Genomic DNA, 115,343 nt, shown 5'->3' with positions numbered 1-115,343 from the left:
TCAAATTTGGAGGAGTTGACACAGATGGAGATGGTATATATGACAAACATGATCTTTGTCCAGAAGTACCTGGTTTAGAAGAATTCAACGGATGTCCTGACACAGATGGAGATGGCATTGAAGATTCAAAAGATACGTGTCCTGAATTAGCTGGTCTAGCTGAGTACAACGGATGTCCTGATACAGACGGAGACGGTGTATCTGATAACAATGACACATGTCCTAATGAAGCTGGATTAAAAGCATTAGCGGGTTGTCCAGATGCAGATGCAGATGGTCTTGCAAATGCTCAAGATGAATGTCCAAATGAAGCAGGCCCAGTGGCTAACAACGGATGTCCTTGGAAAGATAGTGACGGTGACGGTGTTTTAGATAAAGATGACAACTGTCCTACGGAAGCAGGAACTGTTGCTAACAATGGTTGTCCTGAAATGATTCCAACGGATGAATTACAGACAAAACTTACAAGTTACGCAAGAACAATCAACTTTAGCTTAGGGAAATCAGATTTGAAACAATCAGCATACCCAACTTTAAAGGCTATTACAGCAATTCTAAAAGAATACCCTACAGCTAACTTTGTTGTTGAAGGACATACAGACAGCACGGGTACTAATAAAAATTTCAACCAATTACTCTCTGAAAGAAGAGCTCAAAAAGTTGTAGATTATTTAGTGGAAAATGGTGTTGCAGCAGATAGATTAACTTCGATTGGTTTTGGTGAAAACAACCCAATTGAATCTAACATGACTGCCGCAGGAAGAACGGCTAACAGACGTGTAGAAGTTAAATTGGCTGAATAGTTTTTACTATTACATAATAAAAAGCTTAAAACGCTTCGCTATTGCGAAGCGTTTTTTTATTTTTATAACATGACAAGTTTTATTTATGACGTTTTAAAAGACCTGGAAATACATTCGAAAGATGTTTCCAAACTCAGCCTTATTCTCCCGAATAAGCGGGCCGGGATATTTCTTAAAATGGAGTGGTCCAAATTAAACAAAACAACAGGCTTCTTACCTGAAATAATTGCCATTGAGACCTTTATAGAAGAGCTATCTCAATTAAGACTCCTTAGCAGTACCGAACTTATCTTTGAGTTTTACGAAGTCTATTTAGAGCTTACACCCCTAAAAGAAAGAGATTCATTTGATAGTTTTTCAAAATGGGCGCCCATTGTACTTCAAGATTTTAATGAAATTGACCGCTATTTAATTCCTCAAAATCAGATTTTTGAATACCTATCCGCCATTCAGGAGATCAATCATTGGTCTTTAGAGCCAAATTCAACTCCCCTTATCAAAGGCTATTTGTCTTTTTGGAAAAAGGTGCATACGTATTACACCAAATTCACGGCGCATCTTCTTCAAAAAGGAGCAGGCTATCAAGGCTTAATTTACAGAGAAGCCGTCGAAAACCTAGAGGCCTACATTCAAAACCATCCAGATAAGTCGCATGTCTTTTTAGGGTTTAATGCTTTGAATGCTTCTGAATCCACCATCATTCAGGAGTTGTTACAACAAGACAAAGCAAAAATTTATTGGGACATCGACCAAACGTTTATAGAGACTCCCCAACACGATGCGGGATACTTTATAAGACAACATCAAAAAACGTGGAGACATTTTAAATCTCAACCCTTTAAGTGGGTTTCTAATCATTATACCAATCCCAAAAATATATCCGTCGTTGGAACCCCTAAAAACATAGGTCAGGTTAAATATGTGGGTGCACTTTTACAACAGTTATATACCGAAAACAAACTCCAAAATACAGCCTTGGTTTTAGGGAATGAGGATTTATTGATTCCGATATTGAATTCAATTCCGAGCTGTATAGAGGACATTAATATCACCATGGGATTGCCTTTAAAGCAAATCCCTTTTTCAGCCTTTATCGATCAATGGTTTCAGCTTCATAAAGACCCTACACCCCTGTACTATTACCAAGATGTGATTGGCGTATTGTCGCACCAATTTGTGCGTCCCTTGTTTCAAACTCAAGAGGAAGATGCGGCTCAATTGATCATCACGACGATTAAACATCAAAACTTAATAAGCCTCTCTAAAGATCAAATCATTGCCATCGCTCCCAATCATAAAGAAAATTTAGAGCTTTTGTTTGCGACTTGGAACGACCAGCCTAACAAAGCGATTGAACGTGTTTTAACGCTTATTTTTAAACTGAAAGACCATTATACCAAATCTAAAAATAACCACTTATTAGCTTTAGAATATTTATATCGGTTTTCAGAAATTTTCAATCACCTACAACGCTTAAACGTTACTTATAGCTATATCACGAGCATCAAAGTTTTACAAAGTCTTTATAAAGAATTATTGAGTCTCGAAACCTTGGACTTTAAAGGACAACCGTTGAAAGGACTTCAGATCATGGGGATGTTGGAATCCCGGGTTTTAGATTTTGAAACAGTGATAATTGTCTCAGTCAACGAAGGGGTGTTGCCGGCAGGTAAAACCAATAATTCTTTTATCCCTTTTGATGTTAAAATTGAAAACGGACTGCCTACCTACAAAGAAAAGGATGCGGTCTATACCTATCACTTTTATCGATTGCTTCAGCGCGCTAAGAATGCACATATCATTTATAACACCGAGCCCGATGTATTAAGTGGTGGCGAACGCAGTCGTTTTATAACCCAATTAGAGTTTGAAGCACATCACAACTTAGATCATAAAATAGTCATTCCAGAGACACCACAGATTACTCCGCAATTACTCACGGTAAAGAAATCCCCTGAAATTATTTCAAAACTTAAAACGGTGGCAGCGAAAGGATTTTCACCCTCCTCATTAAGTCAATACATTCGGAATCCAATTGATTTTTACAATCAGAAAATTTTAGGGGTCAAGGCTGATATTCTTTTAGAAGAAACGGTTGCTGCGAATACGTTTGGAAGTATCATTCATAACACACTGGAAGCTTTTTACAAACCATTTATTGGAAAGGTTTTGGAACCAGCAATGCTGATGGGTTTAAAATCCAAAATCGATGCGACAGTCACCTATTATTTTAAGGAACTTTATAAAGAAGGCGATATCACTCAGGGACTCAATCTGATTAGTTTTGAAATTGCCAAACGCTATGTTTCAAATTTTTTGAACTACGAATTAGCCTGTATCAATAAGGGCGATGAGATTATAATTGAAGCGATAGAATCCAAAATGGCGGTTGCCATTGACATTCCCGAACTCAAAACCCCGATTCAATTGATTGGAACCATTGACCGAATCGATGTGTGCAATGGGACTCGCAGAATTATTGATTATAAAACCTCACAGGTATCTCAATCCGAACTGGAGTTGGTACATTGGGACGACATCACCAGCGACTATAAAGCGCATAGTAAAAGTTTTCAGATCATGACGTATGCATATATGCTAAATACCGAAACGCCGTTCACGACGCCAGTGGAAGCGGGTATCATCTCGTTTAAAAATCTAAAATCAGGGTTATTGAAGTTTGCTAAGAAAGACAAACCGGGAGCCTATGCTCAGAAAACCACCTTATTGTCCACGGATTTTTTAGTCCGTTATGAGCACGAACTCAAAACACTCATTCTAGAGCTTTTTAATCCAGACATTGAGATTATCGAAAAAGAAGTTTAAATGGTCATTGAAGAAAGAAATAAAGTCATTAAGGGTCCACATCGTTTACCAATCTTGTTAGATATTTTTTATAATAAGAATGTAACGGATGCGCCGCTCATCATCTTTTGCCATGGCTATAAAGGCTTTAAAGACTGGGGTGCTTGGAATTTACTTTCAAAGACCTTTGCGGCGTCTGGGGTAGCCGTTTTAAAATTTAATTTTTCTCACAATGGCGGGACAGTTGAGCAACCAATCGATTTTCCAGACCTTGAAGCTTTTGGTCATAACAACTACACCAAAGAATTAGACGATTTGAATCAGGTGCTGGATTGGGTGGAAACAACCTATGCGAAACACTCATATATTGATGTCTCTAATATTACTTTAGTAGGTCATAGCCGTGGTGGTGGGATTGTCACTCTAAAAGCAGCTGAAGATTCCCGTGTTAAAAATCTTGTAAGCCTTGCAGGGGTTTCTGATTTTAAATCGAGATTCCCTAAAGGGTCGGATCTTGAGGCTTGGAAATCGTCAGGTGTAAGTTTTGTGATGAATGGGCGCACCAAACAACAGATGCCTCATTATTTTCAATTCTATAAAAATTTCAAGGCGAATGCGTCCAAACTGAACATTCAAGACGCTGCTAAAAATTTAAAGCTACCACACTTAATTATTCATGGAGATTCAGACACAAGTGTGGATTTAAAAGAGGCGTTGGAATTACATGAATGGCATCCACAGAGTGAACTCATGGTATTGGAAGGCGCGAATCATGTCTTTGGAAGCCATCATCCTTGGGATTCTAGTGAATTACCCCCTTGTTTACAGGAAATTCACTCAAAAATCACCCACTTTATTAACAATTTGTGCTAGTTCTTAAAAAAAATGGCATTTATCTGATATTTTTTTTGGAAAGAACAAACTAATTTTTGTAATTTAGACTAAAATAAATATATATTATGGGATATTCATTCAAAAATAGTAAAGGAAAGACGTATTTTTTACACACTAAAGATGTAATTCTTAAAGGTGGTAGAGAACAAACTATCTATTATTTCGCCAAAGATGAGCGTGATAATACATGTGATCTTCCTGCTGGAAAAATGATTGTAGAAAACGAAAAAACAGGATTACCTTTTGTAAAGAAGGCCGTTTAAAGTTTTCCAATCTAAACAATTTAAAGCCCACTCCTAGAGTGGGCTTTTTTTGTTTTATGCCTATAATTAATATTGTAAATTGCAACAAATTAATCAATCATGAGAAAACAACTAATTATTTTCGCCTTTTTAATCTTAGGCCTTACTTCCGTAGCACAAACTACAAAGACATATTATAATAGTGGAAACACTTCAACTACCAAAAAATTCGTGGGTGCTTCCTGGCTTCCGGGAACCATTTTGTTAGCCGATGGCAGTGAACTTGTAGGTCAAGTTCGGGGCTATGCTTATAAAGGAAACGATATAAGCTCGTTCCGTTACCGTGTTAAAAAAGGAGATAAAGCAAGAACCATTAAGGCGATGGATTGTCAGCTTATTTCTTATGACGGTTTGATTATTCTTTCATTGCCTAAAAATTTAAAGAAAAAATTTGGGAAACGTATGTTTTATGTGGCACTTTATTATGGAGAGCACCTCACGATTTTTCAAAACCCAAAAGCCGAAGTGGCTTCCAGTTATTCAGGGTCAATTACTTTTAATGAAGGTCAAATGCTAAGTTATTTAGCGCTTAAAGATGGTCAAATTTCTAAGATCACAAAGTTGCGTTTCAGAAATCAAATGAAAAATATCGCTTGGGATAATCAAAAATTTATGGGACGTACCACAGATAGAAGTTGGTTTAAATATGATAATATTTATAAAATAGCCCATTTCTACAATCAAACAAAAAATTAGTCGTCGTTTGCGATCTTAACATCTTTAAAAGGGGTCTAATTAAGGTTGTTTTTTGTCACTCTATAGGGGTTGGGCACGTTGTTTAACTAGATTAACGCCAGTGTATCTCTTTTTGTGTGATTGATCTTACAACCGTATAAAGCATGATCAAGGCAACAACTAAATGGAGGTAGCCAAATTGATGGGGTACTCCAAGTTCTGTATTTAAAACTAGAAATCCTTGACACAGATTGGCCGTTAAAATAGCGACTCCAATTTTTTGAGCCAGAGCCTTTGCTGTGGGGTTTTCAACACCATAACGTATGTTTAATGGCAGAGTGATTACTACTTGAACCAAAAAAACCATGACTAAAGCTAAATGCACCAAATTATCATCTTCTGCATAGACTAATAACTCTCCTATTATCGGCATTGTACTGAAAAAGCAAATGCCTAGAGTAAACCAGCTTCTTTGGCGTGTGAGTGCGCCATAAGCTGTTATTGAGGTGAGAATTACGCATAAGAGCGTTACTACAATTTCTATGCTTGGATTCATAAGTGGGGGGGGGTAAATGGCCATGTCTTTAAATTGATTTATATTACAATTTACAATAAATTTTATAATAAGCACCTATATATTAGTGACTTATGATACAATATTTCACTTGTATTATACAAGTTAACCTGTTGGGAGACGTAATTATTTTTTAAATAAAATTTTGAAATGCTACTAATAAAAGGTCTTAGAATGCAGAGATTCTTCTTTTTTGTTTTGTATTTTTATCAAAAATTACAATTATAATTTAACGAGATGCCCTATATCCTACTAATTATTCTTTAAAAACTACGTTATGAAAACACTTAAAAAAATTATTTTCTTATCCCTATTTTTGGCACTTTACTTAGGTTGTTCTAAAGACAATCCAGAGGAACCCGAAGTGGTGGAAGCCTATGAAGCTTTAAACGTTTCTTATGGTTCAGACCCAAAACAAGTTTTTGATATTTACCTTCCAGAAAACCGAACCAACAATACTAAAATTCTCATTTTAGTTCACGGAGGCACATGGATTTCAGGAGACAAGGAGGACATGGATATCATTAAAGATTCTATTTCATCCCTTCACCCCAATGTGGGAATTATTAATATGAACTATACCTTAGCCAGTTTTGGTAATCCCCCAATCCCCTTGCAAACAGAGGATATTTCATCGGTGGTCGATTATATTTCTATGAATAAATCCTCACTTACTGTGAGTGATGACATTGGTTTTATTGGTTTTAGTTCAGGGGCTCATTTAGCATTATTGTGGAGCTATGCCTATGACGACAATAACCAAGTAGATATGGTTTGTAGTATAGTTGGACCTGCTAATTTCACAGATCCTGCCTATTATGATAACCCGGCGTATCAACCAGTCTTTCAATTATTTGGAAGCCCTTCTATCGAGTTTTTAGAAGCTGCGAGCCCTTACCACAGAGCAACCGCAACTTCGCCGCCAACCCTATTGTTTTACGGAGGTATGGATCCTTTAGTCCCAACCTCGCAAGGAGTCGAACTAGATGCACAACTCACCACCCTAGGGGTGGCACATGAGTTTCACTTTTACCCACAAGAAGGTCATGGCTGGGAAGGAGATAACTTGTTAGACACGACCTCAAAATTATCAACCTATATAGATACGTATATAGAAACGGAGTAGTTTTAGTTGAGTTGTTCTTTTTTAAGACTTAAAACAAGTATGCATTCTTTCCATTTCAGATCTTGACACCCCAATTTTTTTTGCGAGTTCTCTCCAATTCGAGATGACTTTTAAAATATGATCCATAATTTCTTGTGCTTTATTAGGGTTTAATCTGAAATAAGGGGCGACTTCTAGTGCCAATTCGATACTTAGAGAGTTATCATTTTCGTCAATATTCAGGGTAAGACCACTGCCGTTTTCTATGGCATTCATATCATAAGCAGGCGAAAGAACCCAACCGCTTTGTGTTAGTAAAAACCCATGATTACGTAGGTGATCATCTGTGTTAGAAACGCAGATGTTAAAGACAATTCGCGTCCAAAGTTTTATCAAGTCTTCATCGATATTCGCGCCATTTTTCATTAAGAACTCTACAAGCTCCAGGTAGCTAACCCCATCATGAACGTTGGTGCCATCCGTATAGCCCAATAAAGTGATTGCCGAAGCAAAGTGAACCCGTTGTCCATCAGCAGTTCTATCAAAACGCTTTGTTAGAAACGTATGTTGATGGTGCGAAAATTTTTGAATTCTTGATTCTGCCATATCAATTCTACATTGAATGGCAAGCTCATAAACGAGCTGTTCCCACGCACCAACGTCTTTATCATCGTTACCACTAGGAAATTTTGCAATCCATAATGAACCATCTTTGGCTTGTACATTTGCTTTGGGTCTAGCACCTCCTAATGATGACCCAGGTGCCATGAGTATATGTAGCCAATCTAAATATTCAGGATCGTCTGTCGCCCCTTCTTTTTCTAATTGTAAACTTGCAAATTCTAAATCGCGCAATGCGGTCCAAGGTGGTGCGGATATTTTCGTGTTGTTGTCCATAAAAGGACCGTCTGCAGCGGTTTTAAACCGTAGCGCACCCATTCTGTTTTCATCAAAGACACCAAGAACGTAGTCGGTTTCAAAAAGGGTTCTTGCTTTTCGGTTTTCTTTTCTTGCGAGCACGGCTTCTTTTCGCCTTATTAATAAGCGCCCCCAACGGTCTGGTGACGAATCCATAAACATACCAAAATTAGACTTCTCACCCTTCAGATATTGAGGGCCAGAATACAATTGTAAATCCGGATCAATAGCTCTAGATTCTGGTAACTTTAACCATGCTCTATCGTATTCAAATGAGAACAATTCCTTTCCTTTCGATAATGAACTGTATAACATTCCCATTAGCGTTGGTTGGTCTAAACCCACCCAATGTGCATACACGAAAAGCGTTCTTCTTTCGGCTCTCATCATTTATGTTTTTTAGGGGCTCTTTCTTTTACTACAAGGTCTATGTCTTGAATTTTTCGACCTAAAACATCGTCATCTGCAACATTTAAAAGATCTTTTTCCAATCCTAAAACAAGGAGTACTTGAAGGTAATTGCCCATAGACACAGAGGCTTTGCCTTCTTCAATTTTCCAGAGTGTTGACCGTCCTATGTGGGCTCTTTCTGAAAGCTGTTCTGCACTTAATTTTCTGCGCAGTCTTGCCAGGCGAATATTCGCCCCTAATTGAGAAAGTATTTTTTCAGACTTAGGGAGTAATATGATTTTCTTTTTAGACATAACGTTTCATATAATACACAAATATACTATTTTTTGTTTCATTTATGAATTGTTATGAAATTTTTATTATGAAGATGCATGTGATTTAAAAAGCAGGATCCCTGTTAAAACGGGGTAAAATAGATGTGCAGAAAAATCTTTTTCTTGTCAAACTGAACCTGACGACCGTCAGGCAGGTGTGCTTCAGCTTGACAGAATTATTAATTTTAAATACTTTTAGATTCTGAAATAAACCTGCCTACCGTCAGGCAGGTTTTAATAAATCAATCCCCGGATGGTATGTTTAAGATGTGTGGTTAAATATAAATTGGGTTATAGTCCAAAGGCACCAAAAAGAGCATTTCAGAAGTAAGACTATTTAGTTTAAAACAACAAGAAATAATTAACAGTAAATACTTAATTTTCAATAGAGTATCAATATTAAAAAGTCAAGTATGAGCAAACACTGTGTGCTGATTGATAACAAATGACGATAATATTAATTGTTTAGATTTTTATTCATACATTTAAACATAATATTAAAAATAATTTTTATGGAAACTATTTCAATTTTGGCGCAGCTTATTGTTGCACTCTCAGTAACTGTTGTGTGGGTTTTTAGGTATGATAATATCGTTGTAGAATTTAAACACTACGGTCTTTCTGACTTGCTAAGAAATGCAGTTGGTGCTTCTAAAATAGCACTCGCAACCGTTCTAATTTTAGGAATTTGGCATCAAGAATTTTTAGTACCAGCGTCACTTTTAATGGCAATTTTAATGCTAGGAGCTCAATATTGTCATATAAAAGTAAAAAATCCTTTGGCTAAATTTGTGCCTTCTTTTGTACTTTTACTCTTGTGCTTATTTATTGCGGCCTTTAATTATGGTTTATTATAGACAATGGATTTAAACCTTAGTATCCTTATATTTTCGGCAGTTTCATTTATTTTTTACGGGATTACTTCTTTTTTTTCAAAGAGAATGCTGTCCGAATATGCGCGTTGGGGCTATAAAAATCAACGGATTTTGTTGGGCTGTTTGCAACTATTAGGAGGGATCGGCTTACTCGTTGGGATTGTCAATCCGATACTGCTTTCGGTAGCTTCTTTTTTATTAACTTTTATGATGATTACGGCTATTTTTGTAAGAATCAAAATAAAAGACAGTACCGTTCAGATGCTGCCTGCTATTTTTTATACCGTGTTAAACTTTATAATATTATACAATTCACTAACGTAGTTGTTGAGTAACAAAATGTTTGGATTTAAGAAGGTAAACGTCCTGTTTTAGCCCTTCTTTTTTTTACTTTTATCGATTGGGAATCTTCCTTGATTTCCTATGCCGTCCATATCGTGCTCATCATAGGCCTGTTGATGTTCACTTCGTTGTATTTTATGTTGTTTCGAAACGATTGTCAACAAGAAATAGACGTACACTATAAAAATAATAAACCCGAAAATAAAGATAAGTAAATTCATTTTTTTCTTCTTTGTCTAATGGCAATGGAAAGGGATAAAATTGATGGAACCCAAATTCCTACAAAAATACCTTCTAGCTTGTTTCCCATAAACCACAAGGTTACAGACATTAAAAAGGACATGAATGCAAGTATAATAGGGTAGTAGGCTTCAATAAAATCTTTCATTGTTTTTTATTTAAATTTAATCAAGATTAAGTGTAAAAATGTTACAAAATTCACAAATTTTTAATCAATATGTTAAATTTAAACCCAAAGTATTAGTGTTTTGACAGAAGTTAGATCAGGGTTTAGCCCGTCTTTCTAAATGTTAAAGGCGGTGTGAATTTTGTCAATAAATTTTTAAGAACTATTGAATTTTCGGAGGCTGATGGACCTAAGAACTAGAACTTAGTTTTCTGTTTACTATCCAAATCCGCCTGCCGCTGCGCTGTTTTGGGCACTTTGTTGTCGCCTCATTAGAAACATGGCACAGACTAGGAGCACGTAATTGGTGTGGTCTTTATCATTGAATTCGGCCTCCAAAGATTCTTTCCATTTTTTTAAAGCATAATGAATGGTTAAAACAGGGGTTTTCCCATTTTCGCGAAGAATATACTGCCGGTCGGATGCATACCATTTTCCTTCCTTTTCTGTTTTTAGCCAATATTGCTTGTCCTTCAAGATTATTTTAGAGCCTGTTTTAAAGCTCCAGTTGATGTCTCCAATGGGCTGTCCACTTTCTAAGATAGTAAAGGAGGTGGCCCAAAACCCTTTTTTCTTTAGCTCGTAGGTTTTGCTGTTATAAAAAAATTGTATTTCTGGGGAGTACCATTTTGGCTTGCGCCCTTTGAGGATAATTTTATCGTTGTCAAGAATTTTAAACTCTTTATTGTTTTTTGCTATTTCGATCTTCATAATTCAAAGATAATAAATCTTTTAACTAAGGGGTTCTTATTAAAAATTGCCCAAAGCCCTTGTTTTGTTTAGCCTTAAAGTTGAACCTTGTGTTTCCATAATTAAATAGTGTTAGGTGTAACGCTATTTTAGGACGGAAAACAGGTTTCTAACAAAAAAGCTCTCCAAAAAGAGGGCGTAATTTTAATTATTTGAGTGTGAGCCATCACAATACCCATTTGGGTCTTGCGTATTTCCACACCCACACATTGGGCGGTCTTGTTTTTTATAAATCATAATTTTTATATTTTTTGTAATGTTATGTCAAGAGTAATTTCATCTAATATTAGAGTATCTCCCAAGTTTTCAAAAAAGCTTCCTGAAGCAAATTGAATGTCATGTTTTGACCGATCAAAAGTTAATTTACTTTCAATTCTATCGTTATAAACAATTAAATTAAAATCGACAGTCTGGGTAATGCCTTTAATTGTTAAAACTCCTGTTAGTTCATAAGAGTTCTTATTTTGAGAATTCACTTTTTTGATAACCAAGGTTGCTTCAGGGTGTTTCTCAACGTAGAAAAAGTCGTCAGACTTCAAGTGCCCTTCAAGTTTTTGTTTCCATTCTCCAGTTAAATCATCACTAGTCAATGACGTCATATCCACCGTAAAGACGCCAAATGGTTTGTTTGAGTTTTCTAATGATAATGATGCAGAACTAAACTTTAAAGAACCTGAGTGGGCTTGATTTGTGATTTTCTTTCCGGTCCATTTGACATTTCCTTTTTCTAAATCAAATTTAATTTGTGAAAAAGCAGTCGTTGTAACTACAATTAGTAAGATTGATACTAAATTTTTTGTTTTCATTGCGATTATTTTTTTTGTTCCTGCAATAGTAATACATTTGGTAATATAAAGTAACTTGTTACCTTTAGGTAACTATTAAATTCTGGACACTTAATTGTAACTAAAACAGTATTATGAAAGTAACTAAAGACCTATGTCCAGTGACTTCTTTTACCGAAATGTTGGGAGGGAAATGGAAGCTTATAATTATCAATATTATTCGAACAAGAGGTGTGATTCGATTTGGTCAACTTGCAGCAGCAATCCCAAATATTTCAAGAAAGGTTTTGACAGACCAATTAAAGAGTTTGGAAAAAGACAATCTTATAAAGAGAAAACAATACCAACAAATCCCTCCAAAAGTAGAATACTCTTTAACTAAAAAATCTGAAAGTCTTTGCAGTGTTTTTAAGACCATTGAAGACTGGGTAAACCAACCTTAAGACGTTTATAAATAGCAGAATTATGATAAGAAAACGTCCCTGTTTACACAAGTAAATTGCGTATTAAAGGCAAAAGACAAAACAATTAAGCCTACTTTTATTAACTTTAGCAAATGGTTAAAACATTCGTTAACAAACACTATAGGATGATGAAAGAATCTCTCATAATAATTTTAATAATTTTAGGGTTTCAATCTTGCGTTGGCGCCCAGAAAGACAGCGAAATATTTACAATATATTTAGTTAGACATTCAGAAAAAGATTTAACATCCAATAATTATTCAAACCCTCCACTTTCTCAATGTGGCGCGGAAAGATCGGAGAATTTAAGTAATTTTCTTAGTGATGTAGCCCTTGATGTTATATACAGCACGGACTATATTCGAACTCAAAATACAGCACTTCCAACAGCACTGTCCAAAGGACTGGAGATTAGTGAATACAACCCTCAAGAACTTGAGGATTTTTCAAAATTATTAATCGACAGCAAACAAGACGCACTCGTTGTTGGGCATAGCAATACCACAGGGGTTTTAGCGGGCTTATTGGTCGGTGAAGAGATAGGGGCATTTGATTTAGACATCTATGATCGTGTTTATCAGGTATTAATTTATAAAAATAGTGGTCGGCTTCATTTATTACATACCGCTTTTGATTGCAGTGAATAAATGCATAAATAGCTATTAAAACCGAAAACGCTTATTTCTAAATTTGTCATAGTATTTTATTAAATAGCTACACAAAAACTTAAACAAATATTTTTTTCGTTATTTTTTTAAAATCTCCATTTTCAATATTTTTCTTCTTAAAATAACATATACTTCTGATTTTCAGGATCGAAAGAATATAATTAATTTTCATTAAAGATTAAACAGTTGTATATTTAAGTTTTGACGATTGTATTAACCAAGCTTTGACCAATGACTAAAAATTTCTTTTTATCGCTACTTTGTTTAATTTCTGTTTATAATTTTTGTTTTGCTCAAGTACCCATTGACAACTACTCTGTGAACGGTCTTGGACAAGTACAATTATCAATTCAAGCACAAGCAGGTAAATATTATGTGCTTCATGCACAGCACAGTTCTACGTTTAACTGGGCAACCTCAATGACAATAGGAGTTAGTGGAACCATGATCATTTCTGAATCATTGAGCGCTTATCCAATAGAGAACTATTCTATAACAGAACATAATGTATCAGCTCCTGACGATTATGATGGAGATGGCATAGATGACATTACAGAATTTAATAACATGCCAACGGATGCGCCTTTCAACTTTGCACCGCCTATTGAACTTATTGACGGGTCAACCTCAATACCAGATGTTGAAACTTTTATGGAGTTGGCAACAATAAATAATGTGGGTTGGGCGCCATTCCTTGACGATCAAATGTATGTTAAGTTTGGAATACTTGACAGAGATACCACCGAACCACAGGTCTATTTTATCAATAGCAATACCTATACCATCCACGCCAGTTTTTGGGGGGGCATTGGTGCATCTGTCACTGGAGATGACAGTTCTGGGGAGATTGTTTTTAATCCCAACGACATCCTTCCAAGTGGTGTGATAGGAACCTATTCGGTCAATTTTTCTTTTGGAAACGCCTATGATTTTGAGGCCACTCAAAGAACGTATGAGTTATTGGCAGCCAGCATGCCTTTTCTTCAAAATAACATGAACCACTTTATTGGTCAATCTGATGAAAACGACCATATCAATAATCACGCCGATGATTTTGTAGGTTCTAGAATTGATGTGGTTTTAGAATCGGATGTGTTTGCGGAAATCAATTACATCCCTTTTCATGAAGCAGAAGGATACGGATTTTTTAAACACATGACGGATCTTAATGAAACTCCTGGAAGTAGAGATATTGTGCTCTATGACGCACTACCAAATTCACTGCCTAGAGTGGGAGGCATCATAACGTCTGTTATACAAACGCCTTTGTCGCACGTGAACCTAAGAGCCATTCAAGACAATGTCCCAAATGCATACATCGCAAATCCTTTAGCCAATGATGCCATAGCAAATCTGTTAGGAGGCTATATTTATTACAAAGTAGAAAACGAGCAGTATGAAATACGAGAAGCTACTTTAACAGAAGTGAATGACTGGTATGAAGAACTGAGACCCACAGAACCACAAACGCCAATACGAGATTTAAGCATCACGGAAATCATGCCCTTAGACGACATTGCGTTTGAAATGTCGACGGCGTTTGGAGCAAAGTGTGCCAACGTTGCCACTATGAGGTCGTTTGAACTTCCAGCGGGTACCATCCCTGATGGTTTTGGAATTCCATTTTACTACTATGATGAATTTATGCAATTCAATAATTTTTATCAAGAGGCACAAATCATGATCGATAATCCTAGCTTCCAAACGGATTTAAACTTTCGAATTGATCGTCTAAAAGATTTTAGAAGAGCCATTAAAGATGCGCCAATGCCGCAATGGATGTTGGACAATTTACAAGTTATGCACGACGATTTTCCAGAAGGGACGGCCGTGAGGTGTCGATCCAGCACGAATAACGAAGATTTACCCGGATTTAGTGGCGCAGGTTTATACACCTCTAAAACGCAATACCTAGACGAAGGTCATATCTCTAAATCTATCAAACAGGTCTATGCCAGCATGTGGAATTTTAGAGCTTATGAGGAAAGAGATTTTTACCGTGTGAACCACTTTATAGCAGCGATGGGACTGCTCTGTCACCCCAATTTTCAAGAGGAAAAATCAAATGGCGTCGGCATTAGTATCGATCCTATTTACGAAACAGAAGACACCTTTTATCTAAACACCCAAGTAGGAGAGTCCTTGATCACAAACCCCGATCCGAACTCGGTGCCAGAGGAGCTTTTATTGTATGAAGACCCTACACAAGGCGGCGGATATCTTGTGTTAAGACTGTCCAACCTAGTGAATCCAGGGGAGCTGGTAATGGATCAAGTGTATATCGATCAAATGAGAGATTTCCTTACGGTTATTCATGATGGATTTGCAGTGCTCTATGATGTTGTAGGAGCCGATGACTTTGGAATAGACATCGAATATAAAGTAACAGCACAAGATCAGTTGGTAATTAAACAAGCAAGACCATGGGTTTCATTCTGGGCAAATATTAATGGCGATAATGATTTGGGTATTACAGCAATTACAGAGCCGCAATCTTCCTCTAACCTTGGAAGCAATGAACTTGTAACAATCACAATTGCCAATCAAGGGTTAAACCCGATGAGTAATTTTGATATCGAGTTGGTCGTGGACGGTCAATCGATGGAAACAATTACAATTTCCCAAACAATTGAACCTTTTACTGAAGCTGATTTTCAATTCACAGTGCCACAAGATTTTTCAGCTATTGGAGAATATAGTGTCACAGCAATTGTGAGTCATCCAGATGATGAATACGAAAACAACGACACTTTAAACGTAGTTTTAAGTAAAGTTCACGTCTTAGATGCCGCACTTTCAATTGGGGAAGTATCGGTTCTTTGTGATGATGTGGTTGAAGTTAGTGCAAGCATTGCCAACCAAGGCTACACTACTATTACCGACGTGCAAATTGAGGTCGTCGTTAATGGTTCAGTCGTAGAGATGCTCAATGCTGCTGTTGACATCCCATTTTTGGAACAAGCAACAGTTACAATAATGATTGACAACAACCTTCAAGAAAACAATACCATTACACTAAACGTGTTAAACGTAAACAACCAAATAGATGGAGACGGAACTAACAATTCAGCTTCCACAACAACAACCCTCGATTCAAATTATGATACGATTACACTGATTATCAATGCCGATAATTATCCTCAGGAAACCTCTTGGAAACTTGTTGATGAAGCCAATCAAATCATAAACACGGGTTCTTTAAGCAATGGTACTGAGTTTTATTCGGAAGACATTTGTGTGAATTATAGCTCTTGCTTTACTCTTTATTTTTACGATTCATACGGAGATGGAATTTGCTGTGGCTTTGGCGAAGGAAATTTTCAAATCATAGACGCATCAGGGAATACAATCCTTACAAATGATGGTGAATTTGACAACTTCGTAAAAGAAGTATTTTGTCTTGATGAATCTGAGTGTGATATTACAGTGGATATCAACATATCACACGCAACCTCATCTTCTGCCAATGATGGTGTTATTACAATTAACACGAATTCTGGACTGAGTTCATATCAGTACAGTATTGATGGAGGAGAAACATTTACGGATTCTAATACATTCGATAATTTGGCACCAGCGGATTACAACGTAGTTGTTTTAGGAGCTGCGGGGCTTTGCTCATTTGAGGAAACCGTTTCAGTAGAATCCTGTAATTTTATCTCAGTCGATATCGAAGCGACTGCAGTGTCATCTGTTGTTTCAACAAATGGATCTATTGTCATTACTCCTACTTCAGGAGTTGGTCCTTATCAATATAGTATTGATGGAGGTCAAACCTTTAGTCAAAACAATGTATTTTCCAACTTAGCCGTAGGCGACTATAATGTCGTTGTAAAAGATATTGCGGACATCTGTTCATATGAAGTGGATGTTCCAATTGAAGTTGAAGGACTGGTCATTAACGAAATTAATTACAAATCAAGTGTTACGTTCAATCCCGGCGACTGGATTGAATTGTACAATCCAAAAGCAGGGACTATAGACATTTCAAATTGGCAAATAAAAGACGACAATGACACCCATGTATTTGTCATTCCGGAAGGAACTCAAATAGCAGGTAATGGATTTTTGGTACTTGTTAAAGATGCAGCTGCTTTTAGTAGTGTATTTCCAAACATTCCATACATAGGGGAATTGGACTTTGGATTTGGAGGGTCGGATGCTGTTAGAGTGTACAATTCCGATAGCAAACTCATGGACGATGTGTCTTACGATTCAATAGCACCTTGGCCGACGTGTGCAGATGAAACTGGAAATACATTGGAATTGATTACACCAGATTTAGACAACGAATTGCCAGAAAACTGGAGTTGTATCAATGACAATGGAAGTCCAAATGCCGTCAATAGTGGTGGACTTTCCATTAATGATCTCGATCCTCATTCGATAACAGTCTATCCGAACCCTGTTAACAACACGCTTTACATAGCCGGGAATTCAGAAAGATATGATATTGAAGTGTATTCATTGCTCGGTCAGCGTGTGATGACTGCATCCAATTCCAGTGAAATTGATGTGAGCTCGTTTAATGAAGGCATTTACTTGATAAAAATAAGCACCGAGAACACAACGACCGTAAAACGCATTGTCAAGTTTTGATATAAAATTTGATAATGTATTTTAATTTTTAGCAGTTTAGAACTCTCTGAACTTAGGGACCAATATGCGCCTGTAGTTTGGTGCGTTTTTTATTAATAATTTTCAAACCCCAACTATTTTTATATTGTAAAAAATTAATTAATCGCATGGACCATCTTCATAGGCTATAACCCCGTTCCAATTCAAAGCCATACAACTATTGTCGTATGTAATGCCATCACATCCACAAACCGGTTCAAAGATTTCGATACACACACTTTCTAAATCAATCAGTGTTTCATCAATACACATATTGGGTGTGTTCTCATTATCATCCCCACCAGAACAAGCGAAGAGTAATAAAGCGGAAACTAAGAATAGTTTTTTCATAATTAAATTGGTTTATAATTTAAATATAATGATTAGTCTAATCTACTTAAAAGCTTTAGAATCCCCTGAACTGAAAGAGAAAATATGCCTATGGTTTACTCCTCTGAATAATTAGTAAGCCATCTAAAAGTGTTTAAAACAAAATTTTTCCAGTCATATCCTTCAGTATTCATTCCAGCATACATTTTAGTTCCATCATCCATATTGAAAACCATTGCAGTAAAACCATTTGAATCCCCAAAAGCAGCAACTTTTCCAGAGCCATACATACCTGCTAACCCTTGAGAATTTCCCTTTCCTTCTGGTCCTATGCCTGTAGAGTGTTTCACATTAAATGAACTTTCATCAAGTTTTAGTATATTTTCATATTTAGAGCCTAAAAGAGCACTTCCTCCAAATGAAACTAATTTTTCTACTTTATACTTTCCGTTTACAATAGGGTGATTCGTGTTCAAATTTTTGTTTTCGAATTTTATCATTCCTGGACCGTATTTACTTTCGTAATTAATTGTATCTACAGTTGTTCCAATAGATGACTCAATGTCAAATTTTCGTAATAATGGGTTTATGGCCTGGTCAAATGGGGCGTGTTCGCTGAAGGCCAAAAGTGAGCCTCCATCAGTTACCCAGTTTTGTAATTCATCAAGCTCATTTTCAGAAAAAGTGTTTTTATCTGCTGCTGAGTTTTCAGTAGCAAAATCAAACGGTAATGCCGTAATAACGACTAGAACGCTGGCTTGACTTAAACTTGATTTAGAAAACTCTTTGTCAAGGAATGCTACTCTGTATCCATCATTTATCAATAAGTCCACAAGAGGTTTTATCAAATGAGATTGTATAAAAAAGTTTTTGTGAGTTGAGTCAAACATAATTAACGGCCCATCATTAATTTCAAATGTAGGGTCTTCAACCTCTAAATTGACATTAGTGTCATTGTACATAGGCCATTTGTAAGGGTAATTTTGTTCCTGCCCAAAAGATAGAAGTGGAACAAATAACAATAGCAGAATTAGTTTTTTCATAATCCAAATATAACTGTTATTTTGCAAGTAATATACCAAACCGTAAGTTTAACCTATTTACGAGGTCTAGAAATAGCTGAATTAAAGGAAGAAGCTATTACTAAAGACTAATTTACGGTTAAAATAAACAATTACTCATCCTCATTACTGTGACCGCCAAACCTGTCCACCATCATCTGTCTATAAAGTTCCAAAGAATCTATATCTAAATCTTCAATCTTTGTTTTTTTGTACATCGAAACCTGAATTTTCTTTTGATTCAGAGTATTCTCTTTTGGGTTAGTAGTGTTTCTCTGTGCGTGTTTTGCCATTTCTTTCAAATATGTTTCATTATCCATAATTTCAATAGTTTTTATTAATCTTAGTTTCTAATATTTCATTTTAATACTTCATAAGTATAGTAAGTATTAACCCTCTTCCTCCTCTAACCAAATTTGTTGTTGTAACCATAATCGAGCATAATGCTCTTTCATGCGTAATTCGTTAAGGCGTTTGTTTTCCGCTTCTGATAAGGTAATTTTTTCTTCGTTTTTCATTGTATTACAATTTAAGTTAGACATAAATTGCAACAAGTAAGGATGTGGATGACTCGTTAATTTTTGGAGAGTTCCCGCATTCTAAACCACCGTGCTTCGAGGAAGTCGGTTGGTACGCTATTAACGTTCCTGATGCATTACAAACTTATAAAAATTAAACTAAAGGATCAAAATTTACTCCAGTATAACAAAATGGAGGGGATACACCCAACACAGCAAGTTAGGTGTGGGGGCTCTGTTGGGAGGGGACTCATCACTTACATACACTAACTTTATGCTATATTTGTGTTTATAGGTGGTTTATTTTTTGAAAGCTTAAAATCTGCCTTTTTTATTCGCAAGGGTCTGTTCGAGTTGTTCTTATTGCTGTATAAATTTCATCATCAGAGATATATTCTGTTAATATATTTTCATCATCAGAAACAGTAATTCTACTCGTAAAATCAATTTCTCCATCTTCTGTTTCTTTATTAATTATTAAATTATCATAATTGTTTTCCACGATATTCCATGTTTGACCATTTGTAGAGTTTTGGATACCCCAAACATATTCGTTGCAACTATCTTCTGTACCCCTTTTGAATCCTTCTAAATTAAACGAAAGTCCTAAAGCAAATTCTCCTTCTGGTGAATTAACTTCCCAAACAATACCAGCATATCTTTCTAAAAAAAGTCTGATTAGAAGAGTTATTATCACTATCATCACTTGAACAAGCAACGATAAGTACAGTGAAAAATAAATAAATAAAATTTTTCATAATCAAATTGGTTTATACTTCAAATATAATAAATAATTAGTTCAGTAGCTTTGGAACAACCCGTGTTGGGAAAAGCATTAGCACCAAATGAGTGCCAAGAAATTCACAATATTTGGTGGAGTTTTTTTGAAGCAGCAAATTTTGATTCCGTAATTTATACGTATATTAGCAGTAAAACAAACGAACATGTTACAAACTAAACACCGAAAGGAAGTCTCTTTAGAAAATGATACATTGGCCATATTAAAAATTCAAGCCGAAAAAGAAGGGAGAAAACTTAAAAACTATATGGAGCATGTTTTACGTGAAAAAGCCAATAGTTTTGAGTTAACTGAAGACTATAAGATGATGATGGATGGGATGCTTGATAAGAATAAAAAGGGTGAATTAAATTATATTAGTGAATCAGATTTTCGGAAACGAACCACTCGTAAATGAAACACACTATAAAGTTTGAAGAAGCCTCTTTAGCAAACTTCAACAACACTATTGGGCAGTATGAAAAAATATCAGTAGAATTGGCTGACAGATTTCATAATGAGTTTTGGAATAAAATAGACGCTATTAAAGAAAATCCTTTACAGTATCCGTACAGGTATAAAACAATACGGATCGCACATTTAAAAGTCTTTCCTTACGGGATTCATTTTATTATTGATGACAAGATAATAAGGGTTTTCAGGGTGGTCCCACTTGGGCTCGAACCAAGGACCCTCTGCCCCGATAGCTATCGGGGGAGTCAGATGCTCGTTTGCTTTTTTATTTTATCTACTAGTTCTGGATATTTTTTCAAATTCTCAATAAAAACTCGGCTTTTCATTTGTTTAATTTTACGTTCGAGTCGAAGAGCATGTTTGTTTGTTTCTGTTTGAATTACCAAAAAGCGTTTCCAGTCGTCAGACTTGGAGGTGTAAGAAGCGACGTATTTTTTGGAGTTATGAGCTTTCAGTCTTAAGTCAAAGTTAGCACATGATCCTGTGTAATACGAATCAAGTTGAGGGCTGTATATGATATAACAAAAGGGCATCGATCTGGTTTTGATATAAAAAAGCAGCCCTAGAGCTGCTTTTATTTGTGGTCCCACTTGGGCTCGAACCAAGGACCCTCTGCCCCGATAGCTATCGGGGGAGTCAGATGCTCGTTTGCTTTTTTATTTTATCTACTAGTTCTGGATATTTTTTCAAATTCTCAATAAAAACTCGGCTTTTCATTTGTTTAATTTTACGTTCGAGTCGAAGAGCATGTTTGTTTGTTTCGTTTCGAATAATATCTTTTTATCCAAACTACCGATGTAATGATATGTTGTAAACCGCTGTTTATCTTTGTGACCCATCATTTCTGCAATCCTTTCTAATGGAACTCCATTTTTAGCAAGGTAATTCCCGTAACTATGTCTTGAGGTGGATATGGTCAAAGGAATGGGTAATCCAATTTTAACTCCTATCACTTTTAGGTGTTTGTTATATCCTTTACACATTTTAGAAACCTTATTTTGTATTGTTGTCTTCTTGGGTGGGGTTCTAAATCCTCCAAAGATGTATTCACTTTCTCTATTTCCTATTCTGTCTATTAATTCTCTTAAAGGTTTTATAATTGGGATAGAGAGTTTCCTGACGGTCTTTGTTCTATTCTCAGTTTTCTGTCTCACAAATGAAATAATATCATCATCTATATCGGTCCATTTGAATTGTAAAACATCTGACATATTACTGCCGTTGCACAAAAAACAGACTTTCCAATGGTCATGTGCGTTCTCTTGGTATTTTGTATCAAAAGAGTTAAAAGTCATTAAACTATTAACCTGATCCACAGAAAAGATTTCTTTTTCTGTATTATATGTTTTAATGATGTATTTGTTCTTCCCAAAAGGAAACTCGTAGGTATGATCTAACATTTTGTGATCTACACCTAAATTTATAACCGCTTTAAGGTTTCTAAAATAAATACTTAAGGTATTATAGTAATTTTCTAATTGACTTTCTCCATCTTTTTCGATTCTTCCGTCTATGTAAAATTGTTCAAAATCGTGTAAAAAATCTTGATCTACATCCTTTAATAGTAGAGATGAATCAAAGGTTGTAATCATGTTTAAAAGTGTCTTATAATGACCCTTAGATTTATATTGCTGATTTTCTTCAAGTTTCTTTATTTTCAGTTGAATGATATCTACGAGTAAATGATCTTTATTGTTTTTTGAAGTATTGGAATTTGAAAGTTGACGTTTCAATTCACTTATTGAAAATGGTTCTAATTTTGCAGCTACTTTTTGAGCGTTATAAGTAAGATCATTCAATTCCTTTATGAAATGAGATAATTCTTTATCGACCTTACCTTGTTCTATCTTTTTTATTTGAACTTCAGTTAAAGACGCATTCAATGAAATGTGGGTTGTTTTTCGGTTGTGTGTCACCCGCAATCGTACAGGAATTTCTCCATTTACTCTCGGTGTTCTATAATCAAATACTTGTTTTATTGTTGTCATATTTTTATTGAAAGTTTTAACTTAACCATTGATTCTTTCTTTTTGCTGATTTTATTTTTTGATATAAATTCATTTAAATCTGCAATTAAAAACTTATTAGACCTCCCAATCTTATAAAAATCGATACTCCTCATAGAACACATTTTATATAAATGTGAAACGGAAATACCTAAGTAAGTAGCAGCTTCTCCAATTGTGATTAATCGTTTATCCATCCTTTTCTTTTTTAAAAGTATACATAAAATTATTTTTAAAATCAATCCCCAAATTTAAAATAAGCCCAGTTTTTATGCGGCATTTAGATTAATTTAAGTTGATTGGTGTTAGAGAAGTTTGTAAAATATTAGTGCACGAATTATGTTGATAAATAAACTTCTGTTCGATTCCTGGAGGTACCACAAAATAATCCCGTAACTCATTTATAAACAATGATTTACGGGTTTTTTGGTTTTTAGAGTTGCTCCAAAGGTTGCTCGGGAGGTATAAAAAGATAACTGGAAATGGGTTATATTGTGTTCTAAAAGTTAGGTTACTGGAAACTAAAGTTACGTTTTAACAGCGCACGATATATACAGCGCATTAAAACCAGCACATCACGCTCCATATCTCTACCCAAACTATACTTGTATTCTTTAGGGAAATTTTTGGTACTTACAAAAATTTCTAATACCAATTTATATGTATCCCTATATACAGGAAGCGCTGTGTGTAATGCCATTTTTAAAAAATAAAAATCGTCCGCTTACGCGGCACTAATTAAATTGATAAATAATTAAATAACTAAAAAGCTCGAACTGCACGCACGCTAACGTAGGTGTTGACCTTATCGTAGTAGCCCTGACCACCATTGCCGAAATACTGTACCCACGCGGTATTGCTATCGTACTCCGTAGAACTCCAGTAGTTATTAGCAGAAAAATCACTACCACTATTTGCTGCAGCTGTAGTGTTTATAGTTGCCTTATTTAAATACATTTTGTTTAACTCATCTTTTGAGGGTAAAAACCAATCTGTATGTGTTGTTCCTCCAGTATATGCCCTTGCCAGGCCTGCTGCATAAGATGTTTCGGTTGGGCCTTGTTCACTTATAATTGTCGTTGTATTGGTAGCTCCTGTGCCTATAACAGTCCCTGTTGCCCCTGTAGTATCATAACTGCCATTATACCATCGTATACCAGAACTCTGGTCTGCTACTGCTGCAATCAAACCGTGGATTTGTCCTGCAACATAACCTGTTTCTCCTTCTTCAAATAGGTGAAAAACAACGCCGCCTTGGAGAAAATCACCTACACTGATTGCATTATTAGTAATCTGAGTAATCTGAGTTTGAAGATTGGCAATCAATGTGTCTACCTCATTTTTAGAATAATACCCCTCCCAACTACTACCATTGTAATAGTAAAAACCTGCTGTACCATCTGTTTGGTATATCATTAATCCTGTGGCTGCTGGACTAATCGCATCACGCTGGGCTGCTGTCATTCTTGGCATTAATAACCCCTTTGTGGTAGAGGTAATATCTAAAGCAGACGAAGCGTCTGGAGTTGTTGTGCCTATACCCACTTGGGCATACGTTGTTGCAGTTAATAATACTGCTGCTAAAAATGTGAATAATTTTTTCATTGGTGTGTTTTTTAATAGTTGTTTTTCTTTTTTTAGTTTCTTTTATTACCAACCAGGACTTGGAGGTACAGATGCAGCTTGTGCCTTTTTAGGGTTTAGAATCATAAATGTTCCCATCGCTGTGAGTGCAGCATACTTTCCCATTTTCTTTATGGCCTCTTTTCTACTGATATCATCGGTACCGTTAGGTGTGTTTTCTGTTTTTTTCATGTGGAATGCTTATTCTATGACTAATTTTTTTGTGAAAACAATGTTTTCTGCCTGTACTTTTAAGATGTAAACTCCAGTCTTCAAACCTACTGTAGATAGTGTCTCTTTCTGTGAAGGGCTTTCCACTTGGGCATACGTTGTTGCAGTTAATAATACTGCCGCTAAAAATGTGAATAATTGTTTCATTGGTGTGTTTCGCTTTTTATAGTGTGTTTGATCTTTTAGTAATTGTTTTATTACCATTTTTAAAAAATAAAAATCGTCCGCTTACGCGGCATTAAATTAAATTGATAAATAATTAAATAACTAAAAAGCTCGAACTGCACGCACGCTATTGGCCGTGCTGCCCTTACCGTCGTTGTTCTGAGCACCATTGCCGAAAACCTGTACCCACACGACTATGTTATCGCCCTCCGTAGAACTCCAGTAGTAATTGGTTGTAAAACCGCCAACCGTATCTCTTTCTATGTACAATAAGTCTAACTCGTGTTTAGAGGGTAAATACCAGTCGCCATAAGTAACACCATCTACAGTCACTGAATACTCGTTGCAAACAGTTGCCGCAAAAGCACTACCGTCAACCGGGCCTTGGTTAGCAATAATGATGGCGGTATTTTTTAAACCAGCACCAATACCATCTGCTCTGGCACGAGTATAAGTATATGAACCTCCATACCAACGGATACCTGCACTTTGGTCGGCAGTAGCAGCAATTAAGCCATGTTGTCCGCCATCATACACGAAAAACACAATACCTCCACCAAAGCTATCACCAATGGCGTGTGTTGTAACACCAACCTTAGCGGTATTTGCTGCTACAGCTGTATTTGCAGAAACTAATGCTTCTGTATATCCTACTTTTAATGTGTTAGCTGCTACATCTGTATTGGCTGAAACCAATGCTTCTGTATAACCAACGTTAGCCCAACTACTGCCATTGTAATAGTAAAAACCTACTGTACCATCTGTTTGGTATATCATTAATCCAGTTGCTGGAGAGCTAATCGCATCACGCTGGGTCTCTGTGAGTCTTGGAATTAAAATTCCACCTGTAGTGGATTCAATCTCTAATGCCGAAGAGGCATCAGGGTTATTTGTGTTGATACCTACTTGTGCGTAACCCAATGCTGTGAACAGCATAAGTGCTATTAATGTGATTTTTTTCATCTTATTGTTTTATGATTTTAAATGTTGAAATTTGGTTTTGTGTGTTTTGTAAATTCAGTAAATAAACACCTGTTGGTAAGTCTGTAACATCCAGTTCTAAGGCATTTGATTCTAATATTTTTTGACCTGCTGTATTGAACAATGTTGAGTGTTGCGCAAAATTAGAAACTATAATTATTTTATCGGTTGTTGGATTTGGGTAAACACGTACGATATCATTTAGTGTTTCTGTTTTTATGGTGAGTGTTGCTGATGAAGCACTTGCAGTAATTTTTTTAAATCCAACAAGTTCTGTGAAATCATAACTCAATATGTTGTTTGTATCATCAATGTTTGGAGCAACATTGTTCCAAACATCGTTGGCATCCAATACTTCTAGAACTAATTCTGCTTCGTCAATACCATTGAGTTCAGAATCTAAATAACGAAAAGAAATTAGTCCTGAATAATCAGATAATTCTTCAGACAACTCATAAACTCTTTCAATGCTGGAGTTATCCCCCACAACAATTGGGGTTGATGTATGATCAAATGCATTGGGACCAGCAATAGTATAAGTAGTGCTTGGCGCTAACTGAAGTCCGTCTATTGTTACTGAACTATTAGCGTCAATGGTAATAATGCTACCTTCAACAACTGTAAGTGTCTGGGAAAAACTAAAGCCAAAGACAAGTAAAGTAGAGACTAAGAGTAGTTTTTTCATTTAATTCATAATTTATTTTGTTCAAACAAATCTAATTAAAATTAAACAATTTACATCATAAAAAGAGTTTGATTAATCAATGTTTTTTCAATTAGATTAAAGATTTAAGAAAGACCTAATTTTATTTCTAGCTGTTTGTTTAGGTAATTTTTTTCTATCTATTAAGCTAAATGTTTTTTTGCGTCTTTGAGGACTTCAAAAAACCACTGCTGTTATATAATTCAAAATTAAATGTTTAGTTAACTGATTTTATACTGAATTCTCACATATACAAATGAAATAATAGTTTCTAATATGCTAGTCCACTTAAAGTTCATAATTTTACTTTAATTTAGTGTCCTAACATATCATATGTAGTGCAGTTTTATGAAACAATATACCATAAAGGGTTTTGCTGATTTACTTATAACCTCAACACAGTTTAATAATCAAAAAACAAGAGATAAAAAACTGTTATTGCTTGACAGGTGTAATTGGCTTATATCTTCTATTATAAGGTTACACATAAAACTAAATGAACCATATGGTAAACACCTTAATCTACAATCACAATTATTAAAAAAATATATAGGCGATAGGACATATAAAGACATTCAATTATGTTTGATTGGATTAGGCATCATAATAGAAAATCCTAAATATTCAACAAGTAAATTCTCAAAATCATTTGCTTTAACCCCAAAAGCAATTAAGTTAGGCGTCAAAAATACTATTGTATATTCTAAAAAGTTCAACACAAAATTAAATGCTTTAAAAGAACTTAATTATGAAGACACTTTTTCAAATCCTGTATTAAGGAAAATATTAGTTAATACATCAAAGTTGTTTGTTGTAGAAGAACCGTTTTATTACGTTGAAAGAATATTGCCAAGTTCAATCTATGTTGAAACTAAAAATGGTCAAGTAGACATCTCTGAACCCGTAAACCAATTTAGAGTTGACCGATATGATGCGTTTTACAATTCCTTTTATGCACTTAACAAGGTTACAGACCCAAAAGTATTATTTAACTCTTCCATAAATTATACACCTACCATTTCTAAATCTGGTAGAATATATCACGTGATAGCCTCAATGCCAAAACTAATTAGAGAAAGCATCAGAACCAAGTCTAATGAGTTAATTTGGGAAGTAGATATGTGTTCAGCTCAACCGTCAATTATTTTTTTAGAATGGTTAAAATACGCTCAAAAGAACAACATCAAACACGTTGAAAAGGAATACAACCATTGCCTTAAACTTCTTTTAAGTGGAGGTATATATGTATATGTTCAAGAGAACTCTGGATACTTTAAAGGTTTAAGTTATGAGAAACTTAAAAAGAGTATTCTATCAGCAATTAATGCAGAAAATAAACCAACTCAACCAAATAAAGAATTAAGTAGGTTATTCCCTAATGTAATGATGTGGGTTAATGCAATTAAAAAGAACTCGGGTTACAAGAAAGTGAGTTTTCTAGGACAAAGTGCAGAAGCTGATATATTTGTTGAGGTGTATAAAAAAATACCAAATGATAAATTTGCATTAATCATACACGATTGTATTTTAACTACTGAAAAGGATATTTTGCTTGTAAAAAACCTATTAGAAGATAGAGTTCGTAAACTATTTAGTGATGTAATACTAGAACATCATAATTTAGACAAACTGTTTAAAACAAGTTTAGTTTCAATACCAGACCATATGCTTGAAAAAACTCAAATGAATGCATACTTTAAAAAATGCTTTGAGGAAGGTGTTGTTGATTGAGCCCATAAGAAACAATTAGCTCAGTAGCTTTGGAACAAAGCGTGTTGAGAAAAGGGCTAAAAGCGAAAAGAACAGAATTGTCTGTCAAAAGTCTGTCAGTTTTTAGTAAATTTGGACTGTTCTTTGAGATGTTTAGAAATTAAGTAAGAGATGGCTTTTAGAAGCTTTTCGAGACTGGTTAGAGAGTGAGAGCAACAAAAAACCCCTCAATAAAGAAGGGTTTTCAGGGTGGTCCCACTTGGGCTCGAACCAAGGACCCTCTGCCCCGATAGTTATCGGGGGAGTCAGATGCACGTTTGCTTTTTTATTTTATCTACTAGTTCAGGATATTTTTTCAAATTCTCAATAAAAACTCGGCTTTTCATTTGTTTAATTTTACGTTCGAGTCGAAGAGCATGTTTGTTTGTTTCTGTTTGAATTACCAAAAAGCGTTTCCAGTCGTCAGACTTGGAGGTGTAAGAAGCGACGTATTTTTTGGAGTTATGAGCTTTCAGTCTGAGGTCAAAATTAGCACATGATCCTGTGTAATACGAATCAAGTTGAGGGCTGTATATGATATAACAAAAGGGCATCGATCTGGTTTTGATATAAAAAAGCAGCCCTAGAGCTGCTTTTATTTGTGGTCCCACATGGGCTCGAACCATGGACCCTCTGCCCCGATAGCTATCGGGGGAGTCAGATGCTCGTTTGCTTTTTTATTTTATCTACTAGTTCTGGATATTTTTTCAAATTCTCAATAAAAACTCGGCTTTTCATTTGTTTAATTTTACTTCCAAGTCGAAGAGCATGTTTGTTTGTTTCTGTTTGAATTACCAAAAAGCGTTTCCAGTCGTCAGACTTGGAGGTGTAAGAAGCGACGTATTTTTTGGAGTTATGAGCTTTCAGTCTTAAGTCAAAGTTAGCACATGATCCTGTGTAATACGAATCAAGTTGAGGGCTGTATATGATATAACAAAAGGGCATCGATCTGGTTTTGATATAAAAAAGCAGCCCTAGAGCTGCTTTTATTTGTGGTCCCACATGGGCTCGAACCAAGGACCCTCTGCCCCGATAGTTATCGGGGGAGTCAGATGCACGTTTGCTTTTTTATTTTATCTACTAGTTCAGGATATTTTTTCAAATTTTCAATGAAAACACGGCTTTTCATTTGTTTAATTTTACGTTCGATTTGAAGAGCATGTTTGTTGGTTTCTGTTTGAATTACCAAAAAGCGTTCCCAGTCGTCAGACTTGGAGGTGTAAGAAGAAGCATATTTTTTGGAGTTATGAGCTTTCAGTCTGAGGTCAAAATTAGCACATGATCCTGTGTAATACGAATCAAGTTGAGGGCTGTATATGATATAACAAAAGGGCATCGATCTGGTTTTGATATAAAAAAGCAGCCCTAGAGCTGCTTTTATTTGTGGTCCCACATGGGCTCGAACCATGGACCCTCTGCCCCGATAGTTATCGGGGGAGTCAGATGCACGTTTGCTTTTTTATTTTATCTACTAGTTCAGGATATTTTTTCAAATTTTCAATGAAAACACGGCTTTTCATTTGTTTAATTTTACGTTCGATTTGAAGAGCATGTTTGTTGGTTTCTGTTTGAATTACCAAAAAGCGTTCCCAGTCGTCAGACTGTGAGGTGTAAGAAGAAGCATATTTTTTGGAGTTATGAGCTTTCAGTCTGAGGTCAAAATTAGCACACGATCCTGTGTAATACGAATCAATTTGAGGGCTGTATATGATATAACAAAAGGGCATCGATCTGGTTTTGATATAAAAAAGCAGCCCTAGAGCTGCTTTTATTTGTGGTCCCACATGGGCTCGAACCATGGACCCTCTGCCCCGATAGTTATCGGGGGAGTCAGATGCACGTTTGCTTTTTTATTTTATCTACTAGTTCAGGATATTTTTTCAAATTTTCAATGAAAACACGGCTTTTCATTTGTTTAATTTTACGTTCGATTTGAAGAGCATGTTTGTTGGTTTCTGTTTGAATTACCAAAAAGCGTTCCCAGTCGTCAGACTGTGAGGTGTAAGAAGAAGCATATTTTTTGGAGTTATGAGCTTTCAGTCTGAGGTCAAAATTAGCACACGATCCTGTGTAATACGAATCAATTTGAGGGCTGTATATGATATAACAAAAGGGCATCGATCTGGTTTTGATATAAAAAAGCAGCCCTAGAGCTGCTTTTATTTGTGGTCCCACATGGGCTCGAACCATGGACCCTCTGATTATGAGTCAGATGCTCTAACCAACTGAGCTATGGGACCAATACGGCTGCAATATTACAACGTTTTTTAAAATTATAAAAAGAAAATCAATCTTTATTAGAGTGTTCTTGACAGAGTTCAATCAGAACCCCATTGGTAGATTTCGGATGTAGAAACGCAATACGCTTATTATCTGCGCCTTCTTTGGCAGTTTCATGTATCAATTCAAAGCCTTCCGCTTTTAAACGTACCAATTCGGCGGCAATGTCCTCTACCTCAAAAGCAATGTGATGCACACCTTCGCCTTTTTTAGCAATAAACTTAGCAATAGGACTGTTGGCGTCCATCGCTGCCAGCAGCTCAATTTTATGCGTTCCCACATCAAAAAAAGAAGTTGTCACTCCTTCAGATACCACCGCTTCGGTTTTATAATGCGGCACGCCTAAGAGCTTTTCAAACAATTCATTAGAAGCTTTTAGGTCTTTTACGGCAATGCCAATATGTTCTATTTTCTTCAGCATACCACAAATTTAACCGAAAAGGACTAGCTTTTAAACAATTCACCCAGAAATATATTATTTTTACCCCATGGAAAGTCAAAGACAAAAAAAAATAGCCTCCGTTTTACAGCGTGATCTCGTTGAGGTATTACAAGGCGCAGCCACTCAGGGTGGGATGAAAGGCATACTTATTTCGGTCACAAAGGTCAATGTTACTGTCGATCTTTCGATCGCCAAAGTGTATTTGAGTATTTTCCCGATTGATAAAGGTGCTGAGCTTTTAGAAGGCATCAAGTCAAACGCTCCGCTCATTAAGCATGAGCTGTCGCAACGGACCAAGCACCAATTGCGTCGCATGCCGCAATTAATTTTTTATATTGATGACTCTTTGGAATACATCGATCAAATAGACAAATCACTCAAACGCACCGAAAATCCAATTGAAAACCCCGAATTGTTAGAGAAACGAAAAAAGGCATAATTGAAATTCCCGCTCTATATCGCCCAACGTTATTTGTTTTCTAAAAGCAATAACAACGCCATCAATTTTATCACTCTTATTGCTGGCTTTGGGATTATTATAGGAACCGCAGCCCTGTTTATAGTGCTTTCGGGTTTCTCGGGACTTAAAAATTTCAGTTTAGAATTCACCTCTTTTGCGGATCCTGACCTAAAAATCGTACCCACCACCACCAAAACAATTCAGTTTACGCCGGCTCAAAAAAAAGCACTCACAGCACTTAACAGTGTCGACTCCTTTACAGAAGTTGTGGAGGAGCGGATGCTAATGAACTGCGAGAACAAACATCTGGCCGTCACGCTTAAAGGTGTGGATGCAAACTATCCCCAAGCCACCATTGATTCTATTTTGGTGTATGGACAATGGTTTGAACCCAACACCTCTCAAATTGTAGCCGGTTGGGGCATCACCAACGAACTAGGTTTTGGAATTTTTGATGTCGCCAAAGTCATTAAACTCTATGCGCCCAAACCAGGCACTGGACAACAGACCTCTGTAAAAAGTGCTTTTACAAGCCTAAAAGTTGCCAATGCAGGTATTTTTCAAGTCAATGAAACCCTTGATAACGGAACGGTATTTACTTCTATTGAAAACGCGAAATATTTATTAAACTACGACGCCGAAACCCTCAGTGCAATAGATATTTATCTAAAACCGGCTGTTGATGAAGACAGCGTAAGACCTGCCCTTCAATCTATTTTTGACAATAAAATTACGATAAAGAACCGCCTCCAACTCAACGACGCGCTTTATAAAATGCTCAATACAGAGCATGTGGCGGTCTATTTGATTTTCACATTGATTCTGATCATCGCCTTGTTTAATATTATTGGATCCATCATTATGATGATATTAGATAAGAATAAGAACTTGAAAACCTTATACAATTTAGGGGCGACCGTCAAAGAATTGCGACGCATCTTTTATTACCAAGGTATTTTAATGACGCTGATGGGTGGAGGCATAGGACTCGGTATTGGCGTGGTCGCCATCTGGCTGCAACAAAAACATGCTTTGGTGATGATTACACCTTCCTTACCATATCCAGTAGATTTACAGCTAAGCAATATCGGAATTGTATTCGGAACTATTTTTATTTTAGGAGTATTAGCCTCACGCATTGCGTCCCAACGGATCGCTAAAGCGCAGCTAAACGCCTAAACAAACTGATAGCCACCAAAGACGGCTTCCACTTCGTCAAAGGCCGCAAAAACATCGGCACTGTGATCGCTGGTTACCATTTTTGTTCTGAACGGTTTAAAATCTGGAATGCCTTTAAAATAATTGGTATAATGACGTCTGGTTTCTAACACACCCAAAACTTCTCCTTTCCAATCAATTGCCATTTGCAAATGACGTCGGGCAGCTTCCACACGTTCTAACATGCTAATCGGCCCCAAATGTTGCCCCGTTTGCATAAAGTGTTTGACTTGCTTAAAAAACCAAGGATTCCCAATCGTAGCCCGTCCAATCATAGCACCATCCAATCCATACTGATCGCGCATTTCAATGGCACGCTCCGGTGTGTTGACATCACCATTTCCAAAAATTGGAATGTGCATACGCGGATTGTTTTTAACCTCCGAAATCGGCGCCCAATCGGCAGCGCCTTTATACATTTGGGCACGGGTGCGCCCGTGAATAGAAATCGCCGCACAGCCTACATCTTGCAGTCGTTCCGCCACTTCCACTATCCGAATGGAATCATGATCCCAGCCCAAACGGGTTTTGACCGTAATAGGTAAATTGGTGCGTTTCACCATTTCAGCCGTGAGTTTTTCCATCAAACAAACGTCTTTTAAAATACCGGCACCGGCACCTTTACTCACTACTTTTTTAACGGGACAGCCAAAATTAATATCAATAATATCTGGGTTGGATTTTTCAACAATCTCAACCGCTTGTAACATACTGTCCAAATTAGCCCCAAAAATCTGAATGCCCACCGGACGTTCTTTTTCATAAATATCCAATTTCATGGTGCTTTTAACCGCATCACGAATCAAGCCCTCACTCGAAATAAATTCCGTGTAAACCACATCGGCTCCCTGCTCTTTACACAAGGCACGAAAAGGAGGGTCGCTCACATCTTCCATGGGTGCAAGCAATAAAGGGAATTCGGGAAGTTCTATGGAACCAATTTTAACCATCTGTTATTTATAAAAATTCATTTCATCTAAGTATTCCCAAACTGCATCGGGAAGCATTGGTCTAATATTTTTACCCGCCTTAATTGACTGACGAATAAAGGTCGAAGACAACTCCATTATGGGAGCATCTATTTTAATGATGTTCGCGTCTGTTTCCAAGACCGCTGTTTTTTTGGACGTGCTGGAGCTTCTAGGATACACGTAAATCGGATAGCTTTTGAGAATCACCTCTGCATTTTTCCATTTTGGTAAGGACTTTAAATTATCCTCTCCCATAATAAGCGCAAAGCGGTGTTCGGGGTGTTTTTCTTCTAAATATGCCAATGTATGCACCGTATAATTAGGCTGAGGCAAATCAAATTCAATCGCACTCGGCTTCAGTTTTGGATACTCTTTAGTCGCTAGATACACCATTTCTAAGCGCTGGTGATTGTCCAACAAACTTTGCTTTTTTTTGTGGGGACTTTGTGGCGTAACCACTATCCAAACTTGGTCCAAATCGGAATGCTCCGCAATATGATTGGCAATGACAAGATGCCCAACATGTAGGGGGTTAAACGTTCCAAAAAAGAGTCCAATATTCATCGATTCTTAGTTAATAAATTCAGTAACTTTATCGTAAGCTTCTTTCTGAGCCGTTTCTAAAACATCATTTTCAATGATGCAGTCAAATAAAGGCGCAGTGGCAAGTTCTGCCGACGCCTTCGCCACCCGCATATTGATTTTATCTTGGGTTTCTGTTTGTCGTTTTTTGAGACGAATCTTTAATTCATCGATGCTTGGAGGTTTTACGAAAATTGCCAAAGTCTGCTCTGGAAATTTACGTTTAATCCGCAAGCCACCAGAAACATCTATATCAAAAATAACATGTTTTCCCAAGGCCCAAATGCGTTCTAGTTCGGACTTGAGTGTGCCATAAAAATTATCTCTATAGACTTCTTCCCATTCCAGAAAATCGTCGGACTTTATGTGTTGTTTAAACGCATCACTCGACAAAAAATAATAGTCTTTTGCATCGACTTCAGTCCCTCTTTTTTCACGGGAGGTTGCCGACACAGAAAACTCTAAATTCAATTCTTTTTGAGCCAACAAATGTCTTACAATCGTTGTTTTTCCTGATCCCGACGGTGCCGAGAATACAATTAGTTTTCCTTGTGGCATCTTAGAGGACATTGAGTAATTGTTCTTTAATTTTTTCTAATTCATCTTTCATTTGAACCACCAATTTTTGCATGGGTGCAAAATTAGCTTTCGATCCAATGGTATTCACTTCGCGACCAATTTCTTGAGAAATAAACCCTAATTTTTTACCATTAGAATCGTCAGAATTTAAGGTTTTTATAAAGTACTCCAAATGGTTTTGAAGGCGCACTTTTTCTTCGGTAATGTCAAATTTTTCGATGTAATACACCAACTCTTGTTCAAAGCGGTTTCCATCATATTTTTCTTTCAGTTCTGAAACTCCTTTGTGCAAACGCTCTCGTACATTTGTGATGCGTTCCGGATCTATGGTAAGCACTTGATCTAGCAAGTCCGATATGATGGCAATTCGTTTTGTGAAATCCGCTTCCAATACGTTGCCTTCTTCCAATCGGTACAGCGCAATATTGTCCAACGCTTTATGGATTTCATTTTGAATGTCCGCCCATTCTGTTTCGTCTATTTCGTCACGTTCGGTACTAATAGCATCCGGCATTTTGATGGCCATTTGCAAAAGCTGCATTCTGTTTCCAGTCGCCAATCCTTCCAATTGTGTCATGTACTTATTTACCACCGTAGGGTTGACCTTTGCAAACGTTTCTCCCCCAGTGTTTTCAAAATACAATGAAAAATCTACTTTACCTCTGTTTAATCTAGAAGCAATGAGTTTTCGAAGGTTCAACTCTTTAGATCGGTACATAGACGGCATGCGCATGTTGAGGTCTAAGGTTTTACTATTCAACGATTTGATCTCAATGGAGATGGTTTTGCTTGGCAATTGTAATACAGACTTACCGTAGCCCGTCATGGAATGTATCATTCTTTGGTATTAAAAACTTTTTTCAAAGATACTGAAAACCAATAAGTATACCCAAGGAGAATTTCAACTCTTCTACGCAGTGCGGATACGTGTTTTTTAAATTATTTGTATATTGTGTTCAACTAACTCTAAACCTAACTATTATGGAAAATTTTTCAATGAATTGGTTGGCAATACTTGTGTCAGCGTTGATCCCTTTAATTATCGGAGCCATCTGGTACCACCCCAAAGTATTTGGAACAGCTTGGATGCACGCCACAGGAATTACAGAAGCCAAAATTAAAACCATGTCACCTGCAAAGGCTTATATTGTAGCCGTCCTTTTATCGGTAATTCTTTCTTTTTACTTATACATAAACGTTTTGATAGGCGGTCCCGATGAGATGCGGCACGGTCAAGAACTATTTATGACGTTTAAACACGGTGCTGCGCACGGAGCGTTTCTAGGAATTTTTGTGGCACTTCCAGTCCTAGCCACCAATGCCATATTTGAAATGAAATCGGCTAAATACATCTTTATAAATGTATTTTATTGGATTGTTTCTTTAGCACTTATGGGCGGTGCGCTCAATGGTTGGCCAGTGTAAATTTTTAACAATAAATAGAAAAAAAGGCTTCGGTCTTTTTTTCTATTTAAAAGGAGAATGTTGCTTGAAATCTTTGATTTTAATGCGTCTAAAAAAGGGTTTTATTAAGGAGTTTAAAAAAGGGTTTTTATGCTTTATATAACAACTCAATTCCAAAGGATTGGCACCAATCGTGGTTTTTATTTCGGAGGCGGTTCGGCCTAAATTGATAGAAGACACTTGTTTTTCAATACCAAGACGTACATAATCATTTAAAATACGAGGATAGATGGCGTGTGATTTATTTAAATCATAATCCAATCCAATAAAATGGGCGTCCAACGCATTTTTATTGACAAGGGCTGTCAAAAACCCAACGAGTTTGTGGTCTAAAAAATACGCCTTCACGATGAAATCATCCTTCAATGTAGCCCGCAAATGGATGTATGTATTTAGGTTTAATACTTGTGCGTTAAAACTGGCATTGGCAATGGTGTTTTGATACAAAGCTTGCAGCTCATCTTTATAAGTTTCAAAGTCATGCTCTGTAAACAAACGGGTTTCTAAAGCACTACTTTTTGAGTCGGCCTTATTCGCTTTTACTCTGTATTTTGATTTTAATATGTTTTTATAATTTTCAAAAGACTTCCACTGTGGCTGCAGTTGAATGATCATATTGGGCTCCACTTTGATTTCGCTATACCCAAAATTTAAAAATTGACGTGTAGCTTTCAGGGATTTAGCCTTAAAATCTTTTATAAAAATGGCATGAAGCGGTTTTGTATTGGCCGCAACGGCATCTAAAGCAGTGCCGATTTGAGTCATGATCTCCTCTTTAGAAATTCGATTGGAACTGCTAATTCCATGCTCACCACTTAGAAATACATTTCCACAAAACATTATTTTTATATGTTCGTTACAGAAGAATAGACCTAGGAATTTTCGAACAAAGGGTGCTACTTTAATGTTTTTTAACGTCCCTTCAACACTTAAGTTGATCACTTGAACAAGTCCAAGGGCTACTGTATTTTTTTCGGCATCAGAAACAGAAATGTATTTGAACTCAATTTGGGGGTTTGAAATTTCAAAAGCTTTTAAGAATGATTTTGAAAAATAGACGTTTTGATCAGCATTCACTTCTTTAAAAACAACAGGGTCTATAAGGTCAACAGAAGGGTATAAAGAGGTGATGAAAGAACTCATTTAGTCGCTTGAAGGTTCGGATTTTTAGAAACCAAATATACACCTAAAAATATTAAAGCTGCCGCCACTACCTTAACAGTGTTTAAACTATCACTCCCCATTATAATCGCAAAAACCCCTGCAAAAATAGGCTGTATATATACAAACGTACTTACTGTTGTGGCACTCAATTTCCGCAAGGCGAGCGGGTTCAATAAGTAGGTGGCAAAGGTTGCGCAAACCACTACGAATAAGATTGAAAACCAAATGTAAGGCGTGAAGCTACCCCAGTTAACTGCGGCAAGTTCGTTGTAGCCAAAAGGAAGTACAAAGAAAGTTCCAAACAAAAACAACCATTTAATAAAGGTGTACGGATGGTATTTGTTGGTTAATTTTTTTATCAAAATCAAGTAATAACTATAGGATGCTGCATTGACAAGTACTAATAAATTACCTAATAAAACATTGTCTCCAGAACTGGACGAACGGTTGTAAATACTTAAAATTAAGGCGCCTGAAAGCCCAGCAAAAATCCCCAAAACTTTAATCTTTGTGATTTTTTCTCCTAAAATAATAGCGGATAATACCAAGACGATAATAGGGGTGGTGACCATAATCACAGACCCATTAATAGGGGTGGTGAATTGCAGTCCTTTAAAAAACGCAAGCATGTTAAGTGCCACACCAAAAAAGGCAGCAAGCATGAATTTAGGATAATCTGCTCGATCAATTTTTTCTTTAGGCGCCCAAATACTAAACACCCAAAATAGAACGGCTGCAAGAGAGACTCTAAACAATATAAAGCCGAAGGGCTGCATGTAGCCACCATCGATGACATCGTTGGCAAAGGTAAAAGTGACGCCATAAAAAAGCTGCACCAATATAAGCGCAAAGAGCGCAAACGTATTATTTTTCATTCAAGAGTGCCGTTATTGCGGAGTTGATGACCTTAGAGCTATTTCCAACAAACAGTTGATCATCTAAAACGAGCACGGGTCTTTTTAGGAACGTATAATGTTTTAAAATATAATTTTTATAATCTTCCTCTTGGAGAGCTTTTTCTTTTAAACCTAACTCTTTGTAAAGTTTAGCACGCTTACTAAATAGAGCCTCATAGCTGCCTGACAAAGTTTTTAAGTGTTCTAGTTCCTCAGCCGTCATCGGAGTTTTCTTGATGTCTTGTAGTTCAAAATCTGCCCCTAACTCCAAGTGATTTAAAATTCGTTGACACGTATTACAGCTATTCAAAAAATAGAATTTTTTCATGAGATTCTTTTCTTATTTTTACAAAGAAAATCATTTCTTTACAAAGAACTAAATAAACTTTAAATATTATGGACTGGAATCACAACGTTACACTGCAAAACAGAACACTTCTCTTGAAACTTATTGAAAATTTTTCTTTAGCTCAACTCAATACCGTTCCTAAAGGGTATCGAAATTCCATTTTTTGGAACGTTGCTCACACTATTGTAACACAGCAATTGCTGGTTTATGGGCTGTCCAATCAACCTTTTTTAGTAGATTCTGAATTGGTGAAAACCTACAGGAAAGACACTAAAACCGTCCACGAAGCCACAGAAACAGAGTTGGCGGAAATAAAAACCCTTTTGTTTTCGACTGTTGAGCAAACCAAAATTGATTACGAAAATGATTTTTTTAAAAATTACATGCCCTATACGACTTCTTTAAATGTCACGCTTTCGACTGTTGAGGAAGCGATCAGTTTTAATACATTTCATGAAGGGATCCATCTTGGATACATCTTAGCAATGAAAAATAGCTTATAAATTTTATAAAACTTCCATATCGAAGTTTTGATGCCCAAGGAAATGATTAAATGAACGTCGTTGGTGATCGAAATAAACAAGCGTTGTAGATTCGATAATCCGATTAAGTCTTGGAATTGAGGATACTGAGGACTTAATGGAGGATTTGAAACAGGCCTTAAATCAGCATTTTATGCAATGAATTATATATTTCATTAAATAATCCCCATTAAAACATCATATTCCGAATTCATATCTTAATTATCTCATCGTAATTATCATATACAAAAAAATAGACCATTATTTTTAAAGATATTATATATTTGTACCGTATAATATTTAAATTTTAACACCCCAAACATTTTGATATGGAAGAAATAATTAAAGGTTTTTTAGATTTAGTTAAAGAACGAAATGGCCACGAAGCTGAATTTATTCAAGCCGTAGAAGAGGTTGCAGAAACTGTTCTGCCTTATATCGTTCAACACGATATTTATCACGGCAAAAACATTCTTTTAAGAATGGTGGAACCCGAACGCGCTATTACTTTTAGAGTTAACTGGGTAGATGATAAAGGAGAAATTCAGGTAAATCGTGGGTACCGTGTTCAAATGAATTCTGCGATCGGCCCTTACAAAGGAGGACTTCGATTTCACCCATCGGTTACTATGAGCATTTTGAAATTCTTAGCTTTTGAGCAAGTTTTTAAAAATAGTTTAACCACCCTGCCAATGGGCGGTGGAAAAGGGGGAAGCGATTTTGACCCTAAAGGAAAAAGTGATAATGAAATCATGCGATTTTGCCATGCTTTTATGAGCGAATTGTTTCGTCATATTGGCTCTAACACCGATATCCCCGCAGGCGATATAGGAGTAGGAGGACGCGAAATAGGATTCCTTTTTGGAATGTATAAAAAACTTAGAAACGAATTTACCGGAGTGCTTACTGGAAAAGGAATGACATGGGGAGGCTCGCTCATCCGTCCTGAAGCTACCGGATATGGAACCGTCTATTTTGCAGATAAGATGTTGCAGACGAAAGGGGACAGTTTTAAAGGAAAAACTGTCGTAATTTCTGGATCTGGAAATGTAGCGCAATACGCTGCAGAAAAAACAATTCATTTAGGAGGAAAAGTGATCACGTTATCAGATTCTTCTGGTTACATTGTAGATCATGAGGGTATTGATCCCGACAAACTTACATTTGTAATGACACTTAAAAACGTCAAAAGAGCACGTATAAGTGAATATGTTAAGACCTATCCAAAAGCGACCTTTGTGGCCAACAAAACGCCTTGGGAAGTTAAATGTGACATTGCGTTGCCATGCGCAACTCAAAATGAGTTAAATGAAAATGATGCCGACATGTTGTTGAAAAATGGTTGTATTTGTGTGAGTGAAGGAGCCAATATGCCTTCGACAAAAGCTGCAATTACTAAATTTCATGAAGCAAAGATTTTATTTGCACCAGGAAAAGCATCCAATGCAGGGGGTGTCGCCACTTCTGGACTTGAAATGACACAAAACTCTTTACGCTACAACTGGTCAAGAGCCGAAGTGGATGAAAAGCTAAAAGACATCATGTCTAATATTCATGATGCGTGTATCGAATATGGAAAAGACGAAAAAACAGGGTATATAGATTATGTTAAAGGCGCCAATATTGCAGGCTTTGTAAAAGTAGCTGACGCAATGCTCGCACAAGGCGTGGTGTAATAACTACCAGACCTACGCTCAAAAAGCTTTCATTGATTTGAAAGCTTTTTTTGTTTATGTACAATAATGAGTTCATTTCTCGTTTGTAATAAATATATTTGAGTTTAATTAACAAGTCGTGAAAACATATTTTTTTATAATTACTTTTCTTCTTGCTTTTGTCCCATCATCTTGGAGTCAAAACTATGACACTTCTTGGGTTGGACATTTCTCATATTTAGATATTAAAGAAGTCGTTTATGGAGACACTAAATTCTATGCAGCCTCTGAAAATGCAATTTTTTCCTACGACCCACTTAGTAATCAACTTAGTACCATTACAACTATCAATGGGCTATCGGGGGAATTAATTTCAACCATATATTACAGCACTCAATACGAACTATTATTAATTGGGTATGAAAACGGCTTAATTGAGGTTTATAAAGAAAGCGATCAGGAATTGCTTAAAGTTATTGACATCATAAACAAAACAACAATTCCACCGTCACAAAAAAAAATTAACCATTTTAATGAAATTGATGAGGTTGTTTATATTGCAACAGACTATGGTATTTCAGTTTATAACTTAGCCGATTTAGAGTTTGGGGATACGTATTATATTGGTACAAATGGGAGTCAAGTTAAAGTCAATCAAACCACGATTTTTAATAACGAAATTTATGCTGCCTGTAGTTCTAATATGGGTATAAAAAAAGCGAGCTTATCCAATCCAAATTTAATAGATTTCCAATTTTGGACAACTCTGATTACTGGTAATTTCACGAACGTGGCAGCCTTTGGCAGTCAACTTTACACAGTGAACTCTAGTAATAGAATTTTTGAGATAGTTGGAACAAGTTTGAATCCTTTATTTGTTTATCCCCAATCTGTTGCAGACCTAAAAGTGTCAGATAACAGCCTGTTAGTTACAACACCCTCTAAACTGTATCAGTATGCGACTGGGTTCAATATAATAGACACTTATACGACCAACCCTGAATTTCAAACTAGTTTTACAAGTGCTCTTACAATTGATAACGTCATTTATATTGGAACTACTGACTTTGGGGTTCTAAGATCTAAGACCACATCAACATCTGAATATGAAGAAATTCACCCACAAGGACCACTTTTAAACAGTGTGTTTTCTTTAGAATACGGATATAATAATTTATGGGTTAGTTTTGGAGCCTACACAATATTCTTTAACCCAAGCCCATTACAGAAAAGAGGAGTTAGCCGTTTATACAATACTGAATGGGAAAATATTAGATATGACAGTATTCAAAATACAATTCAATCGGATGTTTACAACCTAAATGAAATCGCTATAAATCCATTAGATCCAAGTCAAGTATTCATAAGCTCTTTTCATAGCGGTTTGTTGAGTATTAAATCGGAGGACTCTATAGAACTTTTAAATCCAGCAAACAGTGGGTTAGAGTCTCAAATATATGAACCGAACCCCAATTATATTACCATTCGTATTTCAGGATCTTCTTTTGATAATGAAGCTAATTTGTGGGTACTAAACTCTAAAGTAAAAAATCCTCTCAAAAAACTTAATCCAAGTACGAATCAATGGACTTCTTATGATTTTACGCCAATCATACCAGACCCTTCAGGAAATGAACTTGGCTTTAGCGATATTGCTATTGGATCTGATGGAACCAAATGGATTGGAGGTTATAAATCTGGTTTGATTGGTTTCAATGAAGATGGAATGTTATTAAAAAACATAAACGACAAAGATGTTGCCAACCTTCCTTCAGCCGCAGTAAAAGCGTTAGCTCTAGATAAAAACAATGTACTCTGGATTGGCACTTATAGAGGACTCAGAGTTCTGTATAATACTTCCAATTTTTTCAGTGAAGAAGTTGTGAGAACGGAACCTATTATTATCCTTGAAGACGGCCTTCCACAAGAACTATTAGCACAACAGTTTATCTCAGATATCATCGTGGATGGATCTAACAATAAATGGATTTCCACAGCAGATGCGGGGGTATTTTACGTGTCTTCAGATGGGCAAAAAACCATTCATCATTTCACCAAAGACAACTCTCCACTACCGTCAAATGGAGTAAATGCCATGGCGTTAGATTCCGAAAATGGGATTGTCTATTTTGGAACCACTCGTGGCTTGGTTGCTTTTACTACGGGCGGCTCAAGTACTGCAGAATCACTCGAAGATGTATATGTCTACCCGAACCCTGTAAGGCCTGGATTTAATATGGCAGAGGATAAAATTAAAATTAAAAATATAAGTGATAATGTCAACATTAAAATAACAGATATTGAAGGTAATTTGGTTGCCGAAGCACAATCCAATGTTAATTTAAGGTATAAAAATTACAACTTAGAAATTGATGGCGGAACCGCCTATTGGAATGGTAAAAATTTAGCAAATAATACAGTCGCTTCAGGAGTATATTTAGTGCTTTTTTCTGATTTTGATACACTTGAAACGAACGTTTCAAAAATAATGATCATACGTTAATGGTGGTCTCAACAAAAGCAATTGTCATCTCAAAGATTAAATATAACGACAACGACCTTATTGTCAAATGCTATACAGCATCTTTTGGGGTGAAAAGTTATGTGATTAAAAACGCACTTAAATCTAAAAAAGGGAAACTAAAACCCGCCTATTTTCAACTGCTCACGTTACTCGATATTGAGGCGGAACACAAAGACAATCGCAGCTTGCATTATTTTAAAGAAGTCCGATTGTACAAACCCTACGAATCTCTGCACACCAATGTTTTTAAATCGACTGTTTTATTATTTTTAGCTGAAATTTTGTCCATGATTTTAAATGAAGAAGAAGCAAATCCTCCTCTTTTTGAATATCTTGAAACAACTTTATTGTGGTTTGATACCGTAGAAAAAACAGGAACATTTCACCAACAATTTTTAATGGGTCTGACAAAATTTTTAGGAATTAACCCTGATACAACCAATGAATCTCTTCCTTATTTTAATTTAGAAAACGGTAATTTTCAACTCCAAAATGGAGCACATTGTGTTACGGGTTCAAAATTAAAACTGCTAAAACCTTTTTTGGGCACAAAATTTGATACTACAATGACTCAGGAGCTAAATTCCTCACAAAAGCATGAGTTACTTAATATGATTTTAGACTATTTTAAATTACATTTACACGCCTTTAAGCACCCCCGATCGTTAACCGTTTTAAATCAAGTTTACAGTTAAGATGAATCGTTTTTTACTTTCTATTTTCTCTTTTTTTATATTGAGTACCTCTGCTCAGCAAACTGTTGTGGTCGATGAATCCGATGACCAACCCATCCCAGGGGTTGCGGTTTTTAACAACCTTAAAACCAAAACAGCAATTACCGATTTTGATGGGCATGTTAATTTGGATGCATTTAGTGAGTTTGATAAAATTTATTTTCAACACCTTTCCTATCATAATCTTTCAATTCTTAAACCGTCCATTCAAGACACTGTTTTTTTGTCTCCAAAAGCAACAAGTTTAAACGAGGTTGTGATATCGGCCTCTAAATTTGAACAAAACAAAAAAGAAGTTCCCCAAAATATTATTAGCATCAACTCCAAAGATGTTCAATTATCCAATCCACAAACGAGTGCCGATTTACTAAGCAATAGCGGACGTGTTTTTGTACAAAAAAGTCAATTAGGCGGTGGGAGTCCAATGATTCGTGGGTTTTCTACAAACCGACTTCTAATCACGATAGATGGAGTGCGTCTGAATAATGCCATTTTTAGAGGTGGAAATGTTCAAAATGTATTGTCAATAAATCCTTTTAATGTTGAAAAAACAGAAGTTATTCTTGGGTCTGGATCTGTTATTTATGGAAGTGATGCCATTGGTGGGGTCATGAATTTTTATACCACCACCCCAAAACTATCCGAATCCACTACTCCAAATTTGACCGCTCGTAGCACCGTTCGATATGCCTCTGCAAATAATGAAAAAACTGCTCATCTGGATTTCAACTTAGGATTTCAAAAATGGGGATTTCACAGCAGTGTGAGTGTCTCTGATTTTGGAGATTTAAAGATGGGAGCCAATGGACCTGATGACTACTTAAGCCTTCATTACGCTCAGTATGTGAACGGGCAAGATATTATGGTTTCCAATACGACCCCAAGAGTTCAGAAATTTACTAATTTCCGTCAAATGCATCTTGCTCAAAAAGTGCTCTATAAAGCCAATGACGATCTAAAATTCGACCTAGGGCTTCATTATTCGACCACCTCCGATTACCCAAGATACGATCGACTGTCGAACTACGGATCGGATGGTATTTTACACTATGCTGAATGGAATTATGGCCCTCAAGATTGGTTTCTTGCCAACTTACAAATGACAAAACTAAGTAGCGGTTCTAGCTTGTATGATAAAATTAAAATATCTGCTGCCTATCAAAACTTTAAAGAGAGTCGAATCAATAGAAGATTTGATTCTGATACCCGTAAAATTCGAGAAGAAAATGTGGATGCAGTTTCATTGAACTTTGATTTTTACAAAACACTTTCCAATAGCTCTAACATCTCTTACGGAACAGAGTATATATACAATAGAGTGGGCTCGACGGGACACAAAACAAACATCGATACCAACGCCAAAGAAGCGATTGCGTCTCGTTATCCAGACGGTTCAAAATGGCAAACCTTAGCTGCCTATTTAAGTCACAAGTACAAGCCCAATTCAAAGCTTACAGTACAATCTGGAATACGGTATAATTATGTGACGATTAATGCTGACTTAACAGATAACAATGCATTTTACAACCTTCCTTTTAGAATGGCTGATCTTGATACAAGCGCGCTTACAGGGACTCTTGGGTTTAGTTGGAGTCCGAACGATACCTTTCTTTGGAAATTAAATGCGACCACTGCTTTTAGAGCGCCAAACATTGATGATATCGGAAAAATTTTCGACTCTCAAGAAGGATTAGTTATGGTGCCAAACAGTGACCTTAAACCCGAATATGCGTATGGGGGAGAACTTGGCGTCACGATCAGTATAGAAGAATCTGTAATTTTTGATGGTTCGGCCTATTACACGTATTTAGACAATGCATTGGTTCGAAAAGGCTTTGCAGTCAGTGGCGCATCAGAAATGTATTACGACGGAGACATAAGCGAGATTCAAGCCATTCAAAATGCTTCTAAATCTTGGATTTATGGATTTGAAGTAGGTTCAAAAATTCGGTTTTCTAAAGCCTTAAAGTTCACCACTCAGTTTAGTTATGTACATGGTGTACAAGAAGACACTGCGGGCGTTGAATTGCCGGTTAGACATGTAGCACCTGTTTTTGGAAATGCACACCTTATATGGAAATACAAAAAGTTTCAAATGGATGGGTTTATAGACTATAATGGCACCCTTTCTGGTTCAGATATCTCTGAGGAATTAGCAGATTACTTATTTGCTTTAGATGCACAAGGCAAACCTTATGCACCGTCTTGGTTCAGTCTTAATCTTAGATCGCAATTTGATTTTAATAAATCACTTTCTGTTGTAGGGACCATCGAAAATATCACCAATCAACGTTACAGAACTTACTCTTCAGGGATTTCTGCCCCAGGAACCAATCTGGTTTTTGCGGTTACTTATAAACTGTAAGCATGTATCAAACGCACAAGACTTACACTATAGAGGAAGCCCTTTCGAAACTTCAAAAGTATTGTGCCTATCAAGACCGTTGTCACAAAGAAGTTGAGCAAAAACTCAAACAAATGCGAATGATTCCCGAAGCGGTTGAAATTATCATTGTCGCGCTCATTGAAGACAGCCACCTCAACGAAGAACGTTTTGCAAAAGCATTTGTAAGAGGAAAATTTAGAATCAAAAAATGGGGAAAAGTAAGGTTGACCTTAGAACTCAAACAACGCCAACTGTCTAAGTACATTATTAAAATCGCCCTTCAAGAAATTGACCCTAACGATTACCTTGAAACATTCCATGCACTAGCAGAAAAAAAAGAAGCAACGCTGACCGAAACGGATCCGTGGAAAAAAAAGAAAAAACTCGCCGACTACCTTCTCTATAGAGGATGGGAATCCCATCTGGTATATGACAAGGTGAATGCGATTGTCAACTAGTTTTTAGAACGCATAATTAACACCCAATAAAATATTTCCTTTTGGCATAGGGACAAAGCCTGTTTCCACATATTCTGTGTTGAGAATGTTATTTCCAATGACAGAAAGTTCAAGGTCTGAAAGCTTCAAAGTGGCTTTTACGTCCACCACGCTATAACTGGTTCCTGAAGCACGTTCGGCAAATTTATAAACGATACTTTGTGATACATTTTTTAGAAACTTCGAACGAACCGTCGCCGTAAAATGATGCGTCAATGCGTTGAGCACATATTTAGAATAGGCGGTCTTGATGTCGTTTAAATTTTCATCTAAATACGTATATCCCAAACTAATATTTTGAGTGTACAGCCCCGATTTAAAGCTGGAAGACAAATTCAATTCTACGCCTGTTGAGGTTAAACTTTTTAGATTTGTAGCGAGCCATTTATCATCTACATTTTCTTTGGTATAATCAATCAAATTATTAGAAGATCGATTAAATACAGCGATATAAGCATTAACGTTTACTCCAAAATATCTTACTCCAATTTCTCCAGAAAGTGCTTTTTCAGGCTCTAAATTTGCATTCCCTAAATCCGTTCTTCCTACATAATACAAATCGGTATAGGTTGGTACTCTATAGGTATAGCCCACATTTGCATACGCTTTAAATACATCATCAATAGAGTAGCCGACATCGACGCCTGGAAAGGCATGAAATTTAAAATCAGAGAAATAATTTACCGAGACCCCTGGCGTAATATCTAAAGTATTATCTACTAAAGAAAACCGATGCTCAACAAACAGATTTGCCATCAGTCGGTCGCGCTCCCCTAAATTAGTACTGGTCATAAACACCTTCGCAGCATCAATCCCAAAACCCGTTATTCCAGCACTTGAAGTGTAAGAGGCATTGACTTGTACCCCTACCTTATTGGAGAGATGCAAGTTTCTATAAACAGAGGGGTCTTCGCGAACATATAAGTACATATCTTGAGTCCGTTTCCAATAGATTCGTGGGGTGATTTTAAAGTTTTCAGTTTTAAATTTTGTAGAAGCTCCCACAAGACTGCTTTGTGTTTCTTCATATTGATCACTGCCACTTTCAACAGCATAAAACTGATTCGCACCAAAGTCTCGTTTGGCAAAATAACCAATCACATCAATAGGATTTGTAGTAGTATTAAAACGTCCTTTTACAAAATAATTTTGATTTTCAAAATCGGTATTATGTCGATAGCCATCAGAAGTATTTAGAGAAGCATGTCCTATAAGCGTTGTGTTTTTTAAGTTAGTCCCTAAGGTTCCAGAGGCTTGTTGTTGATTGTAAGACCCCGTTTTATATCCCACTGAATTTACAGCATCAGCATTTGATTTTGTGACGATATTAATGGCTCCCGTAAAAGCATTTTGTCCAAAAACACGTGCTGCAGGTCCTTTGATAATTTCAACCCGTTCGATTACTTCCAGAGGCAGTGCCATGTTTAATGTATGGTGGCCTGTTTGAGGGTCTTCAACTTTAATTCCATCAATCAAAAGGAGTGTTTGATCAAAACTCCCTCCACGAATGTATAAATCTGCTTGCATTCCATTGACACCTTGGCGCCTTACATCAATGCCCGCTTCTTGTTGCAGTAGCTCTGCCAAATTAGTCGCAGGACTTTGCTTTATAACTTTTGATGAAATAATTGTTATCGTGCGAGAATTCTTTTTAAAAGGCAATTCAATCGCCGTCGAAGTAATCGTAATGGAATCTAATTTTTGCGCCTCTGAAGGTTGCTGCGCCCATACATTATGAGATGAAAAAACACTAAGTACGAATAGTGATAAACAAAGTTTAGTCTTCATAAGAATTTTAGTTTTATTTGGTCAAAATTATTGTGTAAATATATAAATACTTTTATACCTCAATCCATAAAATCAAATAAATAACTTTAAACATTTCACTTGTTAAGAACAATAAAAACAGCAAATACATTACCTTTATACCATGTTTGCACTTGTTGATTGTAATAACTTTTACGCCTCCTGTGAGCGGGTTTTTAACCCGAGTTTACGCCAAAAACCGATTGCCATTTTATCGAATAACGATGGCTGTGTGATTGCGCGCAGTGACGAAGCAAAAGCACTGGGACTCCCTATGGGTGCACCTGCATTTAAGTTTAAAGCATTTTTCAAGGCCAACAACATTCAATTGTTTTCATCCAATTACGCGCTCTATGGCGACATGAGCAGTCGTGTGATGCGCATTTTAGAACAATTTTCCCCCGATGTAGAAGTGTATAGTATTGACGAAGCGTTTTTAAAACTCAACGGGTTTGATGCCTATGACTTACATACATACGGAACTGAGATGCGCCAACGCATTTTAAGTTGGACAGGGATTCCTACCTGTGTTGGGATTGCACCCACCAAGGCTTTGAGTAAAGTTGCCAATAAAATTGCCCGAAAGTTTCCTAAAGAAACAGGGGGTGTTTATGTGATTGACAGTGAAGAAAAACGCATCAAAGCTTTGAAATGGACACAGCTTAAAGATGTTTGGGGCATTGGCTCTGCACTACACAAACGCCTTTCCGTGAAGCAGTGTAAAACGGCTTATGACTTTGTACAACTCCCCGATATGTGGGTGCGTAAAACGTTTTCTATTACAGAATGGAAACTAAAAAAAGATTTGGAAGGCATTTCTAAAATTGAGACGGAAACCATTAAAAACAAACGTGCCATTGCGACCACCCGTAGTTTTGAATCTTCTATTAAAGATATTGAAGACATCAAAGAACGCATTTCTACATTTGCTTGTAGTGGTGCTGAAAAGCTTCGGAAACAAGGCTCTAGTTGTCATATGATGATTATTTTTTTACGAAGTGATTACCATAAAAAAGATACCGAGCAGCACCGTGCCAGTGTTGTGGTCAACATTCCGTTTCCTACCAACTCTAGTTTAACCCTAAGTACGAATGCCGTCAAAGCAGTGGCTTCAATTTATAAAAAAGGAATTCAATACAAAAAAGCAGGAGTCATCCTTACGGGGATTGTTCCAACAGACAACCACCAATTGCAGTTGTTTGGTGGTGAAGATCCAAAACACCTTCCGTTGATGCGTACCATCGACTTTATTAATAAAAAGTACGACGCCCCAAAATTAAAATTAGCCAATCAAGATTTAAAACGTACGTGGAAAATGCGTCAAGAACATTTATCGCCGCACTACACGACCAATTTTAAAGATATAATTACAGTCCAATGTCCATAAAACAAAACACAGCGCTTACTTTTTTCACCCCTGAAAACCTCAACACCTTAGGTGCCGTCTATTTTGATACAGGCATCTCCGCAGGATTTCCATCGCCAGCAGAGGACTTTAAACAAGAACGTCTTTCGTTAGATAACGAGCTCATCAAAAATAAAGAAGCCACTTTTTTTGCACGGGTGAGTGGGCAATCAATGATTGATGCGGGGTTGAGCGACAACGATCTTTTGGTAATCGATCGCAGCCTTTCTCCAGCCCATAATAAAATAGCGGTCTGCTTTTTAGATGGCGAATTTACGGTGAAACGTCTCAAGGTTGAAAAGGATGAGGTTTGGTTGCAGCCAGAAAATAAAAAGTATCAGCCTATCAAAATCACAGAAGAAAATGATTTTGTAATTTGGGGGATTGTCACCAATGTGATTAAAAAGGTATAAGTTAAAGTTCCTTGCGAAGTCGTGCGACAGGAAGGTCTAATTGTTCGCGGTATTTAGCCACGGTTCTTCGGGCTATTGGGTACCCTTTTTCTTTTAAAATAATTGTTAATTTTTCATCTGTCAGTGGTTTTTTCTTGTCTTCTTCAGCAACCACAGTTTCCAAGATGCTTTTAATTTCTCGGGTCGAAACTTCTTCTCCTTGATCATTGGTCATGGACTCACTAAAAAATTCTTTAATCAACTTTGTGCCATAAGGAGTGTCCACATATTTGCTATTTGCAACGCGAGACACGGTCGAAATATCCATCTCAATTTTGTCTGCAATATCTTTCAAAATCATGGGCTTTAGTTGTTGCTCATCACCTGATAAAAAATAATCTTTTTGATAATGCATGATGGTACTCATAGTGATAAACAAGGTGTGTTGACGTTGTTTTATAGCGTCAATAAACCATTTGGCAGCATCTAGTTTTTGTTTGATAAACTGTACCGCATCTTTCTGTGACTTTGTTTTTTCTTTAGAAGCCTTGTAACCTTTTAGCATTTCGTTATACGGTCTTGAAACGTGCAATTCTGGTGCATTTCGACCGTTGAGACTGAGTTCTAATTCACCTTCTGTAATTTTAATAGTGAAATCTGGAACGACATGTTCAACAGAGCGAGCGTTGTTTGAAAAGGAACTCCCAGGTTTTGGGTTCAAGCGTTCAATTTCTAAAATCGCATCTTTAAGTTGCACTTCGGTAATACTAAATTTTTGCAAAAGCTTTTTGTAATGCTTTTTTGTAAATTGTTCAAATCCCAATTCAATGATCTTCGTGGCTAATTCTGTATTGGGCGTTTGCGTTTTTCGATGCAATTGAAGCACTAAACACTCTTGAAGGTTTCTAGCACCCACGCCGGCGGGGTCTAACAGATGCACCACTTTGAGCACCGACTCAATGGTTTTTTCATCGGTATATACGTTTTGAGTAAAAGCCAAATCATCCATAATATCAAGCAAAGGACGTCGGATGTAGCCGCTATCATCGATACTCCCAATTAAAAACTCAGCGATTTGATAGTGTGTTTCCTCTAACGGAAAGGTATTCAGTTGGTCGATTAGATGTTGTGTAAAAGACGTCCCAGAAGCAAAAGGAATTGTTTTTTGTTCATCATCGGCACTGTAATTATTGGCATGAAGTCTGTATTCTGGAATTTCGTCATCGCTCAGATAGTCATCGACATTGATATCGTCTGCGTTGATTTGCTCATTGTCCATATCATTATCATTGGAATCAAACTCCTCTTCATACGTCTCTTCTTGATCTTTTCCGGTTTCGAGTGCTGGGTTTTCTTCGAGCTCTTGTTTGAGACGTTGTTCAAAAGCTTGTGTAGGCAACTGTATCAGCTTCATCAACTGAATCTGTTGAGGCGACAGCTTTTGTGATAATTTATAATGTAGGTATTGCTTGAGCATTAATTATTTCTTGAATTTTCTTTCAGAATATTGTCCGAATTTATATGCAATTAAAACTGGAATTAATGAAAAAGCCATATACGTTTCTAAAAGTCCATATTCTGATAATGTTATCAATATTGCAGTTGAAAGAATAATAAAAATTAAGTCAAAGGTTCTTTTTTTATTTTCATTTAATTTTAAGTGAGTTCCGCAATTGCAGGTTTTCTATAAAAATAAGAAAAAAAACGTTAGATATATGCTAAGCAGCACTATTTTCAAAAAATGCGATATGTTTCCCCTTAAAATTCAGCGTTAAAAGGCGTTCGTGGGTAAGGAATTACGTCGCGAATGTTACCCATTCCAGTAGCAAACATTACCAAGCGTTCAAAGCCAAGTCCAAATCCAGAATGCACAGCCGTTCCATATTTTCTCAAATCTAAATACCACCAAAGGTCTTCTTCGGGGATGTCAAGCTCCGCCATTTTTTCTTTTAAAACGTCCAAGCGTTCTTCTCGTTGCGATCCGCCAACAATTTCACCAATCCCTGGGAATAGAATATCCATGGCTCTCACCGTTTTTCCGTCCTCATTTAAGCGCATATAAAAGGCTTTAATTTTGGCTGGATAATCAAACAAGATCACAGGACATTTAAAGTGTTGCTCTACTAAAAAGCGTTCGTGCTCACTTTGTAAATCGGCACCCCATTCGTCAATAATATATTTAAACTTTTTCTTTTTATTAGGCTTGCAATTTCGTAAAATATCAATTGCTTCAGTATAGCTGACACGCTTAAAGTTGTTGTCAACAATAAAACGAAGTTTCTCAGTGAGTGGCATGGGTGCACGCTCATTTTGAGGTTTCGATTTATCTTCTTGTTCCAAACGTTGCTCTAAAAAGGCAAGGTCTTCTTTGTTGTGTTCTAAAACGTAACTGATGACATACTTCATAAAGTCTTCAGCAAGGTCCATGTTTCCAGCCAAATCCATAAAAGCAACTTCGGGCTCAATCATCCAAAACTCAGCCAAATGTCGTGAAGTGTTTGAGTTTTCAGCTCTAAATGTAGGGCCAAAAGTATAAACTTTCCCAAGCGCCATGGCATAGGTTTCTGCTTCCAGTTGACCGGATACCGTTAGATTTGTTTCTTTTCCAAAAAAGTCTTTTGAATAATCCACTTCACCTTCATCTGTTAGTGGTGGATTTTTAGGATCTAAAGTGGTTACTCTAAACATTTCGCCTGCACCTTCGGCATCACTTCCAGTGACAATCGGGGCATGCATATAGTAAAAACCATTTTTATTAAAATAAGAATGAACCGCAAATGACAGCGAAGAACGCAGTCGCATCACGGCACTAAACGTATTGGTTCGTGTACGTAAATGTGCTTGTTCTCTTAAAAACTCTAAAGAATGACGCTTGGGTTGCAAGATAGTTTTTGAAACTTCCTCCGGATCTGCATCCCCTAGAATCTCAATAGAATTCACTTGAACTTCTACCGACTGACCTTTTCCTTGACTTTCAACCAAACCGCCTTTTATGTGTACAGCAGCTCCTGTTGTAATGCGTTTTAGCAAGGCCTCATCCATGCTTTCAAAATCAACCACACATTGAATGCTTTGAAGGCAAGAGCCATCATTGAGGGCTATAAATCGGTTGGCTCTAAACGTTCGAACCCATCCTTTGACCTCAATGTCTGTATGTTTGAGTTCTTGAGTTAATAAATGTGCAACAGTGCTGGTGGTCATAAGTACAATTTTTAATACTGCAAATATAAAGTTTTAAGCTAAATTAACAGTGTATGATTTAGTCTTCTTCAAACGCTTCCTCTTCTGGAATGATATTCAGTGCGGGCTTTTTCAATACTTTCTTGTTTGCGATGCTGCGTTCTAATGATAACAACAGGCAGGGTAACAAGAGTAAATTTGCCAACATTGCCAATAATAAGGTCGCCGAAATCAAGGCGCCTAAAGCGACAGTGCCTCCAAAACTGGAGGTTATAAAGACCGAAAATCCAAAGAACAGTACAATGGATGTATAGAACATACTAACGCCTGTTTCTCGAAGTGCTGCAAAGACCGATTTTTTAATTTTCCAATGGTTTGCCAACAATTCTTGTCGGTATTTGGCTAAAAAGTGAATCGTGTCATCCACCGAAATTCCAAACGCAATACTAAACACGAGTATTGTGGAAGGTTTTATGGGCACCCCTAAAAAGCCCATCATTCCTGCGGTGATCAATAGCGGTAACAAATTCGGAATCAACGAAATGATAATCATTCGGAACGAGCGAAACATATAAGCCATAAAAAGCGAGATCAAAAAGATGGCTAGGGCTAATGATAAGACTAAGTTTCGAACTAAATATTTGGTCCCTTTTTGAAATAAATAAGCTTTTCCTGTGATGGAAACATCGTACTGTTTTTTAGGAAATAGCTTGTCAATTTTTGCTAGAAGATCTTCTTCAATACGTTCCATTTTGTCGATCCCCGCATCTTTCATAAAGGTGGTGATTCGAGCATAGCGTCCCGTACTGTCCACAAAGTTTTTTAGCAAATCGACATCTGTAGAGGCGTTTTTTGCATAGGATAAAATAAAACTATTTTCTTGTGACGAGGGCAACTGATAATACTTAGGATTCCCATTGTAATAGGCTTGTTTGGAATACTTCACCAAGCTTACTACTGAGATGGGCTTTGATAGTTCTGGAATTTCAACAATCAAATCTTCCAACGCACTCATACGTTTTAAGGTTGAAAGTTTTATGACCCCTTTTTTGCGTTTGGTATCAATCATAATTTCAAGCGGCATGACCCCGTTAAACTCTTTTTCGTAGAATTCTATGTCTTTATAAAACTCCGCTTTTTTAGGCATGTCTTCAATCAAACTCCCAGTGGTTTCAATTTGAAAAATTCCAATAATACTGATGGCGAGTAAAAGAATCGCCGTTATGTAGATAGTGATGTTTTTATGCTTAACCGTGTGCTCGATCCAATCGCCAAGGCGGTTGATCCATCGTTTGTTTAAATGCTCTAAATGCTTCTCTTTTGGGATCGGCATAAAACTATAAATGATAGGAATGATTAATAAGCACAATAGAAAAATGGCAATTATACTCAGGGAGGCAACGATTCCAAATTCGGTCAGTAATTTACTTTGTGTGATTATAAAAGTCGCAAACCCTGAAGCCGTGGTTACATTGGTCATCAACGTGGCATTCCCAACTTTCGAAATCACCCGCTGAAGGGACTTGGCTTTGTTTCCGTGTTTGTTGACTTCGTGCTGGTATTTATTTATCAGGAAAATACAGTTTGGAATTCCAATGACAATAATGAGTGGTGGGATCAAGGCTGTAAGCACGGTAATTTCGTACTGTAACAGTCCTAAAATTCCAAAGGTCCACATCACCCCAATAACCACAACAATCATCGAAATGAAAGTGGCTCTAAACGATCTGAAAAAGAAAAAGAAAATAAGCGAGGTGACTAAAATGGCCGCTAAAATAAAGAGGCTGATTTCGTCAACAATATTTTGAGCATTTAGCGTTCGTACATAGGGCATCCCAGAAACGCGCACATCTAAACCAGAGGCATCTTCAAAGGTTTTCACTTTTGGAATTAAAACGTCTTCAATAAATGCCTTTCGCTCCGGGGTATTGACAATCGATTTATCTAAATAGATCGCCGTTCGAATGGCTTCGGTTTCTTTGTTAAAAAGAATGTTATCGTAAAAAGGGTAGTCCTCAAAAAGGGCTTTTTTCAGCGCATTTACTTCGGATTGTGTTTGTACAGAATCTTTAATAAAAGGGATGAGGTCAAATTGTTTTTTGCGCTCATTTTTAACCAGTTTCTGTAAATCTTTTATCGCAATGACGGCGTCCACGTTGGGATGTGCATCAAAACTTTTAGAAAATGCATTCCAAGCATTCAGTTTTTTGACAGTGAGTAGGGTACTGTCTTTCACGCCCATGACGATCAAATTGCCTTCTTCTCCAAAAATATCTAGGAAATGATTGTATTCTAAATTGATCGGATGCTTGTCCGGCAACAGGTTGGCTTCGGTATAAGTGAAGCGCATATTGTTCCATTGCATGGAGAAAAACCCTGTTGTCAGCGCAACGGCGACAAGAATCAGAATTCTATTTCTTAAGATGAGTCGTGCAACGGTTTCCCAAAACCCGCTTGAAAAGAGTTTAAACATAGTCTTTTTTGATGGCGTCAAAGGTAGATAAAATGAATCAAAAGGAAGGGTATGGAGCGCTTAAGTTTCCATCACAATCCTTAAAAATTTGAGGGATTAAATTTTGAGGATTTCTATTTCTTTTGCAGCGTATAATTCTTCTGCTTTTTTGACGTGTGCATCGGTGAGTTGTTGTACATCGACTTCCGCATTTTTTTGAAGATCTTCAGAAGCATCTTCAGTATTTTTAATTTCTGAATTTGCATCTTTTCTTGCAGCACGGATGGAGATTTTTGCTTCTTCCACTTCAGATTTTGCTTGTTTGGCTAACTCGCGACGGCGTTCTTCTGTCAATGGCGGCACATTGATTATGATGGTTTCGCCATTATTCATCGGATTGAATCCTAAATTGGCAATCATTATGGAACGTTCTATTTCTTGTAACATCGCTTTTTCCCATGGCTGAACGGTAATCGTCCGTCCGTCTGGAGTGTTCACGTTGGCGACTTGTGCCAAAGGGGTTTGAGAGCCATAATAATCGACCATCACACTGCCCAGCATGGTGGGACTTGCTTTTCCTGCGCGGATGTTTACAAATTGTTTTTCTAAATGCTTCAACGCATTTACCATTGCTTCTTTTGTGCTATCCAGTATAAAATCTATGTCTTCGTTCATGGTTGAATCTTTTTATAAGTATGGTAAATGTTTATTTAGCTCACGGTCGTTCCGATGGCTTCCCCAGAAACAATCTTTAGAAGGTTTCCGTGTTTATTCATATCAAAAACAATAATTGGTAAGTCGTTCTCTTGGCTTAATGTAAAGGCTGTTGTGTCCATTACTTTGAGTCCTTTTTTCAATACATCCTCAAAACTAATGGTATTAAATTTAATGGCTGTCTTGTCTTTTTCGGGATCGGTATTGTAAATACCATCCACTCGGGTGCCTTTCAAAATCACATCGGCTTCAATTTCGATGGCTCGAAGTACTGCGGCTGAATCGGTTGTGAAATAAGGATTTCCTGTACCGCCACCAAAAATCACAACACGTCCTTTTTCTAAGTGGCGCATGGCACGACGTCGAATAAAAGGCTCTGCAACTTCGTTGATTTTTATGGCGGACTGTAAACGGGTTGGAACACCTGCGTTTTCCAACGCACTTTGCAATGCCAGACCATTAATCACGGTGGCTAACATGCCCATGTGATCGCCTTGAACACGGTCCATACCATTACTGGCTCCTGCAACACCTCTAAAAATATTACCACCACCAATCACAATGGCTACTTCAATGCCTTGCTCAGTGATTTGTTTGATTTGATCCGCGTAGTCGGACAAACGATCGGGATCGATTCCATAATTGCGATTCCCCATTAGGGCTTCTCCAGATAACTTGAGTAATATTCGTTTGTATGTCATAATTGGTGTCGATCGTTGTGCAAATATACGCAATATCTTAAATCCAAAAAGCGGTTTTTGGGAATTCTAATCAATTTTGAATGGAATCTGTTTTTTGGGTTTTACGTTTATTTATTCTACAACAATAAATAGACTCTAATTGTATTCTATAATAAAAATAATATGTGGATGTTTACCAGATTTAGTAATTACTAAAAAATATACTACAGCATCCCAATTAACGGAACTTAATTAACGATCACTTTCTTAATTACTTTTTCAGTATTGGAAGACACTTCCAGAAAGTAAATTCCCGAATTTAAACGACTTACATCAAGACTGTTGGTGTTGTTTTCTTTTTTAAGGATCAGTTTGCCATACACGTCATAAAGTGCTAAGCTGTTGAGGGCGACTTTAGCCGTGATATGAATAGTATCCGTTGCAGGGTTTGGATACACACTGAGTGTACTGTCTAAATTTAAATCAGTAATACTTAAAGGTGCAGCTTGGTATACTTTCACATAATCGACAATCATTGAGGCTTGTGTAAAGTTGGAATCGATCGTTCCGGAAATCCCTCCCATTGCGAGGTTTAGCAATATAAATTGATCTTCGTAAAAGGGCCAGGTGTCGTCATTTTTGTTTGAAGGGTTGTAGGTGTAAAACCCAGCACCATCCACTAAAAACGTAATTTGATCTGGCGACCAATTCATAGAATAAATATGCCAATCGTTTACGTCCGAAATATCAATCCCTGAGGTGTTTATGGTTGCCCCGCTACTAGAAGGGGTGTGTAGTGAACCAGCCACATGATTTAACGCTCCTAAACCGTGCTCCATAATGTCTATTTCTCCACAGTAGGGCCAACGCGTGTCCCAGGTTCCATAACTAGAATGCCAAAAAGCACCCTGTTCATAAATATTTTTGCCGAGCGTCCAAATGGCAGGCCAAGTCCCGTCATCACTTGGTAGTTTTGCGCGGACATCAACTCTCCCATACGTAAACGCAAACTTTGAGTTGAGTCGTGCTGATGTATAGTTTTTTGTCAACCCTTGATCCGTCCAGATTTCATCTTTTGCAACGATATTTAGATTTCCTGAAGTGTCCACAAAAGAATTATCTATGCGGTTGGTGTAATGCTGCTCCTCGCCATTGGCCCAACCAATGCCTGGTATAATAACTTGAGTTTGGTAGTGCCAATTCGTTGGATTCACCACTCCTGGAGTGTCAAAGTTATCTTCCCAAACCAATGTATCATAAATCACATCCAATGCGTTTGGGTCGGTCTCTACTGAGCCATCATCAATATCATCCAATAAATACGTTCCTGCTGTTGTGACGTTTCCATCAATGAAAATGGTCAATCGGTCGTAAGCTCCGCTTGCATTTATTGGTGTAGTACCATCTGAACTTAATACGGCATTTGCAAAATCGAATGTAATTCCTGTGGTCCATCCGCCTCCAGAAGCCACGTTTTGGGTTACCTCAACATCTGCATTTACGCCATCTTCTAATTTAAGAAGTATGGTGTGTGCATTGGCATCATATCCATAGAAAGAAAGTGAAATGGTTTTTTGAAAATCTAAATCAATAGGTCTTTCTAAACTAAGCGTAAACCCTTGCCAAGTTGCACCATTATTATAAAATTTCCCCACATCGTTTCCAGAATCATCGGGATCTGTATGAAAAGAAAAACCACTGCCGCCAAAAGTTGTAAAATTTTCTGAAGAATCAGAAAAATTGATGGGCATTTGTTGTGCGAAAGAAAGTTGTGCAGCAATTAAAAACACAAGAGAAAGTTGGGTAAAGTTAAATTTCATTGGTATAAATTTTAAAAACATAAAAATATAGTATTTCACTACATTATTTTTGTTTTTCACTATACAAAAACCATACAAGTTGATTTTTACTTAAAATTAAGCATAAAAAAAACCTATTCAGCAAGCCAAACAGGTTTTAAATAAAATATATATAGTATGTTATCCTAAAGATACACGTTTAAAACCAGTGATAGACACATCGCCATAGCTTTCAACATATTTTGCAACTCTTACCTTATCGTCTTTGATAAAGTTTTGATCTAACAAACATTGTTCTTGATCTAAAGAAGTATTATCAGAAATGAAACGTTCCATTTTACCAGGTAAAATTTTGTCCCAAATTTGTTCTGGCTTTCCTTCAGCTTTCAACTCAGCTTTTGCAGCATCTTCAGCTTGTGCCAACGCGTCTGCCGTTAATTGTGCCATTGAAATGTACTGAGGAATGTTTTTAAGCGTTTTTCCTAAACGGCCTAACTCGATATTATCTTTTTCAATCACCGCGATTCTAGCTTCTGTTTCAGAGGCAATGAATGCTGGGTCAAAATCTTTGTAAGAAAGTGTTGTAGCACCCATAGAAGCAACTTGCATTGCAACGTCTTTTACCAAAACGTCAGCGTTGTCTACTTTCGCAGATAAACCAACAAGGGCAGCAATTTTATTGATATGTACATAAGAACCTACATAGGCAGCTTCAATTTTATCAAAGGCGTTAATGTCTAGTTTTTCACCAATCACACCTGTTTGTTCGATTAATTTTTCAGCAACTGTCATGCCACCAAAATCAGCCGCTAAAAAGGCTTCTTTAGTATCGTGGTTTAGTGCGATATCTCCAAACTGACTTGCTAAGGCTAAAAAGTTCTCGTTTTTTCCAACGAAATCAGTTTCACACCCTAAAACGATGGCAACACCAACCGTATTGTCAGCATTAATTTTTGCAACAGCAGCCCCTTCAGAAGAGTCACGATCGGCTCTATTAGCGGCTACTTTTTGTCCTTTTTTACGAAGGTTGTCAATTGCTTTATCAAAATCGCCTTCAGCTTCAACCAAGGCTTTTTTACAGTCCATCATTCCTGCGCCTGTCGCTTGTCTTAATTTATTTACTTCAGCAGCTGTTATTTTTATCATGATTTAATTGTTTAAAAAAAGCCGTTCAAATTTTCCGTGGGAAGAACTGAACGACTTTGTTATTGCTTAATACTTATAATTAGTTTGTTATTCTTCTTCCTTAGCAACTTCTTCTACTACAGGAGCTTCAGGAGCCTTCGCTACTTTTTTAGCTTTTGCGGTTTTAGGAGCAGCAGCAGTCTTTTTAGCTTTAGGTGCTTCCGTTTTTTCAACTTTTGCTTCAACTTTTGCTTCGGCAGTATCTGCTTTTGTTTCTGTTGTCGCTTCAGTTTTTGCTTCTTTTGGAGCCTCCGCTGCTTTTTCAGCATCTTTAGTATCCTTTTCAGCTTTTCTTGCAGCCAAACCTTCGGCAATCGCCTCGGTTACATTTGTAAGAATTTTATCGATAGATTTAGAAGCATCATCATTTGCAGGAATTACATAATCCACTTGTCTTGGATCAGAATTTGTATCCACCATTGCAAAGATTGGAATGTTTAATTTTTGCGCTTCTTTGATCGCGATATGCTCACGTTTGATATCAATTACAAATAGCGCTCCTGGAAGACGCGTCATATCTGAAATTGAACCTAAATTCTTTTCTAATTTTGCTCTTAAACGATCTACTTGTAAACGTTCCTTTTTAGAAAGCGTTAAAAAAGTACCGTCTTTTTTCATACGGTCAATAGTGGCCATTTTCTTAACAGCTTTACGGATCGTTACAAAGTTAGTTAACATTCCACCAGGCCATCTTTCAGTAATGTAAGGCATGTTGACGCTTCCTGCTTTTTCAGAGACGATATCTTTTGCTTGTTTTTTGGTCGCAACAAATAATATTTTACGACCTGAGATTGCAATTTTCGCTAAAGCTTCAGAAGCTTCTTCAAGTTTTGCAGCTGTTTTATACAGGTTAATGATATGAATACCATTACGCTCCATATAAATGTAAGGAGCCATGTTTGGATCCCATTTTCTTGTAAGGTGACCGAAGTGTACACCACTGTCTAATAATTCTTTTACTTCTACTAATGCCATTTTGTAATAGTTTACGTTCTGTTGAATTAGCAATGCTTGACTGGCTTATGTTTTTAAAGCCTTAAACATTTAGATGCTAAACTAAGTCTTGGTAGTTGGCCCACCATAGACAACAATAACTGGTTTAAATAATAAATATTAACGTTTAGAGAATTGGAATTTTTTACGCGCTTTTTTCTGTCCGAATTTTTTACGCTCAACCATTCTTGGATCTCTTGTCAATAAGCCTTCTGGTTTCAGAACACCTCTGTTTTCTTCATCTAATTCGCACATTGCACGAGATAAAGCTAAACGAATTGCTTCTGCTTGACCTGTAATACCACCTCCAAAAACATTTACTTTAACATCGAAGCTTCCTTCATTGTCAGTCAATGCAAAAGGTTGGTTGATTTTGTACTGTAAAGTTGCTGATGGAAAATAATCCTTAACATCTTTTTTGTTCACGGTAATTGATCCTTTTCCAGGAACAAGATAAATACGTGCTACGGCCGTTTTTCTACGACCAATTTTGTGAATAACCTCCATTAGTTAACTTCGTTTAAATTGATTGCTTTTGGTTTTTGAGCTTCGTGAGAATGCGCAGTTCCAGCCACAACGTTTAGATTACGGAATAATGCAGCACCTAATTTGTTTTTAGGCAGCATTCCTTTAACTGATTTTTCAACTAACCTTGTTGGATCTTTAGCAAACATCTCAGTTGCAGTTAGTGATCTTTGACCTCCTGGATAACCTGTATGACGGATGTAAGTCTTTTCAGTCCATTTGTTTCCAGATAGAATTATTTTTTCTGAATTGATAACAATGACGTTATCTCCACAGTCAACGTGTGGTGTAAAGTTAGTTTTATGCTTACCTCTTAAAAGTATTGCAACTTTAGAAGCTAAACGTCCTAACGTTTCTCCTTCAGCATCTATCAAAACCCACTGCTTGTTCACAGTAGCTTTGTTGGCCGATATTGTTTTGTAGCTTAATGTATCCACACTAATTTTTTTTTCTTATTAAACATTCCTCCCTTAAAAAAGAGTTTGCAAATCTACAATTATAAATTGTTATTAACAAAATCTATTTTGAGTTTATTTTGAGTTTGATTTTCAATGGATTTGCTATGGACGTTTTGATGATAAGTTATCGTATTTACCCTGATTGAAATAAAGTTTAACAAATAATTTTATAGGTTTATAAATTTCATTTTTAATATTTGTACTTCAAGAACCTGTAATTCTTACGCTATGAATTTTTTTAAGTTCCTATGTTGTCTCTTTTGTATAGGTTTCTGTACACTTACAGCGCAAGAAGAATCAAAGGCTCCTTCAAAAAAATACACAACCCTTGAAATTGAGTCCGCTAATGCACCCTCAATTGATGGAAATCTCGACGATTCAATATGGGCATCCGTAGAATGGGGGAGTGATTTTATCGAAGTCAACCCCGATGAAAACACAGAACCCTCTGTGCAAACCAAATTTAAAATACTCTACGATCAAAAACACCTTTACATCGCTTTAAAAGCATTGGATCCAGAACCCGAAACAATCACCAACCGCCTTTCGCGACGGGATGGATTTGTGGGAGACCGGATCAATGTCCTTATAGATAGTTACCACGATTTACGAACCGGCTTTCTGTTTACAGTCACAGCGGCTGGTGTACGAGGCGATGAATTTATCACGGATAATGGCGACAATATTGATGAGAGTTGGAATCCTATATGGAGTACCAAAGCCCTAATTGACGATGAAGGGTGGTCCGCTGAAATGAAAATTCCGTTAAGCCAACTACGTTTTAGTAACGATCAGAATCAGGTTTGGGGTTTGAATGTCGCTCGAAATTATTTTAAAAATAATGAATTTTCCGCATGGAATCGAATCCCTGTTGGTGCAGCGGGTTGGGTCAGTGAAGCCGGGGAATTACAAGGCTTGAAGAATATCAAGCCCCAAAAACAAATCGAAATACAACCTTTTATAGTCACGTTATTAGACAGTTATGAAGCCGAAGCAGGCAACCCTTATGCCGATGGCAATGATTTTAATTTGAATGCAGGCCTTGATGCAAAAATTGGCATTACGAACGATTTGACCCTTGACGTGACCATCAACCCCGATTTTGGACAGGTAGAAGCCGATCCTGCAGCGATCAACTTGGATGGCTTTGAGATATTTAATAGAGACCAACGCCCTTTTTTTGTGGAAAATAAAAATATTTTTGATTACCGATTCGCAGACAATCGGAACAATTTATTTTTTTCTAGACGAATTGGTCGTACTCCACAAGTGTACCCAGATACGGCTGACGAGGCTTTTGTGAATCAACCTCAAAATACAAAGATTTTGGGGGCTGCAAAATTTAGTGGAAAAACCAAAAATGGCTGGTCTATAGGTGTATTGGAAAGTATGACCTCAAAAGAATTCACAGAGATCAGTACCAATGGCAACACCTCCGAATCGCTAGCTGAGCCGTTTACTAATTATTTTGTCGGGCGGGTTCAAAAAGATTTTAATAAAAAAAACACCTTCCTCGGTGGTATGTTTACAGCCACCAATCGCTCCTTGACTTCACAAGTTTCTGATCTCAGAAAATCAGCCTATTCTGGGGGTTTAGATTTTAAACACCAATGGAAAAATAGGGCCTATTTTATGGAAGCTAATATTGTCATGAGTCATGTGCAAGGAAGTAAAGAAGCCATTAAACTGACCCAAGAAAATTTAACGCATCTTTTCAATAGAGTGGATGCAAGTCATCTTAAAGTTGATCCAAACCGTACCTCACTCACAGGAACTGGAGGCCGTTTTGGATTTGGAAAAGTAGGGGGGCAACATTGGAATTATAACGCGGGATTTAAATGGGTCTCTCCTGAACTCGAATTGAATGACATTGGTTTTTTGAGAAGTGCAGATGAGATGATTCAATATACTAACTTAAGATACAGAAGTATAAAACCTACAGGTATTTTTCGAGACTTTAACATGCGTTTTAATCAGTTTTCCTCCCATGATTTTGAGGGGAACTACAATAGAATGCAGTATGAGATAAAAGGTTCTGCGAGCTTCATCAACAACTGGGGTATCGATTTTGGGGCGGCTCATAAACCTCGTATTTTTTCAAACAGTGTTTTAAGAGGCGGGCCGCGTTGGCGGTTTTCTCAAGAAAATTTTCAATTCTTTTTTGTGGGTTCTGACCAACGGAAAAAATTTAACGGCGTTGTTGGGATCATTCATTCTCAAGCCAAAGAAGACAATTTTTCGTTATTAAAGTTTGAATCTAGGTTAAGCTACCAACCCACCAATGCGCTCAATATTTCATTGGCTCCAGAATATAGCATCTCCAAAAGTAAAACACAATATGTGACACAGCCAGATGAAAGTACAAGGTATGTATTGGGAACGATTGACAATCATACACTCACAGCCTCGGTGCGGTTTGATTACACCATCAACCCTAATTTATCGATTCAATATTATGGACAACCTTTTATTTCACGTGGCCGCTATACGGATTTTAAATATGTGACAAATCCAGTAGCAGACCAGTTGAAGGACCGTTTTCAGAATTATGACGCCAATCAAATCAGCATTAATGGAGATGATTTTCAGGTAGATGAAAATTTAGACGGTACCATGGATTATAGTTTTGAAAACCCCGATTTTTCGTATGTTCAATTCAACTCTAATTTGGTTTTAAGATGGGAATACATCCCAGGGTCCGAACTATTTTTGGTATGGGCACAAGGAGTTGCAAGCAGTATTGAATCGTCGAATGGTTTATTTGAAGGATTTCAAACGGGTATTTTAGACCAACGCCCTCAGAATATTTTCTTACTAAAAGCTACCTATCGGTTTATTTTATAACTAAATAAAACAAGGTTCAGTTAGGGGTGTTTATTTCCAAAATTTACGTGGCTAAAATAGATTTTAGAAGTATCTTTGCAGCTAAAATGTGAAGAAATTTCACCTTTATGTCGAACCACACTTACACAACATCTAAAGCAACAACATTCCTAGCCGATTTTAAGGCAGTCACCAAAATGGGCTTGTCTATTAGCGTCGTATTTTCATCCTTAGCAGGTTATTTATTAGCAGCCGATGTCGTTGATTTTCAGACTTTAGTTCTCTTAGCTATTGGAGGGTATTTTATGGTAGGCGCTTCTAATGTGTTCAATCAAATTATAGAGCGCGACTTAGATGTGCTCATGGACCGCACCAAAAACAGACCCATCCCCGCCGGAAGAATGACGGTGACTTACGCCTTTATCCTAGCAATTATTTTGACTGTTGCAGGACTGTCTATTTTATACAGTATCAACGAGCGTACCGCCATGTTTGGTGCCATTTCAATATGTTTATACACGAGTGCATACACCCCTTTAAAAACAAAAACTCCACTCTCCGTTTTTGTGGGAGCCATTCCCGGAGCGATTCCTTTTATGTTGGGATGGGTGGCTGCCACTGGAAAATTCGGAATTGAGGCAGGTGTCTTATTTATGCTTCAATTTTTTTGGCAATTCCCACACTTTTGGGCCATCGGTTGGTTTCTACATGAAGACTATCAGAAAGCAGGCTTTAATATGTTACCAACAGGAAAACGCGACAAAGGCACTGCACTTCAAGCCATTATATATACCGCTTGGACGATTCTTATTTCGATTGTACCTGTGTTTGGTTTTACAGGCAGACTACAGCTCTCTGTTGTCGCCATGATTCTAACACTTGCAGCCGGTTTTTGGTTTTTATACTACGGATTTAGACTGTTTAAAAATCTAACCGATAAAGCCGCACGCCAACTGATGTTGTCGAGTGTTGTTTATATTACTTTAATTCAAATTATTTACGTTTCAGATAAATTTATCAGACTATGGATTTAACGCAAGGTACTACCCAGGTAAAACAAAAGCGCGCAAAAAAAATGATGTTATGGTTTGGGATCGTCTCCTTAATCATGTCTTTTGCAGGCCTCACAAGTGCTTTTATTGTGAGTAGCTCACGAGAAGATTGGCTCTCCGATTTTGTACTGCCAAACTCATTTATATACAGTACCTTAATAATTCTTTTGAGCAGTATTCTTTTATATGCCGCGAAGCAAACCCTAAAAAAGAATCAGGCAACGACCACCACATCCCTTCTTATAGGCGTGTTAGTTCTTGGAATTGCATTTATCTATTCTCAGATTTTAGGATTCAATCAAATCATCGATTCAGGGTATAATTTCACAGGCCCTACCAGTAATATTACAATGTCCTATATATATGTAATTGCGGTGGTTCATATCGTGCATGTTCTAGCAGGGCTTGTATGTCTCATTGTGGTTATTATCAATCAATTAAATAAAAAATATTCATCGGAAAACACTCTTGGATTTGACCTTGCTTCTACATTTTGGCATTTTGTAGATATCTTATGGTTATATCTCTTTTTCTTTTTATATTTCTTTAACTAAATAAAATTCTTATTTTTGCACAACTCAAAATAAATTGCAGTTATGGACTCTACAGTAGTTAGCACCGGAACAGAAGGAAAAACTTGGGGCGGAGGGAATCAACCCCTCAAGTCAAGTTATGGTAAAATGATGATGTGGTTTTTCATCGTTTCCGATGCATTAACCTTTTCAGGCTTTTTAGCAGCCTATGGATTTTCAAGATTTAAGTTTATTGACTATTGGCCAATTGCCGATGAAGTCTTTACACACGTTCCCTTTTTGCACGGGCAAGAACTTCCAATGATTTATGTTGCTTTCATGACCTTTGTGTTGATTATGTCATCTGTGACCATGGTACTCGCCGTAGATGCAGGACATGAAATGAAAAAAAACAAAGTCATCTGGTATATGTTTTTTACCATTATTGGAGGGGCTATTTTTGTAGGCTCGCAAGCATGGGAATGGGCAACATTTATCCAAGGAGATTATGGAGCTGTACAAACCAAAGGTGGGAATATCCTACAGTTTGGGACCTATAAAACAATTGATGGTGAAGAAGTCTTTAAGCGCATTGCAGTCGAAGATTTCACAACCGCATCTCATACAGACCGTACACAACATGAAAATAAAAATGGGATTTGGTTTGTAGGTGAAGGCGCTTTACCAGCCTTTTCTGTGAGCGATGTATTCCACGGTTTAGAGTCACATCCAGATGTATTGGTAAGAACACAAACAATTAATGAGGAGGGCGAAAAGACAGTACTCTCTAGAGCAGCCTCTTTAAAGCAAGTTAAAAATAATGGAAAACGCTATGTAAAAGGAGCGAATTTGGAGGTCAATGAATATGGGACTCCCTTATTTGCCGATTTCTTTTTCTTCATTACAGGCTTCCACGGATTTCACGTATTATCAGGAGTTGTCATAAATATCATCATCTTTTTTAATGTAATTATTGGAACCTACGAACGTCGTAAAAATTACGAAATGGTAGAAAAAGTAGGTCTTTACTGGCACTTTGTAGATTTAGTTTGGGTATTTGTATTTACATTCTTCTACCTAGTTTAACCGCATATATTTTTTAAAATGGCAGAACACGCACATAAGTTAGAAATTTTTAGAGGCTTAATAAAGTTTAAGTCCAATACACAAAAAATATGGGGAGTCCTTTTGTTACTTTCCATTATTACAGCAGTAGAAGTGGTGTTAGGGGTTTACAAACCAGCTTCCTTAATGGTTCCGTCAATGACCCCTTTTGAGGGCGGGTTTGGAGCGTTATTAGGCAACATCCTATTCTCGGGATTCATATACATGAAAAGCCTTAATTTAATATTTATAGTGCTTACTATTGTCAAAGCCTATTATATTACTTGGGACTTTATGCACATGCGCGATGAAACAAAATCCCTTCGAAGATTAGTCGCTTGGACCGTCATCTTTCTTATTTGCTACCTCTTGTTTATTTTACTACAAGAAGGCGGCTATATAGAATCTGTGTACACAAACGGATATGTGAAACGCGATTTCTAAAAAATAGATAAATATTAACATTAAAAAGGCGGCTTATTAAAGCCGTCTTTTTTATTTTTGTAGTATGAATATCACCAAATTCAAAAAACCGTTTGTACTCTCGGTACTGTTTTTTTTACCCGTTCTATTTTTGTTGTTTTTATACCCTTCAAAACACAATTATAAGACACTGGATATTATTAAAAAAGACATTCCAAAGCTCACTAGTTTTGTAACTAAAGACGGAGAAGCCATACAATTAGAAAATCACCTCACCGTATTAGGATTTTTAGGAGACACACCGTTGGAAGATGCCATTTTAGCACTCAACCTAAAAGAATTGGTCTATGATAAGTTTAGAGGTTTTAAACGCTTCCAGATTGTTATTTTAGTTCCTGAATCCGCAAAGGCGCAAGTTGAACAGTTAGAAACAGAACTCAATCAATACGAATTCTTAGAGTATTGGAAATTTGGATTTGGAACACCTTCAGATATTTTAGTGGCCCATCAATCGCTCAAAATTTCAACCGTTTTAGATTCAAACCTAAGAACATCAGAGGTTTTTATTATTGATAGAGAACGCCATCAAAGAGGACGTTTGGACGATCGTGATAAAAACCAAATAAAAAAGAAAGTACCTCTGTATGGCATGAGTTCATACGATTGTTTGGAAGTCTCCATCCTTAAAAACAAAATGAGTGAAGATATGCGTATTTTGTTTACAGAATACCGCCAAAAACGCAAAGGAAATTTTAATTCTACAAGCCGTAGAGCAGACGATTTAAAAGCAGATGAAAAAAACTAGTTATTCATACGTAGGTGTTTCGTTTATCATTCTAATTTTTGGAATTATTGTGGTTCCTAAAATTATAGATCGCATTCAAAATAACGATATCGTAAGTACGGACGGGCGTAGTAAAGACGTTCAAATGACCGTTTCTGATACCACGCCTTTATCGTATCTTATCATCAATGGCGAAGCTAAAAAAGTGATGCCTTTTCAGTTTGTCAATCAAGATGGAATCATGATTTCCAATGCCAATTTTGCCGGCAAAGTGTATCTTGTTGAATTTTTCTTTTCAACCTGTCCAACGATCTGCCCAAAAATGAATAAAAATTTAGTGGACATTCAAAACACATTTCCAGACCGTCCCGATTTTGGAATCGCTTCGTTTACTATCAACCCAGAATACGACACCCAAGCGGTTTTAAAAACCTATGCCGATGATTATGGAGTGACCAATCCCAATTGGCATTTTATGACCGGCGATAAAGAGGCAATATACAATCTTGCGAATGCAGGTTTTAATCTATATGCTGCTGAGGTCGAAGGTGCCGATGGAGGCTTTGAACATTCAGGAAACTTTGCACTTATCGATAAAGAAGGGTACATTCGCTCCAGAACAGATGCTTTTGGAAATCCAAAAATCTATTACAAAGGAATTATTAGCCAAGCAGAACAATTTGATGAAGATGGCGAATCCGAAGACATCAGCGCTCTTAAAGAAGATATTTTAAAATTACTAGAAAATGAATAACACACCATTATCAGCTGAAAAAAAATACCAACTATGGATTAATGTTGTGTCCGTAGCCGTTCCTGTTGTAGTCGCATTACTGTTTATGGTGCGTTTACCGAATGTAGAGTCGCTTACATTTTTACCCCCTATTTATGCTTCTATAAACGGTATTACAGCTGTTTTATTGATATTGGCATTTGTTGCCATTAAATATAAAAAAATAGCATTGCATGAAAATTTAATGAAAACAGCCATTGTTTGTTCTTTCTTGTTTTTAGGAATGTATGTGGCGTATCACATGACCAGTGATTCCACAAAATATTTGGGAGAAGGTGGCATCAAATATGTCTATTATATTATTTTATTTAGCCATATCATTCTTTCAATAATCGTGATTCCCTTAGTGCTTATCAGTTACGTACGAGCGCGTCTTGGAAACTTTGAATCCCATAAAAAAATAGTGCGCTATGCATTCCCAGTGTGGCTATACGTCGCTGTAACGGGCGTAATTGTATATCTCATGATCCGCCCTTACTATATTTAAATCATGAAGCGAGCCACCCTTATATTGATTTTTATATTGCCATTTGCAAGTATAAGTGCACAGTGTGCAATGTGCAGAGCCGTTTTAGAGAGCGAAGTGGGCCAAGCCACAGCTAAAGGCGTTAACAACGGCATTGTGTACCTAATGATCATTCCCTATATTTTAATTGGAGGAGTAGCATTCTTTTTGTACCGCTATTTGAAAGACTCTAAATAAGAACTATTTCTTCAGTTCAAAGTTCATCAACTCAGTCATTGAGATTTTCAGCACCTTAGAAATTTTAAACAACGTTAAGATTGTAATGTTGCGTTTACCATTCTCGATATTAGAATAACTTCCACTATCCATATCACAGAGTTTGGCAACAGTTTTTTGACGTAGTTGTTTTTCTTGACGAATCAGTCTTATATGATAGCCCAAAGATTTCAAGATTATATTATTTTGTTCTTTGAAATTTCCCACAGAATTTAATAGTTAGTTAAAATTAAACGGTTAGATATTTATAAATTAGAATTTAGTTCAATTAATGGTATGGAATCCATTAAAAAAAGGATCAAACCATTCAATATTACAAATTATATATACAAATCTCGTGGTTTATTTAAGAAATCTACATCTTAAATGTGGTTTTTTTTTATTTATTGGACTATACTTCAAATTATTGAAATTTAAAAATATCAATTCTTTTAATAATGCGTTTCCCAACTAAAAAAAAGCCAATTTTTTGTTTAAAACGACCCTCTTTTTTTTTAACAATTTATTTTACCCTTTTTATGTAACAAAATGTAACTTTGAACGTCTTATTTATTCATTGTTCGTTCAATCAAGTAACCAAATCAAATTATGTTAGAAATAAAACAACTTCATAAATCCTATGCCATTGGGGATTCCAGTTTACATGTTCTTAAAGGGATTGACCTTTCTGTAGCACAGGGCGAGATGGTCGCTATTATGGGATCTTCAGGATCTGGGAAATCAACTCTTCTGAACATCATAGGCATGTTAGACGAAGCAGATGGAGGAGACTATATACTAGATCAAGTTCCTATTAAAAATTTGACAGAAAAGAAAGCCGCGATTTATCGCAATAAATTTTTAGGATTTATTTTTCAATCGTTTAACCTTATTAATTATAAAAATGCCCTTGAAAATGTAGCGTTGCCTTTGTACTATCAAGGCCTCAAACGAAAAGAACGTCAGGAAAAAGCACGTTTTCACCTCGAAAAAGTAGGCCTCTTAGATTGGGAAACGCATTTGCCAAGTGAATTGTCTGGAGGACAAAAACAACGGGTCGCTATTGCCCGTGCCTTAGCCTCCGATCCAAAACTCCTTTTAGCAGATGAACCCACAGGTGCGCTAGATACGACCACCTCTTACGACATCATGGCATTTTTACAACAACTCAACAACGAAGGCAAAACGATTTTAATCGTCACCCACGAGGAGGATATCGCTGCCATGTGCAAACGCATTGTACGTTTGCGAGATGGCGTCATTATGGAAGATAAAAAAGTAACCCAAGTTAGAGCAGAATCCCATGTTTGATATCGATTTTTGGCGCGAAATTTTTCAAAGCATCAACAAAAACCGCACACGAAGTTTGTTGTCCGGATTTACGGTGACCTTTGCGATTTTGTTATTTACCATATTATTTGGGCTTGCCAATGGGTTAAACAACACCTTTGCAGAAGCCTTTGTGGACGATGCTGCCAATGCCATGTTTATCCGCTCAGGAACAACAACCAAGGCCTATAAAGGCATGCAAGCGGGACGACGCATACAGTTTAGAAATGAGGACTATGAATACATCAAAACAGATTTTGATGACGATGTAGAGTTTATCACCTCTCGGATTTATAAAAATGTGGCCGCCTCCTTTAGAAATGAAAAAAATAACTATTCCTTACGCGCCGTACATCCTGACCACCAGTATTTAGAGAAAACCAAAGTATATCAAGGACGCTATATCAATCAACGCGATATGGATCTAAAAACCAAAGTGGTCGTCATAGGCAAGTTGGTCAAAGAAGATTTATTTTTAAAAGTGGATCCCTTAGGGAAGTATATTAATTTAAGCGGGATTCCTTATAAAGTTGTCGGTGTTTTTTCAGATGACGGTGGCGATGACGAAGAACGACTGCTGTATATGCCGCTCTCGACAGCCCAGCAAGTTTATGGCAATAATGATTATGTCGATCAAATTAATCTTACTTACAAACCCGAACTAGATTTTAACCAAGCGATTGATTTTGGATTGGATTTAGAGAAAAAATTAAAAGAACGGTTTTTAGTCGCCACTAACGACCAGCGCGCGGTCCGCATTTTTAATATGGCGATGCAAAATAAAGGCATCAACCAAATGACTTCGGTTCTGGGGATTCTAATCTTAATTATTGGGATGGGAACACTGATTGCAGGCATTGTAGGGATTAGTAATATTATGATTTTTATTGTCAAAGAGCGCTCTAAAGAAATCGGCATCCGAAAAGCCTTAGGCGCTTCCCCAAAATCGATTGTTTCTATTATTTTGGTTGAATCTATTTTTATAACCACCATTGCTGGCTATTTTGGGTTGCTGTTGGGTGTTGGAATTTTAGAATGGGTGGGTCCAAGTTTGAAACCTTATTTTATTACAAATCCTTCCGTGAGTACAAGCCTTGTAGTTTCAGCGACGCTTACACTTATAGGAGCCGGAACTTTAGCTGGGTATTTACCCGCAAAAAAAGCATCAAAAATTAAACCCATAGTGGCACTAAGAGACGACTAGATGATTAAATTTTTATTTGATAGAGATACATGGCAAGAAGTCTATGATAGCATGAGCAAAAATAAATTGCGCACGGGCATCACTATGGTGGGTGTTTGGTGGGGTATTTTATTGCTCATCACCCTTTTGGGAGCTGCCCGTGGAATGGAAAATTCGTTTAACCGTGCGTTTGGCGATTTTGCGACCAACAGTGTTTTTGTATGGGGACAAAGTACAAGCAAACCTTTCAAAGGATTTCAGGAAGGAAAAAGAGTGCAGCTCAAATTGTCACATGCCAAAAAAATAGAAGAAAACGTAGAAGGCATCGAATTTGTAGTCCCTCGAAATCGAAACCAAGCACTGGTTGTCCGTAATTTTTTATCAGGGACTTATAGTATAAACGGGGATTATCCTCTACTAGATAAGGTACAAAAGAAGAAATTATTAAAAGGGCGCTTCATCAATCAAAACGATATTGATGGCAAAAAAAAAGTGGCTGTTATTTCAGAAGACATCTACAAACAATTGTTTGAAAAAGATGAGCAAGCTATTGGTCAATATATCCAAATGAATAGTATCAATTTTACAGTAATTGGAGTCTCACAAAATAGCAATGCTAATATGGGCCCAAGCAGCGATATTCACATTCCATTCACCACCTTTCAGCAAATTTATAATCAAGGCGACACAATTGGGTGGCTAATGATTACAGGTAAACCCGAATATAACATCAAGCAAATTGAAGAAGATGCTAAATTGCTATTGCGTAATTTGAATAAAGTCCACCCCCAAGACAAGCGTGCTTTTGGAAGTTTTAACCTAGGAAAGGAATTTGCTAAAATCACTGGGTTTTTAAAAGGAATGCAATTTTTAACATGGTTTGTGGGCATTGCAACCCTCATTGCGGGCGTGTTTGCCATCGGAAATATATTATTAATTACCGTGAAAGAACGCACCAAAGAAATTGGTGTGAGACGCGCACTAGGAGCAACGCCTTTTGAAATCAAACGCCAAATTGTAGTAGAAGCTGTATTTTTGACCCTCGTAGCAGGATTGTTAGGCATTATTTCAGGGGGATGGATGTTGATTGCGGCGGACAGTGCATGGGGACAAGGCGATGACGCAACACTCGTAAACGCCTCCGTATCCATAGCCGTCGTTTTTGTAGCCTTACTGCTCCTTGTCACCCTCGGAACACTCATAGGGCTCATCCCTGCATTTAAAGCCACAAGTATCAAACCAATAGAAGCATTAAGAGAAGAATAAAAAACCAAAAAAATGAACAAAACAGTAAAAATTATTTTAGGAATCGTCTTACTAATATTATTAGTATTTGTATTAAAATATTTTAAAGACTCCAACGCTAAAGAAGTTGTAGACTATAAAATAGAACTGCCATTTTATAGCACACTCGACACCAAAACCGTTGCTACAGGAAAGTTAAATCCTGAAGAAGAAATTGAATTGAAGCCACAAATTTCAGGCATTGTAGATCAGATTTTTGTTGAAGAAGGCGACCTAGTACAAAAAGGCGATTTAATTGCCAAAATTAGAGTCGTTCCAAACGAACAAGCTTTGGGAAGTGCTAAAAGCCGTATCAATACCGCGAGACTTTCATTTGAAAATGCACAAACTTTATTCAATCGAAATAAAGCCCTTTTTGAAAAAGGAGTCATCTCTAAACAAGATTTTGAAAACAGTGAGTTGAGTCTCAACCAATCCAAAGAAAGTTACGATCAATCCAAAGATGATTATCAAATCATCAAACAAGGATCTCTTTCTGGAGGCAGTTCAGCCAATACCAATATCGTTGCTCAAATTCCTGGAACCGTTCTTGAAATTCCTGTTCGTGAAGGCGATCAAGTGATTCAAAGTAATAATTTCAATGCAGGAACTACCATTGCTACCATTGCCGATATGAGTAAAATGATTTTTGAAGGCAAGGTTGATGAAGCTGAAGTTGGAAAATTAGAAGAAGGCAAAGACATCGTAGTCATCCTTGGAGCGATCAATGAAAAAGAATTCCCTGCCGTTCTTACGTTTGTAGCACCTAAAGGCGTGGAGGAAAATGGTGCTGTTCAGTTTACGATCAAAGCAGATGTGACCATTGACTCTAGCACAAAAATTCGTGCAGGATACAGTGCCAATGCCGAAATTGAAATTGAAAGCAAAGACAGTGTGCTGGTGATTAAAGAAGCGCTTTTACAATTCAATCGCATCACCGAAAAACCCTTTGTAGAATTACAAAAAGAAAATGGAAGCTTCAAGAAAAAAAATATTGAAATCGGATTGTCGGATGGCATTAATGTGGAAATCATAGATGGTGTAGAAGAAGGCGATAAAATCAAGGTTTGGAACAAAGCTTCAGAAGAAAATAATGAAGATGAAGAAGACGATGAATAATAAAACCCCCAAAACTATGAAACATATATGTACAGTTCTTTTTCTCGTAGGAACGTTAAGCAGTTTTGCTCAAAAAAAATGGAGCTTATTAGATTGCGTCAATCACGCTTTGGAGCATAATATTTCCGTGAAGCAATCGGTGCTGGATATTGACTTGGCCAAACAAGACTTGATAAGTGCCAAAGGTAACTTTATGCCAACCCTTAATGCTTCAGCTTCTCATAACTTTAACTTTGGATCCTTCATTGGACAGGATGGTTCACGAATTAAAAGTGATTCAAGAGGGAATAATTTTGGGTTAAATACAGGCATTACAATTTTTAATGGCTTTCGAAATTTAAATATATATAAACAAGCAAAACTTGGAGTCGAGTCGAGTCAGTTTCAACTCACAATTCTTCAGGACAATGTTTCTATGACCGTTGTCAATGCATTTCTAAATATTTTATTCAACAAAGAGAACCTTAAAATTGCCATAGAACAAGTAACGATCAGTCAGAATCAACTGGACCAAATCACTTCTCAAGTAGAAGCGGGGATTAAACCGAGCTCTGATTTATTTGATGCGGAAGCCACTTTAGCATCTAACAGGTCAAGTGTTGTAAATGCAGAAAATAGTTTAGACTTATCGCTACTAAGTTTAAGTCAAAGTTTGCAAGTTTCCCCTCTTGATTTTGACATTCAAGAGATTCAAATTAATTTAACTTCTGCGTCCTTAGCTTATGATTCATACGATGAAATCTTAGCGTATGCTTTAGACAATCGTGCAGAAATTAACAATGCAGAATTAGGGATAGAAAACACTGATTTTGGATTGAAATTAGCGCAAAGTGCCTATGCCCCTTCATTGAGTTTTGGGGCAGGTTTAGGGTCGTCATATCAACACAGACAAGGAGAACCAGATACGAGAATTCAATTTGTAGAAGACCCAAATAATCCAAATAATACTATTGAAAAGATTGTGCCCTATGGTTTTGGGACCCAATTAGATAATAACTTAGGGTATAATTTAGGATTCAATTTAAGCATTCCAATTTTTAATGGGTTTAAAACAAAAGCCAATGTGTCGAAAGCTAAAATTAATAGAGAAAAAAGTCTTCTTAATTTAGAGCAAGCAAAGCAAAACATTACAACGACAATTACACAAGCATACGCGGATGCAAAAGCTGCTTTGAAACAATACGAAGCATCTAGGTTTTCAGTCATTAGCCTAGAAGAATCATTTAAAAATGTTCAAAATAAATTTAATCTTGGAGCCGCAACTTCCTTTGAAGTTGAGCAGGTAAGAGGGCGCTTAGTAAGTGCAAAATCAACCTTAATTAATTCAAAATATAACTTTGTGTTTCGTTCGAAAGTCTTAGACTTTTTCATGGGCAAACCATTGATTCCATAATTTATGGCATACATTTTAAACATAGAAACTTCTACAACGAATTGCTCTGTGGCATTATCCGAAAACGGAGCAGTTATAGAATTTAAAGAAGACAACAGTCTAGAGTATTCCCATGCGGAACGCCTCCATATCTATATTGACGAAGTTCTTAAAACAGCAAAGGTTTCTAAAAACCAACTCGAGGCCATTGCGATCAGCAAAGGCCCTGGCTCTTATACGGGTTTGCGAATCGGCGTTTCTGCCGCTAAAGGCTTGTGTTATGCGTTGAGTCTTCCTTTAATTTCTGTGCCCACTTTAGAAGCCCTTGCACATCAGGTTGAGAACCCAAAAGGAACCATTGTTGCGATGCTTGATGCAAGACGTATGGAAGTATATTCAGCCATTTATGATGCGGATTATAATGAAATTCGCAGCACGGAAGCTGAGGTATTGACTTCTGAATCGTATCAAGAATTATTGGAATCGGCTCCTCTTTATTTTATTGGAAATGGCGTGGCTAAAACCAAAGATATCATCACGCATAAAAACGCACAATTCATCGAAGACAAATTGCCTTCAGCAAAACAAATGTGTGCGCTTTCTTATGATAAATTTAAAACAAATGATTTTGAAGACGTTGCTTATTTTGAACCTTTTTATTTAAAAGATTTCATCGCCATTCCTTCAAAAAAATAAGGCTTATCCTTTTTTGTGAATTTCGACCACATGTGGATAAGGAATTTCGATACCCGCAGCATCCAATGCCTCTTTGCAGTTTTCTGTAATCTCAAAATAAACAGTCCAATAATCTTCCACGGTACACCAAGGACGAACGGCAAAATTTACGGAACTATCAGCGAGTTCAGAAACATTAACCGTCGGGAGAGGTTCTGATAACACTTTAGAATGCGCAGTTAAAACCTTCAACAGTACTTCTTTAGTTTTTTTAATATCTTCACTATAACCCACTCCAATTGTTAAATCAACTCTTAAGGTTCCTTCGGCTGAAAGGTTGACAATATTGCCATTTGCCAAAGTACCATTAGGGATAATGACACGTTTGTTACTTGGAGTCAAAATTTGAGTTGTAAAAAGTTGAATGTCTTTGACAACGCCTATTTCTCCCTGAGCATTGATTAAATCGTCCACTCTAAAGGGTTTGAATAAAATGATCAAAACACCTCCAGCAAAATTTGCTAATGACCCTTGTAAAGCAAGTCCAAGTCCTAAACCTGCAGCTGCCATAACGGCCGCTAGCGCGGTGGTGTCTATACCAAGTTTAGAAATCACAGCGATGAGTAATACCGCTTTTAATCCCCAGCCTAATAAATTACTAAGAAAGGCTTGTAAGGTATTATCAACGTGACGCGAGTTTAGGAGTTTATTAATTAAGCGAAGAATAAATTTAATTGCATACAGGCCAACAATCAGTAAGGCTAATGCATAAAGTACTTTTGGCGAATATTCAAGCAGTAGGTCTTTTGCAGTGGTTAGGTATTTTTCCATAGTTAAAAAATTTAAGATTTGGGGTTAAATTAATGTTTATAAAGTATTTAAGTAATTAACAAATGTAATTAAATCAGCTTCTCTGGACAACTTAATCTTGTTTGAGTTAATGAAATCTAATATAATTTTTGAGTTCTCAGGGAAAAGTGCCTTTGCAAGTTTCTTTTTCTTGGTAGGCAACAATACAGCCTCTTTATTGGCAAGTTTGATATACATGCGATCTTTCACAGTTTTATACATCGCAGGTTTGGGAGCATCATAGCCCGTTTTAGAAGCCTGTTCTTCAAAAAATACAATTCTATGTTTCTTTAATATGAGGTTCTCTCCTTCCTTGTTTAGTTTCACGAAATACCCCTTTTTTTGATGGCCAGTATCATCGGTGTAACTAAAAATATGATAAGATTCATTGGTCGCTGTAAACGTTATTTTAACCGAGGCATCATTTTTATTTAAAGCATACACGGTATTGTCGGCACCTTGAAACTCCATTTCATCGTCATAAATATTGTAACGCACCCCAAAAATTTGATCGGGCATTGATGATATTTTAGTGCTAATAAAATCTTCATTCAAATATTTTGATCCTTTAATAGTAGAACTTTCAGTGGAATTGATATTCACAAAAATATTACTCATGTTTTGAGAAGAGCCATCGGCATATTTAAGTGATTGAGAAAAAGATAACTGTAAGGAGCATACACTTAGAAGTGCGAGGTTTAATAATTTCATATATTTATTGTAGTAAATTTAATTCGGTCAAAGATACATATTATGGTAATGAATTACAATTTCTTCGAAAGGGTAAAAAGAAGAATTTACATCATATAGGTATGTTGTATAAAAACGTTGTAACTTTGAATTATGAAGCTATATATTGTACCGACCCCCATAGGAAATCTAGAAGACATCACCTTACGTGCCATCAATGTATTGAAATCGGTTGATTTGATTTTGGCAGAAGACACCAGAACCTCTGGAAAACTTTTGAAGCATTTTGAGATCGGAACTCAAATGCATTCCCACCACATGCATAACGAGCATAAAACCGTACAAGGGATTATTCAAAAATTAAAAATGGGAACTACCATTGCGTTGATCAGTGATGCAGGAACCCCCGCTATTTCGGACCCTGGGTTTTTACTCACAAGAGCCTGTGTCGAAAATGACATTCCAGTGGACTGTCTTCCAGGAGCGACTGCCTTTGTACCCGCCTTAGTCAACTCTGGATTGCCCAACGATAAATTTGTATTTGAAGGATTTTTGCCCGTCAAAAAAGGCCGTCAAACACGCTTCCTCCTATTAGCAGAAGAACCACGCACTATTATTTTATATGAAAGTCCTCACAAACTGATCAAGACCCTTTCTCATATTTGTGAATATTTTGGAGAAGACCGTCAAATTTCTGTATCGCGGGAACTCACCAAACTTTATGAAGAAACCCAAAGAGGCACAGCAAAATCAATTTTAGAACATTACACCAATCGCCCTCCAAAAGGAGAAATTGTGATTGTGGTAGCAGGGAAATCAAAAGTTTCTTAGGGCTGCTTTCTATTAACTTATTCATTTTTTTTAAGTACCATTCCCTAAAAACCTCAACAAGCACTTCGGTTTCCAAATTGTGAGTGGCACATCATAGTGTAACTATTGACATTATTTAGTATTTTTGAAGCAATAAGAATCAAAAATATTTTAGGATGTCCCACAAAACAACAACTCACTGGAAAGGTGGAATGCAATTCGAATCTGACAACCCAAGCGGAAAAACCGTGTTAATGGATACAGTTGTAAAAGGCCAAGCTGAACAATTTGGCGTATCTCCAAAAGCAATGATGCTCTCCGCTTTAGCGGGCTGTTCAGGCATAGATATCGTCGATATTTTAGAAAAAATGAAAGTCGTTGATTACGAATTAAAAATGGAAGTCGAAGGCTTTCTTACTGACGAACATCCAAAGTATTACGATAAAGTCCATGTGGATTATCATTTTACGGGTACTGATTTGTCTCCAAAAAAAATTGATAAAGCCGTGAAACTCTCCGTAGATAAATATTGCGGCGTCATGGAAATGTTTAGACAATTTTCAACGGTGACCACCACCATTCACATCCATAATTCTTAGCAATGCGTTGGACGCTCAAACCGAAGCCCGACACCAAAAAAATAGCCGATTTAGCCTCTAAATTAGGCGTCGATAGGGCGATTTCGGAGCTGTTACTCCAAAGAGGTATTGAGAATTTTGAAGACGCTAAAACCTTTTTTCGACCGAGTTGGTCCGATTTGCACGATCCCTTTCTGATGAAAGACATGGACAAAGCAGTTGCCAGAATCGAAGCCGCTATAAAAAGCAACGAACAGGTATTAGTATTTGGAGATTATGATGTGGACGGCACTTCTTCCGTTGCTTTGATGGCGTCCTATTTAGAAACCAAAAGCACTCAGATTTCCACCTATATTCCCGACCGTTATGAAGAAGGGTATGGCGTATCCTACAAAGGAATTGACTTCGCGTCAGACAACGATTTCTCGTTAATAATTGCCTTAGACTGCGGAGTCAAAGCAATTGAAAAAGTGGCCTATGCAAAGAAAAAAGGCATTGACTTTATCATCTGTGACCATCACCGTCCAGGGAAAGAATTGCCCGATGCGGTCGCTATTTTAGACCCAAAACGTCCCGATTGTGAATACCCTTTTAAAGAACTTTGTGGATGTGGTGTTGGATTTAAATTGATTCAAGCCTTGGCATCTAAAGAGGGGATTCCTGTAGAATCTTTGGTAGGGTATTTAGATTTAGTAGCTACAGCAATTGGTGCCGATATAGTTCCTATTGTTGGCGAAAATAGAGCTCTCGCTTATTTTGGCTTGCAAGTCATTAATACCAATCCACGCCCAGGGTTTAAAGCGCTGATCAATCAGATGAAAAAGGAGGTGCTCACCATCACTGATGTTGTGTTTAATATTGCACCGCGCATCAATGCTGCAGGACGTATGAAACATGGCAACTATGCCGTGGCTCTGATGAAAGAAATGAGTTTTGAGAATGCAGAAACAGCAGCTAGCGAAATAGAACTTTTTAATACCAACCGTCGCGAAGCGGACAAGCGTATCACACAAGAAGCCTTGTTACAAATAGAAGAATCAAACGAAACGGAAGATGCGACTTCGGTTGTATATCAAGAAGATTGGCACAAAGGCGTGATTGGAATTGTAGCCTCCCGATTGATAGAAACCCATTACCGCCCCACTTTGGTATTTACCAAAAGTGGCGACTTTTTAGCAGCTTCCGCACGATCTGTCAGAGGATTTGATGTGTACCATGCCTTAGAAAATTGCAGCCATTTATTAGAGCAATTCGGAGGGCATATGTATGCCGCAGGAATGACTATTAAAGAAGAAAATTATTCAGCCTTTAAAGCCGCTTTTGAAGCTGAGGTTTCAGCAACCTTGCCTGTACACCTTCGAACGCCTGAAATAAAAATTGATGCCGAAATTGATTTTGATGCCATCACACCAAAGTTTTATAGAATCCTAAAACAATTCGCTCCCTTTGGACCTCAAAATATGTCACCCGTTTTTATGAGTTCAGAAGTACTGGATACAGGCTACGGAAAATGTGTGGGTGAAGATCAAACGCATTTACGGGTCACACTCGCTCAAAAAGGCAGCTCCAAAATTGTAGGGATTGGCTTTGGCATGGGAAGTGATTTACCGATTGTTAAATCTAAAACTCCCTTTAAGGTGGTCTATTCTATTGATGAAAACGAATGGAATGGGCGTGTGAGTTTACAGTTAAAATTAAAAGGCATTAAATCTTAATATGGCAAAAAGAGATCCTTACGCGGCACTTCGATTTAAGGAATTTAATATCTTTCTGTTATTGCGATTTATTTTAGTTTTTGGTTGGTCCATGCAATTTATCATCATTGAATGGCAAGTTTATACACTCACCAAAGACCCGTTGTCTCTGGGGATTATTGGGCTTATGGAAATTATTCCTGCCTTTAGTATGGCGTTGTTTGCAGGGCATATTGTCGATCAAAGTGAAAAACGAAATTTACTCTTGAAATGTATAGGCCTGTTTTCATTGATTAGTTTTGGGCTTTTCTTTTTAACCAGTCCTTCTGTTGAAGCGGATTGGAGCTCAAAAACCATTCTCTATACAATTTATGCATTTGTGTTTATGGGTGGATTGTTACGTGCTTTTTTTGGTCCCACTATTTTTTCGTTGGTCGCATTGATCGTGCCTAAAAAAGCCTATCCAAATGCGGCAACATGGAACAGCTCAACCTGGCAAATGGCTTCTATGTTAGGCCCTGCTTTAGCAGGTTTTACAATCAATTGGATTGGGGTGCATTGGTCGCTGTGCATTGTGTTTGGCTTGGTTGTTTTGTCCTTTATATTGTTGTTTGGAATTTCTCGCAAACCCATCTTGAATCCAAAAATCGGAGAACCCATTATGCAAAGTTTAAAAGAAGGAGTTCGATTTGTGTTTAAAACAAAAGCGATTTTAGGGGCGTTAAGCTTGGATATGATTGCCGTTCTTTTTGGAGGTGCAGTCGCTTTGCTTCCCGTCTTTGCACAAGATATTTTAGAAGTAGGCTCAGAAGGGTTTGGAGTGTTAAGAGCCGCTCCTGCGGTTGGGGCATTCATTACCATGCTGATTACGGCCTACATTCCTATCAGTAAAAATGCGGGACTCAAATTGTTAGCCGCCATTTTCGGATTTGGCGTGTGTATTATTGTTTTTGGACTGTCCTCTATCTTTTGGATATCAGTCGTTGCGCTCTTTTTTAGTGGGGTCACGGATGGGGTTTCTATGGTGATCAGACAAACCATTTTACAGCTCAAAACACCCGATCATATGCGGGGCCGTGTGTCCTCTGTAAATTCTATGTTTGTGGGATCTTCAAATGAACTAGGTGCTTTTGAAAGTGGCGTAACTGCGAAACTTATGGGAACCGTTACGGCGGTTGTTTTTGGTGGAACGATGACCTTAATAACGGTGATTACTACGGGAATTGTGTCGCCAACATTTCGAAAATTAGATCTAGAAAAAGACTTGGATGCGCATGAAACTCAAGATTAATAATTTAAAGCTCGATTAAGGATTCATCCGTTTTTCTAAAATCTAAACTGTATGTGTATTTAAACCCTAAAATCGATTTTGAAACTGTAACTTCGGTTTTTTTCACCTCCACATTTAAGTCATCTTGAAGCCTGTAGAAAACTGCTATTTTCCCAAATCTATTAAATTTCCGAGAGGCTGATAATGTAAAGCGTTGTCGATCAATTTTATCAGCAACAGTCCAATTAGAAAAGGGACTAAAAAACTCCCCTTTTAATTTAAAAACGATATTAATAGGAAGGAATTTGTAGTCAATCCCAAACAGGAATCGGAATCGTTCTTTTGCGATATCACCTTCCTCTTTGGAGAACCCTAATTCATTTTTATTTTGATATCTAAGACGGTAAGATACGCCTATTCTCTTGACATCATGTTTGAAGCTTGCATCCAATTGATATCTGAAGTGCGATTCAACTCCTTGCTTTTTGCCAACATCGTCATTTTTTTTAATGAATCGAACCCCGCCTCCGAGTTCAAAATCTTTAACGATTTCATAACCTGCTTCAACTTGCGTAAAATAGGTGCTGACAGTCGTAATGTCATTTCGATACCTTAGATGTTCCGAAATGGAAAAGGATATTTTTTCACTTGCTCTTACATCTAGCTGTACGGCGCTCCATCCCTCTAAATCCTTTGAGTTTTGAGCCAATAACAAATTAGAGGACGTTAATATAAATACAATGAATGCGAATACGGTGTTATTTTGCTTAGATAAGTTCATAGTCAAAATTAAAGTTTATAATAGACAGTTACTTTGGCGACATCTTTTAAGAAATTTATTTTTCCAATTTCAAAGCTTAGGATTTCAAAGCCAAGTCTTTTTTCTAAATCTGCTTTGAGTAAGTCATGATTTTCAGGGCGAATGTTTTCAATAATTTCATAAATCACATCCTTAGAGACTATTTCTGTTCGCGCCCAATAGCGTTCAAGAACGTATAAAGCCAACAGTATAATTGTATTGGCTGCGATAATTTCTGCATAACTCATTTTTTTGTTTGAAAGGGCATTCATCACTGCGACGCCAATCACCACAAACAGATAGGTCATTTCTTTGACCTCTAAAGGAAGTGTCCTGTAACGGATGATCCCAAAAATAGCAAACAATCCCAAAGCCATCCCGAGATCCAATTCATACTTTTTTAATGTAAAGCACAAAAAGTAAACGACAATTCCAATAAGGTAGAAGGTGAATAAATACTCTTTCTTCTGATGGTATTTATAATAGATAAATTTTACAATTCCAGTTAGGAAAAATAAATTCAACAAAAATCGAATCATCATTTTGTAAAAGTCGTCATCGAATATAGGAATGCCTAGTAGCTCCATGTTAGTGATTTAATTGGTTAATTTTTAAGTTGAGTTCTTTAAACTTGTTAGACTTTACGCCCGAGAAAATGTTGGCAACACCCATACAATATTTACTAAAACTTACGGTTCTAATTCTCTTAGATTTTAGTGTGCTATATATAGGAGTTCTTGTATTTCGTTTTTCTTGTTTGACTTCAATAACGACCACATTTTTAAATTCTTTTGTGGTTGAATCTGTTTTATATTCCAAACCCGTATCTATGGTCACACGTTCGGACCGTTGGGTGTTTACCAATGTAAAACGTTGAAAATAATTATTTAAAACGGGCTTTAATTCCCAGTCTTTTTTAGTAGCCTTTTCAATAAACTTTTTTGATTCTGTTGATAAGGTTATTTCAAAATCATCAATTGAACAACGCACTTTGTTGGTCATTCCAGTGTTTTGTTTTTCTTTAACTTCTAAAAAACAAATATCCGACTCAACATACCTCCGCATTCTTATTTTGTGACGGTTTGCTTTACCGTTGTGGTGTTCTTTATAGCAGTGCAAATCTGTTGTGTCAAAGTAAAGGGTGGAATAATTCATCAACCGATTTTCACCAATCTCTAAAATCTGATATTCAGAATAGAGGTACGGTAAAAGTTCAGACAATTTAGAGGTGGTGGTTAGGAACTTCGTATCAACGCGTTTCAATAATGAAACACCATTCATTTCCTCTAATGAAATAGAGGCAAAGCCTGATAATTTAGATACGTCCATTGGTTAATTTGGATAAACTTACGATTTTTTTTCACATCAAAAAAATAAATGTCACATCAAAAATCTAACTGTAGGCATGAGTTAAACGTCTAAAATTCTTTCAACGTCAAGGTGTCGACTTCAAAAACGGCGTAGGTGTAATAGCCAATCCAGTCCCCAAGGTTGATGTATTTTGACTGCTCATTAAGCGGAATTTCTAGTGGTAAATGCCGGTGTCCAAACACAAAATAGTCGCGGTGTTTTTCTTCTAATTTTTTAAGACTGTATTGCACCAACCACTCTTTGTCATTTCCAAGAAACTTCACGTCTTCATCCCCCGAAATCACTTTGTTTTTAACCGATAGGTATTGCGCAAAACGAACGCCAATATCAGGGTGTATCCATCTGTATAACCATTTAAAAAATGGATTTGTAAATACTTTTTTGAGACGTTTAAATCCTTTGTCATCCGGGCCAAGTCCATCGCCGTGACCAATAAAAAAGGATTTTGAATTGAAGGTAAATTCTTGAGGTTGATGATGTACAGTAATGCCCAACTCTTCTTCGAAATAGCCATTCATCCACAAGTCGTGATTCCCTACAAAAAAGTGAATTTCAATGCCTTGATCGCTCAGCTCTGCCAATTTCCCTAACACCCGTGTAAACCCTTTTGGGATGACATATTTATATTCAAACCAGAAATCAAACAAATCGCCTAATAAGAAAATAACCTCCGCATCGTGCTTGATAGAATCCAACCATTGCACGAACTTTTTTTCGCGAGGCATAGACTCCTTGGCCGTCGGCGCACCAAGATGGTTGTCAGAAGCAAAGTATATTTTTTTCCCTTCGGGAATTTTTATAGCCGTCATATTACACTGTTAGTTGTCACTTGCATACCATTCTGCAAAACTCGTGGCGGTTTCTTGCAGTTTAAGGGCATGTAACTGTATTGTATTGGGCAGTCGTTTTTTTATTTTTTCGGCAAAATCAATCACCATCATTTCACTTGTAGGTTGATAATCGACTAGAAGTACATTGTGTCCCCGATCCGAAAGTTCTTTTGCAAGCTCTACGTGGGGGGTGTTTTTATTAAACACTGTGGCGTGATCAAAGACGTTCACGATCTCTTCTTTGATGATTTTTTTTAAATCCGTAAAATCAATTACCATTCCAAATTTTACATGGGTGTTATCTGAAATTGGCTGTCCAATGACAGTCACATCTAAGCGGTAGCTGTGCCCATGAACATTTTTGCATTTACCATCATACCCATAAAGTGCATGTCCCGTTTCAAAAGAAAATTGTTTTGTAATTCGAATGTTGCTCATTGGTGTTTTTTGGTATCTAATCGATTCATAGTTCTATACAAAGTTAATGGTTTTGAACCTGTGGTAAAAATTGTTTCCTAAATTTTATTATTAGTGGGATGCCTCTAGCGATCATCCACAAGGTAAAAGCGGTAAAAACACCATGGAGTTTCCACCCATAATAATCGGTAATAAATAGCACAGGTAAAAACACAAACAGTGTTGTAAGTATTAATACATTTCTCAAATCCTTCATCTTTCCGAGCCCTTTAAAAATGCCATCAAATACAAATGCCAATGCGCAGATAGGTTGCATTAGTAACACCATCCAAAAGATGTCATAGAACTGCGCCAACACTTCTGGGTCGTTTGTAAAGGCGATTCCGATTGGCTTATAAAACAAGGCGCCAATTAGCCCCATAATTACGCCGACAATGAGGGCGTATTTTATCAGGCGATTGCTTAGTTGTAAGAGTAAGTGGTAGTTTTTAGCTCCAAACAGTTTTCCAGAAAGGATGTTGCCGGCACTGGCATAGCCATCGACGGCAAAGGCGGCAAAAAACCATAAATTAATAGCGATGGTATAGGCGGCGATGTAGGTATTTCCATAACCTGTCGCAAAACGTGCTGCAAAATACAAGGCGGTATTGAGTGCCAAGGTCCGAACGATGAGGTGCTTAATCATGTTCAAAAACTTTGGAAGTTCTTTATTAAAAGGTCTTGTGAGTTTTAAGGGTATTTCTGTTTTTTTTAGAAGGAAGTAAGTCGCCAAGGCTGCCATTAAAAATTGTGCCAACACACTTGCGATGGCGGCTCCTTTGAGGTAAAGCGGCGGAAACACATCTGCAATTCCATAGACCAACAACACATCTAAAAGGATATTTACCATGGCACCTGTGATGGCGATAAGCATTGGGTAATAGGTATTTTGAAGCCCTCTAAAAATTCCAAAAACTGCGAAGGTATAGAGGGTAAAGGGCAACCCAAACACCCGAATTTTATAGTAGGAAACACTGTAGTCCAACAACAACCCTGAAGCATTGTAGAGCTTAAAAATGGCATTGCTAAAGGGATAGGTTCCGAAACAAATTAACAAGCTGAGAATTAAAATAATGGTGATGGCTTGTGCGGGTAAATTTTTGACTTCGTCTAATTTATTGGCACCAACATATTGAGAAATGATGGATGAAATGGCGCTACGCGATTGTCCGAGTACCCAAATAAGCATGGATAAAAAGGTGGTCACAATGCCCACAGCTGCCAAGGATTCTGTTGCATTTACGGAAATATGACCCACAATAGCGGCGTCCGTAAGAGAAAGAATAGGTTCGGCAATACCTGCGATAATGGCGGGCACTGCAAGTTTGTTAATGTATTTGAGGCTAATAGTTGTTTCCAATAGCCCTATTTTCCGCGACCTGTTTTTCGGACGGCAGTGGTTTTACTGGTATTTTTATTTTTAAGGTCAGATTTGCCACCTTTTTTTGTATCTGTTTTCTTTACGGTTTTATTACCAAAAAATTTACTGCTCATAATAAATTGAATTTAGTGTCAAAAGTACGGAAAAGACTTTAGTTGAAATCACATTTGATTATAGGATTTACTTTTCAAAAGGATTGTGGTCTATAATTTCCTGTTTTTAGCAATTCTAAAAGGGGAGTGATGTGCCTGACTTTTTTTATAACCATTAAACAGGCGGAAGACCGCCTTAATTTTTTACCAATGTATAAACGACACTAAATCTACCAGCATCTGACGCAACGCTTGTTCCTTCAAGAGACCAACCATCGTTTAAAAAAAACTCTAGTGCCTGATCTCCAGTTAAACCATTTCTAAATCTCTCTTCTTTACCATCATTTATAACGTATGCAGATTCAAGCTTTTTCCCCATTAACTTCAAAATAATTACATCTGTTGACTTAGAGTTATTTAAAGTAGTAAAACCTGTCAAAACTGTAAGGCAAACGATTGTTGTGATTATTGTTTTCAAGTACTTCATATCTTAATTTATTAGTTTCTTGTAAAGATACAAAACTCGACTTAAGTTATTTTTTTGCCTTTTAATAACACAACAGCATGAGTATTAGGACAAAAACTGCGGGGAGTTTTAAGCAGTTGTTAGGGGATTGAACACCAGAAAAAGCATCTATAACTCTGTAAATACTGCCATATAAATTAGTGCCATAAGAGTGACAGAATAGTCCAAAAAATATTTTAGATTTGCAGCAAGTTATTTTTAAGTACTTGATTTGAATCTAATGAAGAATTAAACAAGTTTCACATCAAATGGGGATGTAGCTCAGTTGGCTAGAGCGCTTGACTGGCAGTCAAGAGGTCGTGAGTTCGAATCTCATCTTCTCCACGATGAAGCGCAGTGCGACTGCGAATTAAAACAAAAAAACTTACCAAGCTTGCTTGCGTAAGTTTTTTTTGTTTTAAGACGTCTGGTCTGAAAGAACAGCGCATATGAGAAAAACCGAAGGTTGATTTCATCTTCACGAATTCATTTTTTTTGAAACAAATTGATTTTAATATAAAACTAATTATATTTGTATTTTAAACCAATTCAATGACGAAAAAACTACTTCTTATTTCCGCCTTTTTAACCTTTTCTTGTTCAGACGATGATCAAAATTGTTTTACCATCATCGATAAAATAATTTCAGAAAACGAGTTTGTGTTTGTAGGAGATTTTGACACCTCCAATTTAGATACTGATGGTTCTCTTAATGGATACGCCGACATTAATTTAGTGGTTAGCGAAGATGTATTTAATTCTCACAATGAAGGAGATGGATATTGTTATGAATAATACACTAGTTATCAAATTGACAGCTGCTGGCTTTTAGTCTTTTCCCCAATGACTCTAAGCGACCTAAAAGAACTATTTTTAGCGAATTTATTATAAAAAAAGTAATTATAATTTTAAGCGCATCCATTACGATAAATGAGTGAAAAGTCATGTCTGAAACTTCATCAACAACAGATTAACTTGTATTTTACAATTAATAAGAGTAGATTTGAAGCTAACCAATTTATTAGATTTATGAAAAATATACTTACAATTTTAGGATTAATCTTCACACTCGTTTTTACGTCTTGCGCTGAAACAACGCCTTGTCCTGAGACACCTCCTTGCGATGTCCCTACAAATGGGTTTTTAACGGGAACGGATTACCAAGTAAAAATGGGTTCATCTGCTGCTTTAGACGTTTTTAATCAACTCGATGCTGCATGGGGAAAACGTGATTATGAGCTAATGAAAACATTTATTGCGGACAAAGCCTCTCTTAATTTTGATGATGGATTTGTAGCAACAAGCCCTCAAGAATTTGTGGATAAAATCAAAAACGATGCTGCGGCATCTGAGACTGGTGGCAACAATCAATGGGTTACAGACTATGCGTTTTCATTGACACTAACAGATGATGGGTCAGAAGAAACGACGATGGATTCTGGCGACTGGGTAAATGCGCAGTTTACAACTGAAAACACGGATCCAGATTCAGATATTGATTCAGAAGTGTACTACGAATACTACCACATTGTTAACGGAAAAGTGACGCAGTGGAATCAGTTTAAGAAAACAATCAAAAAATAATATCAAACACCAACATTAACTAAATATAACAATTATGAAAAATTTTATTACCGCATTATTTTTAACCGTAGGATTTGCAGTAACGGCACAAGTCGTTAACATTACCTATATTTCTGTACCAAGACAAGACTCTGAGTCGTTTTTAGAATTGCATGAAAAATTCACAAACCTTTCAATGTCTGAGGACAGAACCCTTACAGGAGCTGGAATGTTCGCGCATGCATTTGCAGGCGATTATACTTTTGCTACTTACGATTTTTATGCAAACGAACAAGATTTAGTAAACGATTCTGCTCTTGCAAATGCCGCCATGGAAGCCAATGTGGATGCTATGAAGTTAGACGACGCAGCAAAAGAAGCGCTTATGGCAGAATACCAAAGTTATGTTGCGATGTATGTGCATGGCCATTCTGATCAAATCAGACAAAGTAAAGGTTTAGAAGATATGTCTTTCGAAACAGAAGGTTTAGACTGGAGTACTAAAAAAGTGGTAGTTGTAAGCACTTACAATACTAAATGGGGTGGAAACGGTGTCTTTGCTGACGGAGTCAAAAACGGAAGTTTAAAGACGTTGAAAGACAGTGGTCTTGCAGTAGCAGCCTATGCAAGTCGTCACTTTTACGGCTCAGGAGCAAGCTGGCATACCTACCAGGTTTACAATACTTGGTCTGACTTTGCAGCTTATGAAGAAGCTAATTTAGGAGGTCCAATGACCGATGATGATAAAAAATTCTGGTCAGTAATCGATTCTCACAGCGATGAAATCTTAACTTATATTGGTGGGATGGATCGTGAAACAAAAGTATTTAGTTACGCAAAATAAGCTGTACTAAACTATATTATATCAAGCCTTCTGATTTTTATTGGGAGGTTTTTTTGTACTTAATTTTTATGGCACCATAAAAATTAAAATAGTAAATTTACCTACCAAATTTAGAATAATGAATGAAAAAATCACGATTCCAGATGAAGTAATCATCAATAAGATATATGTTATTAGAGATCAAAAAGTGATGTTAGATAAAGATTTAGCAGAGATTTATAATGTGGAAACCAAAAGATTAAAAGAACAAGTTAGAAGAAATATAGATCGTTTTCCAGATTCTTTTATGTTTGAACTCACAGCTGAAGAACATTCTTCTTTAAGGTCGCAAATTGCGACCTTAAAAAGAGGGAGACATTCAAAGTATCCACCTTTTGTATTCACAGAACACGGCATCCTCATGTTATCAAGTGTTTTAAATAGTGAGTTAGCTGTAAAAATGAGTGTATAGATCATAGAGACTTTTGTGCAACTGCGAAAACTAGCAAACAACTATGATGACATCATGCATAAAATCAATGAAATGGAATCTCGCAACAACGAACAATTTAGTGAGATTTATGAAGTGCTTCAGCGATTATTTTCGAAACCAGAAGAACAAGCTCGAAAAGAGATTGGTTATAAAGCCGATAGAACATAAATACGACTGCATTCCAATATTACTATTTAAAAAAAGAATTTGCAAACGTATCCCACAACGTAAATAACTAGCATCTGATAAGCTGAAATTTTTAAGAATCCAAATAGGCACCTTAAAAATTAAATAGTAAATTTACCTACCAAATTTAGAATAATGAATAAAAAAATCACCATTCCAGATGAAGTAATCATCAATAAGATATATGTTATTAGAGGCCAAAAAGTGATGGTAGATAGAGATTTAGCAGAGCTTTATGGTGTAACGACAAAACGCTTGAACGAACAAGTAAAAAGAAATAATAACCGCTTTCCTTCTAACTTTATGTTTGAACTGACAAAAGAAGAAAAGAATCAGCTAGTCGCAAATTGCGACCGCCTAAAAAAATTAAAGTTCTCCCCAGTTCTACCAAAGGTTTTTACCGAACATGGGATCCTAATGTTATCGAGCGTCTTAAATAGTGAGTTAGCTGTAAAAATGAGTGTACAGATCATAGAGACTTTTGTGCAACTGCGAAAACTAGCGAACAACTATGATGACATCATGCATAAAATCAATGAAATGGAATCACGCAACAACGAACAATTTAGTGAGATTTATGAAGTGCTTCAGCGATTATTTTCTAAACCAAAAGAGAAACCTCGAAAAGAGATTGGTTATAAGACGGATAGAACATAAACACCCAACAAAGTAACACTCGTATTTACAACTGCTGTTGAGGTGGTAAAAACCAGTAATTAATAATAAAATAATTAAAATGAAACTATTTAAAGAATTTAAAGATTTTGCGGTTAAAGGAAATATGATTGATATGGCGATCGGAATTATTATTGGGGCGTCCTTCAACGCCGTGATTAATGTTTTGGTAAAAAACATCATTTTACCGCCCTTGTCGCTTTTATCAGATGGAATTAATTTTCAAGAAAAGAAACTCATTCTAAGAACCGCCACAGAAACCACCAGTCAAGTGTCTTTGGATTATGGCTTGTTTGCCGAAACCATTCTCGATTTTCTAATCGTTGGGTTTACCATTTTTATTGTTGTAAAGTTCATTAACAAGCTCAAAACAAAAGCAGATGATGTTAAAGACGCGACAGTTCCCACCCCTGCAGACATTCAGTTATTGTCAGACATCAAACAATTACTCGAAGTTCAGAATAAAAAACTCCTTAAATAAGTTAGCGTGCATTATGCAGGCGAGCGACATATTTTCCGATCACATCAAATTCTAAATTCACAACCGTACCTGCTTCAAAACGATTAAAATTAGTGTGTTCATAGGTATAAGGAATGATCGCCACGCTAAAGCCACCATCTTTAGAATTTACAACGGTCAAGCTCACGCCGTTGACGGTAACCGAGCCTTTTTCAATCGTAAGATTTCCTAAAGAAGCATCGTATTTAAACGAATACACCCAACTCCCATTTTGGGTTTTGACACTGGTACAGGTTCCAATCTGATCGACATGCCCTTGAACCATATGGCCGTCCAATCGTGCGCCAAGTTTTAATCCGCGTTCTAAGTTTACAGTCGCTCCAATTTCTAAAACGTTGAGGTTGGTTTTGTCTAAAGTTTCTTTGATTGCCGTCACAGTATAACTGTTTTCAGTCAGGGCTATGACGGTCAGACACACCCCGTTATGGGACACACTTTGATCGATTTTTAATTCTGGCGCTAACACACTTTGAATTGTTAAGTGTAAGTTGTCATTCTCCTTCACTAAATTTTTTACAATCCCTAAATCTTCAATAATTCCCGTAAACATACTTTTAATTCGTTAAATTTGTAAATTCAAAATTACAAACATACACGTCACTTTTAATGGAAAAAGAAGAAAAAATAAAAATTGGAATTTCTATAGGAGATTTAAATGGTATAGGAGGTGAGTTGGTCATCAAGACTTTTGAAGACAATCGTATGCTTGAATTTTGTACGCCTATCATTTATGCTTCTGTAAAAACAGTGGCATTTCTCAAAAGACACTTTCAGAGTCCCCTAGATTTTAATAAAATTCAAAAGGCAAGTCAAGCCGTGGACTCTAAAGTTAATGTGGTTTCCGTTTGGCATGAAGATGTTAAAATAAATTTTGGAGAAGAAGACCCGAAAATTGGTGAATATGCTATAAAATCGCTCCAAGCGGCGGTTGAAGATCTTAAAAATGATCAAATTGATGTATTGGTCACGGCACCAATCAACAAGCATAACATTCAATCAGACGCCTTTAAATTCCCGGGGCATACAGATTATTTAGCCCAAGAACTCGAAGGCGATAGCTTGATGTTTATGGTTTCGGACGATCTTAAAGTAGGCTTATTAACCGACCACGTTCCCGTAAGTGAAGTCTCAAATCAAATCACAGCGGAGCTGATAGAAAAGAAAATCTCAATTATATACAAATCCTTAGTACAGGATTTTAGCATCCGAATGCCACGCATCGCTGTGTTAGGGATCAATCCCCATACAGGCGATAATGGAGTGATTGGGAGCGAAGACGACACGGTTTTACGCCCTGCCCTAGAGACCATCAAAAAGACAGGAAAGCTTGTGTATGGACCCTATTCGGCGGATAGTTTTTTTGGTTCTAAAAATTACAAAAACTTTGATGCGATCGTAGCCACCTATCATGACCAAGGGTTGATTCCTTTTAAAACGCTAGCGTTTGGAAATGGGGTCAATTTCACGGCGGGACTCAATAAAGTTCGCACCTCACCAGATCATGGAACGGCCTATGAAATCGCTGGCAAAGGCGAGGCAGATATCACCTCTTTTAAAGAAGCTATTTTTTCGGGAATGTCTATTTTTAGAAATCGAAAAATGAATCAAAGCCTCACTTCAAACCCATTATTGAGGCAGCCAAAAAAACGTAAATAAAAAATGAGACGCTATGCTGTTAGCCTTAATAAAATTTTATATATTTGCAGGCTCAAATATGCGAGACCATGAAGCCACTAAAAGCATTTGACATACAGTTTGTAGGGCTAAAGCTTGGTAAGCACGTTTACGAGTACGAAATTGATTATAAGTTCTTTGAGCATTTTGAATATGATGAGTTTAACGATGTAAGCGTTAAAATTGTTCTAAACCTTGAAAAAAAATCAACCTTTTTAGAGTTGAAATTTTTAGCAGAAGGAACGATTAACGTAGATTGTGACTTAACAAACGAGCCTTTTGATCAGGCGGTTAACACCAGTTTTGATTTAGTTGTTCAGTTTGGAAATGAGTATAATAACGAACATGAGGCGATTTTAATTATCCCGCATGCCGAATACGAAATTAATGTCGCACACAACATCTATGAATTAATTATTCTGTCCTTTCCTCAAAAACGGATTCATCCGGGAGTAGAAGATGGAACTATAGACTCAGATATACTTGAAAGACTTGAAACATTAAGCCCACAAAGCTTAGAAAATAAACCTCAACAAGAAGATATAGACCCTCGTTGGGACACATTAAAAAAATTACTAACGGATAAATAATATAGAAAATGGCACATCCTAAAAGAAAAATCTCCAGAACACGAAGAGATAAAAGACGTACCCATTACAAGGCAACTACGCCTCAAATAGCAACTTGCCCAACAACTGGCGAAGCGCACTTATACCACAGAGCGCACTGGCATGAAGGTAAATTATACTACAGAGGACAAGTCTTAGTAGATACTACAGCAGCGGAAGAAAACGCAGCCTAGGTAATTTTACATACAGTATTTAAAAACGCTCTTTTAGAGCGTTTTTTTTGTTTCACAAGATTTTCTCTAAAAACGCAATAAAAATGATTTTTTGGGCTTTTTTAACCAAAAAAGGTTATTTTTGAAACGTTTTTTGGTTGTTTTCGACACAATTCCGTTGAAAATCACCAAGTTAAAAAATAGACTTTATGACCAATATCTCAGCAGCTATAACCGCCGTAGGTGGCTATGTGCCAGACTTTATATTAACCAACAAGATTCTTGAAACGATGGTTGATACGAATGATGAGTGGATCACATCAAGAACAGGAATTAAAGAACGTAGAATTCTTAAAGGAGCCAATAAAGGCACCTCGTTTTTAGCAATACAAGCCGCTAAAGACCTTATCCAAAAAAATAATTTAGACCCAACCACGATAGACCTTGTCGTTGTGGCAACGGCTACCCCCGACATGAAAGCAGCTTCAACGTCTGCTTACACTGCATCTGAAATTGGGGCGACCAATGCTTTTTCATTTGACTTAGACGCTGCCTGTTCCAGTTTTTTATTCGGGATGTCTGTCGCGTCAAGCTATATACAATCTGGTAAGCATAAAAAAGTACTGCTAATTGGCGCAGATAAAAATTCTTCAATGATCAGTTATGAAGATCGAGCAACGTGCATCATTTTTGGAGATGGGGCAGGAGCCGTTCTTTTTGAGCCTAACGAAGAAGGATTTGGAGTTCAAGATGAATACCTTAGAAGTGACGGATCTGGACGTGAATTTTTACGTGCCACGCATGGCGGATCAGCCAATGCCATCACAGAAGAATCTCTGAAAGACCACTCACAGTATGTGTTTCAGGATGGAAAAACAGTCTTTAAAAACGCGGTATTTAACATGGCAGATGCCACCGAAAAAATATTAGAACGCAATAATTTAGACAATGATAAGATTGACTGGTTGGTAGCGCATCAAGCGAACAAACGAATTATAGATGCTACCGCAAACAGAATCAATTTGAACCCCCAAAAAGTGATGATGAATATTGAAAAATATGGCAACACAACTTCTGGGACCCTTCCATTGTTATTAAGTGATTACGAATCAAAATTAAAAAAAGGAGATAATCTAATATTCGCTGCATTTGGTGGCGGATTTAATTGGGGGTCTATATACCTTAAATGGGCGTATAATTCCTAAATGTATAAACTAACTAACCAAACAATAAAACTGTAATTATGGATTTAAAAGAAATTCAAAATTTAATCAAATTTGTAGCTAAATCAGGTACAAGCGAAGTGAAATTAGAAACGGATGATTTCAAAATCACCATCAAAACGGGTTCTGGGGACTCAATGACTACTGTTGTTCAACAAACTGCGGTTCCAATGCAGCAAGCAGCACCAGCACCACATGAGGCAGCCCCTGTTCAGGTTCAAATAGCAGCACCCGTCGTATCGGAAGATTCAAAATACATTACGGTAAAATCTCCAATTATTGGAACTTTCTACCGAAGACCTTCTCCAGATAAACCATTATTTGCAGAAGTTGGTCAAACAATTTCAGAAGGCGATGTGCTTTGTGTCATTGAAGCCATGAAACTATTTAACGAAATAGAGTCAGAAATTTCTGGTAAGATTGTAAAAATCCTTGTGGATGACGCAACTCCAGTTGAATTTGACCAGCCGTTATTTTTAGTTGACCCATCATAATAATAAGTTTACATTTTTAAAGCGTAAAAAGGTATGTTTAAAAAAATACTAGTAGCCAATCGTGGCGAAATAGCTCTTAGAGTTATAAGAACGTGTAAAGAAATGGGCATCCAAACCGTTGCTGTATATTCGACTGCAGATTCTGAAAGTCTGCATGTAAAATTTGCAGATGAAGCGGTTTGTATCGGACCTGCAGCCAGTAGCGAATCCTATTTAAAAATTTCTAATATCATTGCCGCTGCAGAAATTACCAATGCCGATGCTATTCATCCTGGTTATGGATTTCTATCTGAAAACGCTCGGTTTTCTAAAATCTGTGAAGAACACGGTATCAAATTTATTGGTGCTTCTCCAGATATGATTGACCGCATGGGTGATAAAGCCAATGCCAAAGCAACCATGAAAGCTGCCGGTGTTCCTTGCGTTCCTGGAAGTGAAGGAGTGATTGAAACTTTTGAAGACTGTATCAAAGTAGCTAAAGAAACGGGGTATCCTGTCATGCTAAAAGCTTCTGCTGGAGGTGGTGGAAAAGGAATGCGCGCCGTTTGGAAAAAAGAAAACCTTAAAGAGGCTTGGGATGCTGCCAGACAAGAATCGAAAGCAGCGTTTGGAAACGACGATATGTACATGGAAAAACTCATTGAAGAGCCAAGACATATCGAAATTCAGATTGTAGGGGATTCTAATGGAAAAGCCTGTCATTTGTCTGAGCGAGATTGCTCGATTCAACGCCGTCATCAAAAATTAACAGAAGAAGTGCCGTCGCCTTTTATGACGACTGCTCTAAGGAAAAAGATGGGTGATGCCGCTGTGTTGGCTTCTGAATATATCAAGTATGAAGGTGCTGGAACAGTTGAGTTTTTAGTGGATAAACATCGTAATTTCTTTTTTATGGAAATGAATACGCGTATCCAAGTAGAACACCCAATTACAGAACAAGTGATTGATTTTGATTTGATACGGGAGCAAATATCCGTAGCAGCAGGAGTGTTGATCTCTGGAAAAAACTACACACCAAACTTACATTCCATTGAATGTAGAATTAACGCAGAAGATCCGTTTAATGATTTTAGACCGTCTCCGGGTAAAATAACAACCTTACATTCTCCTGGTGGGCATGGGGTTCGTTTAGATACTCATGTATATGCAGGCTATAGTATTCCGCCGAATTATGATTCTATGATAGCGAAACTTATCACGACCGCTCAAACACGAGAAGAAGCGATTAGTAAAATGAAACGTGCGTTGGATGAATTTGTAATTGAAGGCATCAAAACAACCATTCCATTTCACCGTCAGTTGATGGACCATCCTGATTATATATCAGGTAATTATACCACTAAATTCATGGAAGACTTCACAATGAAAGTTGTTGAAGACGCTTAAATTATAAACTCCGAATCTGATTCGGAGTTTTTTTTTATTCTAAACCCAGTGTAAAATACTCCAATTAAAAATTGTAATTTTAGCTCATGAATTTATCCTATTGGGAACTAAAAACGTGGCTAAACAATGTCGACTACACAATTGTTGGAAGCGGAATTGTGGGCTTAAGTACGGCACTCCATCTTAAAAAAAAGGCCTCTAATGCCAAAATAGTCATTCTTGAAAAAGGACTGTTTCCTCAAGGGGCAAGTACTAAAAATGCTGGATTTGCCTGTTTTGGGAGTTTAAGTGAAATTTTACAGGATTTAGAATCACATACCACAGAAGAAGTTGTAGAACTTCTCAACCAACGTCATAGGGGACTTCAGCTTTTGAGGCATACTCTTGGAGATGACGCACTATCGTATCAGCAGTTGGGAGGGTATGAATTGTTTTTAGAAAAAGACCGCAGTCTTTATGATCGCTGTTTAAAAAACATGCAGGAAGTCAATAGTCTTCTAAAACCAATTTTTAAAGCTGATGTATTTTCAAATGTGTCTAACAGTTTTGATTTTGCAGGCATTCAAAACAACTACATACGAAATCAGTTTGAAGGTCAAATAGATACCGGAAAAATGATGCAGGCGTTAATTAAAAAAGTTCAAGAGCAAGGTGTCATTATTTTAAACAATAGCACTGTGGAAACCTATAGTGAACAGTCTAATAGAGTCGATATCAAAACAAATCATTTTGAGTTTTCTTCTTCAAAATTGATTTTAACAACGAACGGGTTTGCAAAACAACTAATCAATGAAGATGTGCAGCCAGCGCGTGCTCAAGTTCTAATTACCAAGCCGTTAAAAAACTTACATATTAAAGGGACGTTTCATTTAGATTGTGGGTATTATTATTTCAGAAATATAGACAATCGTATTTTATTAGGGGGCGGTCGAAATTTAGATTTTAATACAGAGAATACCACAGAGTTTTCTCAAACGGATCGGATTCAAAATGCTTTAGAAGCACTGCTTAAAAACACAATTCTACCCGACAGGGAATTTGAAATAGAATACCGCTGGTCGGGGATTATGGGCGTTGGATCTCAAAAAAAACCAATTGTAAAGCAGCTCTCAAACCACGTCTATTGTGGGGTTCGAATGGGAGGCATGGGCATCGCTATTGGCAGCGCGATTGGAAAAGAAGTCTCGGAACTTCTTATCCATTAATAGCTTCTACGATTTCCACTCTGCCAGCTAACATCTCTTTTAACATCGCTTCAATACCGCTTTTGAGCGTATAGGTAGAGGATGGACAACCGCTACAAGCGCCTTGTAAAATGACCTTTACCGTTTTTGTTGCGGCATCGTAAGACTCAAATAAAATGTTCCCACCATCACTGGCAACGGCTGGCTTTATGTGTTCTTCTAAAATATTTATAATCTCTTTTGAGGTATCGTCTAAAGATTCATAAGCACCGTCCAATTGAGTTGTCGTTTTTTCTAGAACCTGTGCAGCAGCAGCGGACACCATTTCTTTGCCATCTTCAATATAGCACTTCATAAATTCTCTTAACTCCAGCGTAATGGCTTCCCATTCCACGATGTCATACTTTGTAACCGACACATAATTTTTATCAATAAAAACAGCTTTCACGAAAGGAAACTGAAAGAGTGCCGTGGCAAAAGGAGATAACTTAGCTTCCTCAATAGATGTGAATTCAAATGTCTGTGAGACTAAACTTTTATTTGCTACAAATTTTTGAACCCCAGGGTTTGGAGTGCTTTCGGCATACACAGTTACCGGGTTTTTCTTTTTATCTTCATTTAAAATAACGGGACCACCTTCATTTAGGTAATTTTCGATCTGTTCTCCAACTTCCGTTTGAACATCGCTCCACTCAATAATATCATAACGTTCTATAGCAACAAAATTTCCTGAGATGTACACCTTTTTTACAAAAGGAAGGTAAAAAAGCTCTTGTGCTAAGGGTGAATTTTTAGCCTCATCGATATTTGAAAATTCAAAACTTTCGTATTTTGTAAGGAATGAATCCGTTTCAAATTTTATAATTTTTGCATTGCTAGTTTCTTGAATTGAAACGGTTATTTTTTTCATCTTTTTAATTTTCGCAAAGATAGTAAAGAAATTTATGTATATTTGGAGGACACCCAAATAAATATTAAGAATGAAAACCCTACTTTCAGCATTCTTTGGTCTTGTCAGCTGTATTGCTTTTGCGCAAGACATCAACATGCAAAATGGTACATTCACTCGATGTAGCGGCGTTTTATTTGACTCAGGCGGAAATTCTGTTTACTCAGATAATGAAAACTATACCCTTACAATTTGTCCTCAAAACGCAGGACAATCCACTAAATTAGAGTTTACGACTTTTGATACTCAAGCCAATACGGATATCTTAGTTATTTTTGATGGACAAAGTATTTCAGATCCTATTATCGGTACTTACTCAGGAACTATGAGCCCTGGAGTGATCCAAGCGACCAACACTTCTGGCTGTTTAACACTAGGGTTTGTGAGTGATGGAACCACAACTGCCAATGGTTGGACGGCAAACATCTCCTGTTATGAACCTTGCCAGACCATTATTTCTCAAATAGATACAGCGGTTCCAGCTCCTAATACAGATGGATATATACGGGTATGTCCCAACGAACAAATTACCTTAACAGGCAGTGGACAGTTTGGAACGAGTGGTGCTGGTGCTTCTTATGAATGGAATCTTGGAGATGGGACAACACAAAGTGGTCAAACAGCTACATTCTCTTATGCAACACCAGGAGTCTATATAGTAAATCTAAATATTTCTGATACCAATACAAGCATTGACCCAACAGGTTGTAAAAATACAAATTTATTAAACCAAGTCGTTCAGGTAGCTCCCCCTGTTGATTTCACAGGCACAGTCGCTACAAAATCCACCCTCTGTTTTGGAGAATCAACCACAATCACTGGAATTGCAAAAGGGGTTTCTTTTTTAAGTGAGTGTTCACCTCCAGTGAGTGGCGTAACGTTTTTGCCAGATGGAGATGGGGCTGTTTATACTACTTGTGTAGCGATAGATTGTTATGAATCTAATCAAACCCTTGATGCTATTAACCAACTTTTAGAAATATGTGTCAATATAGAGCATTCTTTTCTAGAAGATTTAGAGATTAAGATTGTCAGTCCCAGTGGACAAGAAGTTATACTTCATGAATATCCAAGTGGTGGCAATCTTTATTTAGGAGAGCCTAATGACGATGAATCTACGGTTGCTGGAGTTGGAGCAGATTATTGTTTTTCCATGTCAGCAACGACACTTCTTTTCAACGGCACTACTGTTATAGCTGGGTCAAACCCACCTAGCGCTTCTGTCGTGCCTGGCGTTTATTTACCAGTACAATCTTTTAGTCAACTCCTTGGAAGCCCCTTAAACGGAGATTGGTGTATTGAAATTACGGATAATCAAGTTTATGATAATGGGTATGTTTTCTCATGGGGTTTAAATTTTGATCCTACAATTCAACCCCCAGAAATTTCTTTTACTCCTGTGATTACTTCGGAAGCTTGGGATGCGAATAGCACCATCACCAATACCTCGGGGAATATAATCACTGTACAGCCACCATCAGACGGGAACTTTTGTTATACCTATCGTGTCATGGATGATTTTGGTTGTGAATCTACAAAAGAAGTTTGCATTGAGGTTATTCCAGAATTAATTCATGCAAATCCGATTGATTTATTTGTGTGTGATACAACAGGGACGAACTCTGTTGTTTTCAATCTCTCTCAAAATGATGCTATTATAGTTGCACCCAATCCCAATCCAACCGATTTTGTTTTAACATATCATACGTCTCAAGCGGATGCAGATGCAGATACCAATCCAATTTCAGTGACGGATGCAGCAGCTTTCTCAGGGGTACATGGACAAATTATTTACGGTCGGTTTGAATATTTGACTTCAGGGTGTTATGAAATCGTTTCGTTTACGCTTAATGTTTTTTCAGAACCTTCAATTTCCTCTGTGAATGACTTCAGTCTTTGCGACGATGCAGTCGATGGCGACGACACCAACGGACTTGTAACCTTTGATTTAAGCACTAAGACTCCGGAGGTTTTGGGTTCTCAACTGGCCTCTGAATATACCGTTAAATTCTATTACGATCAGGCTGCTGCCGATGCAGCTGTGGACGGCACCCAGATCACCCCCCCCCCATTCAAAACACCACTAACCCCCAGACTATTTATGCACGACTCGAAAACAAATTAAATGTCGACTGTTTTGGCACCAGCAACTTTCAACTCATAGTCAACCCGTTACCTGTAGCGAATTTAGAAGTCATCCTCAAGCAATGCGACACCGACACCGATGGTATTACCGATTTTAACTTAACCGAAGCCAATCAACTCATATCCAGTGACTATACCAATGAAACCTTCACCTACTACCTGAGTTCAGCCAAGGCAGAAATGGGCCTTCTAGCAGATCAGATCACCACTCCCACCATTTACACCAACCCAACCCCAGTAATGAGTATTGTCTATGCACGAGCCGAAACCATCCATGGATGTTTTAGAGTCTCAAAAATAAATTTAGTCGTAGGCGCCACACTCATCCCCTCCACCTTTCAACTAGAATACTATGTTTGTGACGACACAGAAGTCGATAACGACAACTCCAATGGCGTTGCCGTATTTGATTTTAGTGATGCCACCGCTCAAGTCCTTGCCCAACTTCCAACCAATCAGAACCTCACCGTTTCCTATTATATCTCAGAAGCCGATGCCCTAGCCGAGACCAATCCCATAGCAGACATCACCAAATACAGAAACAGCGCAAATCCCACCACCCAAAACATCTATGCCCGTGTCGACAGTAACGATGTCAATGCCTGTTTGGGACTCGGACACCACATCACCCTCAACGTTGACCCCCTTCCCAACAGAAACACCATTACAGACTATGTTTTGTGTAGCGACACGACTCAAACCACCTTTGACTTAACCACCAAAGACACCGAACTCATAGGCAGTCAAACCACCCCCATCCTGATCAGCTACCACCTAAGTGAACAAGACGCCATAAACAACATCCCCATTCCAAATCCAAACACTTACTCAAACACCACCAACCCCCAAACCATTTACGTAAGAGCCCAATTTGACCCAGACAACAACATGAATCTAGATGTACGAGAATGCGTGCGCACCGACATCAACTTTCAACTACACGTAAATTTAAACCCCGTTCTATTCACTCCCGATCCGATCATTGAATGTAACGACCAAGTAACCACAGTCTATGATTTAACCATCCGAAAAGACCAAATCACAAACAACGACCCCAGCATCGTACTAAGCTACTTTGAAACCCAACAGGATTTAGACACCAACAATCCAATCCCCAATCCAACAACCTATACAAACAACACCTTCACAAGAACAATCCTCATACTCGCCACAGGCACCAACCAATGTACAAAAACCATCACCCTAGACTTAATCACCGTATTGTACGCCAATGTAAACAAAACCCCCACCCCGATAGAAGAATGTGAGATCGACAACAACGGCTTTGATTACTTTGATCTAACATTAAGAGAAACCCAAATATTAAACGGACTCAACCCCGCAGACTTTGACATCAGCTACTACGAAGACCAAATGGATGCACAATCAGGCAATACAAACAATATTGCAGACCCCACCAACTTTGAAAACACCATTGTTCTGACACAGGAAATCTATATTCGGGTCAAACCAAAATTAAATCACTGCTTTATAATCATTCCCTTAACCATCATTGTCAATCCCGTCCCCGAAATAGGCATCTTAGACCGTTATATGATCTGTCTAAACAAAAACGACCAAGTCATTAGTCCAGTCACCCAAACATTTTTACCCATCCCCCCAATCGACACCCAGCTAAGTACTGCCATTTACAGTTTTCAATGGTACAAGGGCAGCATCGAAGAAGTTGATTTTGACCCCAATAGTTTTATAATACCCGGCGCCACCAGCGCCACCTTCTCTCCAAACTCAGAAGGCATCTACACTGTACTCGCAACGAACCTCGCCTCCGGTTGTCGCATACCAGCCAGCACCGAAGTCGTAAGCTCCTATCCTCCCGAAAGCATAGATGTCACACTACTATCCCCCGTGTTTTCAGACAATAATCAACTAGAAGTTAGCGTTGTAGGCACAGGCGTTTATGAGTATAGAGTTGATTTTGGACCCTGGCAGCGGGAGACCCTATTTGAAAATGTTAGGATAGGGGAACATATTATTTATGTACGGGATCTTTTGAACTGTAATGAGATTACTCATAGAAAAATAGTGATAGGATACCCAAAATTTTTCACACCAAACGGCGATGGATATCACGACACATGGAATATCGTAGGAATGACAGTGAAATCTAGCTCAAAAACTTATATATTTGACCGTTACGGCAAATTGTTAAAACAAATCAGTCCAACAGGTAAGGGTTGGGATGGGACTTTTAACGGAGAACGTCTCCCGTCTAGCGATTATTGGTTTGTATTAGATTACAATGACCCCGTAACAGGGAAGGCCAGTCAGCTAAAATCATATTTTACATTGAAAAGATAAATGCATTGAAAACATAAAATAGTTCCTATAAAATCCACTCAAAGCAGCTCATAGGAAATCAGTTTAAATAGAAACCCAAATCTATGAAAAACCTACTTACACTTCTGACATTCTGTATATCCTCTATTGGATTTGCTCAAATTATCAGTATTAATGATTCTGCTTTCCCAGAGTCCAGCTATGGTCCCGAAGAACTTATTAAAAAAGTCATAATCTCAAGTTCTTGCTCCTCGGTAGATAATTTTACGTTCCAAGTAAATGGTGCCCCAGGAGATTTAACAACTAAAAGCTACGGCTATTTTAAGAGACCAACAGGGAGTACCTTTCCATTTGAAGAAGGTGTGATACTGACTACAGGGAAAGCCTTCCCTGCGGGGAATACAACAAGTGGTAATTTGATAGACCATGGAAATGGTGCCCCAGGAGATTCAGATTTAGAAGCGGCTTTAGGTCAGACAAATACTCAAGATGCTACATTTATCAAATTCAACTTTACGCCTCAAGTAGATACGATTGATTTTAGATTTATAATGGCTTCTGAAGAGTATAATGGGAGCACAGAGTGTACTTTTGCGGATAGTTTTGCCTTTTTGTTGCGAGAAGTAGGGACAACAAGCTATGCGAATTTAGCTGTTTTACCAACGGGAACACCTGTAAGTGTGCGGAACATCAACGACGCAAATAGTTGCAGAGCAAACACACAATACTTTCAGGGTTACGGAGTTGGAAACACCAACTATGGAGGACGCACAAAAGCTTTAACAGCCTCTTCGGTTGTGACCCCAGGGGTTGTCTATGAAATAAAACTTGTTGTTGCAGATCAGGGAGATGATGCTTGGGATTCTGCTATTTTCATTGAAGGTGGTAGTTTTAATATTGGAGGAGATTTAGGAAATGATCGCCTTATTGTAAATGGAAATCCAGGATGTCAGGGAACCGATATTACATTAAACACCACTCTTTCTGCTGCAGGGACTACATTTGAATGGTTTAAAGATGGGACTTTAATGGCAGGAGAGACCAATTCAACACTACTCGTTTCTGCGGATGGAACGTATAATTTTAAAGCTATTTTAGTTGGTGGCTGCGAAGCAACTGATGAAATTGTCATTGAATTTACAACACCTCCAGTGATCACAAGCCCACCAGCAGATATTTTATTATGTGAAACAGACGGCAATGGTATGGAAGTGTTTAATTTTTCAGCCAATGAAGTTTTGGTATTAGGAACTCAATCGGCTTCAAACTTTCCTATTAGCTATCATACAAGTCAGACCGATGCAGAAGGCAACCTGAGTCCACTATCAATCCCATATCAAAACTCCTTAGCGACAGAAACCATTTGGCTTCGTATTGCCGATATGACACAAAGCTGCTATGAGGTAGTTAGTTTTGATATTGAAGTTCGATTGCAACCCACGGCAAACACTCCCAATACCATTATTCAATGCGACGATTCAGTTGACGGCGATGACACCAATGGATTTGTAGAATTTGATTTAAGTCCCAAGATTCCGGAGGTTTTAGGAACTCAACTGGCCTCGGACTATACCGTTAAATTCTATTACGATCAGGCTGCTGCCGATGCAGCTGTGGTTGGCACCGAAATTACAGCACCCATTCAAAACACCACTAACCCCCAGACTATTTATGCACGACTCGAAAACAAATTAAATGTCGACTGTTTTGGCACCAGCAGCTTTCAACTCATAGTCAACCCGTTACCTGTAGTGAATTTAGAAGTCATCCTCAAACAATGCGACTCCGACACCGATGGTATTACCGATTTTAACTTAACCGAAGCCAATCAACTCATATCCAGTGACTATACCAATGAAACCTTCACCTACTACCTGAGTTCAGCCAAGGCAGAAATGGGCCTTCTAGCAGATCAGATCACCACTCCCACCATTTACACCAACCCAACCCCAGTAATGAGTATTGTCTATGCACGAGCCGAAACCATCCATGGATGTTTTAGAGTCTCAAAAATAAATTTAGTCGTAGGCGCCACACTCATCCCCTCCACCTTTCAACTAGAATACTATGTTTGTGACGACACAGAAGTCGATAACGACAACTCCAATGGCGTTGCCGCATTTGATTTTAGTGATGCCACCGCTCAAGTCCTTGCCCAACTTCCAACCAATCAGAACCTCACCGTTTCCTATTATATCTCAGAAGCCGATGCCCTAGCCGAGACCAATCCCATAGCAGACATCACCAAATACAGAAACAGCGCAAATCCCACCACCCAAAACATCTATGCCCGTGTCGACAGTAACGATGTCAATGCCTGTTTGGGACTCGGACACCACATCACCCTCAACGTTGACCCTCTTCCAGAAAGCAGCACCATTACAGACTATGTTTTGTGTAGCGACACGACTCAAACCACCTTTGACTTAACCACCAAAGACACCGAACTCATAGGCAGTCAAACCACCCCCATCCTGATCAGCTACCACCTAAGTGAACAAGACGCCATAAACAACATCCCCATTCCAAATCCAAACACCTACTCAAACACCACCAACCCCCAAACCATTTACGTAAGAGCCCAATTTGACCCAGACAACAACATGAATCTAGATGTACGAGAATGCGTGCGCACCGACATCAACTTTCAACTACACGTAAATTTAAACCCCGTTCTATTCACTCCCGATCCGATCATTGAATGTAACGACCAAGTAACCACAGTCTATGATTTAACCATCCGAAAAGACCAAATCACAAACAACGACCCCAGCATCGTACTAAGCTACTTTGAAACCCAACAGGATTTAGACACCAACAATCCAATCCCCAATCCAACAACCTATACAAACAACACCTTCACAAGAACAATCCTCATACTCGCCACAGGCACCAACCAATGTACAAAAACCATCACCCTAGACTTAATCACCGTATTGTACGCCAATGTAAACAAAACCCCCACCCCGATAGAAGAATGTGAGATCGACAACAACGGCTTTGATTACTTTGATCTAACATTAAGAGAAACCCAAATATTAAACGGACTCAACCCCGCAGACTTTGACATCAGCTACTACGAAGACCAAATGGATGCACAATCAGGCAATACAAACAATATTGCAGACCCCACCAACTTTGAAAACACCATTGTTCTGACACAGGAAATCTATATTCGGGTCAAACCAAAATTAAATCACTGCTTTATAATCATTCCCTTAACCATCATTGTCAATCCCGTCCCCGAAATAGGCATCTTAGACCGTTATATGATCTGTCTAAACAAAAACGACCAAGTCATTAGTCCAGTCACCCAAACATTTTTACCCATCCCCCCAATCGACACCCAGCTAAGTACTGCCATTTACAGTTTTCAATGGTACAAGGGCAGCATCGAAGAAGTTGATTTTGACCCCAATAGTTTTATAATACCCGGCGCCACCAGCGCCACCTTCTCTCCAAACTCAGAAGGCATCTACACAGTACTCGCAACGAACCTCGCCTCCGGTTGTCGCATACCAGCCAGCACCGAAGTCGTAAGCTCCTATCCTCCCGAAAGCATAGATGTCACACTACTATCCCCCGTGTTTTCAGACAATAATCAACTAGAAGTTAGCGTTGTAGGCACAGGCGTTTATGAGTATAGAGTTGATTTTGGACCCTGGCAGCGGGAGACCCTATTTGAAAATGTTAGGATAGGGGAACATATTATTTATGTACGGGATCTTTTGAACTGTAATGAGATTACTCATAGAAAAATAGTGATAGGATACCCAAAATTTTTCACACCAAACGGCGATGGATATCACGACACATGGAATATCGTAGGAATGACAGTGAAATCTAGCTCAAAAATTTATATATTTGACCGTTACGGCAAATTGTTAAAACAAATCAGTCCAACAGGTAAGGGTTGGGATGGGACCTTTAACGGAGAACGACTCCCGTCCAGCGATTATTGGTTTGTATTAGATTACAATGAGCCTGTAACAGGAAAAATCAACCAATTAAGAGCGAATTTTACGCTCAAAAGATAATATTTATGACAGTATTTAAGAAGTTTGTGTTTATTGCCATTATAGGAATGTTCACACAATCTATAAGCGCTCAGGAAGGATTACCAATATATTCTGATTATTTAACGGATAATTATTATTTACTTCACCCTTCAATGGCAGGTGTTTCCAATTGTAATAAAGTTCGACTTACAGGCCGTCAACAATGGTTTGGAGATGAAGATGCTCCAAGTTTACAGACGATGAGTATAAATGGACGTATTGGAGAATCTTCTTCAGGAGTTGGGGCTATTTTTTTTAATGACAAAAATGGATACCACTCTCAATCAGGGGCTTATTTGACCTATGCGCATCACCTTTTATTTTCAAGAAACACGATTGATTTAAATATGTTATCATTTGGTTTGAGTGCTGGATTGATTCAATACAAGCTAGATGAAACGGCTTTTTTAGAGTTTGATCCAATTATTGCAGGGATTGAACAAAGTGCATCCGATTTTAATATTGATTTTGGATTTTCTTACCATTTCATTAATTTTTATGCGCATGCAACTGTTAAAAATGTTTTAGCAAATGAAGGAATTAATATCAATGAACAAGGTATAAGCTATGACAATCTTAGGACTTACTTGCTGTCTGCAGGGAATGTATTTTCTAAATTCGGTAGTGACTGGAGCTTTGAGCCCTCTTTGATGTACGCCTATAAAGATGCTACCAAAGAATCGTTTATTGACGTTAATTTCAAATCCTATAAAGAGTTAGATTTTGGAAAACTATTTGCAGGAATTTCATACAGAAGAAGTTTTGATGGTGCTGAATTCTCTACTGGATCAGGTGTAAGCAGTCAAAAGCTTCAATATTTTACACCAATCGTAGGAGTAGAATACAATAACTTTGTATTTGCTTATACGTATTCATACCAAGCGAATTCGGTAGTTTTTAATAACGGAGGCTATCACCAAGTGACCTTAGGCTTTAACTTTGGATGTAAGAAAGAAAAATACGACTGTAATTGCCCGAGTGTAAATTAAAACTAAAACGCTAATTTTTTAATAGAAGCCGTTTCAGATTTCAGGAGTGAAGCAATCACGTTTTCTTCACCATTGGTATAAAAACGATTCGGTTCCACAGAAGTTTTAGTATTCAACAAGATATTACTTTCTAAGACTGCCTTTGTTTGTTTCGCAACTGCTTTTCCAGAGTCAATAATTTTGACATGCTTAGGCAATAGCTGTTTTAAAATAGGAGTCAAAAAATGATAATGTGTGCAGCCTAAAACCAAACAATCTATTTCAGCATCAAGCATGGGTTGGAGGTAGCTTTGAAGTAAGTGCTTCATCTCATCAGAATACAAGGCGCCATTTTCAATGAGCTCTACAATGCCGTTTCCCACTTGTTCTATCACTATTAAATCACTAGAGTACAGTTGAGAGGTTTCGTGAAACAATTGACTGCTAAGCGTGCCTTTCGTTGCTAAAATCCCAATTGCTTTAGATTTTGATTGAAGTGCTGCGGGTTTGATAGCCGGTTCAATACCAATAAAGGGAATGGGGTAGTTTTTCCTTAACGTATCAATAGCATTGGTTGTGGCTGTATTGCAAGCCACAACAATCAGCTTACAGCCTTGATTCATGAGCCACTCTGTATTTTTAATAGAAAGATTAATGATGGCTTCTTTTCCCTTAGGGCCGTAGGGAGCATGTTTGGAGTCCGAAAGGTACACAGTAGATTCCATAGGAAGCAGTTGATGGATTTCACTCCAAATAGAAAGGCCTCCTACGCCAGAATCAAATATACCAATGGGTTTTGAACTCATACATTACAAAAATAAAAAAGCTGCTCTAATAGAGGCAGCTTTTTATAAATTATTTGAGAGGTGTTTTATTAAAACCCTAATTCAGTTTTTACGTCTACTAATAAGTCAGTACCACCAGCAAAGATAACGCCTTGCCCTTGAGAAGCATCAAGTACATAATCGAATCCTTTTGCTTTTCCAACTTTAAGAATCGCATTTTTTGCTTTCTCAGTGATTGGCTTTAAAAGATCAAACTCTTTTTTCTGTAAGTCTTGCTGTGCTTGTGTTTGGTATTGACGAATACTTTGTTCCATTCCTTGAACTTCTTGTAAACGTTTTCCATTCTCTTCATCAGTTTTGGTAGAAGACTCACCATCGTATTGTTTTATTTTGTTTTGTAATTCAGTGGCCATAGCCTGAATATCCGTTTCATAGGTTTTAGCCAATTTTTCTAATTCTGCTTTTGCACTTTGCATTTCTGGCATCGCTTCTACTAATTCTTGCGTATTAATATGCGCAACTTTACTTTGTGCTTGTGCTGTAAAACTTGTTGCAACAAAAAGTGTAGTTGCTAATAAAAGTGATTTTAAGTGTTTCATTGTAATTGTGTTTATGATTTAAATTTATTTATTGTTTCTAATGCTATCTCTTTTCTTCTTCTGAGCTTCAAGTCGTGCTTTACGCTCAGCCAAAGCTTGTTTTTTCTTTTCCTGCAATGCTTTTTTACGAACTTCTCTATCATTTAGGACTTCTGAAGCTTTCGCAGCTGTTGTTTTGGGAGTTGTTTTTTCTGCTTTTGCATTGGCACGTTTATCTAATGCCTTTTGTTTTTTAGCGGCAAGTTCTTTTTTACGTGCTTCTCTTGGATCTACTTTTTCGGTACTTTCAGTCGTTAAAGATTTTTCAGTATCTTCTTTAGCCTCTGTAGCGGTTTCAGGAGTCGTAGATGTTTTACCCGATTTTGCCTTTGCACGTTTGTCTAGTGCTTTTTGCTTTTTAGCTTGCACTTCTTTTCTTCTTGCTTCACGAGCGTCCAATTTCTTTTGTCGCTTTTCTTCTAACAATGCTTCGCGTTCAGCTTTTCTTTCGTCTAATAATCTTTGACGGTCATCTTTAGTGCCGTCCACTTCTACGATCATTTCCTCTTCCTCTGCTTCTTTGCGTTCTTTTCTAGAGTCCACTTGGGTTCTCTTAGACGATCTGTTGATGGTGCGCAAAACTTGCTCGCTAATGTCATAACGGTCTGCAGAATACAGCATCACAACATCGGCAGATTTGTCAAATATGAAATCGTATTTTTTGGATGCGGCAATTTCTTGAACGGCTGCAAAAATTTGATCTTGAATCGGTTGTATGAGTTGTTGTTTTTGAATCATCAAATCCCCATTTGGACCAAAACGGTTTTGCTGGTACTCAATAATTTCATTTTCAATAATTTGTAAATCTTCTTCACGCTCAGAAATAAGTTCGTTTGTGAGAAGAATACGCTCATTATTAAGTTGCTTTTTTTGATCCTCGAGCTCTGTTAAGCGTTTTTCAATTTCGCTTTTCCACTGCTGGATTTTAGAATCCAATTGTGCATTGGCATTAGAATATTCGGTGACATTTTCTAGAATATATTCGGTATCTATATAGCCAATACGGACACTTCTTTTTTGTGCATATATAGATGTGCCTATTAGGCATAAAAAAAACAAAATACATGCTTTTTTAAAAGAGGTCAGTTTTAAGAGTTTTAAAGTTAACAAATTCATTTTACAATGGTTTCAAATTATTGGAATTAGGTTTTGCTCTATGTGCTTCAAATTAACGAAATAAATTTTAAAATATTTCAACTTAACTCCATTCATTCTGTTTGCTTATAGAAAATACCGTTCCAAATATTAAAATTGTTGTCCTATAATAAAGTGGGTTTGCCATCCACTTTTAACAGTTTCATTTGGTAATGGATCAAACCCATGCCCAAAATCAATCCCTAATAAACCAAAAGCAGGCATAAATAATCGCAATCCAATTCCTGCTGATCGTTTGATTGCGAACGGATCGAAATCATCAAAATTATTATAAGAAGCACCACCTTCTAAAAAGGCAAGTGCATATATTTTTGTTTGTTGTGCCAATGTTATTGGATGTCTTAGCTCTAAAGAGAATTTATTATAAATTGATCCACCATCTTGACTTGAGAGTGATTGATTTGGATACCCTCGTAATGCAATGGCTTCTCTTCCATCAAGACTGTAGGTTCCTAAACCATCTCCTCCAAGAAAGAAACGTTCAAAAGGAATAACTCCTCTGTCGTTGTTGTAGGCTCCTAAAAACCCAAACTCAAAGGTGGGTTTCAAAATTAACTTTCCAGCCAACTTCGTGTACCATTCTCCCTTAAATTTAATTTTATAAAATTCTAACCATTTATAACGTTCTTGATCAATTTCGCCAATTCGAGTCGTGGCTGCATTTACTATTTCGGGTGCTTCGGGAAGATTCGTCGTTATATATTGATCTCTGAGATCCTCTTGGGCTTTTCTTTCTCTTTTCAAAGCGCCGTAATCTACATTGTTGACCGCGGAGTACGGGAAGCTCAGTTTTGCAGTTAAACTGAAACTAGAACCCCCTTCAGGATATATAGGGTCATTAAACGTATTGTTTCGACTTAATCCAACGGTATAGGCTAGGTTGTTAGAATTTCCATTTCCAAATGTAAATAAGCCTGTATTGTAATTGTTCAAATCATAGTATTGGAAACTTACCGCTTGCGACAATACAAAGTAATCATCTGGAACGGATAGTTTTTTAGCAATTCCAAATGTAATTCCTGTAATGTTAAAGCTTCTATCTCTATCTGCATTTCGAGTCGCAGGATTGTATAAAAACTGTTTAGTTTGAGAAAGCGATGAAGAAAATTGCACCGGTTTTTTACCACCTAACCAAGGTTCTGTAAATGACAAGCTGTAAGTCTGATAAAATCGACTGGCTTGTAAACGCAATGCTAAGCTCTGTCCATCACCCATTGGAAACGGTTTGTAAGCTTTTTTATTAAAAATATCTTTCATCGCAAAATTATTGAACGAAAGCCCTAAGGTTCCGATGAATCCACCACCGCCATAACCACCTTGCAATTCAATCTGGCTAGCCCCTTTTTCAACAACTGTATATTCAACATCTAAAGTTCCATCTGTTGGATTTACGTTCTTTAAATCTGGTGAGATTTGCTGTGCATCAAAATACCCAAGCTGCCCAAGTTCACGAATGGTTCTTACAATGTTACTCTTGCTGTACAATTGCCCGGGTCGCGTTCTAAGTTCTCTATAGATAACCGCATCATTTGTTTTATCATTTCCAGAAACACTGATGTTTTTGAAATATGCTGGTTTTCCTTCCGTAACCCGAATTTCCATGTCAATGATGTTTCCATCAGTACTGACTTCAACAGGTGTAATTGTAGAAAATAAATAGCCATTGTTCTGATATAAATTTGTCAAATCAAAGGCATCAGGATCTGAATTGTCTGCGATTCTTTTTTCTAATTCAATCCCGTTATAGGTGTCTCCTCTTTTTATTTTTAAAACTTGATTCAGTTGTTCATCAGAATAGATCGAGTTTCCTAAGAAATTAATTGATCCATAATAGTATTTTTCGCCTTCTTCTACGCCAATATTTAAACTGATTGTGTTGTTGTCGTTTGTTGTGAGCGTATCCGAAATAACACGTGCATCTCTGTATCCTTTTTCTTTATATTTATCAACGACACTTTGTAAATCTTCTTTGTAATCGGCTTCAATATATTTAGAACGCTTTAACACACGAAATATGTTTTTTTGCTTCGTATTTTTCATTGCTTTACGAAGTTTTTTAGCACTAAGTTTTTCAGCACCATCAAAAGTAATGCTTTTAACTTTTATTTTTTGACCTCTATCAATTCGCACCAACATGTTCACTCGAGATTTTTTGACAGAATCCACAACCTTAGAGGTTGTAACGGTTGTTTTTGCATTTAAAAA

At 37.3% G+C, this 115,343-nt stretch carries 121 protein-coding genes, 2 tRNA genes, 1 pseudogene and 1 riboswitch (2 of these 125 cut by a window edge); of the genes and pseudogenes, 62 read left to right on the top strand and 62 right to left on the bottom strand.

Features of this window, described 5'->3' with window-relative positions:
• The 5 genes from FORMB_RS05625 to FORMB_RS05605 form a co-directional block, all read left to right on the top strand.
• Window positions 1–803 carry the 3' portion of an OmpA family protein gene (locus tag FORMB_RS05625; RefSeq protein ID WP_069676523.1) on the top strand. It extends 625 nt beyond the left edge of the window, so only the last 803 of its 1,428 coding nucleotides appear in the window; its start codon lies off the left edge, out of view; its stop codon occupies window positions 801–803.
• A 177-nt stretch (window positions 804–980) separates the two neighbouring features.
• Window positions 981–3,629, top strand: a complete 2,649-nt coding sequence (locus FORMB_RS05620; RefSeq protein ID WP_335583333.1) for a PD-(D/E)XK nuclease family protein — start codon at window positions 981–983, stop codon at window positions 3,627–3,629.
• The gene (locus FORMB_RS05615) at window positions 3,630–4,481 is read left to right on the top strand and encodes an alpha/beta hydrolase family protein (RefSeq protein ID WP_069676521.1); all 852 of its coding nucleotides are present in this window, start codon (window positions 3,630–3,632) and stop codon (window positions 4,479–4,481) included. It begins immediately after the preceding gene.
• 86 nt (window positions 4,482–4,567) lie between these two features.
• On the top strand, window positions 4,568–4,765 hold the full coding sequence (locus tag FORMB_RS05610; protein WP_069676520.1) for a hypothetical protein: 198 nt from the start codon (window positions 4,568–4,570) through the stop codon (window positions 4,763–4,765).
• A 99-nt stretch (window positions 4,766–4,864) separates the two neighbouring features.
• Window positions 4,865–5,500 carry a hypothetical protein gene (locus FORMB_RS05605; protein ID WP_069676519.1) on the top strand — a complete coding sequence of 212 codons (636 nt, stop codon included), beginning with the start codon at window positions 4,865–4,867 and terminating at the stop codon, window positions 5,498–5,500.
• Window positions 5,501–5,591: 91 nt separating this feature from the next.
• Here FORMB_RS05605 and FORMB_RS05600 read toward each other — a convergent pair whose 3' ends face one another.
• Window positions 5,592–6,035: a hypothetical protein gene (locus FORMB_RS05600; protein WP_197493505.1), complete on the bottom strand. Its 444-nt coding sequence runs from the start codon at window positions 6,033–6,035 to the stop codon at window positions 5,592–5,594.
• Between the two features lie 295 nt (window positions 6,036–6,330).
• Here FORMB_RS05600 and FORMB_RS05595 point away from each other — a divergent pair, with 295 nt between their 5' ends.
• Window positions 6,331–7,179, top strand: coding sequence for an alpha/beta hydrolase (locus FORMB_RS05595; RefSeq protein ID WP_069676517.1), 849 nt, complete (start codon window positions 6,331–6,333; stop codon window positions 7,177–7,179).
• A gap of 21 nt (window positions 7,180–7,200) precedes the next feature.
• Here FORMB_RS05595 and FORMB_RS05590 read toward each other — a convergent pair whose 3' ends face one another.
• Window positions 7,201–8,466 carry a type II toxin-antitoxin system HipA family toxin gene (locus tag FORMB_RS05590; protein ID WP_335583332.1) on the bottom strand — a complete coding sequence of 422 codons (1,266 nt, stop codon included), beginning with the start codon at window positions 8,464–8,466 and terminating at the stop codon, window positions 7,201–7,203.
• Complete coding sequence (locus tag FORMB_RS05585) at window positions 8,463–8,780, bottom strand: helix-turn-helix domain-containing protein (RefSeq protein WP_069676515.1); 318 nt, start codon at window positions 8,778–8,780, stop codon at window positions 8,463–8,465. The genes FORMB_RS05590 and FORMB_RS05585 overlap by 4 nt, the downstream gene beginning before the upstream one ends.
• Before the next feature lie 533 nt (window positions 8,781–9,313).
• Here FORMB_RS05585 and FORMB_RS05580 point away from each other — a divergent pair.
• Window positions 9,314–9,658, top strand: coding sequence for a DoxX family protein (locus FORMB_RS05580; RefSeq protein ID WP_069676514.1), 345 nt, complete (start codon window positions 9,314–9,316; stop codon window positions 9,656–9,658).
• A gap of 3 nt (window positions 9,659–9,661) precedes the next feature.
• Entirely contained in the window at window positions 9,662–10,000 is a 339-nt protein-coding gene (locus tag FORMB_RS05575) for a DoxX family protein (RefSeq protein ID WP_069676513.1), read from the top strand.
• Between the two features lie 47 nt (window positions 10,001–10,047).
• Here FORMB_RS05575 and FORMB_RS05570 read toward each other — a convergent pair whose 3' ends face one another.
• From FORMB_RS05570 to FORMB_RS05560, 4 genes are all read right to left on the bottom strand, one after another.
• Window positions 10,048–10,239, bottom strand: a complete 192-nt coding sequence (locus tag FORMB_RS05570; protein ID WP_069676512.1) for a hypothetical protein — start codon at window positions 10,237–10,239, stop codon at window positions 10,048–10,050.
• Window positions 10,236–10,406, bottom strand: coding sequence for a hypothetical protein (locus tag FORMB_RS13125; protein WP_197493504.1), 171 nt, complete (start codon window positions 10,404–10,406; stop codon window positions 10,236–10,238). The genes FORMB_RS05570 and FORMB_RS13125 overlap by 4 nt, the downstream gene beginning before the upstream one ends.
• Window positions 10,407–10,643: 237 nt before the next feature.
• A complete protein-coding gene (locus FORMB_RS05565) occupies window positions 10,644–11,135 on the bottom strand; it encodes a hypothetical protein (RefSeq protein WP_069676511.1) in 492 nt (163 codons plus the stop codon).
• Window positions 11,136–11,416: 281 nt separating this feature from the next.
• Window positions 11,417–11,980, bottom strand: coding sequence for a YceI family protein (locus tag FORMB_RS05560; protein WP_069676510.1), 564 nt, complete (start codon window positions 11,978–11,980; stop codon window positions 11,417–11,419).
• 113 nt (window positions 11,981–12,093) lie between these two features.
• On the opposite strand from FORMB_RS05560, the gene FORMB_RS05555 reads away from it, so the two are divergent.
• The 3 genes from FORMB_RS05555 to FORMB_RS05545 all read left to right on the top strand — a co-directional run bounded on the left by FORMB_RS05555 (window position 12,094) and on the right by FORMB_RS05545 (window position 17,690).
• Window positions 12,094–12,402, top strand: coding sequence for a winged helix-turn-helix transcriptional regulator (locus FORMB_RS05555; RefSeq protein WP_069676509.1), 309 nt, complete (start codon window positions 12,094–12,096; stop codon window positions 12,400–12,402).
• A 146-nt stretch (window positions 12,403–12,548) separates the two neighbouring features.
• Window positions 12,549–13,070: a SixA phosphatase family protein gene (locus FORMB_RS05550; protein ID WP_197493503.1), complete on the top strand. Its 522-nt coding sequence runs from the start codon at window positions 12,549–12,551 to the stop codon at window positions 13,068–13,070.
• Window positions 13,071–13,322: 252 nt separating this feature from the next.
• Window positions 13,323–17,690, top strand: a complete 4,368-nt coding sequence (locus FORMB_RS05545; protein ID WP_069676507.1) for a PEP/pyruvate-binding domain-containing protein — start codon at window positions 13,323–13,325, stop codon at window positions 17,688–17,690.
• A gap of 138 nt (window positions 17,691–17,828) precedes the next feature.
• On the opposite strand, the gene FORMB_RS05540 is transcribed toward FORMB_RS05545, so the two are convergent.
• The 5 genes from FORMB_RS05540 to FORMB_RS05525 form a co-directional block, all read right to left on the bottom strand.
• On the bottom strand, window positions 17,829–18,059 hold the full coding sequence (locus FORMB_RS05540) for a hypothetical protein (RefSeq protein ID WP_069676506.1): 231 nt from the start codon (window positions 18,057–18,059) through the stop codon (window positions 17,829–17,831).
• A 95-nt stretch (window positions 18,060–18,154) separates the two neighbouring features.
• Window positions 18,155–19,081 carry a hypothetical protein gene (locus FORMB_RS05535; RefSeq protein WP_069676505.1) on the bottom strand — a complete coding sequence of 309 codons (927 nt, stop codon included), beginning with the start codon at window positions 19,079–19,081 and terminating at the stop codon, window positions 18,155–18,157.
• 131 nt (window positions 19,082–19,212) lie between these two features.
• Window positions 19,213–19,419 (bottom strand): hypothetical protein, encoded by a 207-nt coding sequence (locus FORMB_RS05530; RefSeq protein WP_069676504.1) that lies wholly within the window; start codon window positions 19,417–19,419, stop codon window positions 19,213–19,215.
• A gap of 69 nt (window positions 19,420–19,488) precedes the next feature.
• Window positions 19,489–19,617 (bottom strand): hypothetical protein, encoded by a 129-nt coding sequence (locus tag FORMB_RS13265; RefSeq protein ID WP_257784858.1) that lies wholly within the window; start codon window positions 19,615–19,617, stop codon window positions 19,489–19,491.
• A 49-nt stretch (window positions 19,618–19,666) separates the two neighbouring features.
• A riboswitch (SAM-I-IV-variant riboswitch) is annotated at window positions 19,667–19,758 on the bottom strand.
• Between the two features lie 190 nt (window positions 19,759–19,948).
• The gene (locus tag FORMB_RS05525; RefSeq protein ID WP_069676503.1) at window positions 19,949–20,320 is read right to left on the bottom strand and encodes a hypothetical protein; all 372 of its coding nucleotides are present in this window, start codon (window positions 20,318–20,320) and stop codon (window positions 19,949–19,951) included.
• A 241-nt stretch (window positions 20,321–20,561) separates the two neighbouring features.
• On the opposite strand from FORMB_RS05525, the gene FORMB_RS05520 reads away from it, so the two are divergent.
• Window positions 20,562–20,813 (top strand): hypothetical protein, encoded by a 252-nt coding sequence (locus tag FORMB_RS05520; protein ID WP_069676502.1) that lies wholly within the window; start codon window positions 20,562–20,564, stop codon window positions 20,811–20,813.
• A gap of 301 nt (window positions 20,814–21,114) precedes the next feature.
• Here FORMB_RS05520 and FORMB_RS05515 read toward each other — a convergent pair whose 3' ends face one another.
• From FORMB_RS05515 to FORMB_RS05485, 8 genes are all read right to left on the bottom strand, one after another.
• On the bottom strand, window positions 21,115–21,402 hold the full coding sequence (locus FORMB_RS05515) for a GIY-YIG nuclease family protein (RefSeq protein WP_069676501.1): 288 nt from the start codon (window positions 21,400–21,402) through the stop codon (window positions 21,115–21,117).
• Window positions 21,403–21,582: 180 nt separating this feature from the next.
• On the bottom strand, window positions 21,583–22,857 hold the full coding sequence (locus tag FORMB_RS05510; protein ID WP_069676500.1) for a tyrosine-type recombinase/integrase: 1,275 nt from the start codon (window positions 22,855–22,857) through the stop codon (window positions 21,583–21,585).
• The gene (locus FORMB_RS05505; RefSeq protein ID WP_069676499.1) at window positions 22,854–23,072 is read right to left on the bottom strand and encodes a helix-turn-helix domain-containing protein; all 219 of its coding nucleotides are present in this window, start codon (window positions 23,070–23,072) and stop codon (window positions 22,854–22,856) included. The genes FORMB_RS05510 and FORMB_RS05505 overlap by 4 nt, the downstream gene beginning before the upstream one ends.
• 565 nt (window positions 23,073–23,637) lie before the next feature.
• Window positions 23,638–24,480, bottom strand: coding sequence for an Lcl C-terminal domain-containing protein (locus FORMB_RS05500; RefSeq protein ID WP_069676498.1), 843 nt, complete (start codon window positions 24,478–24,480; stop codon window positions 23,638–23,640).
• 45 nt (window positions 24,481–24,525) lie between these two features.
• Window positions 24,526–24,690 (bottom strand): hypothetical protein, encoded by a 165-nt coding sequence (locus FORMB_RS13120; protein ID WP_197493502.1) that lies wholly within the window; start codon window positions 24,688–24,690, stop codon window positions 24,526–24,528.
• Window positions 24,691–24,699: 9 nt separating this feature from the next.
• Window positions 24,700–24,876 carry a T9SS type A sorting domain-containing protein gene (locus FORMB_RS05495; protein WP_197493501.1) on the bottom strand — a complete coding sequence of 59 codons (177 nt, stop codon included), beginning with the start codon at window positions 24,874–24,876 and terminating at the stop codon, window positions 24,700–24,702.
• 120 nt (window positions 24,877–24,996) lie between these two features.
• A complete protein-coding gene (locus tag FORMB_RS05490) occupies window positions 24,997–25,857 on the bottom strand; it encodes a DUF1566 domain-containing protein (protein ID WP_069676496.1) in 861 nt (286 codons plus the stop codon).
• A 1-nt stretch (window position 25,858) separates the two neighbouring features.
• A complete protein-coding gene (locus tag FORMB_RS05485; protein ID WP_069676495.1) occupies window positions 25,859–26,560 on the bottom strand; it encodes a T9SS type A sorting domain-containing protein in 702 nt (233 codons plus the stop codon).
• A gap of 366 nt (window positions 26,561–26,926) precedes the next feature.
• Here FORMB_RS05485 and FORMB_RS05480 point away from each other — a divergent pair, with 366 nt between their 5' ends.
• Window positions 26,927–28,309, top strand: coding sequence for a hypothetical protein (locus FORMB_RS05480; RefSeq protein WP_069676494.1), 1,383 nt, complete (start codon window positions 26,927–26,929; stop codon window positions 28,307–28,309).
• 284 nt (window positions 28,310–28,593) lie between these two features.
• On the opposite strand, the gene FORMB_RS05475 is transcribed toward FORMB_RS05480, so the two are convergent.
• From FORMB_RS05475 to mce, 7 genes are all read right to left on the bottom strand, one after another.
• Window positions 28,594–28,881, bottom strand: a complete 288-nt coding sequence (locus FORMB_RS05475) for a GIY-YIG nuclease family protein (RefSeq protein WP_069676493.1) — start codon at window positions 28,879–28,881, stop codon at window positions 28,594–28,596.
• Window positions 28,882–28,984: 103 nt separating this feature from the next.
• Window positions 28,985–29,272 (bottom strand): GIY-YIG nuclease family protein, encoded by a 288-nt coding sequence (locus FORMB_RS05470; protein WP_069676492.1) that lies wholly within the window; start codon window positions 29,270–29,272, stop codon window positions 28,985–28,987.
• 103 nt (window positions 29,273–29,375) lie between these two features.
• Window positions 29,376–29,663, bottom strand: a complete 288-nt coding sequence (locus FORMB_RS05465; protein ID WP_069676491.1) for a GIY-YIG nuclease family protein — start codon at window positions 29,661–29,663, stop codon at window positions 29,376–29,378.
• Window positions 29,664–29,766: 103 nt separating this feature from the next.
• Window positions 29,767–30,054: a GIY-YIG nuclease family protein gene (locus FORMB_RS05460; protein WP_069676490.1), complete on the bottom strand. Its 288-nt coding sequence runs from the start codon at window positions 30,052–30,054 to the stop codon at window positions 29,767–29,769.
• Window positions 30,055–30,157: 103 nt separating this feature from the next.
• Window positions 30,158–30,445, bottom strand: a complete 288-nt coding sequence (locus FORMB_RS05455; protein ID WP_069676490.1) for a GIY-YIG nuclease family protein — start codon at window positions 30,443–30,445, stop codon at window positions 30,158–30,160.
• A gap of 48 nt (window positions 30,446–30,493) precedes the next feature.
• Window positions 30,494–30,567: transfer RNA gene (locus FORMB_RS05450), tRNA-Ile, on the bottom strand.
• 47 nt (window positions 30,568–30,614) lie between these two features.
• Window positions 30,615–31,025, bottom strand: coding sequence for a methylmalonyl-CoA epimerase (gene mce, locus FORMB_RS05445; RefSeq protein WP_069677909.1), 411 nt, complete (start codon window positions 31,023–31,025; stop codon window positions 30,615–30,617).
• Window positions 31,026–31,095: 70 nt separating this feature from the next.
• Between mce and rbfA the strand changes: the two genes are divergently transcribed.
• Together rbfA and FORMB_RS05435 are read left to right on the top strand one after the other, a co-directional pair.
• The gene (rbfA, locus tag FORMB_RS05440) at window positions 31,096–31,488 is read left to right on the top strand and encodes a 30S ribosome-binding factor RbfA (RefSeq protein ID WP_069676489.1); all 393 of its coding nucleotides are present in this window, start codon (window positions 31,096–31,098) and stop codon (window positions 31,486–31,488) included.
• Window positions 31,489–32,688, top strand: a complete 1,200-nt coding sequence (locus tag FORMB_RS05435; protein WP_069676488.1) for an ABC transporter permease — start codon at window positions 31,489–31,491, stop codon at window positions 32,686–32,688. It abuts the gene before it with no gap.
• On the opposite strand, the gene dusB is transcribed toward FORMB_RS05435, so the two are convergent.
• The 4 genes from dusB to FORMB_RS05415 are packed head-to-tail and all read right to left on the bottom strand — an operon-like array spanning window position 32,685 to window position 35,697.
• Window positions 32,685–33,677 (bottom strand): tRNA dihydrouridine synthase DusB, encoded by a 993-nt coding sequence (gene dusB, locus FORMB_RS05430; protein WP_069676487.1) that lies wholly within the window; start codon window positions 33,675–33,677, stop codon window positions 32,685–32,687. The two genes, FORMB_RS05435 and dusB, sit on opposite strands and share 4 nt — an antisense overlap.
• Window positions 33,678–33,680: 3 nt before the next feature.
• Window positions 33,681–34,262 (bottom strand): nicotinate (nicotinamide) nucleotide adenylyltransferase, encoded by a 582-nt coding sequence (gene nadD, locus FORMB_RS05425; RefSeq protein ID WP_069676486.1) that lies wholly within the window; start codon window positions 34,260–34,262, stop codon window positions 33,681–33,683.
• A gap of 6 nt (window positions 34,263–34,268) precedes the next feature.
• The gene (gene gmk / locus FORMB_RS05420) at window positions 34,269–34,838 is read right to left on the bottom strand and encodes a guanylate kinase (protein ID WP_069676485.1); all 570 of its coding nucleotides are present in this window, start codon (window positions 34,836–34,838) and stop codon (window positions 34,269–34,271) included.
• 1 nt (window position 34,839) lies between these two features.
• Window positions 34,840–35,697, bottom strand: a complete 858-nt coding sequence (locus FORMB_RS05415) for a YicC/YloC family endoribonuclease (RefSeq protein WP_069676484.1) — start codon at window positions 35,695–35,697, stop codon at window positions 34,840–34,842.
• 143 nt (window positions 35,698–35,840) lie between these two features.
• Here FORMB_RS05415 and FORMB_RS05410 point away from each other — a divergent pair, with 143 nt between their 5' ends.
• Window positions 35,841–36,284, top strand: coding sequence for a DUF1761 domain-containing protein (locus tag FORMB_RS05410; protein ID WP_069676483.1), 444 nt, complete (start codon window positions 35,841–35,843; stop codon window positions 36,282–36,284).
• Window positions 36,285–36,326: 42 nt separating this feature from the next.
• On the opposite strand, the gene FORMB_RS05405 is transcribed toward FORMB_RS05410, so the two are convergent.
• From FORMB_RS05405 to FORMB_RS05395, 3 genes are read right to left on the bottom strand one after another with little or no spacing between them, the layout of a single operon-like run.
• Complete coding sequence (locus FORMB_RS05405) at window positions 36,327–37,466, bottom strand: hypothetical protein (RefSeq protein WP_069676482.1); 1,140 nt, start codon at window positions 37,464–37,466, stop codon at window positions 36,327–36,329.
• Window positions 37,463–38,362 (bottom strand): DMT family transporter, encoded by a 900-nt coding sequence (locus FORMB_RS05400; RefSeq protein WP_069676481.1) that lies wholly within the window; start codon window positions 38,360–38,362, stop codon window positions 37,463–37,465. Before FORMB_RS05400 ends, FORMB_RS05405 begins: the two co-directional genes overlap by 4 nt.
• Window positions 38,352–38,711, bottom strand: coding sequence for an arsenate reductase family protein (locus tag FORMB_RS05395; protein WP_069676480.1), 360 nt, complete (start codon window positions 38,709–38,711; stop codon window positions 38,352–38,354). Before FORMB_RS05395 ends, FORMB_RS05400 begins: the two co-directional genes overlap by 11 nt.
• A 68-nt stretch (window positions 38,712–38,779) precedes the next feature.
• Between FORMB_RS05395 and FORMB_RS05390 the strand changes: the two genes are divergently transcribed.
• From FORMB_RS05390 to FORMB_RS05365, 7 genes and pseudogenes are all read left to right on the top strand, one after another.
• Window positions 38,780–39,235 (top strand): DinB family protein, encoded by a 456-nt coding sequence (locus tag FORMB_RS05390; protein WP_069676479.1) that lies wholly within the window; start codon window positions 38,780–38,782, stop codon window positions 39,233–39,235.
• A gap of 91 nt (window positions 39,236–39,326) precedes the next feature.
• Window positions 39,327–39,416: pseudogene (locus tag FORMB_RS13260) on the top strand (PLP-dependent transferase); the annotation flags it as partial.
• Between the two features lie 166 nt (window positions 39,417–39,582).
• Entirely contained in the window at window positions 39,583–40,929 is a 1,347-nt protein-coding gene (gene gdhA / locus FORMB_RS05385) for an NADP-specific glutamate dehydrogenase (RefSeq protein WP_069676478.1), read from the top strand.
• 118 nt (window positions 40,930–41,047) lie between these two features.
• Window positions 41,048–43,411, top strand: coding sequence for a type IX secretion system anionic LPS delivery protein PorZ (gene porZ, locus FORMB_RS05380; RefSeq protein WP_069676477.1), 2,364 nt, complete (start codon window positions 41,048–41,050; stop codon window positions 43,409–43,411).
• Window positions 43,411–44,127 (top strand): DNA repair protein RecO, encoded by a 717-nt coding sequence (gene recO / locus FORMB_RS05375; RefSeq protein ID WP_069676476.1) that lies wholly within the window; start codon window positions 43,411–43,413, stop codon window positions 44,125–44,127. Before porZ ends, recO begins: the two co-directional genes overlap by 1 nt.
• A gap of 1 nt (window position 44,128) precedes the next feature.
• Window positions 44,129–46,531, top strand: a complete 2,403-nt coding sequence (locus tag FORMB_RS05370; protein ID WP_069676475.1) for a TonB-dependent receptor — start codon at window positions 44,129–44,131, stop codon at window positions 46,529–46,531.
• Window positions 46,532–46,533: 2 nt separating this feature from the next.
• Window positions 46,534–47,010 (top strand): regulatory protein RecX, encoded by a 477-nt coding sequence (locus FORMB_RS05365; RefSeq protein ID WP_069676474.1) that lies wholly within the window; start codon window positions 46,534–46,536, stop codon window positions 47,008–47,010.
• Between the two features lie 3 nt (window positions 47,011–47,013).
• On the opposite strand, the gene FORMB_RS05360 is transcribed toward FORMB_RS05365, so the two are convergent.
• Window positions 47,014–48,837: a TonB-dependent receptor plug domain-containing protein gene (locus FORMB_RS05360; protein WP_069676473.1), complete on the bottom strand. Its 1,824-nt coding sequence runs from the start codon at window positions 48,835–48,837 to the stop codon at window positions 47,014–47,016.
• A gap of 142 nt (window positions 48,838–48,979) precedes the next feature.
• On the opposite strand from FORMB_RS05360, the gene FORMB_RS05355 reads away from it, so the two are divergent.
• Together FORMB_RS05355 and FORMB_RS05350 are read left to right on the top strand one after the other, a co-directional pair.
• On the top strand, window positions 48,980–50,242 hold the full coding sequence (locus tag FORMB_RS05355) for a Y-family DNA polymerase (protein ID WP_069676472.1): 1,263 nt from the start codon (window positions 48,980–48,982) through the stop codon (window positions 50,240–50,242).
• Window positions 50,233–50,673 (top strand): LexA family protein, encoded by a 441-nt coding sequence (locus FORMB_RS05350; RefSeq protein WP_069676471.1) that lies wholly within the window; start codon window positions 50,233–50,235, stop codon window positions 50,671–50,673. The genes FORMB_RS05355 and FORMB_RS05350 overlap by 10 nt, the downstream gene beginning before the upstream one ends.
• Before the next feature lies 1 nt (window position 50,674).
• Here FORMB_RS05350 and rpoN read toward each other — a convergent pair whose 3' ends face one another.
• The 10 genes from rpoN to rplM all read right to left on the bottom strand — a co-directional run bounded on the left by rpoN (window position 50,675) and on the right by rplM (window position 62,617).
• On the bottom strand, window positions 50,675–52,129 hold the full coding sequence (rpoN, locus tag FORMB_RS05345; protein WP_069676470.1) for an RNA polymerase factor sigma-54: 1,455 nt from the start codon (window positions 52,127–52,129) through the stop codon (window positions 50,675–50,677).
• 281 nt (window positions 52,130–52,410) lie between these two features.
• Window positions 52,411–53,853, bottom strand: a complete 1,443-nt coding sequence (gene asnS, locus FORMB_RS05335; RefSeq protein ID WP_069676468.1) for an asparagine--tRNA ligase — start codon at window positions 53,851–53,853, stop codon at window positions 52,411–52,413.
• 58 nt (window positions 53,854–53,911) lie between these two features.
• The gene (locus FORMB_RS05330) at window positions 53,912–56,305 is read right to left on the bottom strand and encodes an efflux RND transporter permease subunit (protein ID WP_069676467.1); all 2,394 of its coding nucleotides are present in this window, start codon (window positions 56,303–56,305) and stop codon (window positions 53,912–53,914) included.
• Window positions 56,306–56,401: 96 nt separating this feature from the next.
• Window positions 56,402–56,959, bottom strand: coding sequence for a ribosome recycling factor (frr, locus tag FORMB_RS05325; RefSeq protein ID WP_069676466.1), 558 nt, complete (start codon window positions 56,957–56,959; stop codon window positions 56,402–56,404).
• A 35-nt stretch (window positions 56,960–56,994) separates the two neighbouring features.
• On the bottom strand, window positions 56,995–57,699 hold the full coding sequence (gene pyrH, locus FORMB_RS05320) for a UMP kinase (RefSeq protein WP_069676465.1): 705 nt from the start codon (window positions 57,697–57,699) through the stop codon (window positions 56,995–56,997).
• 227 nt (window positions 57,700–57,926) lie between these two features.
• A complete protein-coding gene (locus FORMB_RS05315; protein WP_069677908.1) occupies window positions 57,927–59,498 on the bottom strand; it encodes a family 16 glycosylhydrolase in 1,572 nt (523 codons plus the stop codon).
• A 159-nt stretch (window positions 59,499–59,657) separates the two neighbouring features.
• Window positions 59,658–60,623, bottom strand: a complete 966-nt coding sequence (gene tsf, locus FORMB_RS05310; protein ID WP_069676464.1) for a translation elongation factor Ts — start codon at window positions 60,621–60,623, stop codon at window positions 59,658–59,660.
• An 87-nt stretch (window positions 60,624–60,710) separates the two neighbouring features.
• Complete coding sequence (gene rpsB / locus FORMB_RS05305; RefSeq protein WP_069676463.1) at window positions 60,711–61,637, bottom strand: 30S ribosomal protein S2; 927 nt, start codon at window positions 61,635–61,637, stop codon at window positions 60,711–60,713.
• Between the two features lie 138 nt (window positions 61,638–61,775).
• Complete coding sequence (rpsI, locus tag FORMB_RS05300; RefSeq protein WP_069676462.1) at window positions 61,776–62,162, bottom strand: 30S ribosomal protein S9; 387 nt, start codon at window positions 62,160–62,162, stop codon at window positions 61,776–61,778.
• The gene (gene rplM, locus FORMB_RS05295; RefSeq protein WP_069676461.1) at window positions 62,162–62,617 is read right to left on the bottom strand and encodes a 50S ribosomal protein L13; all 456 of its coding nucleotides are present in this window, start codon (window positions 62,615–62,617) and stop codon (window positions 62,162–62,164) included. Before rplM ends, rpsI begins: the two co-directional genes overlap by 1 nt.
• A gap of 249 nt (window positions 62,618–62,866) precedes the next feature.
• On the opposite strand from rplM, the gene FORMB_RS05290 reads away from it, so the two are divergent.
• The 9 genes from FORMB_RS05290 (at window position 62,867) to FORMB_RS05250 (ending at window position 70,832) form a co-directional block, all read left to right on the top strand.
• The gene (locus FORMB_RS05290; RefSeq protein WP_069676460.1) at window positions 62,867–65,482 is read left to right on the top strand and encodes a DUF5916 domain-containing protein; all 2,616 of its coding nucleotides are present in this window, start codon (window positions 62,867–62,869) and stop codon (window positions 65,480–65,482) included.
• A 107-nt stretch (window positions 65,483–65,589) separates the two neighbouring features.
• On the top strand, window positions 65,590–66,495 hold the full coding sequence (gene cyoE, locus FORMB_RS05285) for a heme o synthase (protein ID WP_069676459.1): 906 nt from the start codon (window positions 65,590–65,592) through the stop codon (window positions 66,493–66,495).
• Window positions 66,486–67,067: a cytochrome c oxidase subunit 3 gene (locus tag FORMB_RS05280; RefSeq protein WP_069676458.1), complete on the top strand. Its 582-nt coding sequence runs from the start codon at window positions 66,486–66,488 to the stop codon at window positions 67,065–67,067. Before cyoE ends, FORMB_RS05280 begins: the two co-directional genes overlap by 10 nt.
• Window positions 67,068–67,109: 42 nt before the next feature.
• Window positions 67,110–68,111, top strand: a complete 1,002-nt coding sequence (locus FORMB_RS05275; protein ID WP_069676457.1) for a cytochrome c oxidase subunit 3 — start codon at window positions 67,110–67,112, stop codon at window positions 68,109–68,111.
• A gap of 18 nt (window positions 68,112–68,129) precedes the next feature.
• On the top strand, window positions 68,130–68,573 hold the full coding sequence (locus tag FORMB_RS05270; protein WP_069676456.1) for a cytochrome C oxidase subunit IV family protein: 444 nt from the start codon (window positions 68,130–68,132) through the stop codon (window positions 68,571–68,573).
• Between the two features lie 64 nt (window positions 68,574–68,637).
• A complete protein-coding gene (locus FORMB_RS05265) occupies window positions 68,638–69,357 on the top strand; it encodes a hypothetical protein (protein ID WP_069676455.1) in 720 nt (239 codons plus the stop codon).
• Window positions 69,344–70,090, top strand: a complete 747-nt coding sequence (locus FORMB_RS05260; RefSeq protein WP_069676454.1) for an SCO family protein — start codon at window positions 69,344–69,346, stop codon at window positions 70,088–70,090. Before FORMB_RS05265 ends, FORMB_RS05260 begins: the two co-directional genes overlap by 14 nt.
• Window positions 70,083–70,616 (top strand): DUF420 domain-containing protein, encoded by a 534-nt coding sequence (locus tag FORMB_RS05255; RefSeq protein WP_069676453.1) that lies wholly within the window; start codon window positions 70,083–70,085, stop codon window positions 70,614–70,616. Before FORMB_RS05260 ends, FORMB_RS05255 begins: the two co-directional genes overlap by 8 nt.
• 3 nt (window positions 70,617–70,619) lie before the next feature.
• The gene (locus tag FORMB_RS05250; RefSeq protein WP_069676452.1) at window positions 70,620–70,832 is read left to right on the top strand and encodes a hypothetical protein; all 213 of its coding nucleotides are present in this window, start codon (window positions 70,620–70,622) and stop codon (window positions 70,830–70,832) included.
• Between the two features lie 3 nt (window positions 70,833–70,835).
• On the opposite strand, the gene FORMB_RS13335 is transcribed toward FORMB_RS05250, so the two are convergent.
• The gene (locus FORMB_RS13335) at window positions 70,836–71,078 is read right to left on the bottom strand and encodes a helix-turn-helix domain-containing protein (protein ID WP_083243912.1); all 243 of its coding nucleotides are present in this window, start codon (window positions 71,076–71,078) and stop codon (window positions 70,836–70,838) included.
• Window positions 71,079–71,459: 381 nt separating this feature from the next.
• On the opposite strand from FORMB_RS13335, the gene FORMB_RS05240 reads away from it, so the two are divergent.
• From FORMB_RS05240 to tsaB, 6 genes are read left to right on the top strand one after another with little or no spacing between them, the layout of a single operon-like run.
• The gene (locus FORMB_RS05240) at window positions 71,460–72,161 is read left to right on the top strand and encodes an ABC transporter ATP-binding protein (RefSeq protein ID WP_069676451.1); all 702 of its coding nucleotides are present in this window, start codon (window positions 71,460–71,462) and stop codon (window positions 72,159–72,161) included.
• Window positions 72,154–73,383, top strand: a complete 1,230-nt coding sequence (locus FORMB_RS05235; RefSeq protein WP_069676450.1) for an ABC transporter permease — start codon at window positions 72,154–72,156, stop codon at window positions 73,381–73,383. Before FORMB_RS05240 ends, FORMB_RS05235 begins: the two co-directional genes overlap by 8 nt.
• Window positions 73,384–74,628 carry an ABC transporter permease gene (locus FORMB_RS05230; protein ID WP_197493500.1) on the top strand — a complete coding sequence of 415 codons (1,245 nt, stop codon included), beginning with the start codon at window positions 73,384–73,386 and terminating at the stop codon, window positions 74,626–74,628.
• 12 nt (window positions 74,629–74,640) lie between these two features.
• Window positions 74,641–75,765: an efflux RND transporter periplasmic adaptor subunit gene (locus FORMB_RS05225; protein ID WP_069676449.1), complete on the top strand. Its 1,125-nt coding sequence runs from the start codon at window positions 74,641–74,643 to the stop codon at window positions 75,763–75,765.
• Window positions 75,766–75,781: 16 nt separating this feature from the next.
• On the top strand, window positions 75,782–77,158 hold the full coding sequence (locus tag FORMB_RS05220; RefSeq protein WP_157498078.1) for a TolC family protein: 1,377 nt from the start codon (window positions 75,782–75,784) through the stop codon (window positions 77,156–77,158).
• 3 nt (window positions 77,159–77,161) lie between these two features.
• Window positions 77,162–77,833, top strand: coding sequence for a tRNA (adenosine(37)-N6)-threonylcarbamoyltransferase complex dimerization subunit type 1 TsaB (gene tsaB / locus FORMB_RS05215; protein WP_069676448.1), 672 nt, complete (start codon window positions 77,162–77,164; stop codon window positions 77,831–77,833).
• 3 nt (window positions 77,834–77,836) lie between these two features.
• Here tsaB and FORMB_RS05210 read toward each other — a convergent pair whose 3' ends face one another.
• Both FORMB_RS05210 and FORMB_RS05205 read right to left on the bottom strand, forming a co-directional pair.
• A complete protein-coding gene (locus tag FORMB_RS05210; protein WP_069676447.1) occupies window positions 77,837–78,643 on the bottom strand; it encodes a mechanosensitive ion channel family protein in 807 nt (268 codons plus the stop codon).
• 36 nt (window positions 78,644–78,679) lie between these two features.
• A complete protein-coding gene (locus FORMB_RS05205) occupies window positions 78,680–79,372 on the bottom strand; it encodes a hypothetical protein (protein WP_069676446.1) in 693 nt (230 codons plus the stop codon).
• A gap of 129 nt (window positions 79,373–79,501) precedes the next feature.
• Here FORMB_RS05205 and rsmI point away from each other — a divergent pair, with 129 nt between their 5' ends.
• The 4 genes from rsmI (at window position 79,502) to FORMB_RS05185 (ending at window position 83,724) form a co-directional block, all read left to right on the top strand.
• Entirely contained in the window at window positions 79,502–80,182 is a 681-nt protein-coding gene (gene rsmI, locus FORMB_RS05200) for a 16S rRNA (cytidine(1402)-2'-O)-methyltransferase (RefSeq protein WP_069676445.1), read from the top strand.
• A gap of 155 nt (window positions 80,183–80,337) precedes the next feature.
• Window positions 80,338–80,760 carry an OsmC family protein gene (locus FORMB_RS05195; RefSeq protein ID WP_069676444.1) on the top strand — a complete coding sequence of 141 codons (423 nt, stop codon included), beginning with the start codon at window positions 80,338–80,340 and terminating at the stop codon, window positions 80,758–80,760.
• Between the two features lie 2 nt (window positions 80,761–80,762).
• A complete protein-coding gene (gene recJ / locus FORMB_RS05190; RefSeq protein WP_069676443.1) occupies window positions 80,763–82,454 on the top strand; it encodes a single-stranded-DNA-specific exonuclease RecJ in 1,692 nt (563 codons plus the stop codon).
• Window position 82,455: 1 nt separating this feature from the next.
• Window positions 82,456–83,724 (top strand): MFS transporter, encoded by a 1,269-nt coding sequence (locus tag FORMB_RS05185; protein WP_069676442.1) that lies wholly within the window; start codon window positions 82,456–82,458, stop codon window positions 83,722–83,724.
• A 4-nt stretch (window positions 83,725–83,728) separates the two neighbouring features.
• Here the strand turns inward: FORMB_RS05185 and FORMB_RS05180 are convergent, their stop codons facing one another.
• From FORMB_RS05180 to FORMB_RS05150, 8 genes are all read right to left on the bottom strand, one after another.
• Window positions 83,729–84,484 carry a DUF2490 domain-containing protein gene (locus FORMB_RS05180; RefSeq protein WP_069676441.1) on the bottom strand — a complete coding sequence of 252 codons (756 nt, stop codon included), beginning with the start codon at window positions 84,482–84,484 and terminating at the stop codon, window positions 83,729–83,731.
• An 8-nt stretch (window positions 84,485–84,492) separates the two neighbouring features.
• Window positions 84,493–85,089: a DUF4956 domain-containing protein gene (locus FORMB_RS05175; RefSeq protein ID WP_069676440.1), complete on the bottom strand. Its 597-nt coding sequence runs from the start codon at window positions 85,087–85,089 to the stop codon at window positions 84,493–84,495.
• 1 nt (window position 85,090) lies between these two features.
• Complete coding sequence (locus tag FORMB_RS05170) at window positions 85,091–85,831, bottom strand: polyphosphate polymerase domain-containing protein (RefSeq protein ID WP_069676439.1); 741 nt, start codon at window positions 85,829–85,831, stop codon at window positions 85,091–85,093.
• Window positions 85,832–85,920: 89 nt separating this feature from the next.
• Window positions 85,921–86,673 carry a UDP-2,3-diacylglucosamine diphosphatase gene (locus FORMB_RS05165; RefSeq protein WP_069677904.1) on the bottom strand — a complete coding sequence of 251 codons (753 nt, stop codon included), beginning with the start codon at window positions 86,671–86,673 and terminating at the stop codon, window positions 85,921–85,923.
• Window positions 86,674–86,691: 18 nt separating this feature from the next.
• Window positions 86,692–87,141 (bottom strand): 6-pyruvoyl trahydropterin synthase family protein, encoded by a 450-nt coding sequence (locus FORMB_RS05160; protein ID WP_069676438.1) that lies wholly within the window; start codon window positions 87,139–87,141, stop codon window positions 86,692–86,694.
• A 43-nt stretch (window positions 87,142–87,184) separates the two neighbouring features.
• Window positions 87,185–88,519 (bottom strand): MATE family efflux transporter, encoded by a 1,335-nt coding sequence (locus FORMB_RS05155; RefSeq protein WP_069676437.1) that lies wholly within the window; start codon window positions 88,517–88,519, stop codon window positions 87,185–87,187.
• A 5-nt stretch (window positions 88,520–88,524) separates the two neighbouring features.
• A complete protein-coding gene (locus FORMB_RS13255) occupies window positions 88,525–88,653 on the bottom strand; it encodes a hypothetical protein (RefSeq protein WP_257784857.1) in 129 nt (42 codons plus the stop codon).
• Window positions 88,654–88,828: 175 nt separating this feature from the next.
• A complete protein-coding gene (locus tag FORMB_RS05150) occupies window positions 88,829–89,119 on the bottom strand; it encodes a hypothetical protein (RefSeq protein WP_069676436.1) in 291 nt (96 codons plus the stop codon).
• Window positions 89,120–89,408: 289 nt separating this feature from the next.
• Between FORMB_RS05150 and FORMB_RS05145 the strand changes: the two genes are divergently transcribed.
• From FORMB_RS05145 to mscL, 7 genes are all read left to right on the top strand, one after another.
• Window positions 89,409–89,482 (top strand) — tRNA-Ala (locus tag FORMB_RS05145).
• A 207-nt stretch (window positions 89,483–89,689) separates the two neighbouring features.
• Window positions 89,690–89,932, top strand: a complete 243-nt coding sequence (locus FORMB_RS05140) for a hypothetical protein (protein ID WP_069676435.1) — start codon at window positions 89,690–89,692, stop codon at window positions 89,930–89,932.
• Between the two features lie 234 nt (window positions 89,933–90,166).
• Window positions 90,167–90,721 (top strand): hypothetical protein, encoded by a 555-nt coding sequence (locus FORMB_RS05135; RefSeq protein ID WP_069676434.1) that lies wholly within the window; start codon window positions 90,167–90,169, stop codon window positions 90,719–90,721.
• Window positions 90,722–90,755: 34 nt separating this feature from the next.
• A complete protein-coding gene (locus FORMB_RS05130; RefSeq protein ID WP_069676433.1) occupies window positions 90,756–91,544 on the top strand; it encodes a hypothetical protein in 789 nt (262 codons plus the stop codon).
• Window positions 91,545–91,662: 118 nt separating this feature from the next.
• Complete coding sequence (locus FORMB_RS12975) at window positions 91,663–91,995, top strand: ORF6N domain-containing protein (protein WP_231925569.1); 333 nt, start codon at window positions 91,663–91,665, stop codon at window positions 91,993–91,995.
• 342 nt (window positions 91,996–92,337) lie between these two features.
• On the top strand, window positions 92,338–92,859 hold the full coding sequence (locus FORMB_RS05120; RefSeq protein WP_069676432.1) for an ORF6N domain-containing protein: 522 nt from the start codon (window positions 92,338–92,340) through the stop codon (window positions 92,857–92,859).
• Window positions 92,860–92,938: 79 nt separating this feature from the next.
• Complete coding sequence (gene mscL, locus FORMB_RS05115) at window positions 92,939–93,358, top strand: large-conductance mechanosensitive channel protein MscL (RefSeq protein WP_069676431.1); 420 nt, start codon at window positions 92,939–92,941, stop codon at window positions 93,356–93,358.
• Window position 93,359: 1 nt separating this feature from the next.
• Here mscL and FORMB_RS05110 read toward each other — a convergent pair whose 3' ends face one another.
• Window positions 93,360–93,947 carry a riboflavin synthase gene (locus FORMB_RS05110; RefSeq protein ID WP_069676430.1) on the bottom strand — a complete coding sequence of 196 codons (588 nt, stop codon included), beginning with the start codon at window positions 93,945–93,947 and terminating at the stop codon, window positions 93,360–93,362.
• Window positions 93,948–94,003: 56 nt separating this feature from the next.
• Between FORMB_RS05110 and pdxA the strand changes: the two genes are divergently transcribed.
• The 7 genes from pdxA to FORMB_RS05075 all read left to right on the top strand — a co-directional run bounded on the left by pdxA (window position 94,004) and on the right by FORMB_RS05075 (window position 100,160).
• Window positions 94,004–95,053: a 4-hydroxythreonine-4-phosphate dehydrogenase PdxA gene (gene pdxA, locus FORMB_RS05105; RefSeq protein WP_069676429.1), complete on the top strand. Its 1,050-nt coding sequence runs from the start codon at window positions 94,004–94,006 to the stop codon at window positions 95,051–95,053.
• Between the two features lie 68 nt (window positions 95,054–95,121).
• Entirely contained in the window at window positions 95,122–95,661 is a 540-nt protein-coding gene (locus FORMB_RS05100) for a YceD family protein (RefSeq protein ID WP_069676428.1), read from the top strand.
• Between the two features lie 8 nt (window positions 95,662–95,669).
• Window positions 95,670–95,873 (top strand): 50S ribosomal protein L32, encoded by a 204-nt coding sequence (gene rpmF / locus FORMB_RS05095; RefSeq protein WP_069676427.1) that lies wholly within the window; start codon window positions 95,670–95,672, stop codon window positions 95,871–95,873.
• Window positions 95,874–96,061: 188 nt separating this feature from the next.
• A complete protein-coding gene (locus FORMB_RS05090; protein ID WP_069676426.1) occupies window positions 96,062–97,057 on the top strand; it encodes a beta-ketoacyl-ACP synthase III in 996 nt (331 codons plus the stop codon).
• Window positions 97,058–97,095: 38 nt separating this feature from the next.
• Entirely contained in the window at window positions 97,096–97,569 is a 474-nt protein-coding gene (gene accB / locus FORMB_RS05085; protein WP_069676425.1) for an acetyl-CoA carboxylase biotin carboxyl carrier protein, read from the top strand.
• 33 nt (window positions 97,570–97,602) lie between these two features.
• Entirely contained in the window at window positions 97,603–98,955 is a 1,353-nt protein-coding gene (accC, locus tag FORMB_RS05080; protein WP_069676424.1) for an acetyl-CoA carboxylase biotin carboxylase subunit, read from the top strand.
• A gap of 86 nt (window positions 98,956–99,041) precedes the next feature.
• Window positions 99,042–100,160, top strand: a complete 1,119-nt coding sequence (locus FORMB_RS05075; protein ID WP_069676423.1) for an NAD(P)/FAD-dependent oxidoreductase — start codon at window positions 99,042–99,044, stop codon at window positions 100,158–100,160.
• Here FORMB_RS05075 and FORMB_RS05070 read toward each other — a convergent pair.
• On the bottom strand, window positions 100,150–101,049 hold the full coding sequence (locus FORMB_RS05070) for a NifU family protein (RefSeq protein WP_069676422.1): 900 nt from the start codon (window positions 101,047–101,049) through the stop codon (window positions 100,150–100,152). The genes FORMB_RS05075 and FORMB_RS05070 overlap by 11 nt on opposite strands.
• A gap of 70 nt (window positions 101,050–101,119) precedes the next feature.
• Between FORMB_RS05070 and FORMB_RS05065 the strand changes: the two genes are divergently transcribed.
• The 4 genes from FORMB_RS05065 to FORMB_RS05050 all read left to right on the top strand — a co-directional run bounded on the left by FORMB_RS05065 (window position 101,120) and on the right by FORMB_RS05050 (window position 110,581).
• A complete protein-coding gene (locus tag FORMB_RS05065; protein ID WP_069676421.1) occupies window positions 101,120–103,213 on the top strand; it encodes a PKD domain-containing protein in 2,094 nt (697 codons plus the stop codon).
• A 200-nt stretch (window positions 103,214–103,413) separates the two neighbouring features.
• Window positions 103,414–105,555: a T9SS type B sorting domain-containing protein gene (locus FORMB_RS05060; RefSeq protein WP_069676420.1), complete on the top strand. Its 2,142-nt coding sequence runs from the start codon at window positions 103,414–103,416 to the stop codon at window positions 105,553–105,555.
• An 83-nt stretch (window positions 105,556–105,638) separates the two neighbouring features.
• Complete coding sequence (locus FORMB_RS05055) at window positions 105,639–109,571, top strand: choice-of-anchor L domain-containing protein (protein WP_069676419.1); 3,933 nt, start codon at window positions 105,639–105,641, stop codon at window positions 109,569–109,571.
• Window positions 109,572–109,576: 5 nt separating this feature from the next.
• On the top strand, window positions 109,577–110,581 hold the full coding sequence (locus FORMB_RS05050) for a PorP/SprF family type IX secretion system membrane protein (protein ID WP_069676418.1): 1,005 nt from the start codon (window positions 109,577–109,579) through the stop codon (window positions 110,579–110,581).
• A gap of 2 nt (window positions 110,582–110,583) precedes the next feature.
• Here FORMB_RS05050 and murI read toward each other — a convergent pair whose 3' ends face one another.
• The 4 genes from murI to FORMB_RS05030 form a co-directional block, all read right to left on the bottom strand.
• Complete coding sequence (gene murI, locus FORMB_RS05045) at window positions 110,584–111,366, bottom strand: glutamate racemase (protein ID WP_069676417.1); 783 nt, start codon at window positions 111,364–111,366, stop codon at window positions 110,584–110,586.
• A 68-nt stretch (window positions 111,367–111,434) separates the two neighbouring features.
• Entirely contained in the window at window positions 111,435–111,944 is a 510-nt protein-coding gene (locus FORMB_RS05040) for an OmpH family outer membrane protein (RefSeq protein WP_069676416.1), read from the bottom strand.
• A gap of 24 nt (window positions 111,945–111,968) precedes the next feature.
• Complete coding sequence (locus tag FORMB_RS05035) at window positions 111,969–113,099, bottom strand: OmpH family outer membrane protein (protein ID WP_069676415.1); 1,131 nt, start codon at window positions 113,097–113,099, stop codon at window positions 111,969–111,971.
• A 129-nt stretch (window positions 113,100–113,228) separates the two neighbouring features.
• Window positions 113,229–115,343 carry the 3' portion of a POTRA domain-containing protein gene (locus FORMB_RS05030; RefSeq protein ID WP_069676414.1) on the bottom strand. 507 nt of this gene lie beyond the right edge of the window, so only the last 2,115 of its 2,622 coding nucleotides appear in the window; its start codon lies beyond the right edge, outside the window; it ends in the stop codon at window positions 113,229–113,231.

It is taken from the genome of Formosa sp. Hel1_33_131 (assembly GCF_001735745.1).
In the GTDB taxonomy this organism is placed as follows: domain Bacteria; phylum Bacteroidota; class Bacteroidia; order Flavobacteriales; family Flavobacteriaceae; genus Hel1-33-131.
Note: the sequence above shows the minus strand (reverse complement) of the source record. Positions and strands in the feature narration are given on the sequence as shown.

Excerpts from the sequence above, each read along its gene's own strand:
- FORMB_RS05365 (WP_069676474.1), top strand. The coding sequence starts at position 46,534 with ATGTATCAAACGCACAAGACTTACACTATAGAGGAAGCCCTTTCGAAA.
- FORMB_RS05040 (WP_069676416.1), bottom strand. The coding sequence starts at position 111,944 with ATGAAACACTTAAAATCACTTTTATTAGCAACTACACTTTTTGTTGCA.
- FORMB_RS13255 (WP_257784857.1), bottom strand. The coding sequence starts at position 88,653 with ATGAGCAGTAAATTTTTTGGTAATAAAACCGTAAAGAAAACAGATACA.
- FORMB_RS05480 (WP_069676494.1), top strand. The coding sequence starts at position 26,927 with ATGAAACAATATACCATAAAGGGTTTTGCTGATTTACTTATAACCTCA.
- cyoE (WP_069676459.1), top strand. The coding sequence starts at position 65,590 with ATGTCGAACCACACTTACACAACATCTAAAGCAACAACATTCCTAGCC.
- frr (WP_069676466.1), bottom strand. The coding sequence starts at position 56,959 with ATGAACGAAGACATAGATTTTATACTGGATAGCACAAAAGAAGCAATG.
- dusB (WP_069676487.1), bottom strand. The coding sequence starts at position 33,677 with ATGGTTAAAATTGGTTCCATAGAACTTCCCGAATTCCCTTTATTGCTT.
- accC (WP_069676424.1), top strand. The coding sequence starts at position 97,603 with ATGTTTAAAAAAATACTAGTAGCCAATCGTGGCGAAATAGCTCTTAGA.
- FORMB_RS05470 (WP_069676492.1), bottom strand. The coding sequence starts at position 29,272 with ATGCCCTTTTGTTATATCATATACAGCCCTCAACTTGATTCGTATTAC.
- FORMB_RS05460 (WP_069676490.1), bottom strand. The coding sequence starts at position 30,054 with ATGCCCTTTTGTTATATCATATACAGCCCTCAAATTGATTCGTATTAC.
- tsaB (WP_069676448.1), top strand. The coding sequence starts at position 77,162 with ATGGCATACATTTTAAACATAGAAACTTCTACAACGAATTGCTCTGTG.
- FORMB_RS05220 (WP_157498078.1), top strand. The coding sequence starts at position 75,782 with ATGAAACATATATGTACAGTTCTTTTTCTCGTAGGAACGTTAAGCAGT.
- FORMB_RS05180 (WP_069676441.1), bottom strand. The coding sequence starts at position 84,484 with ATGAACTTATCTAAGCAAAATAACACCGTATTCGCATTCATTGTATTT.
- FORMB_RS05410 (WP_069676483.1), top strand. The coding sequence starts at position 35,841 with ATGGAAAATTTTTCAATGAATTGGTTGGCAATACTTGTGTCAGCGTTG.
- FORMB_RS05035 (WP_069676415.1), bottom strand. The coding sequence starts at position 113,099 with ATGAATTTGTTAACTTTAAAACTCTTAAAACTGACCTCTTTTAAAAAA.
- mscL (WP_069676431.1), top strand. The coding sequence starts at position 92,939 with ATGAAACTATTTAAAGAATTTAAAGATTTTGCGGTTAAAGGAAATATG.
- FORMB_RS05210 (WP_069676447.1), bottom strand. The coding sequence starts at position 78,643 with ATGGAAAAATACCTAACCACTGCAAAAGACCTACTGCTTGAATATTCG.
- FORMB_RS05275 (WP_069676457.1), top strand. The coding sequence starts at position 67,110 with ATGGACTCTACAGTAGTTAGCACCGGAACAGAAGGAAAAACTTGGGGC.
- FORMB_RS05185 (WP_069676442.1), top strand. The coding sequence starts at position 82,456 with ATGGCAAAAAGAGATCCTTACGCGGCACTTCGATTTAAGGAATTTAAT.
- FORMB_RS05065 (WP_069676421.1), top strand. The coding sequence starts at position 101,120 with ATGAAAACCCTACTTTCAGCATTCTTTGGTCTTGTCAGCTGTATTGCT.
- nadD (WP_069676486.1), bottom strand. The coding sequence starts at position 34,262 with ATGAATATTGGACTCTTTTTTGGAACGTTTAACCCCCTACATGTTGGG.
- FORMB_RS05255 (WP_069676453.1), top strand. The coding sequence starts at position 70,083 with ATGAATAACACACCATTATCAGCTGAAAAAAAATACCAACTATGGATT.
- tsf (WP_069676464.1), bottom strand. The coding sequence starts at position 60,623 with ATGATAAAAATAACAGCTGCTGAAGTAAATAAATTAAGACAAGCGACA.
- FORMB_RS05355 (WP_069676472.1), top strand. The coding sequence starts at position 48,980 with ATGTTTGCACTTGTTGATTGTAATAACTTTTACGCCTCCTGTGAGCGG.
- FORMB_RS05475 (WP_069676493.1), bottom strand. The coding sequence starts at position 28,881 with ATGCCCTTTTGTTATATCATATACAGCCCTCAACTTGATTCGTATTAC.
- FORMB_RS05205 (WP_069676446.1), bottom strand. The coding sequence starts at position 79,372 with ATGAAATTATTAAACCTCGCACTTCTAAGTGTATGCTCCTTACAGTTA.
- FORMB_RS05055 (WP_069676419.1), top strand. The coding sequence starts at position 105,639 with ATGAAAAACCTACTTACACTTCTGACATTCTGTATATCCTCTATTGGA.
- FORMB_RS05455 (WP_069676490.1), bottom strand. The coding sequence starts at position 30,445 with ATGCCCTTTTGTTATATCATATACAGCCCTCAAATTGATTCGTATTAC.
- FORMB_RS05540 (WP_069676506.1), bottom strand. The coding sequence starts at position 18,059 with ATGAAAAAACTATTCTTAGTTTCCGCTTTATTACTCTTCGCTTGTTCT.
- FORMB_RS13125 (WP_197493504.1), bottom strand. The coding sequence starts at position 10,406 with ATGAAAGATTTTATTGAAGCCTACTACCCTATTATACTTGCATTCATG.
- pyrH (WP_069676465.1), bottom strand. The coding sequence starts at position 57,699 with ATGACATACAAACGAATATTACTCAAGTTATCTGGAGAAGCCCTAATG.
- FORMB_RS05465 (WP_069676491.1), bottom strand. The coding sequence starts at position 29,663 with ATGCCCTTTTGTTATATCATATACAGCCCTCAACTTGATTCGTATTAC.
- FORMB_RS05550 (WP_197493503.1), top strand. The coding sequence starts at position 12,549 with ATGATGAAAGAATCTCTCATAATAATTTTAATAATTTTAGGGTTTCAA.
- recO (WP_069676476.1), top strand. The coding sequence starts at position 43,411 with ATGGTGGTCTCAACAAAAGCAATTGTCATCTCAAAGATTAAATATAAC.
- FORMB_RS05485 (WP_069676495.1), bottom strand. The coding sequence starts at position 26,560 with ATGAAAAAACTACTCTTAGTCTCTACTTTACTTGTCTTTGGCTTTAGT.
- rbfA (WP_069676489.1), top strand. The coding sequence starts at position 31,096 with ATGGAAAGTCAAAGACAAAAAAAAATAGCCTCCGTTTTACAGCGTGAT.
- rpoN (WP_069676470.1), bottom strand. The coding sequence starts at position 52,129 with ATGCTCAAGCAATACCTACATTATAAATTATCACAAAAGCTGTCGCCT.
- FORMB_RS13265 (WP_257784858.1), bottom strand. The coding sequence starts at position 19,617 with ATGAAAAACGAAGAAAAAATTACCTTATCAGAAGCGGAAAACAAACGC.
- rpmF (WP_069676427.1), top strand. The coding sequence starts at position 95,670 with ATGGCACATCCTAAAAGAAAAATCTCCAGAACACGAAGAGATAAAAGA.
- FORMB_RS05250 (WP_069676452.1), top strand. The coding sequence starts at position 70,620 with ATGAAGCGAGCCACCCTTATATTGATTTTTATATTGCCATTTGCAAGT.
- FORMB_RS05330 (WP_069676467.1), bottom strand. The coding sequence starts at position 56,305 with ATGTTTAAACTCTTTTCAAGCGGGTTTTGGGAAACCGTTGCACGACTC.
- recJ (WP_069676443.1), top strand. The coding sequence starts at position 80,763 with ATGCGTTGGACGCTCAAACCGAAGCCCGACACCAAAAAAATAGCCGAT.
- FORMB_RS05130 (WP_069676433.1), top strand. The coding sequence starts at position 90,756 with ATGAAAAATTTTATTACCGCATTATTTTTAACCGTAGGATTTGCAGTA.
- FORMB_RS05315 (WP_069677908.1), bottom strand. The coding sequence starts at position 59,498 with ATGAAATTTAACTTTACCCAACTTTCTCTTGTGTTTTTAATTGCTGCA.
- FORMB_RS05170 (WP_069676439.1), bottom strand. The coding sequence starts at position 85,831 with ATGGACGTATCTAAATTATCAGGCTTTGCCTCTATTTCATTAGAGGAA.
- FORMB_RS05290 (WP_069676460.1), top strand. The coding sequence starts at position 62,867 with ATGAATTTTTTTAAGTTCCTATGTTGTCTCTTTTGTATAGGTTTCTGT.
- FORMB_RS05060 (WP_069676420.1), top strand. The coding sequence starts at position 103,414 with ATGGGCCTTCTAGCAGATCAGATCACCACTCCCACCATTTACACCAAC.
- FORMB_RS05230 (WP_197493500.1), top strand. The coding sequence starts at position 73,384 with ATGATTAAATTTTTATTTGATAGAGATACATGGCAAGAAGTCTATGAT.
- FORMB_RS05400 (WP_069676481.1), bottom strand. The coding sequence starts at position 38,362 with ATGAAAAATAATACGTTTGCGCTCTTTGCGCTTATATTGGTGCAGCTT.
- FORMB_RS05525 (WP_069676503.1), bottom strand. The coding sequence starts at position 20,320 with ATGATAGTGATAATAACTCTTCTAATCAGACTTTTTTTAGAAAGATAT.
- FORMB_RS05160 (WP_069676438.1), bottom strand. The coding sequence starts at position 87,141 with ATGAGCAACATTCGAATTACAAAACAATTTTCTTTTGAAACGGGACAT.
- FORMB_RS05605 (WP_069676519.1), top strand. The coding sequence starts at position 4,865 with ATGAGAAAACAACTAATTATTTTCGCCTTTTTAATCTTAGGCCTTACT.
- FORMB_RS05570 (WP_069676512.1), bottom strand. The coding sequence starts at position 10,239 with ATGAATTTACTTATCTTTATTTTCGGGTTTATTATTTTTATAGTGTAC.
- FORMB_RS05100 (WP_069676428.1), top strand. The coding sequence starts at position 95,122 with ATGAAGCCACTAAAAGCATTTGACATACAGTTTGTAGGGCTAAAGCTT.
- FORMB_RS05515 (WP_069676501.1), bottom strand. The coding sequence starts at position 21,402 with ATGCCCTTTTGTTATATCATATACAGCCCTCAACTTGATTCGTATTAC.
- FORMB_RS12975 (WP_231925569.1), top strand. The coding sequence starts at position 91,663 with ATGAATGAAAAAATCACGATTCCAGATGAAGTAATCATCAATAAGATA.
- FORMB_RS05565 (WP_069676511.1), bottom strand. The coding sequence starts at position 11,135 with ATGAAGATCGAAATAGCAAAAAACAATAAAGAGTTTAAAATTCTTGAC.
- FORMB_RS05195 (WP_069676444.1), top strand. The coding sequence starts at position 80,338 with ATGTCCCACAAAACAACAACTCACTGGAAAGGTGGAATGCAATTCGAA.
- FORMB_RS05395 (WP_069676480.1), bottom strand. The coding sequence starts at position 38,711 with ATGAAAAAATTCTATTTTTTGAATAGCTGTAATACGTGTCAACGAATT.
- FORMB_RS05500 (WP_069676498.1), bottom strand. The coding sequence starts at position 24,480 with ATGAAAAAATTATTCACATTTTTAGCAGCAGTATTATTAACTGCAACA.
- FORMB_RS05265 (WP_069676455.1), top strand. The coding sequence starts at position 68,638 with ATGAATATCACCAAATTCAAAAAACCGTTTGTACTCTCGGTACTGTTT.
- FORMB_RS05350 (WP_069676471.1), top strand. The coding sequence starts at position 50,233 with ATGTCCATAAAACAAAACACAGCGCTTACTTTTTTCACCCCTGAAAAC.
- FORMB_RS05505 (WP_069676499.1), bottom strand. The coding sequence starts at position 23,072 with ATGGATAAACGATTAATCACAATTGGAGAAGCTGCTACTTACTTAGGT.
- FORMB_RS05235 (WP_069676450.1), top strand. The coding sequence starts at position 72,154 with ATGTTTGATATCGATTTTTGGCGCGAAATTTTTCAAAGCATCAACAAA.
- FORMB_RS05225 (WP_069676449.1), top strand. The coding sequence starts at position 74,641 with ATGAACAAAACAGTAAAAATTATTTTAGGAATCGTCTTACTAATATTA.
- FORMB_RS05405 (WP_069676482.1), bottom strand. The coding sequence starts at position 37,466 with ATGAGTTCTTTCATCACCTCTTTATACCCTTCTGTTGACCTTATAGAC.
- FORMB_RS05280 (WP_069676458.1), top strand. The coding sequence starts at position 66,486 with ATGGATTTAACGCAAGGTACTACCCAGGTAAAACAAAAGCGCGCAAAA.
- FORMB_RS05595 (WP_069676517.1), top strand. The coding sequence starts at position 6,331 with ATGAAAACACTTAAAAAAATTATTTTCTTATCCCTATTTTTGGCACTT.
- gmk (WP_069676485.1), bottom strand. The coding sequence starts at position 34,838 with ATGCCACAAGGAAAACTAATTGTATTCTCGGCACCGTCGGGATCAGGA.
- FORMB_RS05560 (WP_069676510.1), bottom strand. The coding sequence starts at position 11,980 with ATGAAAACAAAAAATTTAGTATCAATCTTACTAATTGTAGTTACAACG.
- FORMB_RS05535 (WP_069676505.1), bottom strand. The coding sequence starts at position 19,081 with ATGAAAAAACTAATTCTGCTATTGTTATTTGTTCCACTTCTATCTTTT.
- FORMB_RS05615 (WP_069676521.1), top strand. The coding sequence starts at position 3,630 with ATGGTCATTGAAGAAAGAAATAAAGTCATTAAGGGTCCACATCGTTTA.
- FORMB_RS05150 (WP_069676436.1), bottom strand. The coding sequence starts at position 89,119 with ATGAAGTACTTGAAAACAATAATCACAACAATCGTTTGCCTTACAGTT.
- FORMB_RS05370 (WP_069676475.1), top strand. The coding sequence starts at position 44,129 with ATGAATCGTTTTTTACTTTCTATTTTCTCTTTTTTTATATTGAGTACC.
- FORMB_RS05555 (WP_069676509.1), top strand. The coding sequence starts at position 12,094 with ATGAAAGTAACTAAAGACCTATGTCCAGTGACTTCTTTTACCGAAATG.
- FORMB_RS05610 (WP_069676520.1), top strand. The coding sequence starts at position 4,568 with ATGGGATATTCATTCAAAAATAGTAAAGGAAAGACGTATTTTTTACAC.
- accB (WP_069676425.1), top strand. The coding sequence starts at position 97,096 with ATGGATTTAAAAGAAATTCAAAATTTAATCAAATTTGTAGCTAAATCA.
- FORMB_RS05590 (WP_335583332.1), bottom strand. The coding sequence starts at position 8,466 with ATGATGAGAGCCGAAAGAAGAACGCTTTTCGTGTATGCACATTGGGTG.
- FORMB_RS05530 (WP_069676504.1), bottom strand. The coding sequence starts at position 19,419 with ATGGATAATGAAACATATTTGAAAGAAATGGCAAAACACGCACAGAGA.
- FORMB_RS05390 (WP_069676479.1), top strand. The coding sequence starts at position 38,780 with ATGGACTGGAATCACAACGTTACACTGCAAAACAGAACACTTCTCTTG.
- FORMB_RS05120 (WP_069676432.1), top strand. The coding sequence starts at position 92,338 with ATGAATAAAAAAATCACCATTCCAGATGAAGTAATCATCAATAAGATA.
- FORMB_RS05050 (WP_069676418.1), top strand. The coding sequence starts at position 109,577 with ATGACAGTATTTAAGAAGTTTGTGTTTATTGCCATTATAGGAATGTTC.
- FORMB_RS05175 (WP_069676440.1), bottom strand. The coding sequence starts at position 85,089 with ATGGAGCTACTAGGCATTCCTATATTCGATGACGACTTTTACAAAATG.
- FORMB_RS05260 (WP_069676454.1), top strand. The coding sequence starts at position 69,344 with ATGAAAAAAACTAGTTATTCATACGTAGGTGTTTCGTTTATCATTCTA.
- FORMB_RS05575 (WP_069676513.1), top strand. The coding sequence starts at position 9,662 with ATGGATTTAAACCTTAGTATCCTTATATTTTCGGCAGTTTCATTTATT.
- FORMB_RS05270 (WP_069676456.1), top strand. The coding sequence starts at position 68,130 with ATGGCAGAACACGCACATAAGTTAGAAATTTTTAGAGGCTTAATAAAG.
- asnS (WP_069676468.1), bottom strand. The coding sequence starts at position 53,853 with ATGACCACCAGCACTGTTGCACATTTATTAACTCAAGAACTCAAACAT.
- FORMB_RS05600 (WP_197493505.1), bottom strand. The coding sequence starts at position 6,035 with ATGAATCCAAGCATAGAAATTGTAGTAACGCTCTTATGCGTAATTCTC.
- FORMB_RS05620 (WP_335583333.1), top strand. The coding sequence starts at position 981 with ATGGAGTGGTCCAAATTAAACAAAACAACAGGCTTCTTACCTGAAATA.
- gdhA (WP_069676478.1), top strand. The coding sequence starts at position 39,583 with ATGGAAGAAATAATTAAAGGTTTTTTAGATTTAGTTAAAGAACGAAAT.
- FORMB_RS05360 (WP_069676473.1), bottom strand. The coding sequence starts at position 48,837 with ATGAAGACTAAACTTTGTTTATCACTATTCGTACTTAGTGTTTTTTCA.
- FORMB_RS05580 (WP_069676514.1), top strand. The coding sequence starts at position 9,314 with ATGGAAACTATTTCAATTTTGGCGCAGCTTATTGTTGCACTCTCAGTA.
- FORMB_RS05075 (WP_069676423.1), top strand. The coding sequence starts at position 99,042 with ATGAATTTATCCTATTGGGAACTAAAAACGTGGCTAAACAATGTCGAC.
- FORMB_RS05070 (WP_069676422.1), bottom strand. The coding sequence starts at position 101,049 with ATGAAAAAAATAACCGTTTCAATTCAAGAAACTAGCAATGCAAAAATT.
- pdxA (WP_069676429.1), top strand. The coding sequence starts at position 94,004 with ATGGAAAAAGAAGAAAAAATAAAAATTGGAATTTCTATAGGAGATTTA.
- rpsI (WP_069676462.1), bottom strand. The coding sequence starts at position 62,162 with ATGGAGGTTATTCACAAAATTGGTCGTAGAAAAACGGCCGTAGCACGT.
- FORMB_RS05585 (WP_069676515.1), bottom strand. The coding sequence starts at position 8,780 with ATGTCTAAAAAGAAAATCATATTACTCCCTAAGTCTGAAAAAATACTT.
- FORMB_RS05545 (WP_069676507.1), top strand. The coding sequence starts at position 13,323 with ATGACTAAAAATTTCTTTTTATCGCTACTTTGTTTAATTTCTGTTTAT.
- rpsB (WP_069676463.1), bottom strand. The coding sequence starts at position 61,637 with ATGGCATTAGTAGAAGTAAAAGAATTATTAGACAGTGGTGTACACTTC.
- FORMB_RS05240 (WP_069676451.1), top strand. The coding sequence starts at position 71,460 with ATGTTAGAAATAAAACAACTTCATAAATCCTATGCCATTGGGGATTCC.
- FORMB_RS13120 (WP_197493502.1), bottom strand. The coding sequence starts at position 24,690 with ATGAAAAAAACAGAAAACACACCTAACGGTACCGATGATATCAGTAGA.
- FORMB_RS05110 (WP_069676430.1), bottom strand. The coding sequence starts at position 93,947 with ATGTTTACGGGAATTATTGAAGATTTAGGGATTGTAAAAAATTTAGTG.
- FORMB_RS05415 (WP_069676484.1), bottom strand. The coding sequence starts at position 35,697 with ATGATACATTCCATGACGGGCTACGGTAAGTCTGTATTACAATTGCCA.
- FORMB_RS05510 (WP_069676500.1), bottom strand. The coding sequence starts at position 22,857 with ATGACAACAATAAAACAAGTATTTGATTATAGAACACCGAGAGTAAAT.
- FORMB_RS05495 (WP_197493501.1), bottom strand. The coding sequence starts at position 24,876 with ATGAAACAATTATTCACATTTTTAGCGGCAGTATTATTAACTGCAACA.
- FORMB_RS05490 (WP_069676496.1), bottom strand. The coding sequence starts at position 25,857 with ATGAAAAAAATCACATTAATAGCACTTATGCTGTTCACAGCATTGGGT.
- murI (WP_069676417.1), bottom strand. The coding sequence starts at position 111,366 with ATGAGTTCAAAACCCATTGGTATATTTGATTCTGGCGTAGGAGGCCTT.
- FORMB_RS05090 (WP_069676426.1), top strand. The coding sequence starts at position 96,062 with ATGACCAATATCTCAGCAGCTATAACCGCCGTAGGTGGCTATGTGCCA.
- FORMB_RS05520 (WP_069676502.1), top strand. The coding sequence starts at position 20,562 with ATGTTACAAACTAAACACCGAAAGGAAGTCTCTTTAGAAAATGATACA.
- FORMB_RS05135 (WP_069676434.1), top strand. The coding sequence starts at position 90,167 with ATGAAAAATATACTTACAATTTTAGGATTAATCTTCACACTCGTTTTT.
- FORMB_RS05140 (WP_069676435.1), top strand. The coding sequence starts at position 89,690 with ATGACGAAAAAACTACTTCTTATTTCCGCCTTTTTAACCTTTTCTTGT.